At 53.8% G+C, this 111,787-nt stretch carries 113 protein-coding genes, 1 pseudogene and 1 riboswitch; of the genes and pseudogenes, 56 read left to right on the top strand and 58 right to left on the bottom strand.

From position 1 onward, the window contains the following. From QVF11_RS06175 to QVF11_RS06255, 17 genes and pseudogenes are all read right to left on the bottom strand, one after another. Positions 1-511: phage N-6-adenine-methyltransferase (locus QVF11_RS06175; RefSeq protein ID WP_287855706.1), on the bottom strand; the 511-nt coding region annotated here is incomplete at its 3' end. Further along, the gene (locus QVF11_RS06180; protein ID WP_064362838.1) at positions 508-813 is read right to left on the bottom strand and encodes a Ref family recombination enhancement nuclease; all 306 of its coding nucleotides are present in this window, start codon (positions 811-813) and stop codon (positions 508-510) included. The genes QVF11_RS06175 and QVF11_RS06180, both read right to left, overlap by 4 nt. A 145-nt stretch (positions 814-958) precedes the next feature. Beyond that, a complete protein-coding gene (locus tag QVF11_RS06185; protein ID WP_155774241.1) occupies positions 959-1,126 on the bottom strand; it encodes a hypothetical protein in 168 nt (55 codons plus the stop codon). A gap of 880 nt (positions 1,127-2,006) precedes the next feature. Further along, positions 2,007-2,276: a hypothetical protein gene (locus QVF11_RS06190; RefSeq protein ID WP_220676483.1), complete on the bottom strand. Its 270-nt coding sequence runs from the start codon at positions 2,274-2,276 to the stop codon at positions 2,007-2,009. Between the two features lie 86 nt (positions 2,277-2,362). Then, a complete protein-coding gene (locus QVF11_RS06195) occupies positions 2,363-2,719 on the bottom strand; it encodes a hypothetical protein (RefSeq protein ID WP_287855711.1) in 357 nt (118 codons plus the stop codon). Continuing rightward, positions 2,709-3,584 carry a hypothetical protein gene (locus QVF11_RS06200; RefSeq protein ID WP_287855713.1) on the bottom strand — a complete coding sequence of 292 codons (876 nt, stop codon included), beginning with the start codon at positions 3,582-3,584 and terminating at the stop codon, positions 2,709-2,711. The genes QVF11_RS06195 and QVF11_RS06200 overlap by 11 nt, the downstream gene beginning before the upstream one ends. Next, positions 3,581-3,880, bottom strand: a complete 300-nt coding sequence (locus QVF11_RS06205) for a hypothetical protein (RefSeq protein WP_287855715.1) — start codon at positions 3,878-3,880, stop codon at positions 3,581-3,583. The genes QVF11_RS06200 and QVF11_RS06205 overlap by 4 nt, the downstream gene beginning before the upstream one ends. Next, positions 3,877-4,560: a DNA cytosine methyltransferase gene (locus tag QVF11_RS06210; protein ID WP_287855717.1), complete on the bottom strand. Its 684-nt coding sequence runs from the start codon at positions 4,558-4,560 to the stop codon at positions 3,877-3,879. The genes QVF11_RS06205 and QVF11_RS06210 overlap by 4 nt, the downstream gene beginning before the upstream one ends. After that, positions 4,560-5,030: a hypothetical protein gene (locus QVF11_RS06215; RefSeq protein WP_287855719.1), complete on the bottom strand. Its 471-nt coding sequence runs from the start codon at positions 5,028-5,030 to the stop codon at positions 4,560-4,562. Before QVF11_RS06215 ends, QVF11_RS06210 begins: the two co-directional genes overlap by 1 nt. Next, positions 5,020-5,155 (bottom strand): annotated as a pseudogene (locus QVF11_RS06220) (hypothetical protein). Before QVF11_RS06220 ends, QVF11_RS06215 begins: the two are co-directional and overlap by 11 nt. Positions 5,156-5,268: 113 nt before the next feature. Next, entirely contained in the window at positions 5,269-5,715 is a 447-nt protein-coding gene (locus QVF11_RS06225; protein WP_287855721.1) for a hypothetical protein, read from the bottom strand. Further along, complete coding sequence (locus QVF11_RS06230) at positions 5,712-6,497, bottom strand: ParB/RepB/Spo0J family partition protein (RefSeq protein WP_279929606.1); 786 nt, start codon at positions 6,495-6,497, stop codon at positions 5,712-5,714. The genes QVF11_RS06225 and QVF11_RS06230 overlap by 4 nt, the downstream gene beginning before the upstream one ends. After that, complete coding sequence (locus QVF11_RS06235; RefSeq protein WP_287855724.1) at positions 6,490-6,702, bottom strand: hypothetical protein; 213 nt, start codon at positions 6,700-6,702, stop codon at positions 6,490-6,492. The genes QVF11_RS06230 and QVF11_RS06235 overlap by 8 nt, the downstream gene beginning before the upstream one ends. Then, the gene (locus QVF11_RS06240; protein ID WP_064362847.1) at positions 6,699-6,992 is read right to left on the bottom strand and encodes a FaeA/PapI family transcriptional regulator; all 294 of its coding nucleotides are present in this window, start codon (positions 6,990-6,992) and stop codon (positions 6,699-6,701) included. Before QVF11_RS06240 ends, QVF11_RS06235 begins: the two co-directional genes overlap by 4 nt. An 11-nt stretch (positions 6,993-7,003) precedes the next feature. Then, the gene (locus QVF11_RS06245; protein ID WP_080528613.1) at positions 7,004-8,080 is read right to left on the bottom strand and encodes a hypothetical protein; all 1,077 of its coding nucleotides are present in this window, start codon (positions 8,078-8,080) and stop codon (positions 7,004-7,006) included. Between the two features lie 265 nt (positions 8,081-8,345). Further along, the gene (locus tag QVF11_RS06250) at positions 8,346-8,759 is read right to left on the bottom strand and encodes a toxin YdaT family protein (RefSeq protein WP_088168598.1); all 414 of its coding nucleotides are present in this window, start codon (positions 8,757-8,759) and stop codon (positions 8,346-8,348) included. Beyond that, positions 8,759-9,010, bottom strand: a complete 252-nt coding sequence (locus tag QVF11_RS06255; protein ID WP_032721337.1) for a transcriptional regulator — start codon at positions 9,008-9,010, stop codon at positions 8,759-8,761. Before QVF11_RS06255 ends, QVF11_RS06250 begins: the two co-directional genes overlap by 1 nt. 107 nt (positions 9,011-9,117) lie before the next feature. Here QVF11_RS06255 and QVF11_RS06260 point away from each other — a divergent pair, with 107 nt between their 5' ends. From QVF11_RS06260 to QVF11_RS06300, 9 genes are all read left to right on the top strand, one after another. Continuing rightward, the gene (locus QVF11_RS06260) at positions 9,118-9,519 is read left to right on the top strand and encodes a helix-turn-helix domain-containing protein (protein WP_032721334.1); all 402 of its coding nucleotides are present in this window, start codon (positions 9,118-9,120) and stop codon (positions 9,517-9,519) included. Between the two features lie 456 nt (positions 9,520-9,975). After that, complete coding sequence (locus tag QVF11_RS06265; RefSeq protein ID WP_032694892.1) at positions 9,976-10,086, top strand: hypothetical protein; 111 nt, start codon at positions 9,976-9,978, stop codon at positions 10,084-10,086. Continuing rightward, on the top strand, positions 10,079-10,372 hold the full coding sequence (gene kil, locus QVF11_RS06270; RefSeq protein WP_009653813.1) for a host cell division inhibitory peptide Kil: 294 nt from the start codon (positions 10,079-10,081) through the stop codon (positions 10,370-10,372). The genes QVF11_RS06265 and kil overlap by 8 nt, the downstream gene beginning before the upstream one ends. Before the next feature lie 65 nt (positions 10,373-10,437). After that, a complete protein-coding gene (locus QVF11_RS06275; protein WP_148719871.1) occupies positions 10,438-10,671 on the top strand; it encodes a hypothetical protein in 234 nt (77 codons plus the stop codon). A 42-nt stretch (positions 10,672-10,713) separates the two neighbouring features. Further along, complete coding sequence (locus QVF11_RS06280; protein ID WP_287855734.1) at positions 10,714-10,920, top strand: hypothetical protein; 207 nt, start codon at positions 10,714-10,716, stop codon at positions 10,918-10,920. Further along, the gene (locus QVF11_RS06285; RefSeq protein ID WP_064342389.1) at positions 10,917-11,423 is read left to right on the top strand and encodes a hypothetical protein; all 507 of its coding nucleotides are present in this window, start codon (positions 10,917-10,919) and stop codon (positions 11,421-11,423) included. Before QVF11_RS06280 ends, QVF11_RS06285 begins: the two co-directional genes overlap by 4 nt. Before the next feature lie 61 nt (positions 11,424-11,484). Continuing rightward, the gene (gene xisR / locus QVF11_RS06290; RefSeq protein ID WP_004111685.1) at positions 11,485-11,700 is read left to right on the top strand and encodes an excisionase family protein; all 216 of its coding nucleotides are present in this window, start codon (positions 11,485-11,487) and stop codon (positions 11,698-11,700) included. Further along, the gene (locus tag QVF11_RS06295; protein ID WP_086530636.1) at positions 11,700-12,986 is read left to right on the top strand and encodes a site-specific integrase; all 1,287 of its coding nucleotides are present in this window, start codon (positions 11,700-11,702) and stop codon (positions 12,984-12,986) included. Before xisR ends, QVF11_RS06295 begins: the two co-directional genes overlap by 1 nt. Positions 12,987-13,084: 98 nt before the next feature. Continuing rightward, on the top strand, positions 13,085-13,711 hold the full coding sequence (locus QVF11_RS06300) for a glutathione S-transferase family protein (protein WP_110275308.1): 627 nt from the start codon (positions 13,085-13,087) through the stop codon (positions 13,709-13,711). A 1-nt stretch (position 13,712) separates the two neighbouring features. On the opposite strand, the gene QVF11_RS06305 is transcribed toward QVF11_RS06300, so the two are convergent. Together QVF11_RS06305 and bssR are read right to left on the bottom strand one after the other, a co-directional pair. Next, positions 13,713-14,825: a PQQ-dependent sugar dehydrogenase gene (locus QVF11_RS06305; protein WP_287855741.1), complete on the bottom strand. Its 1,113-nt coding sequence runs from the start codon at positions 14,823-14,825 to the stop codon at positions 13,713-13,715. A gap of 103 nt (positions 14,826-14,928) precedes the next feature. After that, on the bottom strand, positions 14,929-15,312 hold the full coding sequence (bssR, locus tag QVF11_RS06310) for a biofilm formation regulator BssR (RefSeq protein ID WP_112214734.1): 384 nt from the start codon (positions 15,310-15,312) through the stop codon (positions 14,929-14,931). Between the two features lie 389 nt (positions 15,313-15,701). On the opposite strand from bssR, the gene QVF11_RS06315 reads away from it, so the two are divergent. Further along, positions 15,702-16,943: an oligosaccharide MFS transporter gene (locus QVF11_RS06315; protein WP_167492882.1), complete on the top strand. Its 1,242-nt coding sequence runs from the start codon at positions 15,702-15,704 to the stop codon at positions 16,941-16,943. 127 nt (positions 16,944-17,070) lie between these two features. Then, complete coding sequence (gene rimO, locus QVF11_RS06320; RefSeq protein ID WP_142513199.1) at positions 17,071-18,396, top strand: 30S ribosomal protein S12 methylthiotransferase RimO; 1,326 nt, start codon at positions 17,071-17,073, stop codon at positions 18,394-18,396. A 71-nt stretch (positions 18,397-18,467) separates the two neighbouring features. Here rimO and gsiD read toward each other — a convergent pair whose 3' ends face one another. From gsiD to iaaA, 5 genes are all read right to left on the bottom strand, one after another. Then, positions 18,468-19,379 carry a glutathione ABC transporter permease GsiD gene (gsiD, locus tag QVF11_RS06325; RefSeq protein ID WP_112214696.1) on the bottom strand — a complete coding sequence of 304 codons (912 nt, stop codon included), beginning with the start codon at positions 19,377-19,379 and terminating at the stop codon, positions 18,468-18,470. 1 nt (position 19,380) lies between these two features. Further along, positions 19,381-20,301: a glutathione ABC transporter permease GsiC gene (gene gsiC, locus QVF11_RS06330; RefSeq protein ID WP_112214697.1), complete on the bottom strand. Its 921-nt coding sequence runs from the start codon at positions 20,299-20,301 to the stop codon at positions 19,381-19,383. A 177-nt stretch (positions 20,302-20,478) separates the two neighbouring features. Further along, positions 20,479-22,017, bottom strand: coding sequence for a glutathione ABC transporter substrate-binding protein GsiB (gsiB, locus tag QVF11_RS06335; protein WP_112214698.1), 1,539 nt, complete (start codon positions 22,015-22,017; stop codon positions 20,479-20,481). 37 nt (positions 22,018-22,054) lie between these two features. Beyond that, a complete protein-coding gene (gene gsiA, locus QVF11_RS06340; RefSeq protein ID WP_112214699.1) occupies positions 22,055-23,908 on the bottom strand; it encodes a glutathione ABC transporter ATP-binding protein GsiA in 1,854 nt (617 codons plus the stop codon). Between the two features lie 12 nt (positions 23,909-23,920). Next, a complete protein-coding gene (iaaA, locus tag QVF11_RS06345; RefSeq protein WP_287855746.1) occupies positions 23,921-24,862 on the bottom strand; it encodes a beta-aspartyl-peptidase in 942 nt (313 codons plus the stop codon). A gap of 426 nt (positions 24,863-25,288) precedes the next feature. Between iaaA and moeA the strand changes: the two genes are divergently transcribed. From moeA to QVF11_RS06375, 6 genes are all read left to right on the top strand, one after another. After that, positions 25,289-26,524: a molybdopterin molybdotransferase MoeA gene (gene moeA / locus QVF11_RS06350; RefSeq protein ID WP_287855748.1), complete on the top strand. Its 1,236-nt coding sequence runs from the start codon at positions 25,289-25,291 to the stop codon at positions 26,522-26,524. Then, entirely contained in the window at positions 26,524-27,279 is a 756-nt protein-coding gene (moeB, locus tag QVF11_RS06355) for a molybdopterin-synthase adenylyltransferase MoeB (RefSeq protein ID WP_142513197.1), read from the top strand. Before moeA ends, moeB begins: the two co-directional genes overlap by 1 nt. 154 nt (positions 27,280-27,433) lie before the next feature. Beyond that, entirely contained in the window at positions 27,434-28,333 is a 900-nt protein-coding gene (locus QVF11_RS06360; protein WP_287855751.1) for a glycyl-radical enzyme activating protein, read from the top strand. Between the two features lie 4 nt (positions 28,334-28,337). Continuing rightward, on the top strand, positions 28,338-30,770 hold the full coding sequence (locus QVF11_RS06365; RefSeq protein ID WP_112214704.1) for a formate C-acetyltransferase/glycerol dehydratase family glycyl radical enzyme: 2,433 nt from the start codon (positions 28,338-28,340) through the stop codon (positions 30,768-30,770). A 222-nt stretch (positions 30,771-30,992) separates the two neighbouring features. Beyond that, on the top strand, positions 30,993-31,808 hold the full coding sequence (locus tag QVF11_RS06370) for a Cof-type HAD-IIB family hydrolase (RefSeq protein ID WP_287855753.1): 816 nt from the start codon (positions 30,993-30,995) through the stop codon (positions 31,806-31,808). Positions 31,809-31,945: 137 nt separating this feature from the next. Continuing rightward, on the top strand, positions 31,946-33,208 hold the full coding sequence (locus QVF11_RS06375; RefSeq protein WP_142513195.1) for a DUF1479 domain-containing protein: 1,263 nt from the start codon (positions 31,946-31,948) through the stop codon (positions 33,206-33,208). A 134-nt stretch (positions 33,209-33,342) separates the two neighbouring features. Here QVF11_RS06375 and QVF11_RS06380 read toward each other — a convergent pair whose 3' ends face one another. Next, positions 33,343-34,935, bottom strand: a complete 1,593-nt coding sequence (locus QVF11_RS06380) for an ABC-F family ATPase (protein ID WP_287855755.1) — start codon at positions 34,933-34,935, stop codon at positions 33,343-33,345. Between the two features lie 179 nt (positions 34,936-35,114). Here QVF11_RS06380 and QVF11_RS06385 point away from each other — a divergent pair, with 179 nt between their 5' ends. Both QVF11_RS06385 and ldtB read left to right on the top strand, forming a co-directional pair. Further along, positions 35,115-35,897, top strand: coding sequence for a tyrosine-protein phosphatase (locus tag QVF11_RS06385; protein WP_287855757.1), 783 nt, complete (start codon positions 35,115-35,117; stop codon positions 35,895-35,897). 204 nt (positions 35,898-36,101) lie between these two features. Beyond that, complete coding sequence (gene ldtB / locus QVF11_RS06390) at positions 36,102-37,016, top strand: L,D-transpeptidase (protein ID WP_110275345.1); 915 nt, start codon at positions 36,102-36,104, stop codon at positions 37,014-37,016. A 46-nt stretch (positions 37,017-37,062) separates the two neighbouring features. Here the strand turns inward: ldtB and QVF11_RS06395 are convergent, their stop codons facing one another. The 4 genes from QVF11_RS06395 to mntR form a co-directional block, all read right to left on the bottom strand. Continuing rightward, positions 37,063-37,779, bottom strand: a complete 717-nt coding sequence (locus tag QVF11_RS06395) for a GntR family transcriptional regulator (protein ID WP_112214709.1) — start codon at positions 37,777-37,779, stop codon at positions 37,063-37,065. A 70-nt stretch (positions 37,780-37,849) separates the two neighbouring features. Further along, positions 37,850-39,226: a glycoside hydrolase family 1 protein gene (locus QVF11_RS06400; RefSeq protein ID WP_112214710.1), complete on the bottom strand. Its 1,377-nt coding sequence runs from the start codon at positions 39,224-39,226 to the stop codon at positions 37,850-37,852. 161 nt (positions 39,227-39,387) lie between these two features. Further along, complete coding sequence (locus tag QVF11_RS06405; protein WP_112214711.1) at positions 39,388-40,500, bottom strand: anion transporter; 1,113 nt, start codon at positions 40,498-40,500, stop codon at positions 39,388-39,390. After that, positions 40,497-40,970, bottom strand: coding sequence for a manganese-binding transcriptional regulator MntR (gene mntR / locus QVF11_RS06410; RefSeq protein WP_110275353.1), 474 nt, complete (start codon positions 40,968-40,970; stop codon positions 40,497-40,499). The genes QVF11_RS06405 and mntR overlap by 4 nt, the downstream gene beginning before the upstream one ends. Positions 40,971-41,152: 182 nt before the next feature. On the opposite strand from mntR, the gene mntS reads away from it, so the two are divergent. Both mntS and QVF11_RS06420 read left to right on the top strand, forming a co-directional pair. Beyond that, entirely contained in the window at positions 41,153-41,278 is a 126-nt protein-coding gene (mntS, locus tag QVF11_RS06415) for a manganase accumulation protein MntS (protein WP_110275355.1), read from the top strand. Between the two features lie 268 nt (positions 41,279-41,546). Beyond that, positions 41,547-43,124, top strand: a complete 1,578-nt coding sequence (locus tag QVF11_RS06420) for a phosphoethanolamine transferase (RefSeq protein WP_112214712.1) — start codon at positions 41,547-41,549, stop codon at positions 43,122-43,124. Positions 43,125-43,195: 71 nt separating this feature from the next. On the opposite strand, the gene ompX is transcribed toward QVF11_RS06420, so the two are convergent. Continuing rightward, positions 43,196-43,708 (bottom strand): outer membrane protein OmpX, encoded by a 513-nt coding sequence (gene ompX, locus QVF11_RS06425; protein ID WP_110275359.1) that lies wholly within the window; start codon positions 43,706-43,708, stop codon positions 43,196-43,198. A 352-nt stretch (positions 43,709-44,060) separates the two neighbouring features. On the opposite strand from ompX, the gene rhtA reads away from it, so the two are divergent. The 6 genes from rhtA to ybiO all read left to right on the top strand — a co-directional run bounded on the left by rhtA (position 44,061) and on the right by ybiO (position 50,600). After that, positions 44,061-44,948: a threonine/homoserine exporter RhtA gene (gene rhtA / locus QVF11_RS06430; RefSeq protein ID WP_142513193.1), complete on the top strand. Its 888-nt coding sequence runs from the start codon at positions 44,061-44,063 to the stop codon at positions 44,946-44,948. 227 nt (positions 44,949-45,175) lie between these two features. Next, a complete protein-coding gene (gene dps / locus QVF11_RS06435; protein WP_110275363.1) occupies positions 45,176-45,679 on the top strand; it encodes a DNA starvation/stationary phase protection protein Dps in 504 nt (167 codons plus the stop codon). 378 nt (positions 45,680-46,057) lie between these two features. Then, positions 46,058-46,801 carry a glutamine ABC transporter substrate-binding protein GlnH gene (gene glnH / locus QVF11_RS06440; protein ID WP_110275365.1) on the top strand — a complete coding sequence of 248 codons (744 nt, stop codon included), beginning with the start codon at positions 46,058-46,060 and terminating at the stop codon, positions 46,799-46,801. A gap of 98 nt (positions 46,802-46,899) precedes the next feature. After that, positions 46,900-47,559, top strand: a complete 660-nt coding sequence (gene glnP, locus QVF11_RS06445) for a glutamine ABC transporter permease GlnP (protein ID WP_112214714.1) — start codon at positions 46,900-46,902, stop codon at positions 47,557-47,559. Then, on the top strand, positions 47,556-48,278 hold the full coding sequence (gene glnQ, locus QVF11_RS06450) for a glutamine ABC transporter ATP-binding protein GlnQ (protein WP_112214715.1): 723 nt from the start codon (positions 47,556-47,558) through the stop codon (positions 48,276-48,278). Before glnP ends, glnQ begins: the two co-directional genes overlap by 4 nt. A gap of 99 nt (positions 48,279-48,377) precedes the next feature. Then, the gene (ybiO, locus tag QVF11_RS06455; protein WP_462660284.1) at positions 48,378-50,600 is read left to right on the top strand and encodes a mechanosensitive channel protein; all 2,223 of its coding nucleotides are present in this window, start codon (positions 48,378-48,380) and stop codon (positions 50,598-50,600) included. Between the two features lie 4 nt (positions 50,601-50,604). Here the strand turns inward: ybiO and rlmF are convergent, their stop codons facing one another. Continuing rightward, entirely contained in the window at positions 50,605-51,519 is a 915-nt protein-coding gene (rlmF, locus tag QVF11_RS06460) for a 23S rRNA (adenine(1618)-N(6))-methyltransferase RlmF (protein ID WP_287855768.1), read from the bottom strand. A 95-nt stretch (positions 51,520-51,614) separates the two neighbouring features. On the opposite strand from rlmF, the gene QVF11_RS06465 reads away from it, so the two are divergent. The 5 genes from QVF11_RS06465 (at position 51,615) to ybiJ (ending at position 56,422) form a co-directional block, all read left to right on the top strand. Beyond that, a complete protein-coding gene (locus QVF11_RS06465) occupies positions 51,615-52,229 on the top strand; it encodes a flavin reductase family protein (protein ID WP_287855770.1) in 615 nt (204 codons plus the stop codon). Positions 52,230-52,529: 300 nt separating this feature from the next. Continuing rightward, positions 52,530-54,818: a catecholate siderophore receptor Fiu gene (locus QVF11_RS06470; RefSeq protein ID WP_287855772.1), complete on the top strand. Its 2,289-nt coding sequence runs from the start codon at positions 52,530-52,532 to the stop codon at positions 54,816-54,818. Between the two features lie 45 nt (positions 54,819-54,863). Beyond that, entirely contained in the window at positions 54,864-55,541 is a 678-nt protein-coding gene (gene ybiX, locus QVF11_RS06475) for a PKHD-type hydroxylase YbiX (RefSeq protein WP_287855774.1), read from the top strand. Between the two features lie 68 nt (positions 55,542-55,609). Further along, positions 55,610-55,876, top strand: coding sequence for a DksA/TraR family C4-type zinc finger protein (locus tag QVF11_RS06480; RefSeq protein WP_287855776.1), 267 nt, complete (start codon positions 55,610-55,612; stop codon positions 55,874-55,876). A gap of 285 nt (positions 55,877-56,161) precedes the next feature. After that, positions 56,162-56,422: a DUF1471 family protein YbiJ gene (gene ybiJ, locus QVF11_RS06485; RefSeq protein WP_112214723.1), complete on the top strand. Its 261-nt coding sequence runs from the start codon at positions 56,162-56,164 to the stop codon at positions 56,420-56,422. Positions 56,423-56,532: 110 nt separating this feature from the next. Here ybiJ and QVF11_RS06490 read toward each other — a convergent pair whose 3' ends face one another. Further along, positions 56,533-57,867, bottom strand: a complete 1,335-nt coding sequence (locus QVF11_RS06490) for an NCS2 family permease (protein WP_112214735.1) — start codon at positions 57,865-57,867, stop codon at positions 56,533-56,535. A gap of 194 nt (positions 57,868-58,061) precedes the next feature. Here QVF11_RS06490 and adeD point away from each other — a divergent pair, with 194 nt between their 5' ends. Then, entirely contained in the window at positions 58,062-59,828 is a 1,767-nt protein-coding gene (gene adeD, locus QVF11_RS06495) for an adenine deaminase (protein WP_287855779.1), read from the top strand. Between the two features lie 29 nt (positions 59,829-59,857). On the opposite strand, the gene ybiB is transcribed toward adeD, so the two are convergent. From ybiB to rhlE, 3 genes are all read right to left on the bottom strand, one after another. Further along, a complete protein-coding gene (ybiB, locus tag QVF11_RS06500) occupies positions 59,858-60,826 on the bottom strand; it encodes a DNA-binding protein YbiB (RefSeq protein WP_287855781.1) in 969 nt (322 codons plus the stop codon). Positions 60,827-60,868: 42 nt separating this feature from the next. Next, a complete protein-coding gene (gene dinG / locus QVF11_RS06505; protein ID WP_287855783.1) occupies positions 60,869-63,013 on the bottom strand; it encodes an ATP-dependent DNA helicase DinG in 2,145 nt (714 codons plus the stop codon). A gap of 204 nt (positions 63,014-63,217) precedes the next feature. After that, positions 63,218-64,585, bottom strand: a complete 1,368-nt coding sequence (gene rhlE, locus QVF11_RS06510; protein ID WP_287855785.1) for an ATP-dependent RNA helicase RhlE — start codon at positions 64,583-64,585, stop codon at positions 63,218-63,220. 257 nt (positions 64,586-64,842) lie between these two features. Between rhlE and cecR the strand changes: the two genes are divergently transcribed. The 5 genes from cecR to QVF11_RS06535 all read left to right on the top strand — a co-directional run bounded on the left by cecR (position 64,843) and on the right by QVF11_RS06535 (position 70,606). After that, on the top strand, positions 64,843-65,520 hold the full coding sequence (cecR, locus tag QVF11_RS06515; protein WP_287855787.1) for a transcriptional regulator CecR: 678 nt from the start codon (positions 64,843-64,845) through the stop codon (positions 65,518-65,520). Further along, a complete protein-coding gene (gene hlyD / locus QVF11_RS06520) occupies positions 65,517-66,509 on the top strand; it encodes a secretion protein HlyD (protein WP_287855789.1) in 993 nt (330 codons plus the stop codon). Before cecR ends, hlyD begins: the two co-directional genes overlap by 4 nt. Next, positions 66,506-68,245, top strand: a complete 1,740-nt coding sequence (locus tag QVF11_RS06525; RefSeq protein WP_142511963.1) for an ATP-binding cassette domain-containing protein — start codon at positions 66,506-66,508, stop codon at positions 68,243-68,245. Before hlyD ends, QVF11_RS06525 begins: the two co-directional genes overlap by 4 nt. Then, positions 68,235-69,368, top strand: a complete 1,134-nt coding sequence (locus QVF11_RS06530) for an ABC transporter permease (protein WP_287855792.1) — start codon at positions 68,235-68,237, stop codon at positions 69,366-69,368. The genes QVF11_RS06525 and QVF11_RS06530 overlap by 11 nt, the downstream gene beginning before the upstream one ends. 131 nt (positions 69,369-69,499) lie before the next feature. Then, entirely contained in the window at positions 69,500-70,606 is a 1,107-nt protein-coding gene (locus tag QVF11_RS06535; RefSeq protein WP_112216977.1) for an ABC transporter permease, read from the top strand. Between the two features lie 134 nt (positions 70,607-70,740). On the opposite strand, the gene QVF11_RS06540 is transcribed toward QVF11_RS06535, so the two are convergent. Then, positions 70,741-71,178: a YbhQ family protein gene (locus QVF11_RS06540; protein ID WP_112216976.1), complete on the bottom strand. Its 438-nt coding sequence runs from the start codon at positions 71,176-71,178 to the stop codon at positions 70,741-70,743. Positions 71,179-71,309: 131 nt separating this feature from the next. Between QVF11_RS06540 and QVF11_RS06545 the strand changes: the two genes are divergently transcribed. The 3 genes from QVF11_RS06545 to QVF11_RS06555 are packed head-to-tail and all read left to right on the top strand — an operon-like array spanning position 71,310 to position 74,277. Then, positions 71,310-72,071, top strand: coding sequence for an endonuclease/exonuclease/phosphatase family protein (locus QVF11_RS06545; protein WP_287855794.1), 762 nt, complete (start codon positions 71,310-71,312; stop codon positions 72,069-72,071). Then, entirely contained in the window at positions 72,068-73,312 is a 1,245-nt protein-coding gene (clsB, locus tag QVF11_RS06550) for a cardiolipin synthase ClsB (protein ID WP_287855796.1), read from the top strand. The genes QVF11_RS06545 and clsB overlap by 4 nt, the downstream gene beginning before the upstream one ends. Then, positions 73,312-74,277: a lysylphosphatidylglycerol synthase domain-containing protein gene (locus tag QVF11_RS06555; protein WP_112216973.1), complete on the top strand. Its 966-nt coding sequence runs from the start codon at positions 73,312-73,314 to the stop codon at positions 74,275-74,277. The genes clsB and QVF11_RS06555 overlap by 1 nt, the downstream gene beginning before the upstream one ends. A 103-nt stretch (positions 74,278-74,380) precedes the next feature. On the opposite strand, the gene QVF11_RS06560 is transcribed toward QVF11_RS06555, so the two are convergent. The 6 genes from QVF11_RS06560 to moaA form a co-directional block, all read right to left on the bottom strand. Beyond that, positions 74,381-75,085 carry a Bax inhibitor-1/YccA family protein gene (locus QVF11_RS06560; RefSeq protein WP_110276765.1) on the bottom strand — a complete coding sequence of 235 codons (705 nt, stop codon included), beginning with the start codon at positions 75,083-75,085 and terminating at the stop codon, positions 74,381-74,383. A gap of 44 nt (positions 75,086-75,129) precedes the next feature. Further along, positions 75,130-75,582: a molybdopterin synthase catalytic subunit MoaE gene (moaE, locus tag QVF11_RS06565; protein WP_112216972.1), complete on the bottom strand. Its 453-nt coding sequence runs from the start codon at positions 75,580-75,582 to the stop codon at positions 75,130-75,132. A gap of 1 nt (position 75,583) precedes the next feature. Then, complete coding sequence (gene moaD / locus QVF11_RS06570) at positions 75,584-75,832, bottom strand: molybdopterin synthase sulfur carrier subunit (RefSeq protein ID WP_112216971.1); 249 nt, start codon at positions 75,830-75,832, stop codon at positions 75,584-75,586. Further along, positions 75,825-76,313, bottom strand: a complete 489-nt coding sequence (moaC, locus tag QVF11_RS06575) for a cyclic pyranopterin monophosphate synthase MoaC (RefSeq protein WP_112216970.1) — start codon at positions 76,311-76,313, stop codon at positions 75,825-75,827. Before moaC ends, moaD begins: the two co-directional genes overlap by 8 nt. A 3-nt stretch (positions 76,314-76,316) precedes the next feature. Beyond that, complete coding sequence (gene moaB, locus QVF11_RS06580; RefSeq protein WP_110276769.1) at positions 76,317-76,829, bottom strand: molybdenum cofactor biosynthesis protein B; 513 nt, start codon at positions 76,827-76,829, stop codon at positions 76,317-76,319. Between the two features lie 21 nt (positions 76,830-76,850). Further along, entirely contained in the window at positions 76,851-77,840 is a 990-nt protein-coding gene (moaA, locus tag QVF11_RS06585) for a GTP 3',8-cyclase MoaA (protein WP_287855801.1), read from the bottom strand. Beyond that, positions 77,828-77,966, bottom strand: a riboswitch (molybdenum cofactor riboswitch). (Overlaps the previous gene by 13 nt.) A gap of 282 nt (positions 77,967-78,248) precedes the next feature. On the opposite strand from moaA, the gene QVF11_RS06590 reads away from it, so the two are divergent. Continuing rightward, on the top strand, positions 78,249-79,388 hold the full coding sequence (locus QVF11_RS06590) for a hypothetical protein (protein WP_287855803.1): 1,140 nt from the start codon (positions 78,249-78,251) through the stop codon (positions 79,386-79,388). A 348-nt stretch (positions 79,389-79,736) separates the two neighbouring features. Here QVF11_RS06590 and QVF11_RS28605 read toward each other — a convergent pair whose 3' ends face one another. Then, positions 79,737-79,865, bottom strand: coding sequence for a WG repeat-containing protein (locus tag QVF11_RS28605; protein ID WP_112216987.1), 129 nt, complete (start codon positions 79,863-79,865; stop codon positions 79,737-79,739). A 255-nt stretch (positions 79,866-80,120) separates the two neighbouring features. Between QVF11_RS28605 and yvcK the strand changes: the two genes are divergently transcribed. The 4 genes from yvcK to pmrB all read left to right on the top strand — a co-directional run bounded on the left by yvcK (position 80,121) and on the right by pmrB (position 84,550). Continuing rightward, the gene (yvcK, locus tag QVF11_RS06600) at positions 80,121-81,026 is read left to right on the top strand and encodes a uridine diphosphate-N-acetylglucosamine-binding protein YvcK (RefSeq protein WP_110276771.1); all 906 of its coding nucleotides are present in this window, start codon (positions 80,121-80,123) and stop codon (positions 81,024-81,026) included. 110 nt (positions 81,027-81,136) lie between these two features. Further along, complete coding sequence (gene eptA / locus QVF11_RS06605; RefSeq protein ID WP_287855808.1) at positions 81,137-82,780, top strand: phosphoethanolamine transferase EptA; 1,644 nt, start codon at positions 81,137-81,139, stop codon at positions 82,778-82,780. After that, positions 82,777-83,448, top strand: coding sequence for a two-component system response regulator PmrA (gene pmrA / locus QVF11_RS06610; protein WP_112216965.1), 672 nt, complete (start codon positions 82,777-82,779; stop codon positions 83,446-83,448). The genes eptA and pmrA overlap by 4 nt, the downstream gene beginning before the upstream one ends. 4 nt (positions 83,449-83,452) lie before the next feature. Then, positions 83,453-84,550: a two-component system sensor histidine kinase PmrB gene (gene pmrB, locus QVF11_RS06615; protein ID WP_287855811.1), complete on the top strand. Its 1,098-nt coding sequence runs from the start codon at positions 83,453-83,455 to the stop codon at positions 84,548-84,550. A 397-nt stretch (positions 84,551-84,947) separates the two neighbouring features. Here pmrB and uvrB read toward each other — a convergent pair whose 3' ends face one another. After that, positions 84,948-86,969, bottom strand: a complete 2,022-nt coding sequence (uvrB, locus tag QVF11_RS06620) for an excinuclease ABC subunit UvrB (RefSeq protein ID WP_287855813.1) — start codon at positions 86,967-86,969, stop codon at positions 84,948-84,950. Between the two features lie 721 nt (positions 86,970-87,690). Between uvrB and QVF11_RS06625 the strand changes: the two genes are divergently transcribed. Beyond that, a complete protein-coding gene (locus tag QVF11_RS06625; RefSeq protein WP_112216961.1) occupies positions 87,691-88,413 on the top strand; it encodes an ABC transporter ATP-binding protein in 723 nt (240 codons plus the stop codon). Here the strand turns inward: QVF11_RS06625 and bioD are convergent. The 4 genes from bioD to bioB are packed head-to-tail and all read right to left on the bottom strand — an operon-like array spanning position 88,355 to position 92,003. Continuing rightward, positions 88,355-89,077 (bottom strand): dethiobiotin synthase, encoded by a 723-nt coding sequence (gene bioD, locus QVF11_RS06630; protein WP_287855815.1) that lies wholly within the window; start codon positions 89,075-89,077, stop codon positions 88,355-88,357. The genes QVF11_RS06625 and bioD overlap by 59 nt on opposite strands. Continuing rightward, positions 89,070-89,825: a malonyl-ACP O-methyltransferase BioC gene (bioC, locus tag QVF11_RS06635; protein ID WP_287855817.1), complete on the bottom strand. Its 756-nt coding sequence runs from the start codon at positions 89,823-89,825 to the stop codon at positions 89,070-89,072. The genes bioD and bioC overlap by 8 nt, the downstream gene beginning before the upstream one ends. Continuing rightward, positions 89,809-90,966, bottom strand: a complete 1,158-nt coding sequence (gene bioF / locus QVF11_RS06640) for an 8-amino-7-oxononanoate synthase (protein ID WP_287855819.1) — start codon at positions 90,964-90,966, stop codon at positions 89,809-89,811. Before bioF ends, bioC begins: the two co-directional genes overlap by 17 nt. Then, the gene (gene bioB, locus QVF11_RS06645) at positions 90,963-92,003 is read right to left on the bottom strand and encodes a biotin synthase BioB (protein WP_112216957.1); all 1,041 of its coding nucleotides are present in this window, start codon (positions 92,001-92,003) and stop codon (positions 90,963-90,965) included. Before bioB ends, bioF begins: the two co-directional genes overlap by 4 nt. A gap of 209 nt (positions 92,004-92,212) precedes the next feature. On the opposite strand from bioB, the gene bioA reads away from it, so the two are divergent. Further along, positions 92,213-93,502, top strand: a complete 1,290-nt coding sequence (gene bioA / locus QVF11_RS06650; protein WP_287855843.1) for an adenosylmethionine--8-amino-7-oxononanoate transaminase — start codon at positions 92,213-92,215, stop codon at positions 93,500-93,502. A 69-nt stretch (positions 93,503-93,571) separates the two neighbouring features. Further along, positions 93,572-94,048, top strand: coding sequence for a kinase inhibitor (locus tag QVF11_RS06655; protein ID WP_112216956.1), 477 nt, complete (start codon positions 93,572-93,574; stop codon positions 94,046-94,048). 88 nt (positions 94,049-94,136) lie between these two features. On the opposite strand, the gene QVF11_RS06660 is transcribed toward QVF11_RS06655, so the two are convergent. From QVF11_RS06660 to hutI, 6 genes are all read right to left on the bottom strand, one after another. Continuing rightward, entirely contained in the window at positions 94,137-95,516 is a 1,380-nt protein-coding gene (locus QVF11_RS06660; RefSeq protein WP_112216955.1) for an amino acid permease, read from the bottom strand. Between the two features lie 99 nt (positions 95,517-95,615). Next, the gene (gene hutH / locus QVF11_RS06665) at positions 95,616-97,151 is read right to left on the bottom strand and encodes a histidine ammonia-lyase (protein ID WP_287855823.1); all 1,536 of its coding nucleotides are present in this window, start codon (positions 97,149-97,151) and stop codon (positions 95,616-95,618) included. After that, positions 97,148-98,836, bottom strand: coding sequence for a urocanate hydratase (gene hutU / locus QVF11_RS06670; RefSeq protein ID WP_287855825.1), 1,689 nt, complete (start codon positions 98,834-98,836; stop codon positions 97,148-97,150). Before hutU ends, hutH begins: the two co-directional genes overlap by 4 nt. A 141-nt stretch (positions 98,837-98,977) precedes the next feature. Further along, positions 98,978-99,703, bottom strand: a complete 726-nt coding sequence (locus QVF11_RS06675; RefSeq protein WP_112216952.1) for a histidine utilization repressor — start codon at positions 99,701-99,703, stop codon at positions 98,978-98,980. Positions 99,704-99,757: 54 nt separating this feature from the next. Next, positions 99,758-100,714: a formimidoylglutamase gene (gene hutG / locus QVF11_RS06680; protein WP_287855828.1), complete on the bottom strand. Its 957-nt coding sequence runs from the start codon at positions 100,712-100,714 to the stop codon at positions 99,758-99,760. Further along, positions 100,711-101,928, bottom strand: a complete 1,218-nt coding sequence (gene hutI / locus QVF11_RS06685; RefSeq protein ID WP_112216950.1) for an imidazolonepropionase — start codon at positions 101,926-101,928, stop codon at positions 100,711-100,713. Before hutI ends, hutG begins: the two co-directional genes overlap by 4 nt. 259 nt (positions 101,929-102,187) lie before the next feature. Here hutI and QVF11_RS06690 point away from each other — a divergent pair, with 259 nt between their 5' ends. The 3 genes from QVF11_RS06690 (at position 102,188) to QVF11_RS06700 (ending at position 104,702) form a co-directional block, all read left to right on the top strand. Then, the gene (locus tag QVF11_RS06690) at positions 102,188-103,471 is read left to right on the top strand and encodes a putative acyl-CoA thioester hydrolase (protein WP_142511983.1); all 1,284 of its coding nucleotides are present in this window, start codon (positions 102,188-102,190) and stop codon (positions 103,469-103,471) included. A 407-nt stretch (positions 103,472-103,878) separates the two neighbouring features. Continuing rightward, positions 103,879-104,091 (top strand): hypothetical protein, encoded by a 213-nt coding sequence (locus QVF11_RS06695; RefSeq protein WP_142511984.1) that lies wholly within the window; start codon positions 103,879-103,881, stop codon positions 104,089-104,091. A 56-nt stretch (positions 104,092-104,147) separates the two neighbouring features. Further along, the gene (locus QVF11_RS06700) at positions 104,148-104,702 is read left to right on the top strand and encodes a LuxR C-terminal-related transcriptional regulator (RefSeq protein WP_142511985.1); all 555 of its coding nucleotides are present in this window, start codon (positions 104,148-104,150) and stop codon (positions 104,700-104,702) included. 96 nt (positions 104,703-104,798) lie between these two features. Here QVF11_RS06700 and QVF11_RS06705 read toward each other — a convergent pair whose 3' ends face one another. Continuing rightward, the gene (locus QVF11_RS06705) at positions 104,799-105,530 is read right to left on the bottom strand and encodes a MerR family transcriptional regulator (RefSeq protein WP_142511986.1); all 732 of its coding nucleotides are present in this window, start codon (positions 105,528-105,530) and stop codon (positions 104,799-104,801) included. Between the two features lie 175 nt (positions 105,531-105,705). Beyond that, complete coding sequence (locus tag QVF11_RS06710) at positions 105,706-106,929, bottom strand: diguanylate phosphodiesterase (RefSeq protein WP_142511987.1); 1,224 nt, start codon at positions 106,927-106,929, stop codon at positions 105,706-105,708. Between the two features lie 334 nt (positions 106,930-107,263). Here QVF11_RS06710 and ycgZ point away from each other — a divergent pair, with 334 nt between their 5' ends. The 3 genes from ycgZ (at position 107,264) to QVF11_RS06725 (ending at position 108,272) form a co-directional block, all read left to right on the top strand. Further along, positions 107,264-107,509 (top strand): regulatory protein YcgZ, encoded by a 246-nt coding sequence (ycgZ, locus tag QVF11_RS06715; protein ID WP_181482960.1) that lies wholly within the window; start codon positions 107,264-107,266, stop codon positions 107,507-107,509. A 136-nt stretch (positions 107,510-107,645) separates the two neighbouring features. Next, positions 107,646-107,951: a hypothetical protein gene (locus QVF11_RS06720; RefSeq protein WP_287855833.1), complete on the top strand. Its 306-nt coding sequence runs from the start codon at positions 107,646-107,648 to the stop codon at positions 107,949-107,951. A gap of 54 nt (positions 107,952-108,005) precedes the next feature. Next, complete coding sequence (locus QVF11_RS06725; RefSeq protein ID WP_110276842.1) at positions 108,006-108,272, top strand: biofilm development regulator YmgB/AriR family protein; 267 nt, start codon at positions 108,006-108,008, stop codon at positions 108,270-108,272. 232 nt (positions 108,273-108,504) lie between these two features. Here QVF11_RS06725 and pdxR read toward each other — a convergent pair whose 3' ends face one another. Further along, the gene (gene pdxR / locus QVF11_RS06730; protein WP_287855835.1) at positions 108,505-109,974 is read right to left on the bottom strand and encodes a MocR-like pyridoxine biosynthesis transcription factor PdxR; all 1,470 of its coding nucleotides are present in this window, start codon (positions 109,972-109,974) and stop codon (positions 108,505-108,507) included. Between the two features lie 136 nt (positions 109,975-110,110). On the opposite strand from pdxR, the gene QVF11_RS06735 reads away from it, so the two are divergent. Continuing rightward, positions 110,111-110,566, top strand: coding sequence for a GNAT family N-acetyltransferase (locus QVF11_RS06735; protein ID WP_287855837.1), 456 nt, complete (start codon positions 110,111-110,113; stop codon positions 110,564-110,566). Between the two features lie 61 nt (positions 110,567-110,627). Here QVF11_RS06735 and pgl read toward each other — a convergent pair whose 3' ends face one another. Further along, positions 110,628-111,623, bottom strand: a complete 996-nt coding sequence (pgl, locus tag QVF11_RS06740) for a 6-phosphogluconolactonase (protein WP_287855839.1) — start codon at positions 111,621-111,623, stop codon at positions 110,628-110,630. Positions 111,624-111,787: the final 164 nt, after the last annotated feature.

Genomic DNA, 111,787 nt, shown 5'->3' on the forward strand with positions numbered 1-111,787 from the left:
CAGCAAAAAACGCGCTTGTTGGCCTTTGTTTGTCGTTGGCAGGGTTAAACCAGACTGGCAGATCGAAACCAATTCGCCCACGGATAAAGCAGACATGATCCGCGTCTTCCGGCCACCACGTTTCGCTCGTTGCGGATTTCACCAGGAAAACATAGCGGCCGCCCTTCTCTCTTTGCGCAGCTGCGTAGTTCATGATGTGAGTCATGCCAGTGATGGCTTGCTTTTCGTGGTACTGAGAGCGGCTGTAAGGCGGGTTGCCAAAGGCCGCACCTCCAAGCTCTTTCAGGCGAGCAGACCAGTCTTGCGTCAGCGCGTTATCTTCTGCGGTGTACCAGACAGGGCATTTTGCATTGCTGTCATCAGCAAACAGGTCCAGCATCAACGGACCAAACATTGCGTTGATACCCCAGAAAAGCGGATCCGGCGTTCGCCACTGGTCGCCAACCTCTTTTAAATAATGTGATGGTGCGTTGCGAAGGGCTGTGAGAGATTCGCCGTAAGGATTAGTCATGCTGTGGTCTCCCCTAACTCCTGGAGAACCTGGCTCAGTAACTCAGCTTCAGTACCGAATTTTTCCTCCCATGACTTACGCCCAGCGTGAATAGCAACACCGTGGCCGCCGGTGCGGTGATGTGCGTGGCAAAGAGGGATTACGTGGAAATTATCAGCGCGGACAGACAAGCCAGTACCAGAACTGCAGTGATGGATTTCAGCGGGTGATTCACCGTATTCAAGGTTGCGGCAAACTATGCAGCCCAGAGCGGCTACGCGGCTAATATGAAGCTTTTCAGCTTTGGTTTTTGATTTGCTCATACCGCACCGCCTGGGTGCGACAGACAAACGGAAACACCGCGCACTGAGGCACGGCGTAAAATGGCGTTGATGCGTTTTTGCGTCATCACTTTACTCCGGTGATGGCGCGATAGGTTCGGTGTTCAGCCGAGGTGATTAGTATAAATCACTTTTTCTTCTTCCGGAAGAATACTTTACACTCCTCGTGAGATTCCTTAGTGATTACAATCTCTCCTTCATTAAGCGGGGTTACAACATAAACTCCACCAGAAAGGTGGTTGACAACATACGTACCCAAAACGTCCATTGCTTCATTCATTTCTTTCTTATTCATCAGTCCGCACCTTGTGAATATTTCATAAATCGTAGATTTTTCTTTTCCTGTACAGGGATGGCTAAAAATGAACTCGCGACGCTCTGGAATACAATGACATATTTAGATCGTCCATCAAGACCCTATTTTTACAGACAAAATAGAATGGCAATGAAAATACAAAGAGCAATAAATTCAATGCATTATGGAAAGCCACTAAATATAAAAAAGTCATTCACATTTTTTCTCTGGTGCAACCCCCTATTTCACTCAGACAGAAGAATTCAGCCAATTTCAGAATTTAATTAACTGCATGTAAAATGAAGTAGCAGAAAACACTAGCGCGACAAAGAATGCACATTTTGTGTAGTGTGCAACCCCCTATTTACCAGGCTATAAAAGGAAACATTCATCGGTGGACGGCAACCGCGAGATCGGTTAAGTCAGAAGAGTTACTGCTTGGTGTTCTACATCAACCATTTCGATGCTGCGCAGATCAGACGCACATGGAAAATGTATGTTCAAAAAAAAACCCTCTCCGTAGAGAAGGTTTTTCAATTTTTAGCTCGGAAGACAGATTTGACAACGCAGTAGGCAAGTCCACAAACCTGGGACATCGTACATCCAGCGAAAATCTTCAAGACTTCGTCAGATAAACTCAATAACCCAAGCCCAACGCAGACAAATACTGCATTTACAGCAACAACCTGAATAATCAACAAGATCAGCAAAGTTATTGCATACAAATCTTTGATCCAAGTGTTTTTAACTTTGTGCGCCATGTGTCCCCACTTGGCGCCGGATAATCGTGTCAGTTGCTCAGGCTGACGAGGTAATTATCGCCCTTCCCGGGGATAAATGCAAAATGAGCATATACGAAAAACCCCTCAGGAGAGGGGTGTCATTGAGGGGATTTTTCGGCGACCTTGCTGTGAACTTCCCACAGGCTGATTCCGCAGCTACCGCAGAAGTTGGCAAGATAGTCCAGCCCAGACCACTCGCGAATCCCTCCGCGAGCAGCCTCGACAAACACAGCTATATCTTTACCCCGCCATAAGCCGAACAATCGCCAGCCGCCGCCATCAGGACTTTTCACGGCGGCTATGCGTGTCAGTACACCGGTCTGATACAGCTCAGTAAAAGCCGGCTTCTTTCGCGTTATCATTTGCATAAATAACAAACCTTAGATTTGTTGATAACAAATATGGTGTTTGTGTTTTATTGCTTTATCCCCTGCTCAGTATTTTTCAGGTCGTTTTACGCGAATAGGATCGACGTTCTGGCAGCGCGTAGCCTTGCCTTTGCATTTTTCTCTTCTCGCTCGAGGTTGGCGACGGATTCGCGCAGCTCATCACGGCGGTTATGAAGCTGCTGAATCTCTCTCACCACAGCCTCGCCATCAGTCGCGCACTGAAGAACGTACTGGAAAGGGTCTACAGCGCAGCCACATTGAAGGCACAGAATGATCCGCCCTTTCTCATCGACTTCAACGGCTTTATGCTTGCAGTGTTGCTGCCTGTAGTCCTTTCTGTCGGTTACGGTGATATTCAGTAGCTTCTCTTCGTCTCGCTTGGGCTGAACCAGAGTGATGACGTTGTCGCCTTCATTTTCCATCTGGTACCTCCTGCTCGGCGGCTGCGAGCATGGCTTTGTATGTGCCTTTTGATGAAGGGTTCTTGGTTCCCATGAAGTGAAGCCACCCGGCATCAATCATCTCTTTTGTCGGCTCCTTCGGCACCATCACGTACCCACCCGGAATTACCGGAGAGTTGCCGCAGCGCGCATCGGCATTTTCTTTAAAGGAATCCAGTGCTGGCGCAGTCTGGATGCTGCAGCGCGACCCACCCTGCGCCGGAGAGTTGCCAGCCTGCAGGTCCTGCACATTTTCGCAGCTCCTGCAGTTATTCGATTCTCCTGCACTTTTTTGGCTCTCCTGCAGAATGGCGGCGCGGCAGTCATTCCAGCCATCGCAATAGCAATCTCGATGAGTTTTGAAGCGTCCAACTTTATAAGGCACGCCTTCGTAGATTTTCACATCAGGGACAGAAACGCTTTGCTTTTGCCGCTGCCTTTCAGTTGCTGCTATCCACGCAGATTCAGCCATCACACCCAGCATTTGCTTAGCCGCTGTGGTGTATTGGTTGTGCTGATAATTCTCAGCCCATTCCCTCCCAAACCACGAATAGAAATTATCGTCGGCATCAACTACCGGCTGCTGCGCGTGGCGATAGAGCGGCGTAGCAGTCCAGCCGCATTCAATCGCGTCGGCGGCATCGTCATCGTCATCTGGTGGTGTCAACGACACATCCCGCTCAGCGTCCCCGTCCCGAGACCAGAGCCACGCCACCGGCTCGCTGTCCATTGCGACCATCGCCATGCGGGCCAACTCTTCAATTTCATCGTGAGACGGCGGCAGCGTCATTGCGCGATGGAAATTGGCGATTAGCTCAATTCGCTCTCTGGTTAATTTGCTGGTCATTCCGCACACTCCGCTTTCCCGCAAACACACAGCGCCTTGATTTCTGCGCCATCGTTCCTGTTTTTCACCGACTCCTCAGCCATCAACGGACTCATGAATGCACGGTCCTGATAGAGACGGCCATTACAGACTAAATACGCTACCGGCTCAGATGCGGCCTTGCGGCGTTCCTGTAGCTCTGCGGCCATAGCCATCCATTCATCCCGGGTGGCCGAGTTGATATCTGTGCCAGGTAATGGTTTGAACGCCACTAATTCCGCCAGACGCTCGTCTGTTATAGTTAATTTGCTGGTCATTGGTTAGCTCCCCGATTTGCCAAAAATACAGCCCTTGCGAATCCCCGCGGTGTTAGTGAGCGGAGTTGCTTCGTGCGCGGCGAGTTACCTCCCAGCCAGCGCCATCCCCAGAAAAAGCCAATATTTACCGGGCCCGGTTTTTTCTCGGGCATTACAAACCCACCGCCAGCCCAAATGCAGGTCTTTTTCGTGTACCCGTCATACTCTGGCATTTTCGGGTGGATACTTTCCTCACCGCCATGCATATAACCGCCGTATTCATATGGATGAAAGTAGTAATCGGCCTTGCGCCATGCTGTAGACATTTTCCCTACCGGGTTTTCTACCATCCATTTGGCTCCGAACTCCTCCGCCATTTCCTGCACCATTTTCGCGTTGTCTACTGAAATAAGGCTTGTATGCCCATCGTGCTTCGCACCTGATACAGCAAGCTCTGTGCAGTCAGGGAACGCAAAGATAATGTCAGGACTGGGGATGTTCATCGCGGCGCACTTCTTCGCAAAATCCCCATCAATCCACATGTCGATATGGTGTACTAACGGGTGCTCCTTGCGCCCTGCGTACTCGCCATGATTGCCTGACGAGGCGTTAAAACAGTACACGGTGTGGCCATATTCAGCCCACGGAAGTCCCATAATCCCGGAGCCATCAAAGAGTGACCAGACAACATGATTAGCCATCACTCAGCCTCCCACTTGATGCCAACTCTATCGAGAGCCGCGGTATCCTCAGCCATCCGCGCATTCCAGCCATTCACATAACCATCGTCATAATCACTTTCACCGTAGCGGAACCGCTCAGATGACAGCTTCACGGTGACGGTGCGGGACTCCAGCTCGGCGATGCGATGCCGGTAAGAATCCATCAGGCTAAAATTAGGTTTTGGCCCAATAGGTGGTCTCCATAGCTCTCCGCCATTGTCTGTGTAGCCAAGTGATTCAAGTGTTCTCTTTGCGCTCTGCGCCTTCTCCACCGCCTCTACCAGCGCGAGGATGTTATCTGGCCCATCTGACAGGTCGTTAAATTCTTTGCATTCTTCTAGGTAGACAGTGATGGACATGCGATGGGCAACATAATCTTCGGTTGCTGCCTTAGCTCGCACAGCTGCAGCCTTCATACGCTGCGCCAGTTCGGTGATATCAGTTGTCATGCGGCACCGCCTGGTTGTTTTTTCTCTGCATAACGGACGTCGGCGCTGCGGTAGTCCATGCTGATATCCCACTCATAGCAGCCACAGGAAGCTCTAAGAACCTCATCGGCTCCTGTCGGGTTCATGTCGTACAACGCCTCAGCTATGGCGTGAAGACTCTTTTCTGCTGGTACTTTTGCCAGCTCTGAGCGAATGTTTGAGATGTGCTCAGCTATCGGTCGCCTGAAATAATGTCTGCTCATTTGTCGGACCCCTCACGGAGCTGCATGGCGTAGTAGTCACGCAGCGCACAGGCCGCAACAGAAATAAGCGTGTCAAAATCACAAACAACCGTATCGCCGTTGTGCTGTTCTGAATTTGCGATCACCTTAAGAGCGCTCACCAGCGGGGCTGCAGCATCAGCCTTAATCCCGGCTACGATGCGATCGGTGGCGGGGGTTTCGTCCAGCAAATCAGTTAACGCTTCAAACTCTGACGGCTCGACAACGTATTTCAATTCGTCGCCGTTAAGCTCACACTCTTCCGCTGTCCTGTGTACTGCACTAATTGCAGCCTTAAGCGCCACGTTCTCCGCAGCCAGCTGCTGGTAAGCTTTCGCCAGCGCCATAACCTTTGTCTCTTTGATCGACAGCTCGCCCGCCGACTCCAGCGACCGAATGAGCTCGTTTACTGTTGAGATGTTCATACAACCTCCCCGAGCACCCAGCGCAGTGCATCAGCGTATTCACCACTGGCAGCTTCAAGGGCTTTTGTGATTTCTTTGCGTGATTTTAGACGTGGCTTAGATTCGCCAAGCACGGCGCGCTGACGCTTGGCTTTTTCATGGCCGGTAGTCCCAGCGGTCGCAGATTCAATCTCTTTCACTTTTTCCCGCTGCTCTTCCGGGGCAAGCGTGCCAAGCTGGCGGGCCTGCGTGACAGTGACCGTGCCGGACTCTACCGCGTCTTTGACTGCCTGCGTGGCATCCAGAAGGGATAGTGTTGCGCGTACGGTCCGGATGCTAGCGCCAAACATCATGGCTAAGTCTTTTTCGTCGTGGCCCCGGGCCAGCGCATCGGCCATCTTCTTGGCGCGACCCAATGGAGTGTCAGCCTGAAAGATTTCATTTGCGCTAATCATTGCCAGGGCCATGCTGACTGGTGATCCGCGCCTTACTACAGCAGGAATCAGAAGAGGCTTTTTCCCCTCTTTCTGCAGACGTTTATTTGCTTCAATGGTGTTCTTAACCCGCTGACGGCCTTCAACCACGCAAGTTAGAGCTGTCTCAGGGTCTTTCCAGATAATAATCGGCTCCAGTACGCCCAACTCCATGATGTTAATCACAGTCGGCTCATGGATAGGCAGATGGACACGCTCGTCGTAAAGCGGGTGGGTTTTATCCGTAACCAGGTACAGATTTTCCGGTTCGAACGTCAGGACGTTTGTTTTGCCGCTGGCACCGTATGCGTCTTTCGAATTTTTAGCCATTTTTCACCTCGTTTTTATTCACCGCTTCCGCCCATTTTTGTTCCAGAGTTCGCCTGGCTTTGTTCTTTCCACCAGCCCAGTAACTGTGCTGAACCCGGTAATGATCAAACTGGCATTTCAGGGCGCCTGAACATGAGCCAAACGTATAATCTTTCCAGTGAAACTCAGGTACCGCGCCGCAATCAGGGCATTTTTGTAATTTCATTGAGCGACCCCGCGACATTCCCTCAGAAGGTTTTCAAACATCATGCGGATACGGTTCGCACAGCCAAACGGCATGTCGTTAAAGCGCCACAAGGCTGCGCCGTTGCGTAGGCCGCTCTGGACAATCTGCCCTGCTCCATGCAGTTGGCGAAGCTGGCCATTCACCGACGACATACCGCGCCCCAGCGCAGTGGCGATTTCACGCGTAGTCAAATCAGAGTTAGCTTTGAGAAATTCGATCATCGTGATTTCACCGCTGTATTGTGTTTTCCTGGATTTGGTTGTTTTCATTGAAAAACTCCTTAGCCCCTGAAACCCTTAGGAATATCTGCCTGAACCTTGCCGCTAAAACCGAGGTTGCCGCCGGTTGCGAGATTTACCGGGCACAGCTTCAGCGCCAGCTCAGGCCATTTGTTGCGTAATGTCTTCATGGTTTGAACTTTTGGGCACCAGAACTGATCGCGCTGAATGCGCTCAATCATGGTGCGAATTTGGTCGTGGCTACATCCATGCTCCTGGCGAAGCAGGCGAACCTCGTTAGCCCAGGCGACAAAGCTCGGTTCTCTCGGTTTTGCCAGAGAGCCGTCAAATTCGGCGGCGCGTTCGTACATCTCGATGATGGTCGACCAGAACCACATCGCGAGATCGAAGTCGTCATCGGTAGCCAGGTTACTGTCTCCGGTAGCGTCAGGAATGTTTGCTTCCGGGATGACTGGTTCACGTCCTGACTCTGCAAAGTTATCCACAGGAAGAATCTCTCCCGCGTGGTTTTTATGATCTGTATGTAGTGATCTGTTTTTAAGATCTGTATAGAGATAGGATTCGGCTTGAGAGCCGTTTCCAGGATTCGGCTCTTGGGCCGTTTCCATTCGGCTCTTGGGGCGAATGCATTCGGCTTGAGAGCCGTTTCCATTACTTTCAATCACTTGCTTCGATTCGGCTCTTGAGTCGTTTCCATTCAGCTCTTGAGCCGTATCCATATTTTTCAATGGTTTATTTGAATCTCCCTCTTGCGGGAATATTTTGGCGATTAGCGCTTCCTGATCGACGCGGTAATGCTTCTTCGGCGTGCCGCTTACCTGCCGCAGCTCTTCCTCAATAACCCCCGCCAGGTACTTCTCTGTAATCTTGAACATTGCTTTTCTGACCACATCGCCGTCTTTAGCGCGGATCTCTTTCGCAAGCGCTGCGTGCTCTTTGTAAAACCAGCCATTTTCCAGACTCGACTTGCCCGACCAGAACACCAGCTGATTGAGAATGGCCGCCAGCAAATGCTGCTGCCTGTCTCCTGCAAAGAAATCCAGATACGGTCCGGGGATCGTTATGCAGTTCCCCTGCCCCGACATGGCCTGAACAATTTCAAACACCTGATTGTTCATTCCGAAACCTCATTGTGTAGCCGTAAAAACTCTCTCAATCCCACCCAACCAACAGCCCCGCAGGCTTTGCGGTAGGAAACATCTTTCTCTGTCGCTGTGAGTACCGTCACCATGTGGCCTTTGTGTCTGTGCTGGAAGCGAGAACCGGCCTTAGGGATGCCAGTGCCTGCACAATCTCCTTCAGACGGCTCATACGCCGGATACGCTCGTTTCAGGCGAGCAATCAATTCAGCAGCAGACTGGTTACACATAGTCACCTCCGGAATCAGTGGTATTTCGTTACTTCAACAGCGACAGGCTGATACGCCTTGCTGTATATGGCTTCAATAGCGTCGTCGTGCGCATCAATAGCCGTACCGATGGCATGCTGGGCCGCCAGCAATGCCCGACGCTCTATCGTGTCGTAGATGCTCAGACGATGACGGATTTCACGCGGCAGAACGCGCAGGATTGACGGAAGCAGAAGACGGATTTTCTCGCGCTGCTGTGCGGTCTCACCCTTCAGCCAGCGGTGGAAGATATTCTGCTGATTGGCCCACGCTTTACCCGGTACCAGGCGAAGCTCAGCCGCACCTGAGCGCACGTATTCTTCAGTAATCGCGTTGGCTGCGTATGCCTGGCCGACTTCAGCAGCCCAGGCCAGCAGAACCATCTCAACGTGCTCGTGTTTGATTTCCATTAATCAGACTCCTTCTGTGCTGTAGCCGTATTATTCTCAGGAAGGCCACTGGTTGGGTTTGGGTGAAGATCAGGACGCAACTCATGCGGAGTAATTCCAGTTACCTCGTAAACCTGAATTACGCGCTTTGGTGGAACCTGCCCCTGGTACTTATGAATCCATCGACTCAGCGACGACGGTTTAATGTTCAAGGCAAGCGCAAGCCGACGTTTGCCACCTACAGCTGTAATTGCCTTATCAAGACCTGACATGTGAACCTCTCGTTTTAGCCATTGTGCAATTATATTGAGCTAATGGCTAAAAAAAATCAACAACAAGAAATTATTATTGTTTTAGCCAGTGGCTTACAATTGTTGCTATGAAGACAGAAACCCAGCATGAATCAGGCGTAAAGCCACAAAGCACGCTTGCCGCAAGACTTGATGAGTTGATGAAACTGAATCATTGGTCTCGCACAGAAATGGCGAGGATTGCGGGAGTTAGTCCTACCTCTGTAACCAACTGGTTTAAGAGGGAAACCATTAGCAAGGAGTCAGCAGCCAAACTAGCTAAGGCCGCTAAAACCTCGCTCTCATGGATACTTACAGGAGCAGAGGAACTCGGCGGGACATACACCGAAGACGAAATTGCACTTATTGAAGTTTTCCGCGAATTGCCTCCTATCGAGAGGCGCAATATGCTGGCTGCATTCCAGATGCGGCTACAAAAACTCAAAGATTTTTACTCTGACAACGTAGATCCGACTACCAGAGAAAAATAAATTCACTTCAATTTCAAAAGAATGCCGCCGATTGGCGGTATTTTTTTAGCCTTTGACTTATCTTTTGGTTGATTTTATTTAGCCTGTAGCTCACCATGAGTACATCGACACAACGGTGCGATAGGTTAAACGTTCGGTTGGCCGCCATAAGGCTAAAAATCAACAGGCTTTGCAATGCGGTGAATGCGGCTATGCGCACGCGGCACAGTTAAGCGGTAACACTCGTTTCTAAAAAGAGTGGGGTGGAAAAGAAGCTGTCGTTACCAGTTGTTAACTGGCTGGTATCACCGGGAGGCACCCGGCACTGCATTGCAAGGTCTGTTAGGTACTCAATACGCATGAGGGAAAGGAGATGATCCGAGACGAAGACAAGCCAGCATGGCGCCGGTTCTGGCTGAAGGTTGTTCCGTTTTTGGTTGTGGTCGCATCGGTAAGCGTTCAGTGCTGGGGTGGAGTATGAGCAGAAATGGCATTCGTTCACTGGTTATTGTTCTGACCATCTGCCTTGTTGCCTGGTCAGCGACCATTATCAAAATTCTGCATGTTACGGGGGTGTTTAATGGCTAATTTTCTGCAAAGCAACCCGATGGTTAAAGCAGCTCAAAGCAAACTCGCTATTGCGCAATTTATTGGTAACAGTGGCATGTGGTCTGATGCCATGGCGTCAATAAAATATATTCATGAAGCAGCAAAGCATGAAGAAGACCATATGTTTTGTGGTCGCACGGATTCACTTTCCGGACTTCAATTTCGTGATGTAATTTTAAATTACGACCTGTACGGGGATTTAATTTCCGTCGATGCTGACTTGCTTACAGGGCAATATAAAGTAAATACCGAAGTTTCATTTTAATTATCGAACAAATGAATTAATGCCTTAAATGGCAGGTATCCACACACCTTAATACAGGAATAAATATGGAAACCGAAACACTCCACTGCTACAGCTGCGGCGGCTCCTTTTCACGCGAAGAATTGCAGTATCGCCCCATCGGAAAGGGGGCATACCGTAAGCAAGCCTATTACTGCCCTGTGTGCAATGAAAAGCAAAAGAAGAAAGAAACGCTCACAGCTGCACAGTCATCATTCCGAAACTCATTACCAGCCAGACCAGCAACAGCCCAATTACGGCCTTCGTTCTGGAATAAATAAAATCAGTTTCAGTTAGCAACCCTGCAAAAGGAAATAACAAATATGAAAATAGAATTTATTGATAAAGGTGTGATTGCAACCGCGATTGTCACCAGTACGGTATTCGAATTCCGGCTACACAATCGCGCCGTTGATACTGCTTTATTCCTGGCTCCTTCTGTTCGTTCAAAGCGTAGCGGATTCTTTATTTTAAAAACGGTTATTTCCGGTAAAACACCTCACGTACTTCGCGCGGAGGCTTCACGATGAGCTACACAACAGTAATACGAGTTTGGCCTGGCGAAAAATCAGAGACTGCTGAAGAGTTTCGCAATGCATGGGGCAGCGGCCCCGTAATCTGGAACGACATGGCCATCCGTTATCTGAGAGCGGCCCCTTATGGTTATATGGCATCTATCGATAAGCTATGGCCTCTGGCCTATCGGGAGGATATCCCACTTCATCACCGAGCTGTATTAGCAATGACATATGACCGGATGTATGTCCTCAAGGAGCATTACTCCCGTGCAGCTGAATACATCAGGCTTTACCTTGCTGATTTCCCTCCAAATGAAGCCACTGTAAACCACTGGCCTGCTATCGCTGAATTATTTGAGGGAAACCCTGGCTGTCCGGCGATAGGGCTATGGCTAACCTCGGTCTGTGAAGACCCCTTTGCTGGCGAATGGGATGATGAAGCGGAAGAGTATTCGCAGCCAGACTGGTCGAGATACTGGAGTTTGTTTGATCATCTTGATGGATCCAGCATTTGATTTCCAATAATCAACATTAAACCGGGGAACTGATTATAGTTTCCCGGCCATGAGGTTATTTATGGCCGATATTACTCAAGAAGATGAATGGGTGATGGAAAAGGGAATTGTAGCGAAGATGTATATGACTCCCCGGCAAATTAAATCTTACCGGGAGGGGAGATGGATCGAGGGTATTCATTATAAGAAGCACCCACCAGATCCAAAAGCTTCAGAAGGAAGGGTAACGCTTCTCTACAACTACACCAGGATCAATAGGCTTGTCGGGGAAACATAATGAATATGCCTGCTGGCGTAGAGCTGCATGGGAAAGGAATAAGAATTAGCTTTCTATATCGCGGCATACGTTGCCGCGAAGTTTTGCGGGGCTGGACTGTATCAAATAGCAATATAAAAAAAGCTGGCAATCTCCGTGCTTTAATTATGAGTGAGATTCAGCAAGGTAAATTTGACTATGCAGAGCACTTTCCTGAATCAAAGGCGCTTAAAAAATTCACCACAACACAAAAAATTAAAACCTTCGGTGAATTGTGCAAAGTTTATCTTAATGCCAAAAAGCTTGAGGTCTCAGCTGCGTCATACAGAGGCGCAGAATCACGTATAGCAACGCTTTGCGCTATTGTTGGAAGTAATACGCATATTGCGGATATTCAGCATACCGACCTGTTGAATTACAGGAACGCGCTATTAACTGGTAACACCTTTAGCGATCACGCGCCCTGGCTTAAAAGAAAAGGTCGCGCTGTATCCACGGTCAACGGCCTGATGAACAACCTGACTGCTTTGCTCAAGCTGGCGAATCTGAGCGGCTTTATTGACCATACCCCGCACGAAGGTATAAAGATGCTTAAACGCTCCAGGAGAGACCCGGATCCGCTTCTTCAGAGCGAGTACGAGGGATTTATAAAAGCGCTATCTCCTCGGTATGCCTTGCTCTGGACTACAGCTATCTTTACGGGTCTTCGGCATGGCGAGTTAACAGCTTTAGCCTGGGAGGATGTAGATCTTGATAAGGGTGAGCTTCACGTCAGGCGTAATCAGACAAATGAGGGCCTGTTTGTGCCACCCAAAACAGAAGCCGGGATCAGAACGGTAACCCTGCTTGAGCCTGCGCTGAACGCTTTACGTGAGCAATTCAAGCTAACTGGCGCATTAAGCAAAACCGAAATCACTTTCCATCACCGCGAACATGGGTTAACTGAACAACAAAAACTGCGGTTCGTGTTTATCCCGCCCAAAAACTGGCGCGGGGAAACGAAGTATTATGGCTCTCAGTCTCTGGGGTATAGTTGGGAGGCGGGATTAAAGAAGGCGGGAATCAGGAGCAGACGCCCTTACCAGTCGCGCCACACGTTCGCATGCTGGCTTTTAACTGCCGGAGCTAACCCGTCTTTCATCGCCGGACAGATGGGCCACGAGAATGCGAAGATGGTTTATGAAATCTACTCGAAGTGGATCGGAGAGATGGACCGCAACCAGGTGGAAATGCTGAATAACAGTTTTTCTGACGTTGTGTCCCAAGGGTGCCCCAAACGTAAGGTAGTGGGTATAAAAAACGTTTAGTTTCAGTAAAATAAAATCACTTGCCGGAATATTAACTTTATTCCAACATGAATGCTCACTACGCTGCAATGGCGGCTAAATAAAAAGCAGGAGCGGATATGATTACGCTGTGGGGCAGAAACAACTCGACCAATGTGAAAAAAGTGCGCTGGGTACTGGAAGAACTCGACCTCCCGTATCAACAAATTCTGGCGGGACTTGAGTTTGGTCTGAATCACGACCCCGAATATCTGGCCATGAATCCCAATGGCCTGGTGCCGCTGTTAAAAGATGAGTCCACCGACATCGTGCTTTGGGAATCGAATACTATTATTCGCTATCTGGCCGCGCAATATGGTCAGAATCGCCTGTGGGTAGAGTCACCGGCACTGCGCGCCCAGGGCGAAAAATGGATGGACTGGTCCAACGGTTCGCTCTCTCCCGCTCATCGGCCGATTCTAATGGGGCTGGTCAGGACGCCACCGGAAAAACGCGATCCTGCGGCGATTGAAGCCGGTATCGCCGCCTGCGAGGCGTTGTTTGCCATTCTTGATGACGAACTGGCTCGGCATCCGTGGCTCTCGGGCGACACCTTTGGCCTTGGCGACATAGCCGTCGCACCGTTCGTTTATAACCTGCTGGAAACCGTAAAAACCTGGCAACCGCGCCCGCATCTTCAGCGCTGGTATCAGCAGATTAACGAGCGTCAGGCCTGGCGCAATGTGGTGATGATCCCGGTCACCTGATTTAGCCGGCTGGACTTACCCTCAGCAGCTCACCGTTGGATTCGTCGGTTAACACATACAGATAACCGTCGGGTCCAGGGCGCACATCGCGGATTCGTTTACCGCGATCGCCCAGAATTCGCTCCTGTTCCGTGACTTTATCGCCATCGACCTTCAGCACAATCAGCGACTCATCCTTCAACGCACCGATAAACAGCCGGTGCTGCCACTGTGGGAAAGTCGTCGCATCGTAAAAAGCCATCCCGCTCACTGCCGGAGATTTTTCCCAGACAAACAGCGGTGCTTCGGTTCCCGCCGCTGTCTTACCTTTAGCCTCCGGAATCGGCAGGCCGCTATAATTAATACCGTGTGTCGCCAGCGGCCAGCCGTAGTTCTTACCTTTTTGCGGAATATTAATCTCATCGCCGCCGCGTGGACCATGTTCGTTCAACCACAGCGTATCGCTCCACGGATTCATCGCCATCCCCTGCGGATTGCGAATACCGTAAGACCAGATTTCAGGCCTGACGCCCGGCTTGCCGACGAAAGGATTATCGGCGGGGATTTTACCGTCAGCCGTCAGACGCACCACTTTCCCCTGTAGCTTATCCAGATCCTGGGCAGTCGAGCGCTGATTATTCTCCCCAAGGCCGATAAACAGATGACCGTGGCCGTCGAACACCAGCCGTCCGCCAAAATGGTTGCCAGTTGATAGCTTCGGCAGTTGGCGGAAAACCACCTGGAAGTTTTCCAGCCGCTGGAGGTCCTCGCTCAGTCGGCCATAGCCCACAGCAGTCCCGGCCTTACCGTCATTGCCGCCTTCGGCGTAGCTTAGCCATACCCGGCGCGACTGGGTGAAATCCGGTGCCAGTACAACATCCAGCAAACCGCCCTGCCCGCTGGCCCATACCTGCGGTACGCCGGACAGCGCAGGCGAGAGACCTTTTCCCTTCTGCCAAAGCTTGAGTTCGCCACCGCGCAGAGTAATCAGTATTCCTTTTTCGTCAGGAAGAAAGGCCAGCGCCCACGGGTGTTCAAGCTGGTCCTGCAACACCTCTACGCGCTCCTGGGCGGCAAAGGTTGCCACGGGTAACAACAACGCGGTAAGGGCTATCAGGGTAACGGTCTGGCGCATGGCATACTCCTTTTGTCAGCAATGGGATAAGGGTAGCCAGCATGGGGAAACGGGAAGGGATTTTTACATAACATTAATCAGGGGGAGCAGGCTCCCCCTTATCTCAGGCAGGGTGAATAGGCACTGAATTATTCAATTTATGAATATTTAGCGTCAATACCGCCAGACAGCTTTCCAGCTTATCTACGTTGACAGCAATGTAGGACGGGCAATCATGATGTCCGCTCATCAGGCACACCGCCGCAGAAGCGACGGCCTCGCCCGCAAGCCGCAGAGCTTCCTTTTCCTCCGGCGCAACGGCGTGCTGCAAGCGCGGCGCATGTTCACGCATTTCATGACACAGTTCAAACAAGTTATCACGTAGATGGTCATTTTCGCTGACCGACATATAGCCTTTCGCTTTACGCAACTGTAAATAAGCATCAAGATCAATGTTGGCATTAATCAACTTATTCATAAGGTTACGATATAGTTTGTCAACAGTCATCATAGCTCCTCCTCTGTCGTCCTTTACCATAATTATAATATGGTCACTTTTCGTACAAAACGATGAGGGAGATCAATAAATATCAGTCCATTAACATCATTTACAATGTTACAACGATGGGTAAAATCCTCCCCCTACGTTCAAACAGCCTTCAAAGCCAAAACACCGATAATGTTATACGCTCTCATAAAAATAAAATTTTCAATCTGGCGATGAACAATCATTTATTGCAGCAATGATCACAAAATAGCTTAATGCTTATTGCCTGAAAAGTATTCCAGGTGTCATATCATTCCAATAAATGTATTACGTATAACATTTAATAAGAACAGCAAACGATTCGATCCTGTTTGCAACCTTTGTCTCTATCGTTTGAAGGAACAGAAATGATTACGCCCGGCAAAAGAAACTATATCTTGTTGAGTCTTTTCGATTTCCTCTATTTGTTCGCCTGGTCCTCGACCATGGCGTTTTTCGTTATCTGGACCACTCAACATCTTGGGATTAGCGCAACAAAAACTGGCTTGCTCTACTCGGTCAACGCCTTCATCGCCCTGCTGATGCAGCCCTTCTTCGGTTTTATTTCCGACAAGTTCGGCCTGAAAAAACGGCTGATCTGGATCCTGGTCGCCATGCTTCTGCCGGTTGGCCCGTTCTTTATCTACTTATATGCACCGTTGTTGGTTCATAGCTTCTGGCTGGGCGCACTGCTTGGCGGGGTATACCTGGGGATTATTTTCAACTCCGGCTGCGGGGTGATTGATTCGTATATCGATAAAATCTCGCGCCGCTATCAGTTCGAATATGGTCGCGTGCGGATGTGGGGATCGTTAGGCTGGGCGGCTGCGGCGTGGATCGTCGGCAAATATATCGACAGCAATCCGAACCTCGCTTTCTGGCTGGCCAGCTTCGCCATTGTTATCGCGGCTATCTGTTTTATGTTAACCAAAGTTGAACTGACCGAAGCGGAAATACAAAAAACCAGCTCGCTAAAAGTTTCACATGCTCTGGAGCTGGCGAAGAACGGACAGTTCTGGATGCTGCTGGTCTTTACCCTTTTCGTCACGCAAATCTACGACACCTATGACCAGCAGTTCGCTCAATACTTTTCTCTGCAGTTCCCGACACCGGAAGAAGGCAACCGATGGTACGGGATTCTGGCTTCCATTCAGGTGTGCGGCGAAACGCTGTTTTTATGCCTGATGCCGTGGTTCGTTAACCGCACCGGCGCGAAGTGGGCGCTGATTATCGCCGGACTGATTATGTCGGTGCGCATTGTCGGCTCTGCTATCCCGCTTGGTCCGGTGTGGATCGGTGCGGTAAAAATGATGCATGCGCTGGAAAAACCGCTGATTCTGGTTTCAGTATTTAAATTTATCGCCGCCAACTTCGACAACAAACTGTCATCGACGGTCTACCTGCTGGTACTGTTTGTCGCCTCCATCGCTACCGCGATTTACTCACCGCTGGCGGGGTATTTGTACGACACCATCGGCTTCGCGCACACATATTATATTCTGGGCGGCATCGCCGGACTGTTTACTCTGATCTCGATATTCACGCTTCGCGATAATCGAGAGCCGACTGCACCAGGCGCTGCGCCGGGTACAGGCGCCACACAAACGCTGTAATTCCTCAACGCCCAGGATACCCTCCTGGGCTTTTTCATCATTAAGCATGTCGTTGCTATACTATTTTGCGCAAAGACCTGTAAAATCCCTGCCCTGACCATTCCAATAATTGAACACTTTTTAAGCTATGAGCAATGTCACCCATCAGCCGAAAATCGGCTTTGTCTCTCTGGGCTGCCCGAAAAACCTCGTGGACTCAGAACGTATCCTGACCGAACTGCGCACCGAAGGGTATGACGTGGTTCCAACCTACGATAACGCCGATATGGTTATCGTAAACACCTGCGGCTTTATTGATAGCGCCGTGCAGGAGTCGCTGGAAGCGATTGGCGAAGCGCTGAAAGAAAACGGCAAAGTGATTGTCACCGGCTGCCTGGGCGCGAAAGAAGATCAAATCCGCGAAGTCCATCCGAAAGTGCTGGAAATCACCGGCCCACACAGCTACGAGCAGGTGCTGGAACACGTCCACCACTACGCGCCGAAGCCAAAACATAACCCGTTCCTGAGCCTGGTGCCGGAACAGGGCGTTAAGCTAACGCCACGTCATTACGCCTACTTAAAAATTTCTGAAGGCTGCAACCATCGCTGCACCTTTTGCATTATTCCGTCGATGCGCGGCGACCTTGTCAGCCGTCCGATTGGTGAAGTACTGGCGGAAGCCAAACGCCTGGCAGATGCCGGGGTCAAAGAGCTGCTGGTGATTTCCCAGGACACCTCCGCCTACGGCGTTGATGTCAAACACCGCAGCGGTTTCCACAATGGTATGCCGGTGAAAACCAACATGGTAAGCCTGTGCGAAGAGCTGGCTAAGCTCGGTATCTGGGTGCGCCTGCACTACGTGTACCCGTATCCGCACGTTGATGATGTCATCCCGCTGATGGCGGAAGGCAAGATTCTGCCGTATCTGGATATTCCGCTGCAGCACGCCAGCCCGCGTATTCTTAAAATGATGAAACGTCCTGGCTCCGCTGACCGTCAGCTGGCGCGCATCAAACAGTGGCGCGAAGTCTGCCCGGAGCTAACTCTGCGTTCAACCTTTATCGTCGGCTTCCCGGGCGAAACGGAAGAAGATTTCCAGATGCTGCTCGACTTCCTGAAAGAGGCTCGTCTTGACCGCGTCGGCTGCTTCAAATACAGCCCGGTGGAAGGCGCAACCGCTAACGAACTGGCGGACCAGGTGCCAGAAGAAGTAAAAGAAGAGCGCTGGAACCGCTTTATGCAACTCCAGCAGCAGATCTCCGCCGAGCGTCTGCAGGAGAAAGTGGGCCGCGAAATCATGGTTCTGATCGATGAAGTTGATGAAGAAGGCGCGATTGGCCGTAGCATGGCGGATGCCCCGGAAATCGACGGCGCGGTCTACCTGAACGGCGAAAGTAAAGTTAAACCGGGTGACGTTGTGCGGGTGAAAGTTGAACACGCCGACGAATATGACCTGTGGGGCAGCCGGGTTTAATTCCTTCCTCTGAACGTGTCCCGGATTGCGGCGCTAACGCGCCTTATCCGGGCTACAAAACCCTCGAACGCCTACCCCTTTATCTTCGGATCCAGCGCATCGCGCAAGCCGTCCCCTAGCAGATTAAACGCCAGTACCGTCAGGAAAATGGCGATCGCCGGGAACAGCGCAACGTGAGGGGCCATCACCATATCCGCCCGCGCCTCGTTTAGCATCGCACCCCACTCAGGGGTCGGCGGCTGCGCGCCAAGCCCTAGAAACGAAAGGCTGGCGGCGGAGATAATCGACACCCCGATACGCATCGTAAAATAGACCACAATCGACGATACCGTTCCGGGCAAAATGTGGTTAAACAGGATGTTGGCATCGCTGGCGCCAATACTGCGCGCCGACTCGATAAAGGTCTGCTGCTTAAGTACCAGCGTATTGCCGCGTACCAGACGCGCAAACGCCGGGATCGAAAAGATCGCCACCGCGATGATCACATTCGACATCCCGCTGCCCATGACCGCTACCACGGCAATCGCCAGCAGAATACCGGGGAACGCAAACAGCACGTCGCAGATGCGCATAATAATGCGATCCCACCAGCCTTCGTAATACCCTGCCAATAGCCCGAGAACGGTACCAATGACCGCGCCAATTAATACCGCGAATACCCCGGCAGCCAGCGAGATCTGCGCCCCCACCAGCACCCGGCTAAAAATATCCCGCCCTAATGAATCGACACCGAACCAATGCATCATTGACGGGCCGTCGTTAAGCCGATCGTAGTCAAAGTAGTTTTCCGCGTCGAACGGCGCAATCCACGGTGCAACGACCGCAACCGCAATCAGCAGCAGAACAAATATCCCCGCTCCCATCGCCACCGGCTGGCGACGAAAACGTCGCCAGAACTCATGCCACGGCGTGCGTATCTGCCCGGGTTTAATCCCCGGCATCGCGTTGATAACCGCTTGTCTTCTCCAGTTGAGCAATCGCACCTTACTTGTACCTGATAGCCGGGTTAATGGCGGCATAGAGTACGTCCACCACTAAATTGATAAGAATAAACTCCAGCGAAAACAGCAGCACTTCCGCCTGAATCACCGGATAGTCGCGCATCTCGACGGAGTCCACCAGCAGACGCCCAAGCCCAGGCCAGTTAAAGACCTTCTCCACCACGATAGACCCACCGAGCAGAAAGCCAAACTGTAACCCCATCATGGTGACCACCGGGATCATCGCATTGCGCAGGCCGTGCTTAAGCACCACCAGCGTCTCGCTAACCCCTTTCGCCCGGGCAGTACGCATGTAGTCTTCATGCAGAACATCGACGAACGAGGCGCGGGTAAAGCGTGCCATCACCGCCGCTACCGCCGCTCCTAGCGTCAACGAAGGCAGAATATAGTGCCGCCAGCTGTCAGCGCCCACCGTCGGCAGCCAGCCCAGCTCAACGGAAAAGACTTGCATCAGCAGCATGCCGAGCGCAAACGCCGGGAATGAGATCCCGGTCACTGCCAGCGCCATACCTAAACGATCCGGCCAGCGGTTACGCCAAACTGCCGCCACGATCCCCGCCGCCATACCAAACACCACCGCCCAGCTCATGCTGGCGAGCGTTAGCCAGAACGTCGGCATAAACCGGCTGGCGATTTCGCTGCTTACCGGACGGCGCGAAGCCATCGAGGTGCCGAAATCCCCCTGCAAAATATTGCTGATATAGTGCCAGAACTGCACGTATAGCGGCTGATCGAGCCCCAGTTGCTGGCGGACCATTCCAACCACCTGCGCATCGGCTTCCGGCCCGGCAATTAGCCGCGCCGGATCGCCGGGCAGCATATGCACGAACAGAAACACCAACACCGCCACAATCAGCAGCGTAGGGATCAGCCCCAGCAGGCGTTTAATCACATAATTGAGCATGCTTCTCCTTGCGTGAAGTCCCCGCAGCCTGCGCCCGGGGAGATATACCCGTCATACTTCAAGTTTCAGGTGCGTTGGCTGCACTCGTTCACCCCAGTCACATAGTTATCTATGCTCCTGGGGACTCACGAGCTTGCCGCCTTCCTGTAACTCGAATTATTTAGGGTATACAGTTCTCTACTTAAGATCCGCCTGTTCAAAGCTAAATCCGGTATCCGGCTGGATGTAGAACCCGGTCAGATTTTTACTGTGCGCCGAGACCAGTTTTTCCACCACCAACGGCACCCACGGCGACTCTTTCCAGATAGTATCCTGCGCGTCTTTATACAACCGCGTTTTTTCCTTCACGTCGGTGGTTTTCAATGCCTCGTTGAGGTCTTTATCGACCTGAGGATTGCTGTAGAAAGCCGTGTTGAACAGGGTCGGCGGCCAGTTCTGTGAAGCAAACAGCGGCGATAGCGCCCAGTCGGCTTCACCGGTTGAGGCCGTCCAGCCGGTATAGAACATGCGTACACCGCTCTCTTTCTGCCCTTTGCCTTCCACTTCCGCCGCACGCTGGCCCGCATCCATCGCCGTCAGCTGCGCCTTAATGCCCACCTGCGCCAACTGCTGTTGGGTAAACTGCAGCACTTTCTGCGCGGTACTGTGGTTGTGCGACGACCACAGCGTGGTGTTGAATCCATTCGGATAACCCGCCTCTTTCAGCAGCTCACGCGCTTTAGCCGGATCGTACGGCCAGGCGGTGTAGCTTTCAGCATAGGCAATCGACGGCGGCACCACGCCGGTCGCCGGGGTGGCATAGCCCGCAAAGGCCACTTTCACCAGCGCCTGACGGTTGATGGCATAGTTAATCGCCTCGCGCACTTTCGGATTATCAAACGGTTTTTGCGTCACGTTCATGCTGATATAACGCTGCATAATTGACGGGCTGGCCACCAGCTCCAGCTTGCTGTTTTTCTCCAGCAGCGGCGCCTGCTCGTAAGGGATCGGGAAAGCAAATTGCGCTTCGCCGGTCTGCAACATCGCCGCACGAGTGTTGTTATCCACCACCGGACGCCAGGTAATGGAATCCAGCTTCGGCAGCCCCTGCTGCCAGTAACCGGCGAACTTCGTCACTTTAACAAAATCGGTCTGATTCCAGGTGTCGAGCTGGTACGGACCGGTACCTACCGGATGGAAGCCAATTTCTTTACCGTATTTCTTCAGCGCCGCCGGGGAAATCATTGCCGTCGCCGGGTGGGCCAGGATATTGATAAACGCCGAGAAAGGCTGTTTAAGCGTGATTTTCACCGTTGTCGGATCTACCGCTTCGGTGCTGGCGATATTTTTATACAGGTTATAGCGCTTGAGATGATTTTCCGGATTGCTGGCGCGATCGAGGTTAGCCTTCACCGCTTCAGCGTTAAACTCAGTACCGTCCTGGAACTTCACGCCCGGATGCAGCTTAACGGTATACACCAGCCCGTCCGGGGAAACGGTATAGCTCTCCGCCAGCACACTCTGCAATTTCATCTCTTTATCAAGGCCAAATAGCCCTTGATAGAAAGACTTTGCCACTGCCTGCGACAACGTGTCGTTAGCATCGTATGGGTCAAGGGTCGTGAAGTTAGAACCGACCGCCACCACTATATCTTTTGCGGCAAAGGCCGGAGTTGTCGCCAGCGCCGAAGCGACGCCCAGCGCCAACAGCCATTTGCCTGAAACGCGTTGAGTCATGTTGTTCTCCTGAAATGCTGCGTTATTAGTGTCGTTGTTATCGTGCCAGTACGTCTGCGGCGGGTTCTCTGGCGACAAAATGTCCCGGGCCCACCTGTTGTAGCGGCGTACTGATCCCCTCTTCTCCCCGCTTGTAGATATTGCCCGGCAGCTCGTCAGACAGCAGTACGCGCTGCGGGTGACGATGCGCCGGGTCGGCAACCGGTACAGCAGCCATCAATTTACGGGTATAGGGGTGCTGCGGGTTTTCGAACACGGCGCGACGCGGGCCAATCTCGACAATCCGCCCGCGGTACATCACCGCCACGCGGTGGCTGATGCGTTCAACCACCGCCATGTCATGGGAAATAAACAGAAACGCGATGCCCATTTCGCGCTGTAAATCGAGCATCAGGTTGATAATTTGCGCGCGAATCGACACGTCCAGCGCCGATACCGATTCGTCCGCAATCACTACCTTCGGATTGAGCGCCAGCGCGCGGGCAATACAGATGCGCTGTCGCTGGCCGCCGGAAAACTCGTGTGGATAGCGCCATGCGTGCTCCGGCTCCAGCCCGACGCGCTCCAGCAGCCAGGCCACTCGCTCTCTCGCGGCATCACCTTCCAGCAGCCGATGCACGCGCAGCGGCTCCATAATCGAATACCCCACCGTTTGCCGTGGGTCGAGAGAAGCGTAAGGATCCTGGAAGATAAACTGAATATCACGGCGCAGGGCCTGAAGCTTACTGCCTGCCAGAGTATCAATACGCTGACCGTTAAACGTAATACTCCCACCCTGGGTTTCCACTAGCCGCAGCAGCGCCCGGCCGGTAGTTGATTTACCACAACCGGACTCGCCCACCAGGCTTAAGGTTTCGCCAGGCCATAAATCAAAGCTGACTTTTTCCACCGCATGTACCTCGCGGGTAACGCGGTTGAGAATGCCGCTGCGCAGCGGGAAACGCGCCACCAGATCGCGGACTTTAAGAATGGGTTCTCCAGCAACAACGGTATTCAGACCCTCTTGCGGCGCGCTTTGGTTGAAGAGTGGGAAGCGGCGCGGCAAATCGCTACCGCGCATCGCACCCAATCGCGGTACCGCCGCCAGCAGCGCCTGGGTATAGGGGTGTTTTGGCGCACGGAAAATCTCTTCGACGCTGCCTGTTTCCACCGCTTCACCGCGATACATCACCAGCACTCGGTCGGCAATATCGGCGACCACGCCCATATCGTGGGTAATAAAGATAACGCCCATCGCCATTTCCTTTTGCAGGACGGCAATCAGCTGTAAAATCTGCGCCTGGATAGTCACATCAAGCGCGGTAGTGGGTTCATCGGCAATCAGCACAGCCGGGCGGCACGAGAGCGCCATCGCAATCATCACGCGCTGGCGCATCCCACCGGAAAGCTGATGCGGATAACGCGACAGCATCGCTTCAGCTTCCGGGATCCGCACCTGATCGAGCATCTTTTTGGCCTCACGCAGCGCCTCATCATGCTTTAACCCCTGATGCAATCGTATTGATTCAGCGATCTGCTCACCAATGGTGAACACCGGGTTCAGCGAGGTCATTGGCTCCTGAAAGATCATCGCCATATCCGCACCGCGCACGCTGCGCATATCGGCATCAGACTGTTCGCTAAGTTCAATAACCTGCCGGTTGCGGCGACGTAGCAGCAGCTGATCGCTGCACACTTCGCTGGTCGCCGAATCAAGCAGACGCATCAGCGCCAGCGACGTTACCGATTTACCCGATCCAGACTCACCAACAATCGCCAGCGTCTCGCCGCGCCGTAGGGTGAACGAGAGGTGACGAACGGCAGAAAAAGCCTGCTGCTGCTGAGTAAACGAAACGTTCAGATCGCGTACCAGCAGAACATCATTAGCATCGATTTCCAGACTATGCGGCAACGCCCTTTCCTCTTATTCGCGATAAATTCCAATCGTGGGCGTATCGCCCGCGTAGCACCAGGCACGGTACATACCTTCGCTATTAAATGGCAATACTACGTTGCCTTCTCTGTCGACCGCAATCAGACCGCCGCAGCCGCCCAGCGCCGGGAGTTTCTCCATCACCACCCGCTCGCAGGCTTCCTGCAGACTGAGCTGGCTGTACTCCATCAGCGCCGAAATATCGTAAGCCGCCAGCGTGCGCATAAACACCTCGCCGGTACCGGTACAGGAGACGGCAACGCTGGCGTTATTGGCATAGCAGCCAGCTCCCGGCAGCGGGCTATCGCCGACGCGTCCCGGCAGCTTATTGGTCATTCCGCCAGTGGAGGTTGCCGCCGCGAGATTGCCCGCCAGATCCAGCGCCACCGCGCCGACGGTGCCCATTTTATGCCGCTCATCCAACGGGGCTGCATGGTGATCGAGCACGATATCGTCACCTTCCTGCGCCTGACGTAGCTGCAACAGGCGCTCAGGAGTCGAAAACAGGGCGTTATCCACCCGCTCCATACCGTGGGAAGCGGCAAAATCTTCTGCGCCCCCACCCATCATCAGCACATGTGGGCTTTGCTCCAGCACCAGACGCGCTGCCAGTACCGGATTACGTAAATGCTTAACTCCGGCCACCGCTCCCGCCTGTAAACTGTAACCATCCATGACGCAGGCATCGAGTTCATGAGTGGTATCGCGGGTAAACACGGAGCCTATACCGGCGTTAAATAACGGACACTCTTCCAGCAGTCGCACCGCTTCGGTTACCGCATCCAGCGCGCTGGCTCCTTCCGCTAGCATTTTTTGCCCGCTATCGACAATCGCCGACAGCGCCGCCACGTACTCCCGCTCGCGCTCTGGCGTCAACTGGGCGCGGGTAATCGCCCCGGCGCCGCCGTGAATTGCTATAACCGCCTTGCCCATTACGCCATTCCTTAACGATAAAGTGTATATACACACCATCATTCGAGATGCATCAAGGCGGCAAGAGAAGAAATCCCCGGGAGCATAGATAACTATGTGACTGGGGTTTCTGATCACAGCCAACAAAGAGGCAGCTTGAAGGATAACGTGTATAAATATCATTATCTTGCTGACTGTCCTATACCATTTTTGAATATAGAAAGAGCAAGCAGTGATGTAAAGCTTGTACCCAGGTGGGATATAGCCTGCTTCTCTTTTCTGCCATATACCCGTCATACTTCAAGTTGCATGTGCGTTGGCTTCCTCGCTCACCCCAGTCACTTACTGAAGTAAGCTCCCGGGGATTCCCTACGTCGCCGCCTGCCTGCAACTCGAATTATTTAGGGTATAATAGGCGTTTTCGATGTTTGCCCGCAGGAGAAACCCATGGATTTTACCGCCGGACTGATGCCGCTCGACACAGCCCTGACCCAGATGCTCAATCGTATTACGCCGCTGAATGCGACGGAAACCGTACCGCTGTTGCAGGCCTTTTCGCGCGTGACCGCCCATGATCTCGTTTCGCCTCTCGACGTTCCTGGCTTTGATAACTCGGCGATGGACGGTTACGCCGTTCGCCTGGCTGAACTCACCGATGGCGCGGTACTGCCGGTGGCAGGCAAGGCTTTTGCCGGTCAGCCTTTTAGCGACGTCTGGCCCGTCGGCACCTGTATCCGCATTATGACCGGCGCGCCGGTACCGGAAGGCTGCGATGCGGTAGTGATGCAGGAGCAAACCGAACAAACCGACGGCGGAGTGCGCGTTATCGCTCCGGTGAAAAAAGGGCAGAACATTCGTCGTCGAGGTGAAGATATCGCCCACGGGGCGGTCGTTTTCCCTGCGGGAACCCGTCTGACCGTCGCCGAGCTGCCGGTGCTGGCTTCTCTGGGGATTGCGGAAGTCGACGTGGTGCGTAAAGTGCGCGTTGCAGTGTTCTCCACCGGCGATGAGCTTCAGCTTCCGGGACAACCGCTTGCCGACGGGCAGATTTACGACACCAACCGCCTGGCGGTGCACCTGATGCTGCAAGAGCTGGGCTGTGAGGTCGTTAACCTCGGCATTATTCCCGACGACCCGGCCAAACTTCGCGAAGTCTTTATTCAGGCTGACCAGCAGGCCGATGTGGTGATTAGCTCCGGCGGCGTTTCCGTTGGCGAGGCGGATTACACCAAAGAGATCCTTGAAGAGCTGGGCGAAATCGGCTTCTGGAAGCTGGCTATCAAACCGGGTAAACCCTTTGCTTTCGGCAAGCTTAACCACAGCTGGTTCTGCGGTCTGCCGGGCAACCCGGTTTCCGCTGCGCTAACTTTTTATCAGTTGGTGCAGCCGCTGCTGGCGAAACTCTCCGGCAACATAGGACAAACCCAGCCGATGCGTCTGCGCGTACGCGCCGCTTCACGGCTGAAAAAATCGCCGGGCCGCCTCGATTTTCAGCGCGGCGTGCTGCAACGTAACCCGGACGGTGAACTGGTCGTTAGCAGCACCGGTCATCAGGGTTCGCACATCTTCAGTTCATTCAGCCTCGGCAACTGTTTTATCGTGCTGGAACGCGAGCGCGGCAACGTTGAAGCGGGAGAATGGGTAGAAGTTGAGCCCTTTAACCATCTTTTCGGGGGGCTGTAATGGGCGTGGAGCTGAGCGATGCAGAGATGCTGCGCTACAACCGGCAAATCATCCTGCGCGATTTCGATTTTGACGGCCAGGAGCAGCTAAAAGCCTCCAGTGTGCTGGTGGTTGGCCTCGGAGGGTTGGGCTGCGCCGCCGCGCAGTATCTGGCGGCAGCTGGCGTTGGTCAGCTTACCCTGCTTGATTTCGACACCGTGTCGCTCTCCAATCTTCAGCGCCAGACCCTGCACAGCGATGCCACCATCGGCCAGCCGAAGGTTGACTCCGCCCGCGCTACGCTTGCGCGCATTAACCCCAACGTTCAGCTCACGCCGCTAAACGCGCTGCTGGATGAAGAAGCGCTGTGGGCGCAAATCGCCGCCCACGATCTGGTGCTTGACTGTACCGACAACGTCGCCATCCGCAACCAGCTCAATGCCGGGTGTTTCCGGCATAAAACCCCGCTGGTCTCCGGCGCGGCGATTCGTATGGAAGGGCAAATCAGCGTCTTTACGTATCAGGAAGATGAACCCTGCTACCGCTGCCTGAGCCGTCTGTTTGGCGAAAACGCCCTTACCTGCGTCGAAGCCGGGGTGATGGCGCCGCTGGTCGGTACCATCGGTTCGCTTCAGGCAATGGAAGCCATCAAGGTTCTGACCCGCTACGGCAGCCCTGCGACGGGTAAAATCGTCATGTACGACGCCATGCGCTGCCAGTTTCGCGAAATGAAACTGATGCGTAACCCACAGTGTGAGGTGTGTGGTACATCTTAACCCTTCTCCGGCGGGCCTTGCCGCCGGATTATTTGTGACCATCCACGACTTTTTAGCGCCTGCTTTTATTCCCCCTCTCTGCTTGTTGATTTATATCAATACAACTTTCATTCGAAAGTACTTTAATCTTCATATGCAAACAAGAGGGTGAATCATGATCTTCAACATTCAGCGTTACTCCACCCATGACGGCCCGGGGATCCGCACTGTCGTATTCCTCAAAGGGTGTTCGCTGGGCTGTCGCTGGTGTCAGAACCCGGAAAGCCGCGCCCGCACGGCGGATTTGCTGTATGACGCACGCCTGTGCCTTGACGGCTGTGACCTCTGCCAGCAGGCAGCGCCGGACGTTATTACCCGCAAACTGGATGGCCTGATTATCCACCGTGAAAAACTCACCGATACGCATATTGGCAAGCTGCGTAACTGCTGCCCCACTACGGCATTAACGGTCTGCGGCGAAGAGAAAAACGTCGAAGAGATTATGACGAAGGTATTGCGCGATAAACCGTTCTACGATCGCAGCGGCGGCGGCGTCACTCTCTCCGGCGGCGAGCCGTTTATGAACCCGGAGCTGGCCCGCCAGCTGTTTGAAGCCAGCCACAACGCAGGGATTCATACCGCCGTCGAAACCTGTCTGCACGTACCATGGAAATACGTCGAGCCTTCTTTACCCTTTATCGACCTGTTCCTCGCCGACCTTAAGCATGTCAATGAAGCTATTTTCCAGCAGTGGACCGACGGCAGCGCTCGGCGGGTGCTGGATAATCTGCAACGCGTGGCGCAGGCCGGGAAAAAAATCATTATTCGCGTGCCGCTGATTCAGGGCTTTAACGCCAATGAAAGCGATATTACCGCCATAACCGATTTTGCCGCTGACCGCTTAAAGGTCGGCGAGATCCACTTCCTGCCGTATCACACGTTAGGAATGAATAAATACCAATTACTCAGTCAGCCCTATACCGCTCCGGACAAACCACTTGCTGCCCCCGAGCTGCTCGCCTTCGCGCAGCACTACGCTCAGAGCAAAGGTTTAACGGCGACTCTACGAGGATAACCTTATGACAACGTTGAAACTGGATACCCTAAGCCCGCGCATTCAGGCACATAAAATGGCGCTGGTGCATATCGTCAAGCCGCCTGTCTGTACCGAGCGCGCCCAGCACTACACTGAAGCCTACCAGCAACATCTGGATAAGCCGATCCCGGTACGCCGCGCGCTGGCGCTGGCCCATCACCTGGCAGAACGCACTATCTGGATCAAACATGACGAACTGGTTGTCGGTAACCAGGCAAGCGAAGTCCGCGCCGCGCCAATCTTCCCGGAGTATACGGTTAGCTGGATCGAAAAAGAGATCGACGACCTGGCCGATCGCCCCGGCGCGGGCTTTGCGGTCAGCGAAGAGAACAAACGCGTACTGCACGAAGTGTGTCCGTGGTGGCGTGGCCAAACCGTACAGGATCGCTGCTACGGCATGTTTACCGATGAGCAAAAAGCGCTGCTCGCCACCGGGATCATCAAAGCAGAAGGCAATATGACCTCCGGTGATGCGCACCTGGCGGTCAACTACCCGCTGCTGCTGGAAAAAGGCCTTGACGGAATGCGTGCTAAAGTCGCAGAGCGCCGTTCGCGCATTAATCTGACGGTACTGGAAGACCTGCACGGCGAGCAGTTCCTGAAAGCCATTGATATCGTGCTGGAAGCAGTGAGCGAGCACAGCAAGCGCTTCGCTGAGCTGGCGCGCAGCATGGCGGCGACAGAGACCCGTGAATCCCGTCGCGACGAGCTGCTGGCCATTGCCGAGAACTGCGACATTATCGCCCATGAACCGCCGAAGACCTTCTGGCAGGCGCTGCAGCTGTGCTATTTCATTCAGCTGATTCTGCAGGTCGAATCCAACGGTCACTCGGTCTCTTTTGGCCGCATGGACCAGTATCTCTACCCGTACTACCGCCGCGACGTCGAACTTGAGCAGTCTCTGGACCGTGAGCACGCCATTGAGTTGCTGCACTGCTGCTGGCTGAAGCTGCTGGAAGTGAACAAAATTCGCTCCGGCTCGCACTCTAAAGCCTCCGCCGGTAGCCCGCTGTATCAGAACGTCACCATCGGCGGTCAAAATCTGGTAGACGGCGTCGCGCAAGATGCAGTGAATCCGCTCTCCTACGCGATTCTAGAATCCTGCGGTCGCCTGCGTTCTACGCAGCCAAACCTCAGCGTGCGTTACCACGCGGGCATGAGCAACGACTTCCTCGACGCCTGCGTGCAGGTGATTCGCTGCGGCTTCGGGATGCCGGCGTTCAACAACGACGAAATCGTTATTCCGGAATTTATCAAGCTCGGCATTGAGCCGCAGGACGCCTACGATTATGCCGCTATCGGCTGCATCGAAACCGCGGTCGGCGGCAAGTGGGGCTATCGCTGCACCGGGATGAGCTTTATCAACTTTGCCCGCGTGATGCTGGCGACGCTGGAAGGCGGCCGTGATGCCACCAGCGGTGAAGTTTTCCTGCCGCAAACGCACGCGCTGTCGAAAGGTAACTTTGATAACTTCGACCAGGTGCTGGCCGACTGGGATACGCAGATCCGTTACTACACGCGCAAATCTATCGAGATTGAGTATGTGGTCGACACCATGCTGGAAGAGAACGTGCACGATATTCTCTGCTCGGCGCTGGTTGATGACTGTATCGAGCGCGCGAAAAGTATCAAACAGGGCGGCGCTAAATATGACTGGGTTTCCGGTCTGCAGGTCGGTATCGCTAACCTCGGCAACAGCCTGGTGGCGGTGAAGAAACTGGTGTTCGATCAGGGCGTCATTGGACAGCAAGAGCTGGCAAAAGCGCTGGCTGAAGACTTTGAAGGCCTGACCCACGAGCAGCTACGCCAGCGCTTAATCAACGGCGCGCCGAAATACGGCAACGACGAAGATAGCGTTGATATCCTGCTGGCCCGCGCTTACCAGACCTATATCGATGAGCTGAAGCAGTATCATAACCCGCGCTACGGTCGCGGCCCGATTGGCGGTAATTACTACGCCGGGACATCGTCTATTTCCGCTAACGTCCCGTTCGGCGCGCAGACCATGGCGACGCCGGATGGCCGCAAAGCGCATTCACCGCTGGCGGAAGGAGCAAGCCCGGCATCCGGTACCGACCATCTGGGGCCGACCGCGGTTATCAGTTCGGTGGGTAAGCTGCCAACCGGTTCAATTCTTGGCGGCGTGCTGCTGAACCAGAAGCTGAACCCGGCAACGCTGGATAACGAGTCCGATAAGCAGAAACTGATGGTGCTGCTGCGCACGTTCTTCGAGGTGCATAAAGGCTGGCATATTCAGTACAACATCGTGTCACGCGAGACGCTGCTGGAAGCGAAGAAACACCCTGACCAGTATCGCGATTTAGTGGTCCGCGTCGCCGGGTACTCGGCATTCTTTACCGCCCTGTCGCCGGATGCGCAGGACGATATTATCGCCCGTACCGAGCATACACTGTAAGTTAAATCCCCCGGAGGCGGCGCGTTGCGCCTGTCCGGGCTACCCGACGGCACAAGCCCCGTAGCCCGGACAGCCGGTAGCCCGGGTAAGGCGTTTACGCCGCAACCCGGGGTTTTATGCTGCACAGCAGTGAACGCAAACTTTCATTCGAAATAAATTTGTGCTCCACATCACATTGTAATTAGAATGTTGCTGGTCGAAGTTAAGCCAGGAGCATTTGTTATGATTGTTAAAGTTATCGTCACCGATATGGACGGAACTTTTCTCAATGACGCCAAGCAGTATGACCGCTCGCGTTTTCTCGCGCAGTTCGCGCAACTCCAACAGCAGGGTATCGAATTCGTTGTCGCCAGCGGCAACCAGTACTACCAGCTGATCTCATTTTTCCCGGAAATCCGCGAGCAGATCTCCTTTGTTGCCGAAAACGGCGCGCTGGTATATGAACACGGTCAACAGCTGTTTCACGGCGAGCTCACCCGCCACGAATCCCAGATAGTGATTGGTGAATTACTCAAAGACCCACAGCTCAACTTCGTCGCCTGCGGCCTTGAAAGCGCATACGTCAGCGATCGTGCGCCCGACGCCTTTGTCGCGCTGATGTCAAAGCACTATCATCGCCTGCAGCGCATCAGCAACTACCACGATATTGACGATAAGCTGTTTAAGTTTTCGCTTAACCTGCCGGATAGCGAAATCCCCCTGCTTATCGACAAACTGCACGTCTCGCTGGACGGCATCATGAAGCCGGTCACCAGCGGCTTTGGCTTCGTCGATTTGATTATCCCTGGCCTGCATAAAGCCAACGGTATCAGCCGCCTGCTTAAGCGCTGGAACATCTCGCCGCAGGCGTGTGTCGCCATCGGCGACAGCGCGAACGATACGGAGATGTTAAAGCTGGTGAAATACTCCTTCGCGATGGCCAACGCCGCCGAAAGCATCAAAGCAGTGTCCCGTTTTGCTACCGCTGACAACAACCATGACGGTGCGCTAAATGTTATTCAGGCCGTCCTCGACCACGCTACTCCTTTCAACGAATGATCTCTCACCGGAGCATTTCTGCTCCGGTTTTCCGTTTTGTGCACCTCCGCATAATTTTAAACTTGCATTAACTTAATTTTAACTTAAATTAACGTTTGTAAGATTAATTACTTTCGAATGAAAGATGAGAGGTCATCATGGCTGTTACCCATACCTGTGAAACACTACCCGCCGACCATAAAGCGGCAATCCGCCAGATTAAGCAGGACCTGCGCACGCAGATCGGTGACGTGCAGGCGGTGTTCGATCGGCTGACGGCGCGCATCACCACACGCCTGGAGGAAATTGATGCCCTTAAAACCAACGGCCAGGATGTCTGGCCGGTCATTCCGTTCAGCGATATTGCGCAGGGCCAGGTAACGGATGCCCAGCGCGAAGCCATCAAGCGTCGCGGCTGCGCGGTCATCAAAGGTCATTTCACCCGTGAACGGGCGCTGGCATGGGATAACTCAATGCTGGAGTATCTCGACCTCAACCATTTCGATGATGTCTATAAAGGCCCCGGAGATACCTTCTTCGGTTCACTGGATGCTTCGCGCCCGGAAATTTATCCGATTTACTGGTCACAGGCGCAAATGCAGGCTCGCCAGAGTGATGAAATGGCTGCCGTACAGTCATTCCTCAACCGCCTGTGGACTTTTAACCGCGACGGTAAGCAGTGGTTTGACCCGGATGTAAGCGTAATTTATCCAGATCGCATTCGCCGCCGCCCGCCGGGAACCACGTCAAAAGGTCTGGGTGCGCATACCGATTCCGGCGCGCTGGAGCGCTGGCTGCTGCCGGCCTATCAAAAAGTCTTTGCCGACGTTTTTAACGGCAATATCGATGCTTACGATCCGTGGGATGCGGCCCATCGTACCGAAGTGGAAGAGTATACCGTCGATAACACCACTAAATGCTCGGTATTCCGCACCTTCCAGGGCTGGACCGCACTCTCCGATATGATCCCCGATCAGGGCCTGCTGCACGTGGTGCCAATTCCTGAAGCGATGGCTTACGTGCTGCTGCGCCCTCTGCTCGACGATGTACCGGATGATGAACTGTGCGGCGTCGCGCCGGGTAAGGTGCTGCCGATTTCAGAAAAATGGCACCCGCTGTTGATCAAGGCCTTAAGCTCTATTCCGGCGCTGAATGCGGGCGATTCGGTGTGGTGGCACTGTGATGTGATTCACTCGGTCGCACCGGTAGAGAATCAGCAAGGTTGGGGCAACGTGATGTATATCCCCGCGGCGCCGATGTGCGAGAAAAACCTCGCCTATGCGCATAAGGTCAAAGTGGCGCTGGAGAAAGGCGCTTCGCCGGGTGATTTCCCGCGTGAAGATTATGAAGTCGACTGGAAAGACCGCTTTACCCTGGATGATTTAAATATCCACGGCAAGCGGGCTTTGGGAATGGCATAACGAGGTAGCATTTCAACCGAACTCTCCCCCCGGTGGCGCTGCGCTTACCGGGGCTACGGGTTCACCGCTGTGCGCGAGTCGGTAGCCCGGATCAGGCGCATTAGCGCCGCAATCCGGGAAAGACAACGGGAAAATTATTCGACGCCTTTGCTGCGCAGGTAATCTTCGTAGTTACCGGTGAAGTCCACCACGCGCTCAGGCGTAATCTCAATGACGCGGGTTGCCAGCGAACTGACGAATTCGCGGTCGTGGGAAACGAAGATCAGAGTGCCCTGATACATCTCCAGCGCCATGTTTAGCGATTCAATCGATTCCATATCCAGGTGGTTGGTCGGTTCGTCCATCACCAGGATGTTGGGTTTTTCCATCATCAGCTTGCCGAACAGCATGCGGCCTTTTTCACCACCAGAAAGGACTTTGGCGGGCTTCTTGATGTCGTCCTGGCTGAACAGCAGACGACCCAGAATGCTGCGCACCGCCTGCTCGTCGTCGCCCTCTTGCTTCCACTGGCTCATCCAGTCGAAGACGGTCAGGTCGTTTTCGAATTCGTATTCGTGATCCTGGGCGTAGTAGCCAATCTGCGCGTTTTCAGACCACTTCACGGTACCGTTATCCGGGGCCAGCTCACCCACCAGGGTTTTCAGCATCGTGGATTTACCCACGCCGTTGGCACCCAGAATGGCAATCTTCTCGCCCACTTCCAGCAGCAGGTTGAATTTTTTAAACAGCGGGCCGTTTTCAAAGCCTTTTTCCAGGGCTTCCACTTCCAGCGCGTTACGGAACAGTTTTTTGTCCTGCTCAAAGCGGATGAATGGGTTCTGACGGCTGGAGGCTTTCACTTCGTCGAGCTTGATTTTGTCAATCTGACGGGCGCGAGAAGTCGCCTGACGTGATTTAGAAGCGTTGGCGCTAAAGCGGCTGACGAAGGATTGCAGGTCAGCAATCTGGGCTTTCTTCTTGGCGTTGTCCGCCAGCAGACGTTCACGCGCCTGGGTCGCTGCGGTCATGTACTCGTCGTAGTTGCCCGGATAAACGCGCAGCTCGCCGTAGTCCAGATCCGCCATGTGAGTACAGACCATGTTCAGGAAGTGACGGTCGTGCGAGATGATAATCATGGTGCTGTCGCGTTCGTTAAGCGTCTGCTCCAGCCAGCGAATGGTATCGATGTCCAGGTTGTTCGTCGGTTCGTCGAGCAGCAGGATGTCCGGATTAGAGAACAGCGCCTGAGCCAGCAGCACACGCAGTTTCCAGCCGGGAGCCACTTCGCTCATCGGACCGTAATGCTGTTCCACCGGAATGCCGACGCCCAGCAGCAGCTCACCGGCGCGCGCTTCGGCAGAATAGCCGTCCATCTCGCCATACAGCACTTCGAGGTCAGCCACTTTGTAGCCGTCCTCTTCGCTCATCTCCGCCAGAGCGTAGATACGATCGCGCTCCTGCTTCACTTCCCACAGCTCACCGTGGCCCATGATAACCGTATCCAGCACGCTAAACTCTTCAAACGCGAACTGATCCTGACGCAGTTTACCGATACGTTCGTTTGGATCGATGGAGACGTTGCCAAGCGTCGGTTCCAGATCGCCGCCGAGGATCTTCATAAAGGTCGATTTACCGCTACCGTTGGCGCCAATCAGGCCGTAACGGTTGCCGCCGCCAAATTTGACGGAAATGTTTTCGAACAGCGGCTTACTGCCGAACTGCATGGTGACGTTGCTGGATACTAGCACGGGGTTATCCTGAAAATAGAGAATGAGAAGTGTGATGAACCAGACATTATGCCAGCAAATGCTTCACTTTTCACGGGTCGTAATAAAATCGTAGCGGGCGCTTGTGTTAGGGTCATTGTCATATTGCGCGGTTACACTGCTTGATGCGTAATTTTTCTCCATAAATTCGGAAGGAACCTATGACCACTCTCTCCCGCCATCCAGCTTTCTTATCGCTACAGGGCGGCATCAACTTTCGTGACCTGGGCGGTCAGCGCACCGCCGACGGTCGCCATGTGCGTTCAGGTAAACTGCTGCGCTCCGGTTCGCTGCATATGATGACCCACGATGACTTAAGTCAGCTGGATACTATTCCTCTTAGGCGGGTAATTGACTATCGCGACCCGGCTGAAGTGAATCGCAGCCCCGATAAGCTGAACGAACTGGCGCACTATCTCAACGCTCCCGCCAACCCGCACGTTCGCGACGTCAATGCGAAAGTGACAGAGCTGAATGCCTCGACGCTGAATGCCCTGAACGGCGAGCAGTTTATGATCGAACTTTATCGCCAGCTGCCGTTTAATAACGCCGCCTATCGCCAGCTCACCGGATGGCTGATGGAGCCTTTCGATGGCGCGCTGTTGCAGCACTGCGCGGTGGGTAAAGACCGTACCGGCGTCGGCTGCGCCCTGACGCTGCTGGCCCTCGGCTGTGATACCCATACGGTGATGGAAGAGTACCTGCTCACCCACGGCATGCTGACTCAGGTTGAAAATTTTATGCTCAACTCGCTCGGCGATGAACTGACCGCTCGCGGGCGGCAAAATCTGGCCGAAATGATGACGGTGCAGGAGTCATATCTCGCCGCCGCGCTCGGCGCAATTAATGAGCGATATGCCAGCGTTGATAGTTGGCTGGAAAAGGAGTATCAGCTCACGCCGCAGGCGCGAGAAGCGCTTCAATCAAGACTTCTGGAGGGGTAGTCCCCTCCGGCCTGGATGCCACAAATTGCGACAACAGCCAACGCCCGCAGGCTACACTCAAAACAGCACGGGGAAAAAAATGTGATTTCGTACACATCTCATTTACCTGTTTGCCGGAATGCACATATAATGCGCTCCCATCGACTCCCTGTTTAATCTGACAAAGGCCTGTGTGGCATTGTTTTCGCCAACGACATAAAGAATATGAAATTATCGACTCTCTTCGCGGCAGCCTTCGCCATCGTGGGCTTTTGCAACACAGCTTCTGCTGTAACCTATCCACTGCCTACCGATGGCAGCCGTCTGATTGGCCAAAACCAGGTCATCACCATCCCGGAAGGCAACAAGCAGCCGCTGGAATACTTTGCCGCCGAATATCAGATGGGCTTATCCAACATGTTGGAAGCCAACCCTGGCGTGGACACTTTCCTGCCAAAGGGCGGTACCGTACTGAATATCCCGCAGCAGCTGATTCTGCCGGACACCGTGCATGAAGGTATCGTTATCAACAGCGCGGAAATGCGCCTGTACTACTATCCGAAAGGCACCAACACGGTGATCGTGCTGCCTATCGGTATCGGTCAGTTGGGTAAAGATACGCCGATCAACTGGGTGACTAAAGTTGAGCGTAAAAAAGCCGGCCCGACCTGGACCCCAACCGCCAAAATGCACGCTGAATATATTGCCGCAGGTGAACCTCTGCCAGCCGTTGTCCCGGCAGGTCCGGATAACCCGATGGGCCTGTACGCATTGTATATCGGCCGTCTGTACGCTATCCACGGTACTAACGCCAACTTCGGTATCGGTCTGCGCGTGAGCCACGGCTGCGTGCGTCTGCGTAACGAAGATATCAAATTCCTGTTTGACAACGTGCCGGTCGGCACCCGCGTTGAGTTTATCGATGAGCCGGTAAAAGCCACTACCGAGCCTGACGGCAGCCGCTTCATTGAAGTACACAACCCGCTGTCCACCACAGAAGCGCAGTTCCAGGACGGTGAAATCGTGCCGATTAACCTGACCAAGTCAGTGCAGGCTATCACTGGCCAGACGGATGTTGATCAGAGCGTGGTTGATCAGGCCATTCAGAACCGTTCCGGTATGCCGGTGCGTCTGAACTAAGCTGGTAAGAAAAAACAGAACGGCGGGCCTGGTGCCCGCCATTTTTTTATCCGTTATTCACCAGGATGATCCCGCCATGATCGTAGCGGTAGTGGCAATGGGCATACTCCAGCGGCGTCCCGTCCTCCAGATAGATAACCTGCTCAACCTCCAAGACCGGATCGCTCACCTCGCAGTTGAGATGCTCCTTATCCAGGTCTTGCGGTTTTATCGCCCGCACTACGCGATACGACCCCATCATTTTTAGCCCCAACGTCTCCTGCACGTAGCGGAACACCGAGCTTTCCAGATGACTTTTATTCAGGCCGGGCACCAGCGCAACGGGCATCACGGTCAAATCCAGCGATACAGGTTCGTCGTTGAGCAGGCGCAGACGAACGAAATCATAGACCGGGGCGTCGGCGTCGATCAGCAGCGACGTTTGCTCTTTCTCGCTGGGAAAACGCAGCTCAAAGCGAATCACCCGGCTGGTCACTTCTCCTAAATGTTCCCAGGTTTTCGTCGCACCAAAATAGTCGCTGCCGGGTAGCTCCCACTGCGAAAGCTGGAGAAAATTCTTGCGCACAAAGGTGCCCTGCCCCTTACGGGTGTAGATAAGTCCTTCGACGATAAGCTGGCGCATCGCCTGCTGGATGGTCATCCTGCTGGTGCTAAATTCCGCCGCTAACGCGAACTGGTCGGGTAATGGCGCGCTGGCCGGATACTGCTGGCTGATGATGCGCTTTTTAATTTCCCGCGCGATATTCAGATATTTGGCCGTCATTGCCCGATCCTTTTGCTTTGCTGATGGTGGCTGGCGGGCAGAATACACTATCTGCCCGCCTGACGCGCCGTCACATCTCTTCGCCGTTGCTGTGAATAGCCTGCTTCAGCCAGGCATAGCTTTTCTTCGGCACGCGTTTGAGGTCTTTCAGATCGTGATTCTCGCGGTTAACGTAGACCACGCCGTAGCGTTTGCGCATATCGCCCTGCGAGCTGAGAATGTCGATCAATCCCCAGCCCAGGTAGCCAATCACCTGCGCGCCATCCTCAAACATTGCTTCTTTCATGGCGTTGATATGATCGCGATGATAGGCAATACGATAATCGTCAGCCACTTCGTTTTCGCCATCCCAGGATTCAATCACCCCTATACCATTTTCAATCGGGAACACCGGCAGCCGCCAGTCGTTGTAGTAGCGGGTGATGATCATGCGAAAGCCCACAGGGTCAATCTGCCAGTTCCACTCGGTGGCCTGCAGATATTCATTCTTTTTATCACCAAACTGCATGTAATTGTTCACCGGCGTGCCTGGCGGGATCGGGTCGCTATCAAGAGCCTTGCTGGCGTAGTAGCTAAAGGCCAGATAATCGATTTTTACCCTCGCCATCAGCGCCAGATCGTCCGGCAGATAAATATCGTCGAAGCCTTCGCGGGCCACTACATGCATCACTTCCGGGCTGTAGCCCTCCCCGGCGTATGCGCGCAGCAGGTTCTGGTTTAAGAACTCATCAAGCTGCTGGGCACAGAGCATATCGCGCGGTTTGCAGGTTGCCGGATAAACCAGCGCATGGGCCAGCATACCGCCCATCAGGCACTGCGGTTTGCTCTGGTGCAGATACTGCGTCAGATGGACGTGGGCCATCATCACATGGTGCTGAATCTGATAGAGCTCGCGCAGAGTTTTCTCGCCGCGCATATAGCCTGAAATAAGAAACGCGTCCGGCATATGGTAGAGATTCTGTTCATTAAAGGTCAGCCACCACTTCACCTTATCGCCAAAGCAGTCGATCATCTTCTGCCCGTAGCGGATAAAGGCCTCCATTACGCGGCGGTCAGTGAAACCATTGTAGCGCTCCGCCAGCGACAGCGGCATATCGAAGTGATAGAGACAGATCATCGGCTCGATGCCGCGGGCGATCAGCTCATCAATAAACTGGTGATAGAAGTTGATCCCCTCTTCGTTGAATTCGCCATCGCCTTGCGGGCATACGCGGCTCCAGGCAATCTGAAAGCGGTAGCAGTTCATCCCCAAATCTTTCATGAGATCAAAATCTTCCCGGTAGCGGTGGTAAGAGTCGGTGGCGACCTTCCAGTCAGAAGCAAATTCCGCAGGCTGGCGGATATCGTAGACCGACATCCCCTTGCCGCCTTCATTCCACGCCCCTTCGGTTTGCATACTGGAGACCGAGTTACCCCATAGAAAATCTGCCGGTAGTGTTTTATTCATGATCCGCACCTTATGACTAGTCATTTAAATTTCATGACTAGTCATATAGGTGAAATTGTATCAACAAGCAAAGACCAGGATCGTTTTTTGTGAGCACCGCGCATAAAAAAGCCGGATCGCAGTATTCACGATCCGGCTTGCAGAGAGAAAAGGAGAGCGAATTACCTGAATACAGTTATCAGCCCGTAGCCCACCAGCGCCGCCCACAGCAGCATGGGGATAGAGTAGAGGTGAAAACGCCACCAGATACGGCGATCGCCCGCCATACGCAGCGCAATCAGGTTCGCCAGAGAGCCCGGCAACAGGCCAAAACCGCCCACGTTGACCGCCCAGGCCAGCAGCACCGAAGGCGGAACGTAGTTAAGCAGCAAGATAGTCGCCGGAACGTTACTGATAAACTGCGACAGGCCAATCGTCGTCAGCCACAAACCTCCCGGAGAGAGCTGTCCGACGCCGTTGAGCGCATGCTGTAGAACCGGTAGCTGGGTCAGCAGGTGAACGTCAATGAACATCGCCATAAAGACCAGCAGCAGCGACCAGTCGACGTTAATAATCACCGCCCGCGCCAGCAGCAGAAAACCCAGCGCAATCAGCACCAACCCCCACAGCTCTTGCTTGAGTTCTAACGCGGTCAAAAAGACCAGATAGAACGCCAGGCAGCTCCAGACCAGATTCGGCCGCCATGAAGGCGATCTGTCGCTACTCTGATAGTTAAGGGGCTTCGCAGGAAAACAGAACCAGCACAGCGCCAGCAGAGTGATCATCATCGCCGCCGCCAGGGGCAGCATCTGACCGATGAAAGCCGGGAAAGAGAGGCCGGAACGCCCCCACAGCAGGATGTTTTGCGGGTTGCCGATAGGTGTCAATAAAGACCCAGCGTTGACCGCCAGCGCTTCAAAAATAATTAATCGGCTGGTTGGAATAGCGCACCATTTTTTTAGCGTCAGCGTAAGCGGCACGACGATAAACAGCGCGACATCATTGGTTAAGAAAGTGGAAAGCAGCGCGGCGGCCAGCACCATAAAAATGGCTAACTGACGCTCGGTCACAAAACGGCGCGCCATTTTGCGGCCGAGCACATCAAAGTAGCCGCTAAGTTCGATGCCTTTGGTCAGTAGCATCAGCCCGCTAAGAGTAATAATCGTGTGCCAGTCAATGGCGTGAAGCCAGCTTCCGGGGGCAAACGGGACAAAAAAGCTTAAAACAACGCCAACAATCAGCAGCAGATGTAAAAAGCGGTCGCGGGCCAGCGACTGAACAAAGACGAGATTCATTCCCCCTGCGACCCCTGCTTAAGGGTAAATTGTTTAAACATCGCCAGCGTCTCTTCGCTGACATGGTGCTCCATCCCTTCGGCATCGCGACGGGCTATCTCTGGGCTGACCCCAATCACCAGTAAAAAGTTTTCGACGATTTGGTGACGTTCACGGCTCTCGTGCGCCAACTTCTCGCCTTCAGGAGTTAAAAAGATCCCTCGCCACGGGATCTGCTCGATCAGCCCAACGCTGGCCAGTCGTTTTAACATTTTCGCAACCGTAGGCTGCGATACGCCGAGACGTGCGGCCATATCTACCTGACGAGCCTCACCCACTTCGAGGATCAGATCGGAGATAAGCTCGACGTAGTCATCAATTAACTCCCGACGATGCGCCTCGCGCACCTGACGAAACCCTTCAACGTGTTCTTCGACATTCACTAGCTGCGTCACTTTTTTAGTTATTGGCTTACCTGCGCGACGGTTCATTGTGCTTCCTCATTCCTGTGACGCATCAAGCATCATCTAAAAGGACCTCCATTGTAATGGATCGTGCACAGAGAACAAAAATTTAACGTTTTAGCCATAGCTATACAATATAGCCTGTGCTATATCTGTATGTAATACACACATCCTTCAAGGAGCGAAGGACGAAATTACAGGAGGTCACCATGAACGAATTCAAGAGGTGCTTAAACGTGTTTACTCATTCCCCTTTTAAAGTTCGGTTAATGCTTGTCGGTATGCTGTGCGATCTGATCAACGGCAAACCTCAGCAGGATAAACCGAAAAACTAATGCGGCGTCGCGGTACGCCGCTTCATTTTTCTGCCACAATTCCCCGCCACACTGTCCGGTTACTCCGTATTTCTGCGACTTTTTTCAAGTTTTGTAAGCATCCTCCCAAAACAATCTGTTATGGATAGTTGACCTTAACATTTGCAAGCCCTATCTTTTGTCAGCCCTGCCACTACTGCGGCTCGCAGAGACCCTCTTCAGGCACTGTCCAGCAGGTTTTACCCCTTGATGCCAGGGGACGCACATGGCTCTTTTTTGATTGTTTATTATGAATGTCACGCTGAAAGAAACGCTGGTCGCCCGCGGAGTGGTACTGAACCCATGGACAGGATTCTACTTTTTACAATCGCTGTTTATTAACCTGGCGCTGGGCTACGATTTTAGCCTGCTCTATACCGTTGCTTTTACTTGCGTACTGCATCTGCTATGGCGGAGCTTTCCGCGTGCGCAAAAAGTGGTGATTGGCGCTTATTCGCTGTTAGCAGCGATGTACTACCCTTTTGGCCAGGCCTATGGCGCGCCAAATTTCAATACGCTGCTGGCGCTGCATGCCACCAATATAGAAGAGTCCACCGAGATCCTGACGATCTTCCCGTGGTACAACTATCTGCTGGCGGTGTTTATCTTTGTACTCGGGGTAATTGCCGTACGCCGTAAACCGGAAGCGTCAGCGAGCTGGGGGAAAATCGACACCCTCGGCCTGCTGTTCTGCATCGGCATTTTCTTTCTGCAGCCGGTGCAAAACCTCGCCTGGGGCGGCGTCTTTAAGGTTATCGACACCGGCTACCCGGCCGTGCGCTTCGTGAAAGATGTGGTGGTCAATAATAATGAAGTGCTGGATGAGCAGGCACGAATGGCTCAGTTAGCGAACATGAAAGATAGCTGGCACGTGCTGGCGGTGAAGCCAAAATATCATCTGTACGTCGTGGTTATCGGGGAGAGCGCGCGTCGCGATGCGCTCGGTGCTTTCGGCGGCCACTGGGATAACACGCCATTCGCCAGTTCGGTAAAAGGCTATCTGTTCAATGACTACATCGCTGCCAGCGGCTCTACGCAGAAGTCACTGGGCCTGACTCTCAATCGCGTCGTCGATAATAAGCCGCAGTTTCAGGATAACTTCGTCACCCTCGCCAACCGTGCCGGTTTTCAGACATGGTGGTTTTCGAATCAGGGGCAAATTGGCGAATACGATACGGCGATTGCCAGTATCGCCAAACGCGCAGATGAAGTGCAGTTCCTCAAGAACGGCGATTTCGAAGCCAATAAAAACACCCAGGATGAGCAGTTATTAAAGCTGACCGCGCAGGTGCTCGCCACCCGCCGTTCCCAGCCGCAGCTGATTGTCCTGCATCTGATGGGCTCGCACCCGCAGGCCTGCGATCGCACCAAGGGAAAATACACCGTTTTCGTTCAGTCGAAAGAGACCTCCTGCTATCTCTACACCATGACGCAAACCGATACGCTGCTGAGCAATCTTTATAGCCAGCTACAAAACTCCGGCGACACTTTCTCGATGACCTATTTTTCCGATCATGGTCTGGCGTTCAAGGAGCGTGGGAAAGAGGTGCAGTACCTGGCGCACGATGATAAGTATCAGCAGAACTTCCAGGTGCCGTTTATGGTGCTGTCCAGCGACGATAAAGCGCATAAGGTCATTAAAGCGCGGCGCTCGGCCAATGATTTCCTCAGCTTCTTCTCGCAGTGGACCGGGATCAGCGCTCAGGAGATTACCCCGCGCTATCGTTTTATCTCCGAGCAGAAAGCCGGGGCGACGTACATCACCAACTTCCAGTTGAAGAAAGTGGACTACACACATTTGGGCACCGACGCTTTCACCGTCAATTAAGTCTGACGACCTGAAATCACAGGCAAAAAAAATCCGCCCCTCGAGGCGGATTTTTTACATCACCGAAGTGATTAGAAGCGGTAACCTACACCAGCAATCCAGGTGCCAACGTCAACGTTACGAATACGAGACTGCTCGTAGGAGAAGTCCAGAGCAACGTTTTCGATCGGATTGAACTGCAGGCCAGCACCGTAAGAGAAACCGTAGTCGCTCATATCAGATTTGTTCGGGTAGCTGTTGTCCTGGAATTTACCGTAACCAACACCCACTACACCGTAGATGCTTGCCCAGTCATTCAGACGGTAAGCCGGACCAGCGGTGATACCGTAGTACTGGCCTTTCTTGTAAACGCCATCTTCGGTACGATCTTTAGCGGTATAGGTGAAAGAACCGATAACGCCCAGCGGGTTATTGTCTTGCTCGTAGCGGTACTTCAGGTTGAAACCACCTGCTTTGTTCGCTTCGCCCTGCATGTCGCTCTGAGCGTAACCACCGGTAACGGTAGACGTTGCAGCGAAAGCAGTGGTACCTACGGATGCAGCCAGAACAACGGCCAGTGCTGAAAAACGTGCAATTTTATTCATAACCACCTCAAATGTGTTCTAATAAGTCCTAAGCCTTAAATATATCAAAAACTTTTGGGAAACTCTTTTCACTTTACAGTGTCTAACGAACTTTTTCATGTAACTAAAGGTTTCTACGTTTCTATAACAAACTGGAAAACAAACCCTTTTTACAAATATAGTCCTATTAAGGCTCATAAAGCGCCAGACATGCATCCAGATAATTCCTAATCATCCGGTGAATTTATCTTCGCACCTCATCTCATTGTACTGCTCCCTGGGCGGATTATTTCAACATTAGCTAAACCGCCGCCGGGTAATTCCTTTACACTGGAACCTTTACCGCGTTTGACAAAATTTGACAGGAGAAAGGATGCCCGGCTCGTCCCGCAAAGTACCGGCATGGTTGCCGATACTGGTTATTATCATCGCCATGATTTCCATCCAGAGCGGCGCATCGCTCGCGAAATCGTTGTTCCCATTAGTGGGTGCACCTGGCGTCACCGCCCTACGTCTGGCCCTGGGAACCTTAATCCTGGTGGTGGTCTTCAAGCCTTGGCGCCTGCGTTTCGCCCCGGAGCAGCGTTTACCGCTGCTGTTATACGGTCTGTCGCTTGGCGCGATGAACTACCTGTTTTATTTATCAATTCAACATATCCCGCTGGGGGTTGCGGTCGCGCTGGAGTTTACCGGGCCGCTGGCCGTGGCATTGTTTGGCTCTCGCCGCCCGCTGGACTTTGTGTGGGTGGCTCTGGCGGTGCTCGGACTGTGGTTCCTGCTGCCGCTGGGACAAGACGTTTCGCAGATAGATCCGATGGGCGCGCTGCTCGCACTTGGGGCCGGAGCCTGCTGGGCAGTCTACATTCTCACCGGCCAGCGTGCCGGGGAAGAGCACGGCCCGGCAACGGTGGCGATGGGTTCGCTTATCGCCGCAGTGGTTTTCGTGCCGATAGGGATGATTCAGGCCAGCGATACGTTATTTCAGTGGGCGCTACTGTTGCCAGGGCTCGGGATCGCTATTTTGTCGACCGCTCTGCCCTACTCGCTGGAGATGATCGCCCTTACCCGCATGCCCAGCAAAACATTTGGCACGCTGATGAGCATGGAACCGGCCCTTGCCGCGCTTTCCGGGATGGTATTTCTTGGCGAGATGCTAACCCTCGTGCAAACGCTGGCGCTGGGGGCAATTATTCTCGCCTCGATGGGCTCCACTTTGACGATGCGTCGGGAAAGTAAAATAAAAGAAGTCGACATTAACTAATCGCAGGCTCTACGCGATAAAAACCTATCACGTAGAGCCTTAGTTAATTGATTTATAAGATATAAAAACCGTCCAACAGACCTGTGCTATCAGACCGATAGAGACTACCGCCACTGCAAACCTCATATCCGTTGCTATACTTAATCCCGCAAGTTATTGGGACGAGACGCTCCGCATAATTCAAATTTGAAGTATGACGAGTACAAATATCAAGAGGATATGAAACTATGAGTACCGCAAAACTGGTTAAAACTAAAGCAACGAATCTGCTCTATACCCGTAACGACGTCGCAGATAGCGCGAAGAAGGCGACCGTTGAGCTGCTGAATCGCCAGGTGATCCAGTTCATTGACCTGTCGCTGATTACCAAGCAGGCTCACTGGAATATGCGCGGTGCAAACTTCATTGCCGTTCATGAAATGCTGGACGGCTTTCGCACCGCGCTAGTCGACCATCTTGATACCATGGCTGAACGTGCCGTGCAGCTTGGCGGCGTGGCGCTGGGGACTACTCAGGTTATCAATAGCAAAAGCCCACTGAAAAGCTACCCGCTAGATATCCATAGCGTGCAGGACCATCTGAAAGAGCTGGCCGATCGCTACGCCATCGTCGCTAACGACGTGCGTAAAGCCATCGAAGAAGCAAAAGATGAAGATACTGCCGATATATTTACCGCTGCTTCCCGTGACCTAGATAAATTCCTGTGGTTCATCGAAGCCAATATCGAGTAATGCCAACTGCCGTCAGCCCCGCTGGCGGCTTTTTTTTGTTCCACTACGCCAATCGCCTTAATGCACTACATTAGTGCAAAAAAGTGTTCAAAATACGCACCAAAGTAAATCAATTGTAATAATCACCTCACACAATCGTTACGGCGAGATTGTTTTCCCCTCTGGTTTTGCGTTAAAAATGCTCTTGTTATGCTAAGTGCTTATGGTGCACCAAAACAACACCCCACAATGGTGCAATTAACGTTATCCGTTATCAAAACCGTGCAATGAGATTCATCCTGGTTGTTGTAAAACAACGAGTTGTAAAACTGGCACGATTTTTTCATAAGACTATTCGTTCTCGCAGGGGATCATCCCGTGGATAAAAAAGGAAATGCTATGAAGTCTGTATTTAAAGTTTCACTGGCTGCACTGACCCTGGCTTTTGCGGTTTCTTCTCACGCCGCTGATAAACTGATTGTCGCGACAGATACGGCATTTGTTCCGTTCGAATTCAAGCAGGGCGATAAGTACGTTGGTTTCGACGTCGACTTGTGGGCTGCCGTCGCCAAAGAGCTGAAGCTGGACTATACCCTGAAGCCAATGGACTTCAGCGGCATTATTCCGGCGCTGCAAACCAAAAATATCGACCTCGCGCTGGCGGGAATTACCATCACTGAAGAACGTAAAAAAGCAATCGACTTCTCTGATGGCTATTACAAAAGCGGTCTGCTGGTGATGGTCAACGCTAATAATAATGACATCAAAGATGTTAAAGATTTGAACGGAAAAGTGGTGGCAGTGAAAGGCGGTACTGGCTCCGTTGACTACGCGAAAGCCAATATCAAAACCAAAGATCTGCGTCAGTTCCCGAACATCGACAATGCCTATATGGAACTGGGCACCGGTCGCGCTGATGCGGTACTGCACGATACGCCGAACATTCTTTACTTCATCAAAACTGCGGGTAATGGCAAGTTCAAAGCGGTCGGTGATTCACTGGAAGCGCAAGACTACGGTATCGCCTTCCCGAAAGGCAGCGACGAACTGCGTGAAAAAGTGAACGGCGCGCTGAAAACGCTGCGTGAAAACGGCACTTACAACGAAATTTATAAAAAATGGTTCGGTACTGAACCAAAATAATAATGAGCGTTTTCTCTTCCAGGCCTGCTGATAAGCAGGCCTGAATGATTTTCTCAGAGGGTCTCCTCTGTTTTCGACACGGTAACAGGAACACATTTATGCAGTTTGACTGGAGTGCCATCTGGCCCGCCATTCCAATTTTGCTGGAAGGCGCCAAAATGACGCTGTGGATTTCCGTCCTCGGCCTGATCGGCGGTTTGATAATCGGCCTGGTGGCTGGTTTCGCCCGCTGTTTCGGCGGCTGGATCGCCAACCACATCGCGCTGGTGTTTATCGAAATCATTCGCGGCACCCCGATTGTGGTGCAGGTGATGTTCATTTATTTTGCCCTGCCAATGGCGTTTAGCGATTTACGCATCGACCCGTTCTCCGCGGCGGTGGTCACCATTATGATCAACTCCGGTGCCTATATTGCGGAAATCACCCGCGGCGCGGTGTTGTCTATCCATAAAGGCTTTCGCGAAGCGGGCCTTGCACTGGGCCTTTCACGTCGTGAAACCATCCGCCACGTGATCCTGCCGCTGGCGCTGCGCCGTATGCTGCCGCCGCTGGGTAACCAGTGGATTATCAGCATCAAGGATACCTCACTGTTTATCGTCATCGGCGTTGCTGAACTGACCCGCCAGGGCCAGGAAATCATTGCCGGTAACTTCCGCGCGCTGGAAATCTGGAGCGCCGTTGCCGTCATTTATCTGATCATCACCCTGGTGCTGAGCTTTGTTCTGCGTCGTCTCGAAAGAAGGATGAAAATCCTGTGATTGAATTTAAAAACGTTTCCAAGCATTTTGGCCCAACTAAAGTGCTGCATGATATCGATCTGAAGATCAACCAGGGCGAAGTGGTGGTCATTATCGGGCCGTCCGGGTCCGGTAAATCAACCCTGCTGCGCTGTATCAACAAACTTGAAGAGATTACCAGCGGCGAGCTGATCGTCGATGGCCTGAAGGTCAACGATCCTAAAGTCGACGAACGACTGATTCGTCAGGAAGCAGGTATGGTGTTCCAGCAGTTTTATCTGTTCCCGCATTTGACGGCGCTGGAAAACGTCATGTTTGGCCCGCTGCGCGTTCGCGGTGCCAGTAAAGCGGCGGCGGAAAAGCTGGCGAAAGAGCTGCTGGAAAAAGTGGGGCTGGCGGAGCGTGCACACCACTATCCTTCTGAGCTTTCCGGCGGTCAGCAGCAGCGCGTGGCGATTGCTCGCGCGCTGGCCGTGAAGCCGAAAATGATGCTGTTTGATGAGCCGACATCTGCGCTGGACCCAGAACTGCGCCACGAAGTGCTGAAAGTGATGCAGGATCTGGCCGAAGAGGGCATGACCATGGTCATCGTCACCCACGAAATTGGCTTTGCCGAAAAAGTGGCTTCACGCCTGATCTTTATCGATAAAGGACGTATCGCAGAAGATGGCGATCCGCAGGTACTGGTTAAGAACCCGCCAAGCCCGCGCCTGCGCGAGTTTTTGCAGCACGTAGCCTGATGCCCAATGGCTCTCCCCATTCGTGGGAGAGCCGCTTTCCAGAATCATCCAACCTCACCCTCCAGATCTCGTCTTCTATACTTATCGGTTTGAGATGCAATGGAGGTGCCTGTGCTGCGGATTCTGTTACTGCTCGCCATGTTGTTTACCACCCCGCTATTCGCCGCAACGCTGCCCGGCGTGCCGGCTGCCACTACTGACCAGCCCAGCAGCAGCGAACCCGATCTTGAGCAGAAGAAAGCCGCCTACGGCGCGCTGGCCGACGTGCTCGAAAACAACGATGCTCGTCAGGAGCTTATCGACCAGTTGCGTAAAGCCGCCGCCACGCCTCCGCCCGCCAGCACGCCAAAGCTGACGCCACCCGAAGTCGAAGATGAGACCACGGTGCTGGAAAACGTTACACAAATCAGCCGCGAATATGGCGAGCAGCTCTCGTCACGTTTCTCTCAGCTCTGGCGTAACATCACCGGTTCTCCGCATAAACCCTTCAACTCAGAAACGTTCAGTAACGCCGCCTGGCACTTTTTACTACTGGCAGGGCTGGTTTTTGCCTTCTGGTGGCTAGTGCGCCTGGCGGCCTTACCTCTGTATCGTAAAATGGGCCACTGGGGACGGCATAAAAACCGCGATCGCAGCAACTGGCTGCAGCTACCTTCGACTATCGCCGGTGCGTTTATTTTTGACCTGCTTTTGCTGGCCCTTACGCTGTTCGTCGGCCAGCTGCTAAGCGATCGCCTGAACGGTAATAATCCCACCATCGCCTTTCAGCAAAGCCTGTTCCTTAACGCCTTCGCGCTGATTGAGTTTTTCAAAGCCCTTCTGCGGGTTATTTTCTGTCCACGGATCCCTGAACTGCGGCCATTCAATCTCAGCGATGAGGCAGCGAAATACTGGAATTTGCGCCTGAGCGCCCTGAGTAGCCTGATTGGCTACGGCCTGATCGTCGCGGTGCCGATTATTTCCAACCAGGTCAACGTCCAGGTCGGCGCGCTGGCCAACGTCATGATTATGCTGTGTATTACACTGTGGGCGCTGTACCTAATTTTTCACAATAAAGCATTGATTACTCAGGGGCTTATTCAGCTTGCCGATCGTTCATTGGCCTTCTTCAGTTTGTTTATCCGCGCCTTTGCCCTGATCTGGCACTGGCTGGCCTGCGCCTATTTTATCGTGCTGTTTTTCTTCTCGCTGTTCGACCCCGGCAATAGCCTGAAATTTATGATGGGCGCGACGTTACGCAGTCTGGCGATTATCGGCGCTGCTGCTCTGGTTTCTGGCATCTTGTCGCGCTGGATTGCCAAAACCATCACGTTGTCGCCAGAAACCCAACGCAATTACCCCGAGCTGCAAAAGCGGCTTAACAGCTGGATATCCGCTTCGCTAAAAGTCGCGCGGATATTAACGGTCTGCGTGGCAATTATGCTGCTGCTCAGCGCCTGGGGGCTGTTCGATTTTTGGAGCTGGATCCATAACGGTAGCGGGCAAAAAGCGGTAGATGTTCTGATTCGCATCGCGCTGATCCTGTTCTTCTCGGCGATTGGCTGGACGCTGCTCGCCAGCCTGATAGAGAACCGTCTGGCGTCGGATATTCATGGTCGCCCGCTGCCCAGCGCCCGCGCCCGGACGTTGCTGACGCTGTTTCGCAATGCGCTGGCGGTGGTAATCAGCACCATTACGGTGATGATCCTGCTTTCGGAAGTGGGGGTGAACATCGCTCCGCTGCTGGCCGGTGCCGGGGCGTTGGGCCTCGCGATTTCGTTCGGTGCGCAAACTCTGGTCAAAGATATTATTACCGGGATTTTTATCCAGTTTGAAAACGGCATGAATACCGGCGATTTGGTCACTATTGGGCCGTTAACCGGCACGGTGGAACGGATGTCGATTCGCTCGGTCGGCGTGCGCCAGGATACCGGTGCCTATCATATTATTCCGTGGTCTTCGATAACCACCTTCGCCAACTTCGTGCGCGGCATCGGTTCAGTGGTCGCCAACTATGATGTTGACCGACAGGAGAGTCTGGATAAAGCCAATCAGGCATTGAAAGAGGCGGTAGCGGAAGTGATGGCACAGGAAGAGATTCGCGGGCTGATCATTGGCGAACCGTCTTTCGCCGGACTGGTGGGCTTGAGTAATACCGCCTTTACCCTGCGGGTCACCTTCACCACCCTGCCGCTGAAGCAGTGGACGGTTCGTTTTGCCCTCGATACCCAGGTGAAAAGACATTTCGACCTCGCTGGCGTTCGCGCACCGGTGCAGACTTATCAGGTGCTACCAACACCGGTACCTGCCGGGCCGCCGGCTCCTGCGGAGCCGACGTTATAGCAGATTAAAACGGACGGCGGCGTTTGGCTTCATCCATAAAGGTCCAGGCGATAAAGCGGCTTTGCTTGTTGCCCTGAGCCATCTCTTTTTTCACCACTTTTACCGCGCCGACGTCGGTCAGCGCGCGATAAAGCAGCGACAAATTGTCACCGCGGGAAACCAGTGAGGTAAACCACTTCACCTGACGGCCAAACTGCTGGCTCTCCTGAATCATCTGGGTGATAAAGGCTACCTCACCTCCTTCGCACCACAGCTCTTGCTGCTGGCCGCCAAAGTTGGTGACGCTATCTTCGCCCAGACCCAGATTGCGACGTTTGCGCTCGCCGCCCTCCCGCGCGCTGGCGGCGGAATCATGGAACGGCGGGTTGCACAGGGTCGCGTCGTAAGTTTCGTTTTTATGAATAATGCCGGTCAAAATCGCTTTGGTATCTTTTTGGCGACGCAGGCGAATCTGGCGAGTCAATCCAGGATTACCGTTGACGATAGCCTGCGCGCTGGCGAAAGCCTCAGCGTGTGTTTCACTGCCGGTAAAACGCCAACCGTATTCGTGTACGCCAATTAGTGGATAGATGCAATTTGCGCCAACGCCAATATCAAGAATGCTGGCCTGCGAGGGAATAGCCCCTGTGTCCAGTGCCAGCAAATCGGCGAGGTGATGAATGTAATCAGCTCTTCCCGGCACCGGCGGGCAGAGAAAGCCCTCAGGGATATCCCAGTGTTTCACCGCGTAAAAGTGCGCCAGCAGCGCTTTATTCAGCGCCTTCACCGCCAACGGGTTGGCAAAGTCGATGGTCTGCTCACCCACCGGATTGAGGGTGATAAAGGCCTGAAGCTCAGGGTGGGCCTGGCACAATGCGGGCAAATCGTAGCGTTGGTGGTGGCGGTTACGCGGGTGTAACCCCGGTTTCTGGGCTTTCATGGCAATCTCCTTTGAACAGCCGCGTAAGATACCCGTTGACGGCGGCGCGGTAAATAAGTGAGTCTGGATATCTACTCTTTCGTCATGGGTGTCGTATGTACTTCTATCAACCTTCGCACGGACACGGTCTGCCGCACGACCCGCTTAATGCCATTATCGGGCCTCGGCCCATCGGCTGGATCGCCTCGCTGGATAGCAGCGGGCAGCGCAATCTCGCACCCTACAGTTTTTTTAACTGCTTTAACTATCGGCCACCGATTATCGGTTTTGCCAGCAGCGGCTGGAAAGATAGCGTGCAGAATATCGTCGAGACTAAAGAGTTCGTCTGGAATCTGGCCACTCGCCCTCTGGCGGTAGCGATGAACGAAACGTCCGCCAGTATACCGCGTAATGAGGATGAATTTTCACGCGCCGGGCTCACGCCCACTGCCAGCCGTATTGTCAGCGTCCCACGGGTTGCCGAAAGCCCGGTGAACTTCGAATGTCGTCTCTCGCAGTGCATCCAGTTGACCACCGCCGACGGCATGGCGGTTGAAAGCTGGCTGGTGCTGGGCGAAGTAGTGGCGGTGCATATCGACGAGTCGCTGCTGGAGGAAGGGATTTACCAGACCGCTAAAGCTCAGCCGATTTTGCGCGCCGGAGGCCCCAGCGCCTACTACGGCATCGATGAGAGCCTGCGCTTTGATCTTGTTCGTCCGGACGCACGCTAACCCCTTCATTCTGAACTACGCGATCTGCAATATAGGGCCCACATCCAGGTTGGGCCCGTTCTGCTTTTATCCTCGCCCATAGCCTCCCCTCTTTATGTAGAAAAAATGCAGTCAATGTAAATAAATGTATTTATTTTTTTATAAATGAGTGATAAAAATTCGGCCGTTGTTTGATAATGATTATCACAATCATTATCAAAAGCATTGCTTTTGTTAAAAATCACCTGCAGTGGTCGGGGCGAAGCATCGCTTCGTCTGCGGTCGTTATGGCCTAATTAAAACTATAAGTCACTTATTGATATGGAAAAAAATAATAATCTGCCGTTCAGCAATTTCAACTCACTGACAATCTTCACCGGTTTATGCCTGAGTCTCTCTCCGACCGGTCAAGTGCTTGCAGCGGACAGCACTGAAAAGAATGCTGGCGAAACGCTGGTGGTCGAAGCGCAAACTCCATCGCTGTATGCGCCGACCCACTCCGCCGATCCTAAGTTTTCTCGTCCGATCGCCGATACCACGCGAACGGTCACCGTTGTCTCTGAGCAGGTGATGAAGGATCAGGGCGTCACCAACCTCACCGATGCGCTGAAGAACGTTCCCGGCGTGGGGGCGTTCTTTGCTGGTGAAAATGGCAACTCCACTACCGGCGACGCCATCTACATGCGCGGCGCAGATACCTCCAACAGTATTTACGTCGACGGTATTCGCGATATCGGCAGCGTCAGCCGCGATACCTTCAACACTGAGCAGGTTGAGGTCATCAAGGGGCCGTCTGGTTCCGACTACGGTCGCAGCGCGCCGACCGGTTCAATCAATATGATCAGCAAACAGCCACGCCTGGACTCCGGCATCGATGCTTCCGCAAGCGTAGGTAGCGCCTGGTTCCGTCGCGGCACGCTGGATATTAACGAGACCATTGGCGAAACCAGCGCGGTGCGCCTGAATCTGATGGGTGAAAAAACCCACGATGCAGGCCGCGACAAGGTGAAAAACGAGCGTTACGGCGTGGCGCCATCGGCGGCGTTCGGTCTTGGCACTGAGACCCGCTTGTACCTGAACTATCTGCACGTGACCCAGCACAATACACCAGATGGCGGCATTCCGACTATCGGTCTGCCAGGGTATTCCGCCCCCAACGCCAGCACCTCGGCGCTGAATCACTCCGGTAAAGTCGCCACCAGCAACTTCTACGGCACCAATTCCGACTACGATGATTCCACCACCGATACCGTGACGATGCGCTTCGAACACGATCTGAGCGACACCACGACCATTCGGAACACGACCCGCTGGTCTCGCGTGAAGCAGGATTATCTGATGACCGCAGTGATGGGTGGGGCGACGAACATCACCCAGCCTAACCCCAGCGATGTTGGCACCTGGACCTGGTCACGTCTGGCAAACACCAAAGACACCAGCAACAAGATCCTCACTAACCAGACTAACCTGACCTCGAAGTTCTACACCGGCTCCATCGGCCATGACGTCAGCACCGGTGTGGAATTCACCCGCGAAACGCAGACCAACTACGGGGTTTATCCGCTAACGCCGCCGGCGGTGAACATTTATCACCCGAACAGCGATATCTCCATCGGCGGCCTGGACCGCAGCGGCGCCAACGCCAACGGGCAAACGGATACCTTCGGCGTTTATGCCTTCGACACCCTGCAAATTACTCAGGACTTCGAACTTAACGGCGGGATCCGTTTGGACAATTATCAGACTAAATACGATAGCGCGAGCCTGTGCGGCGGTACCGGACGCGGTGCTATCGCCTGCCCGACGGGCGTAGAGAAAAATACGCCGGTCACCACCGTCGATACCTCCACCAGCGGTAACCTGGTGAACTGGAAAGCCGGTGCGCTGTATCATCTGACCGATAACGGCAATATCTACGTCAACTACGCCGTTTCTCAGCAGCCGCCGGGAGGCAGCAACTTCACCCTCGCGCAAAGTGGTACCGGCAACAGCGCCAATCGTACCGACTTTAAACCGCAGAAAGCAAAAACCAGCGAAGTCGGAACCAAGTGGGAGCTCATGGACAAGCGCCTGCTGCTGACCGCCGCCCTCTTCCGTACTGATATTGAAAACGAAGTTGAACAGAACGACGACGGCACTTATTCACAGTACGGTAAAAAACGCGTGGAAGGTTATGAGATCTCTCTGGCCGGTAATATTACTCCTGACTGGCAGGTTATCGGCGGTTATACCCAACAGCGCGCCAGCATTAGCGAAGGCGCGAATACCGCCCAGGATGGCACCAGCGCGCTACCGTATACGCCAGAGCACGCATTTACCGTCTGGAGCCAATATCAGGCCACTGAGGCTATCTCCGTCGGCGCTGGCGCACGCTACGTCGGCAGTATGCATCGCGGTAGCGACGGCGCGGTCGGTACGCCGTCCTATACCGAAGGCTACTGGGTAGCGGATGCCAAGGTGGGTTATCGTATCAACCGTAATCTCGACCTGCAGCTGAATGTCTATAACCTGTTTGATACCGACTATGTTGCCTCTATTAATAAGAGCGGCTACCGCTATCACCCGGGGGAACCACGGACCTTCTTGTTAACCGCCAATATGCATTTCTGATCCACGATGGGGCGGCAACGCCCCGTTTCTTCAGGAGACAAAATCATGATGTACCATATCCCCGCCGTCCTTAGCCCACAGGAAGTGGACTATTTCACCGCCCAGCTCCAACAAGCCGATTGGGTTGACGGCCGCGTAACTACTGGCGATCAGGGCGCTCAGGTCAAAAATAACCAGCAGGTAGACACCTGCAGCAGCTTGTATGGCGAACTTCAGGCAACGGTCGTCGCAGCGCTGAATCGCAATTCGCTGTTTTTTGCCGCCGCGCTACCGAAAACCCTTTCCAGCCCGCTGTTTAACCGCTATCAGCAGAGTGAAACTTATGGATTTCACGTTGATGGTGCGGTGCGCAGTCAGGCCCAGGGCGGCTGGATGCGTACCGATCTCTCCGCCACCCTCTTTTTATCCGCCCCGGAAAGCTACGAGGGCGGCGAGCTGGTGGTTAACGACACCTACGGCCAGCACTCGGTTAAGCTCCCGGCTGGCGACCTGGTACTCTATCCTTCAAGTAGCCTGCACTGCGTCACTCCCGTTACAGTGGGTACCCGCGTGGCCTCGTTCTTATGGGTTCAATCCATGATCCGCGACGATAAGCACCGCACCATGCTGTTTGAGCTGGATGGTAATATTCAGAAGTTAAAAAGCCGCCACGGTGAAAGCGACGAAGTGCTGTCTCTGCTAAATCTGTACCATAACCTGCTGCGCGAATGGTCAGAGATCTGAACCTTGTCTGGTCATTTTTTATCCCCATATTCTCTATACTGACAGTAAACGAGATAACGAGGTGAACCATGGCATCAGGCTGGGCAAATGACGACGCCGTGCAGGAGCAAATCGACAGCACGATTAATGATGCCATCGCGCGGGCGCGAAATGAGCTTTCATCGGGTGAAAGCAACAAATTTTGTGAAGAGTGCGGAGAGCCAATTCCGGAAGCGCGTCGGCAAGCGGTTGCGGGGGGGAGGTACTGCGTAAAATGCCAACAAGATAAAGATTTACATAACAATACATTTTCAGGATATAATCGCCGCGGATCTAAAGATAGCCAGCTTCGCTGACCGTCACTTACCTTTCATTACCGCAGATCGCGTTATCTTTTCGCGCACGTTTTTTGGCAAACTGAGTGGCAAAATGTGCCCTTACCGCCCCCTGAACTTCGCTTCAATCCGTTTTCTCTTCACGGGCTAAAATAATTTATTAATATTCAATAAATTAATAATCATTCAAAAAATTAGATTGAGATTGTTAATTTCCTTCGATTTTATCTCTCGCTCAAAACCGTGATACTTCTCACATCGACGGAACATCGTCACCTGTACAAGACAACCTACGAGAGATTAATTATGAAAACTATCAAATATGCTGCCGCCGCCATCGCCCTTTCCGCTCTGTCCTTTGGTGCTTTCGCCGCTCAGCCGGTAACATCGGCTCAGGCAGAAAGCATGAACAAAATCGGTGTGGTTTCCGCTGAAGGCGCAACGACGCTGGATGGTCTGGAAGCTAAGCTGGCAGAGAAAGCCGAAGCCGCTGGCGCAACCGGCTACAGCATCACTTCTGCTAACACCGCTAACAAAATTAGCGGTACCGCGGTTATCTATAAATAATCGCCACAAATTCCTGTAGCAAGTAAGACCCTGTAATGCCACTGTTTCAACCCTGTAAGACCCTTTAATACCCTTGCCTTGCCCGTCCATCCCACTGGACGGGCTTTTTTTTAATCAACAAGAATAATTTTCAACGCAAACAGCATCGCAACCGCAATGACGCACAGATTCAGCTCACGCCATCTTCCACAGAAGATCTTCATAATGCAGTAAGCCAGAAAACCAAGCGCAATCCCCTCGGTGATAGAGAACGTGAAAGGCATCATTACCGCCGTAATAAAAGCCGGAACTGACTCGGTAAAATCATCCCAGTCAATACGGGCGAGGCTGGATGTCATCAACACGCCAACGAAAATTAAGGCTCCAGCCGTTGCATATCCCGGCACTATTTCAGCCAGCGGCGAAAAAAACATCACCAGCAAAAACAAAACGCCAACAACCACCGCTGTAAGACCGGTCCGGCCTCCCACCGACACACCGGCCGTACTTTCGATATAAGCGGTCACCGACGAAGTACCAATAAAAGCACCGGCCACTGAACTCAAACTGTCAACATACAGCGCCTTATGCATATTAGGGAATTTACCCTCTTTGCCAATTAAACCCGCTTTATCCGTCACGCCGATTAGCGTCCCTGAAGAATCAAATAGATTAATCAGCATGAATGAGAAAATAATACCAGCCAGATCCAGCGATAGGGCACCTCGTATATCCACTTCGCCAATCACCCCGCTAATACCAGATGGAGTAGAATAAACACCATTAAAATGAACATCGCCAAAAAATAAACCACAACATGATGTGACGACAATTGAAACCAGCACTGCGGCATGGAAGTTTCGTGAAGACAGAACGGCAATAATAAAAAAACCAACAATCCCTAATAACACGCTATGCGAACTCAAGTCGCCAATGGCAACTAACGTATCTTTATTTGCAACAATGACACCTGAATTTTTCAGCCCCATCATTGCAATAAACAACCCTATTCCACTGGTGATACCTATGCGCAAACTTATTGGGATGTTTGCAATCATCCAGTAACGAATGCGAAAAAGCGTTAATAAAAACAACCCCACAGCGCCCCAGAATATTGCGCCCATCGCTGTCTGCCAGCTCATCCCCATCGCCCCAACAACCACAAAGGCGAAAAAGGCGTTTAGCCCCATTGCTGGTGCCAGTGCAACAGGAAGATTTGCAATAAGCCCCATGGCAATGCTACCAATACCGGCAATCAAACAGGTGGTGACAAAAACGACCTTCGCATCCATATGCGCTGCAGCTAAAATTTGCGGATTAACAAAGACGATATAAACCATCGTTAAAAACGTAGTGAGCCCAGCTATCACCTCTGTGCGCACACAGGTATTATGCTGCTGTAGTTTAAAAAAATGGGAAAGACTGCCTACACTCTGATGAATGTTTTCGCTGCGTTCATTTTTCATGTTTTTCATCCGCTGATGAAGAATAATTTTATGATACATCCACTGACTTTACTCTTTTTAAATCATACCTGACTCATAATTCAGTGATAGCTATCACATCGTAAAAATCTATTTATCGATAAAATAAAAAACCACCACAGATGATAAAATGATAATTAAAAAATCAATTTGATAAATCAAAATGAGAAAATAAAATGATAAATAAAATTAACTTTAAATATCACCAGATTAGTCGTCAAAACAGACAAGAATTGCTCGCCGTATCACGTAGCGAGGGTGTTGCAGATTATATTATTGATAATGTCACTGTACTTGATTTAATTAATGGCGGGAGTTTCGCAGGCCCCATAGTGATAAAAAACCAGCATATTGCCGGTATTGGCCCAGAGTATGCCGATGCCCCGGCTCACCAGCGTGTCGATGCCCGCGGAGCAACAGCAGTACCAGGCTTTGTTGATGCCCATTTGCATATTGAGTCGAGCATGATGACCCCCGTAGCTTTTGAAACGGCAACTCTGCCGCGCGGCCTGACAACCATCGTTTGCGATCCCCATGAAATCGTCAATGTGATGGGGGAATCCGGCTTCGCCTGGTTTATTCGCTGTGCCGAGCTGGCCCAACAAAATCAGTATATTCAGGTTAGCTCCTGCGTCCCTGCCCTGAAAGGTTGCGATTTAAACGGTGCCGACTTTACCCTTGAACAAATGCTCCGCTGGCGCGACCATCCCCTGGTCACCGGGCTCGCGGAGGTAATGGACTATCCCGGCGTTATCGCCGGAGAGCGTGAAATTGCGGATAAAATAGACGCGTTCCGTACTCTGACGATTGACGGTCATTGCCCGGGACTGAGCAGCAAAGCGCTTAATGCATATGTTGCCGCTGGCATCGAAAATTGCCATGAAAGCTATTCTCAACAAGAGGGCCGCGAAAAGCTACGGGCGGGAATGGGATTAATGATCCGTGAAGGATCCGCTGCGCGAAATCTCGATTCGCTCGCGCCGTTAATCAATGAAATGAACAGCCCACAATGTATGCTTTGTACCGACGATCGTAACCCCTGGGAAATTGCTCATGAAGGTCATATCGACGCGCTTATCCGCCGCCTTATTAACCAACACAATGTACCGCTACATGTCGCTTACCGTATTGCCAGTTGGTCAGCCGCGCGCCATTTCGGCCTGAAACATCTCGGACTGCTGGCACCGGGAAAACAAGCGGATATCGTCCTGCTTAGCAATCCTCAGCAAGTTGAGGTACAGCAAGTGTTTATTAAGGGAACTCCTGTCGATGAACACGCATTACTGCGCGCCGAGTCTGCAACATTAGCAAAAACGCATCCTCCCTTAGGCAACACGGTTGTACGCCAGCCGGTATCCGCCGCCGACTTTGCCTTCAATTTCACTCCCGGCAGGCGCTATCGCGTGATTGAGGTCATTCCTAACGAGCTGATCACCGGCAATGGAGAGAGCCTGTATACCGGGGAAGGGTTTGATCGAGAAGATATCTGCTTTATCAGCGTTCTGGAACGTTATGGCAAGCAAACGCCGCCCGCCTGCGGTCTACTGAGCGGCTTTGGTTTACGTGAAGGGGCACTGGCGGCAACCGTTAGCCATGACAGCCATAACATCGTTGCCATTGGCCGTCGCGCGCAAGAAATGGCCACGGCGGTAAATCAGGTTATCTCAACCGGCGGCGGATTGTGCGTCGTCCATAATAACCAGGTCATAGCTCATTTGCCGCTACCTGTCGCCGGGTTAATGAGCACCGAAACGGCACAAACGCTGGCGCAGCAAATAGGTTCGCTCAAAGCCGCAGGTAAACTCTGTGGCACTCTTCCCGACGAACCTTTTATCCAGATGGCGTTTTTATCACTACCGGTTATCCCAGCGCTCAAGCTAACCAGCCAGGGACTCTTTGATGGCAGTAAATTCGATTTCACTTCGTTGGAAATCACTGAGTAAAGCAGCGCCGCCCGCAATGGCGGCGATGATTACCAGTGCTCAGCCACTTTCGCCAGCCCCTGTTCCAGAGTGGCTGTTTCCCCGGCAGCCACCAGGCAGCAGGCCAGCTGGATTCTCAGCGACAGGGGTAGCGGTTCGCGCCCTGCCACACAGCGTTCAATCCAGCGTGCGGTCACCTCCGGGTCTTTTGACTCTGGTAGCGCAACAGCCTGTGCTGTACCAATATCCTGACGCTCGTTCAGCACACGCGTTCCTTCTGCATCAATCAGGCTAATCTGCGGGCAGCGTTGCGGGTTAGCATAGACTTCGCCTTCAGTACCGTGCATCAGCAATGCCCGTCCGCCGATTTCAGTAAAGAATTTTGCCACTCGGGTGACGTATTCAGGATGAGAGACGCTCGACAGACGCAGCGCCGCATCTTCCGCGAACGGCGTCGCCAGCTTGGCCAGCGTGTGCGCACTGTTGCGCACGCCCATACGCCAGCGTATCGATAACTGTTTCTCCAGCGCTGGACAAAGCACACCTATCGGGATGTAAACCGGCTGATGGATGTCCAATCGCGCCTGGGCCTGACCCGCGTGTAGCGTGGCCGGAATCCCCATCAGCTCGAAAATCGTTTCAGTGAGCACGCGGGTTGGATCATGACTCACGCCGTGCACCACCACCGGGAAACCGAGTTTGTGCAGCAGGATGGCGATCAGCGGGGTCAGGTTTGCCTGTTTGCGCGCACCGTTATAGCTGGGGATAACGATCGGCATAGGTTTACCCACCGGCGGCGTCAGGCTTAGCGTCTGCTGCTGCATCGCCTCGTAGAAGCCCTTCATCTCCGCTTCGCCTTCACCCTTGATGCGCAGGGCAATAAGAATGCCGCCCAGTTCGAGCTCGGGCACTTCGCCGTTAAGCATCCGCGAATAGAGCGCGCGGGCCGTTTCGACATCCAGGTCACGGGCGTGGTTTTTCCCCCGCCCTACTTCTTTAATGATCTTGCTGTAGTCCATCGAAGGCTCCTTTGAGCTTCTCACATCGTCGACATTGCACCATTAACGCCGTTTGCGACGCGTCGGTTTTGCTTTAGTTTTTACTATAACCTCAGGGACGGTAGGCTGCTCTATCGGAAATACGGGTAATGCGTTCAATAAGCGTTGGCCGTAGTTTTTGGTCAACAGTCGCTTATCGTAAATCACCACTTCCCCCCAGCAGCTATGGCTACGGATCAGGCGTCCCACCTGCTGAATCAGGTTGAAGGAAGCACTCGGCAGACTTTGAACTTCGAACGGATAGCGATTGAGGCTTTTGAGCCATTCGCCTTCGGTAATCACCACCGGGCTGTCTATCGGCGGGAAGGCGATTTTGTGGATATGAACCTGGCTCAGCAGCTCGCCTTTTAAATCGAGTCCTTCGGCAAAGGATTGCAGCCCGACCAGTACGCTTCGTTCTCCACCTTCAACGCGCTTACGGTGCACTTCCACCAGCCGATAGCGCGGCTTATCACCCTGCACCAGCAGCAGCAAGCGCAAATCGGTCACGTGCTCAAGAAAACGCTGCATCGCTCTTCCGCTGGCAAACAGCACCAGCATGCCAAGATGCATTTTACTCTCAACCTGCTCGCGGAAGTATGCCGCCATCTCGGCGATATGCTGTTCTTCGTGGTCAATAAGCGGTTCGTAGTGCATCTGCGGGATGACAATTTTACCCTGTTCGACGTGGTTAAACGGTGAATCCAGCGCCACAAAGCGGTCTCCCGCCTTCTCTTTCAGTCCGCTCATCTCCTGCAAGCGAGAAAAGCTATTCAGCGAACGTAGCGTCGCCGAAGTGACAACAATATGTGGGACGCTGCGCCAGAGCAGCCTTTCCAGCTGATCGCTGACGCGGATCCCCACGCAGTGGAACCAGATATGCATCTGACCGTCACGCAGGTCGCGGGTGGCCCATTTGGTCACCGGCGCGCCTGAAGACTGCGCCAACGATGCCAGACGCCACAGTTTGCTCTGACTCTCAAACATCCCCAGCGCGCGGTTCATCTGCAGCAGAACCCGGTGTAGACGCACCACATCATGACTGCCTGTTTTTTCGCCAAGATCGTTGAGGAACAGCTCCGCCAGCCCACGCAACGTTTCCGTCAGCTTCGCCAGCCGCTGGCAGATCTCCATGACTTCCTGCGGCAGCTCGCCCATTGGAAAGCGGTGTTCCGCTTCCTGACCCGCAGGCATATACAGGTTAAGAATATTATTTAGCGAGGAGATAAGCTCAAACAGCTCCTCGCAGTGCGCGTTCAGGCGCTCAGGATTCGCCAATGGTGGTGTGGTTTTAGGCCGGAACTGTTCCATGCAGGTGGCGACCAGCTTGGTGAACAGATCCAACTGCAGGCGATACCACGGAGCGGTGATTTCAGCGCTCATTTCCAGCGCATCACGGGCGACATCCGGCAGGTGGTGACCTTCATCAAGCACCAGCAGTAAATTCTTCGGATCCGGCAGCACCGCCTCGCTCTCCATTGCCGCCATGACCAGTGCATGGTTTGCCACCACCACTTCGGCTTCCTGAATTTCTCGCCGGGCGACAAAAAATGGGCATTCGCGATAATAGTGGCAGTTGCGGTTCAGGCAGCTGGCTTTATCGGTGCTCAGACGGCTCCACAGCGAATCATCTATGTTTTTATCGGTGTGATCGCGCAGGCCATCCCATTTATAACTATCAAGATCCGTTTTAAGCGTCGCGCACAGCTTCTGCTCCGCCTGGTTATTCGGTGTGAGGTCGTCATCAAGGAAGGCGAGCAGGTCCTGCTGTGTCGGGTCCGTACTGGCGAGAGCGGCCAGGTTACGCGTACAAACGTAGCGCCCACGACCAAAGGCGGCGGTAAATCGCAGGTCGGGGATAATTTTACGCAGCAGCGGCAGGTCTTTACTGTAGATCTGGTCCTGCAACGCCACGTTGGCGGTGCTGACTACCAGCGTTTTTTGCTCTTCACGGGCAATCGCGATGCCGGGGATCAGGTATGACAAGGTTTTGCCGACGCCAGTGGGAGCCTCAATCGCCAGATGTCGCCCCTCTTCCCCGGCAAGCGTCTTCGCGACATCGGCGATCATCTGCCGTTGCGGGGGACGGGGAATAAAGTCCGGAATCTGTTCCTGAAGCGCCTTATACCAGGCGGCGATTTGCGCTTTTAGCGCAGCGGTCAAAGCCATGAGAGAACCTGAATACTGTATAAACAGCCACTATTGTGCCATTTTTTCGCTAGCGGAAGGAACGTCTTTCTAAACAAACTGGAATCACGCTCGAGGTTTGACACGAGCGGAGGGAGTTCCGGGCAAAGATTCTTGCCCGGATAAACAAACCTGAGGCACTGATCGCTCAACCACCGCGATAACTACAGGAACGAGGTAATACCGTTACTCAGCCGACGCCGGTTTGCGCGGGCGACGACGGCGTGGAGGTTTACCGTCTGCAGTACGTGCTTTCGGCGCTTCACCATCGTTGCGGCGCGGGGCGGACTGCTGGCTACGACCCTGGCTCTGGCCGCGGCTCTGGCTTTGGCCACCACGCCCCTGGCTCTGACCACCACGACCGCCGCCGCCACGCTGCTGGCGACCGTTCTGAATTGGCTCTGCCTTAATGGAAGGATCCGGCTCGTAGCCTGCAATGGCGATACGTGGGATCTCTTTTTTCAGCAAGCGTTCGATATCATGCAACAGCTTATGCTCGTCAACGCAGACCAGCGACAGCGCTTCGCCAGTTGCAGCCGCACGACCGGTACGACCGATGCGGTGCACATAATCTTCCGGTACGTTTGGCAGCTCGTAGTTCACTACGTGCGGTAACTCCTCGATATCCAGACCGCGAGCGGCGATGTCGGTTGCCACCAGCACGCGGATGCCACCGGATTTAAAATCTGCTAATGCGCGGGTTCGTGCGCCCTGGCTCTTGTTACCGTGAATCGCGGCGCTACGGATGCCGTCTTTATTGAGCTGTTCAGCCAAGTGGTTGGCGCCGTGCTTAGTACGGGTAAAGACCAGCACCTGCTGCCAGTTGCCTTCGCCGATCATCTGCGACAGCAGCTCGCGCTTGCGTTTTTTATCAACAAAATGCACTAACTGGCTCACCTGCTCAGAGGCAGTGTTACGGCGGGCGACTTCAATTTCCAGCGGGTTATGCAGCAGCTTTTCCGCCAGCGATTTAATGTCGTCAGAGAAAGTTGCAGAGAACAGCAGGTTCTGGCGTTTTGGCGGCAGCTTCGCCAGCACGCGGCGAATATCGTGAATAAAGCCCATATCCAGCATACGGTCGGCTTCATCCAGCACCAGCACTTCAACCTTATCCAGGCTAACCGCGTTCTGGTGCTCAAGATCCAACAGACGACCCGGCGTGGCCACCAGGATATCAACGCCGCTGCGCAGCTTCATCATCTGCGGATTAATACTCACGCCGCCGAAAACCACCAGCGAACGAATATTGAGATATTTACTGTAATCCCGCACGTTCTCGCCAATCTGGGCTGCCAGCTCGCGCGTCGGAGTCAGGATCAGGGCGCGCACCGGACGACGACCTTTAGCATGCGGTTCTTGTTGGATCAGATGCTGAAGCAGCGGCAACGTAAAGCCTGCCGTTTTACCGGTGCCGGTCTGGGCGCTGGCCATCAGATCGCGACCCTGCAATACCGCAGGAATCGCCTTCTGCTGGATAGGGGTTGGCTCAACATAGCCCTGTTCAGCGACGGCACGCAGGATTTCAGGATTCAGGCCAAGGGAATCAAAAGACATAACAACTCCGAACCGCCCCGGCCCGTCACAGGCATAGTTTTCAGGGAGATTATTGCGAAAGAGATGGCAAAAACCACAATGCCATGAAGTGGCGCAGTCTAGCAGATTTTGTGACGAACCGCATAAAATATCCCCCAGCGTTTTATCTGCAAAACAATGCTCGCTTGCGCTGCGATGAATTAAGTATTCACCATTATGGACAGTTTCGCGAATTGGTCATACTCTTAATCAATCGATTGATTAACTTTAGGCGCGCGATGACGACGACACCCATTACCAGCAAAGGCGAGCAGGCGAAAATCCAGCTTATCGCTGCCGCTATCGCCCAGTTCGGTGAGTACGGCCTGCATGCTACTACCCGTGATATTGCCGCTCAGGCCGGGCAAAACATCGCGGCTATTCCTTACTATTTCGGTTCCAAGGACGATCTGTACCTCGCCTGCGCCCAGTGGATTGCCGACTTCATCGGCAATAATTTTCGCCCTCATGCGCAGGCGGCAGAAATGTTGCTCAGTGTGCCTGAACCGGATAAAGACGAGATTCGCGCGCAGATCCTCGGGGCCTGCCAGAATATGATCCGACTGCTGACTGAAGACGGCACGGTGAACTTGAGTAAATTCATCTCCCGTGAACAACTGTCGCCGACCCGTGCCTATCAGTTAATCCACGATCAGGTCATTGCCCCACTACACTGCTATCTGACAAGACTGATCGCGGCCTTCACCGGCCTTGAGGCAGACAGCACGCAAATGGTCCTCCATACCCATGCGCTGCTCGGCCAGGTTCTCGCATTTCGCCTTGGCCGCGAAACCGTTCTGCGCCGCGCCGGTTGGGCCGAGTTTGATCAAGAAAAAACTGAACAAATCATTCAGGTCATCACCTGCCACGTTGATTTCGTTCTGCAAGGATTATCGCAAAGGAGTCTGGAGTCATGAAAAAACCGCTCATCGTCGTTCTACTGCTTCTCCTGATGGCTACTGTGATTGGCGGCGGCTGGTGGTGGTACCAGAGCAGTCAGCAAAAAGAGCTGACGCTTTATGGCAACGTTGATATTCGTACCGTTAACCTGAGCTTCCGTGTGGGTGGACGGCTGGCATCGCTGAGCGTCGATGAGGGCGACGCGATTAAAACCGGGCAAACGCTGGGCGAACTGGATCGTGCCCCTTATGAAAATGCTCTTCAACAGGCGCAGGCCAACGTTTCTACGGCCCAGGCGCAGTACGACCTGATGATGGCGGGCTATCGCTCGGAAGAAATTGCCCAGGCCGCCGCCTCAGTTAACCAGGCGCAGGCGGCTTACGCCTATGCGCAGAACTTCTATCAACGCCAGTTGGGGCTGCGTAAAAGCAGCGCCATCTCCGCGAATGACCTTGAGAACGCGCGCTCCTCACGCGACCAGGCACAGGCCACGCTGAAATCAGCCCAGGATAAACTGCGCCAGTACCGCGCCGGTAACCGTCCGCAGGAGATAGCCCAGGCCAAAGCCAGCCTCGAACAGGCTCAGGCCGCGCTGGCGCAGGCGAAACTCGACCTGCACGATACCACGCTGATCGCGCCGTCCGACGGCACCCTGATGACCCGCGCCGTGGAGCCAGGCAGTATGCTCAGCGCAGGTGGCACGGTGATGACGCTATCATTAACCCATCCGGTTTGGGTACGCGCCTACGTCGATGAAAAAAATCTCGGCCAGGCCCAACCGGGGAGTGAAGTCTTGCTCTATACCGATAGCCGTCCGAATCAACCTTACCGTGGCAAAATCGGCTTTGTCTCTCCTACGGCTGAATTTACGCCGAAAACCGTCGAGACCCCGGACCTGCGCACCGACCTGGTTTATCGCCTGCGGATTGTGGTCACCGATGCCGACGGCGCGCTGCGTCAGGGGATGCCGGTGACCGTCGCTTTCAGCAACGGAAACGGCCAATGAGCGAAGACGTTATCACGCTGCGCGGTCTCACCCGGCGTTTCGCCGGCATGGACCGCCCGGCCGTCGCACCGCTGGACTGCACCATTCACTCCGGCTATGTGACCGGACTAGTTGGCCCCGATGGCGCAGGGAAAACTACCCTGATGCGTATGCTCGCCGGTTTGCTCAAAGCCGACAGCGGCAGCGCACAGGTCATTGGTTTTGACCCCATTGCTGACGATAGCGCCCTGCACGCGGTGCTCGGTTATATGCCGCAAAAGTTTGGCCTGTATGAAGATCTGACGGTGATGGAAAACCTGACCCTCTACGCCGACCTGCGCAGCGTGACTGGCGAAGTGCGGGAGAAAACTTTCGCCCGGCTGCTGGAATTTACCTCCCTCGGCCCTTTTACTGGCCGACTGGCGGGCAAACTTTCCGGCGGCATGAAGCAGAAGCTTGGCCTCGCCTGTACTCTCGTCGGCGAACCGAAGGTGCTGCTGCTGGATGAACCCGGCGTCGGCGTCGACCCCATCTCACGCCGAGAACTGTGGCAAATGGTCCACGAGCTGGCGGGCGACGGGATGCTGATCCTCTGGAGCACCTCCTATCTCGACGAAGCCGAACAGTGTCGCGACGTGCTGCTGATGAACGAAGGCCAGTTGCTCTATCAGGGCGCGCCAAAAGAGCTGACCCAGACTATGGCCGGGCGTAGCTTTTTGGTTTCCAGCAGCAAAGAGAATAACCGCCGCCTGCTCCAACGCACGCTGAAGCTGCCGCAGGTGAGCGATGGCGTGATTCAGGGCAAATCGGTGCGCCTGATCCTCAAAAAAGAGTCCAGTATCAGCGAAGTACAAAACGCAGCCGACATGCCACCGCTGGAGGTAGCTGAAACCGCGCCGCGCTTTGAAGATGCGTTCATCGACCTGCTGGGCGGCGCGGGTACGGCTGAATCGCCGCTGGGGAAAATTATCCACACCGTGGAAGGCTCCCATGAGGACACGGTGATTGAAGCGCAGACTCTGACCAAAAAATTTGGTGATTTTGCCGCCACCGACCACGTCGATTTTCAGGTCAAGCGTGGAGAAATCTTCGGACTCCTCGGCCCTAACGGCGCGGGCAAGTCCACCACCTTTAAGATGATGTGCGGCCTGCTGGTCCCCACCTCCGGCAAAGCACTGGTGCTGGGGATGGACCTGAAAGTCAGCTCTGGAAAGGCACGCCAGCATCTGGGCTATATGGCACAGAAATTTTCGCTGTATGGCAATCTCACCGTTGAGCAGAACCTGCGCTTTTTCTCCGGCGTTTATGGCCTGCGCGGCAAAGCGCAGAACGAAAAAATCGCCAGCATGTGCGAGGCGTTTGGCCTGAAAAGCATTGCCCGGCAGGCCGCCGACGACCTGCCGCTCGGCTATAAGCAGCGCCTGGCGCTGGCCTGCTCGCTAATGCATGAGCCGGATATTCTGTTTCTTGATGAGCCGACTTCGGGCGTCGACCCCCTCACCCGCCGCGAATTCTGGCTGCATATCAACAGTATGGTGGATAAGGGGGTGACGGTAATGGTCACCACCCACTTTATGGATGAGGCAGAGTATTGCGACCGTATCGGTCTGGTCTATCGCGGTAAACTTATCGCCAGCGGCACGCCGGACGATCTCAAAGCGATGGCAGCGGATGATGAACAGCCTGACCCGACGATGGAACAGGCATTTATTACCCTCATCCACGACTGGGATAAGGAGAACGCCAGTGAGCGCTAAAATCCTGGCATGGCGGCGCGTGCGCGCCCTGTGCGTCAAGGAAACGCGGCAGATCGTCCGCGACCCCAGCAGTTGGCTGATTGCGGTGGTGATCCCGCTCCTGCTGCTGTTTATCTTTGGCTACGGCATTAACCTCGATTCCAGCAAGTTACGGGTTGGCGTATTGCTGGAACAGCAGAGCGAAGAGGCGCTGGATTTCGTCCATACCATGACCGGTTCGCCCTACATTGACGCCACAATTAGCGATAACCGCCAGCAGCTGATTCAAATGATGCAGGCCGGGCGGATCCGCGCGCTGGTGGTGGTTCCGGTCGATTTCGACCAGAAAATGGCTCGTCCCGGCGACGATGCGCCAATCCAGCTTATCACCGACGGTAGCGAACCAAACACCGCCAACTTCGCCCAGGGCTACGTCGAAGGTATCTGGCAAATCTGGCAACAGCAGCGGGCGGAAGATCGCGGCGAAACCTTCGAGCCGCTCATTGACGTGCAGACACGCTACTGGTTTAACCCGGCCGCTATCAGCCAGCATTTTATTATCCCCGGCGCGATTACCATCATTATGACGGTGGTTGGCGCGATCCTGACGTCACTGGTAGTGGCTCGCGAGTGGGAGCGCGGCACCATGGAGGCACTGTTGTCGACCGAAATTACCCGCGCCGAGCTGCTGCTGTGCAAACTCATTCCCTACTATTTCCTCGGCATGCTGGCAATGCTGCTGTGCATGCTGGTAGCGGTGTTTATTCTCGGCGTGCCGTTTCGCGGTTCGCTGGTGATTCTGTTTTTTATCACCAGCCTGTTTTTGCTGAGCACGCTGGGGATGGGACTGCTGATATCCACCATCACTCGCAACCAGTTTAACGCCGCCCAGGTGGCGCTGAATGCCGCATTCCTGCCGTCAATCATGCTGTCCGGGTTTATTTTTCAGATAGACAGTATGCCAGCGGTGATCCGCGCGGTGACCTACGTGATCCCGGCGCGCTATTTTGTCAGCACCCTGCAAAGCCTGTTTCTGGCGGGCAACATTCCGGTGGTGCTGCTGGTGAACACGATGTTTTTAATCGCCTCAGCGGTAATGTTTATTGGCCTGACGTGGATAAAAACCAAACGTCGGCTGGATTAGCTTTCCTGCACGCTTTTCCCCGGGGGCGGCGCAAGCGCCTTGCCCGGGCTACCAGGGCCGCACGGGTTTGAATTTGTAGCCCGGACAGGTGCGCCAGCACCGCCTCCGGGGATCACAAAGAGAGAATAGATATGTTTCATCGCTTATGGACACTAATCCGCAAAGAGCTGCAATCGCTGTTGCGCGAACCGCAGACGCGGGCGATTTTGATTATGCCGGTGCTGATTCAGGTGCTGCTGTTCCCCTTCGCGGCAACCCTGGAAGTGACCAACGCCACGATTGCCATCTACAACGAAGATAATGGTAAGCACGCGGTAGAACTGACCCAGCGCTTTGCCCGAGCCAAAGCCTTCACCCATGTCCTGCTGCTGAAAAGCCCGCAGGAGATAAGGCCCACCATCGATGAACAAAAAGCGCTGCTGGTCGTGCGCTTTCCGGCAGATTTCTCACGTAACCTCGACACTAACCAGACCGCCCCGCTCCAGCTTTTGCTCGACGGACGTAACTCCAACAGCGCGCAGATTGCCGCCAATTACCTCCAGCAGATCGTTAAAAACTATCAGCAGGACCTACTGGAAGGTAAAGCGAAGCCGAACAACAGCGAGCTGGTGGTGCGCAACTGGTATAACCCGAACCTCGACTATAAATGGTTCGTGGTGCCGTCGCTGATCGCCATGATCACCACCATCGGCGTGATGATCGTTACGTCACTTTCCGTTGCCCGCGAGCGTGAACAGGGGACTCTCGATCAGTTGCTGGTTTCGCCGCTGGCGACCTGGCAGATTTTTATTGGCAAAGCGGTCCCGGCGCTGATTGTCGCCACTCTGCAGGCGACCATCGTATTGGGGGTTGGCATCTGGGCCTATCAAATTCCTTTTGCTGGATCGCTACTGCTGTTTTACTTCACGATGGTTGTTTATGGCTTATCGCTGGTAGGATTCGGGCTGTTGATTTCGTCGCTGTGCTCGACGCAGCAGCAGGCGTTTATCGGCGTGTTCGTCTTTATGATGCCGGCGATCCTGCTTTCCGGCTACGTATCACCGGTAGAGAATATGCCGCAATGGCTTCAGGACGTGACCTGGATTAACCCCATTCGTCACTTTACCGATATCACTAAGCAAATCTATCTGAAGGATGCGAGTCTGGAGATTGTGTGGGGAAGTTTGTGGCCGCTATTGGTCATAGCGGCCACTACCGGCTCAGCGGCATACGCGATGTTCCGCAGAAAGATCGCGTAATACCCGTCATCGTTCAAGCCACAACTGCGTTGGCTTATTACTCGGCCCATCCCTGGGCCTCGCCCCTTCGGGGCCGCTCCAGGCAGCGTTCAAATCTGCTCCCGGCAGATTTGTCACTCACCCCAGTCACATAGTTATCTATGCTTCTGGGGATTCGCTGCGTTGCCGCCTTGTTGTAGCCCGAACGATTTAGGGTATCCGTTTTTATCTTTCGCCAGCAACGAAACCACTGCCGGGCCTGCCAGTATCACCAGCCCGGCGAGGGCCAGCAGCAGGTTATTGTGCAGCACGCGCGACAACAGCCATAGCGCGATAACCGCCGCACCGAAGTACCATGTGGTGGTGAGTTCTTCAAGGAAATCACCCACATCACGCCAGCGCTCTTCGTGATGACGCTGCAAAAACAGCATCGACAGTAACGTGACGCCGTACAGCACGCACAAACCTAATCCGACGCGAACCAGCGCGCCGCTCATCCAACCCATCACCAGTACTGCCACGACCAGTAGATGCAACATAATCTGCCAGCAACTAAGACCCGTTGCGACGCGTACACGTTGTTGCCACTTCATGGCTTCTCTCCTGAAGGATTTTTCTCTGCTACTCAGAGTACCGCACTTTACGGAAAATTCCGTATCACCGCATCTTTTTGTGACCTCTACTACACTATTTCATTCAGGAAAGTGACATTGACTGGAGAAATATGGACGAACAAACGCCGCGATTTTCGTTGAACGTGTTAACAATTAACACCCATAAAGGCTTTAATGCGTTTAATCGCCGCTTTATTTTGCCTGAATTGCGCGAAGCAGTACGCAGCGTCAATGCCGATATCGTTTGTCTGCAGGAGGTGATGGGGGCGCATGAAATTCACCCGCTGAATATTAAGAACTGGCCGGAGACCCCACACTATGAATTCCTTGCCGACACGATATGGAACGATTTCGCCTACGGGCGTAACGCGGTCTACCCACAAGGGCATCATGGCAATGCGGTGCTCTCACGTTTTCCCATCGCGCATTACCAGAATCTTGATGTATCCGTCGGCGATAGTGAAAAACGCGGTCTGCTCTACTGCCGCATCGTGCCGCCAGAAAGCGAGATAACTCTTCATCTGATTTGCGTGCACTTGGGACTGCGCGCGAATCAGCGCCATGCTCAGATGATCATGCTGGCGGATTGGGTGAACAGTTTGCCTGCGGGCGACCCGGTGGTGGTCGCGGGTGATTTCAACGACTGGCGACAGCAGGCTAACCGGCAGCTAAAGGCCCAGGCCGGGCTGGAAGAGATATTCACCCGCGCCAGAGGGCGCCCGGTGCGTACTTTCCCGGTCAACTTCCCGCTGCTGCGCCTCGATCGCATCTACGTCAAAAATGCGCACGCCAGCCAGCCGAAGACGCTAGCCCTGAAACAGTGGCGTCATTTGTCCGATCATGCACCGCTTAGCGTGGAGATACATCTGTGAAATGCAGCTGGCAGGAAGGAAACCGCATTCAGCTATTAGAAAACGGCGACAATTATTATCCGGCGGTCTTTTCCGCGATTGGCCGCGCACAGCAGCGGGTCATTCTTGAATCTTTTATCTGGTTTGAGGATGACGTTGGCAGGCAGCTCCATACCGTGTTGCTGAAAGCCGCCCAGCGCGGGGTGCGCGTTGAAGTGCTGCTGGACGGTTACGGCTCGCCCGATTTAAGCGACGATTTTGTCGGCGAGCTAACCTCGGCGGGGGTCATTTTCCGCTACTACGATCCGCGCCCGCGCCTTCTCGGTATGCGCACCAACCTGTTTCGCCGGATGCACCGAAAAATCGTCGTTATCGACGACGTTACTGCCTTTGTCGGCGGCATTAACTACTCCGCTGAGCATATGACCGACTACGGCCCGGAGGCCAAACAGGATTACGCCGTTCAGGTTGAGGGCCCGGTGGTGCTCGATATCCTGCAATTTGAACTTGAAAACCTGCCCACTAGCGAAGCCACGCGCCGCTGGTGGCATCGTCGTCGACATAAGCCTGAAATCAACCGTAATCCCGGCGAAGCCCAGGCGCTATTTATCTGGCGGGATAACCGGGAGCACCGCGACGATATCGAACGCCACTATCTGAAGATGCTGACCAGCGCGCGCCGGGAAGTGATTATCGCCAACGCCTACTTCTTTCCAGGCTATCGGCTGCTGCACGCCATGCGCAACGCCGCCCGCCGCGGCGTTAGCGTCAAATTAATCGTTCAGGGCGAACCGGATATCCCAATTGTCAAATTCGGCGCGCGCCTGCTCTATCACTATCTGGTCAAAGGCGGCGTGCAGATTTTCGAATATCGCCGCCGCCCGCTGCACGGCAAAGTCGCGCTGGCGGACGACCACTGGGCCACCGTCGGCTCCAGCAACCTCGACCCGCTCAGCCTGTCGCTGAATCTGGAAGCTAACCTGGTTATCCACGACCGCGAGTTCAACCAGACATTGCGCGATAATCTTAACGGACTCATTGCCAACGACTGCCGCCAGGTCGATAAGAGTATTTTGTCGAAACGGACCTGGTGGCGGCTCGGCATCAGCGTGCTGGCATTCCACTTCCTGCGCCACTTTCCTGCCTGGGTGGGCTGGCTGCCTGCCCATACGCCGATACTGTCGCGGGTTCAGCCACCAGTGCAGCCAGAAATAGAAACGCAGGATCGCGTGGAGCCGGAAAATCAGGAGGTGAAATCCTGATGGCGAAATCACACCCACGCTGGCGAATGGTGAAAAAAACCCTCACGCTGCTGTTTTTTATCGCCGTCGCGGCGCTGCTGGTGGTCTACGCACAAAAAATTGACTGGCAGGAAGTCTGGAAAGTTATTCGCGACTATAACCGCACGGCGTTGCTGAGCGCGACAGGACTGGTTATCGCCAGCTACCTGATTTATGGCTGTTATGACCTGCTCGGGCGCGTGTATTGCGGCCACAAGCTGGCAAAGCGCCAGGTGATGCTGGTGTCATTTATTTGCTACGCCTTTAACCTGACGCTGAGCACCTGGGTGGGCGGTATCGGCATGCGCTACCGGCTCTACTCGCGTCTGGGCCTAAGCGGTGGAACCATTACCCGCATCTTTTCGCTGAGCATCACCACCAACTGGCTGGGCTATATTCTGCTCGGCGGCATCATCTTTAGCGCTGGAATGGTACAAGTCCCCGAACGCTGGTATATCAGCCAGCAATCGCTGCAAATTCTGGGCATCGTTTTGCTGCTGATTTCCGCGTTTTATCTGTGGGCCTGCGCTTTTGCTAAAAAGCGTCATCTGACGATAAAAGGCCAGCGCCTGGTGCTGCCTTCCTGGCGATTCGCGCTGTTGCAGATGGCAGTTTCCACCCTGAATTGGATGGCGATGGGGGCAATAATATGGCTGCTGTTAGGCCAGCAGGTTGACTACTTCCTCGTGCTCGGGGTGCTGTTGGTGAGCAGTATTGCCGGCGTTATCGTGCATATTCCTGCTGGCATCGGCGTTCTTGAGGCGGTGTTTATCGCGATGCTTTCCGGGGAAGAAATTTCACGCGGCGCGATTATTGCCGCCCTGCTTGCCTACCGTGCGCTGTACTACTTCCTGCCGCTGCTGCTGGCGACCATCGGCTACCTGATTCTGGAGAGTCGGGCGAAGCATCTGCGGGCAAAAAATGAGCGTAAGCTGGCGGGAGAGTAGTGAAGATTCCCCGGTGGCGCTGCGCTGACCGGGCTACAGGTTAACCGTTATCTGCGGTTTGGTAGCCCGGATAAGGCGCATCGCGCCGTCATCCGGGAAGGGTTTAGCGGCGGTTGCCGAAAATACGCAGCAGCATCAGGAACAGGTTGATAAAGTCCAGATACAGCGTCAGAGCGCCAAGAATCGAGTATTTACGCAGCATTGACGCATCACGAACATCAATCTGCTCGCCAATGTTTTTCAGCTTCTGGGTGTCATAAGCGGTTAAGCCGACGAAGATGACGACCCCGATATAGGTCACTGCCCACATCAGCGCTTCGCTCTTCAGCCAGAAATTCACCAGTGATGCCAGTAAAATACCAATCAGCCCCATAAACAGCATATTGCCGAAGCCGCTGAGATCGCGTTTGGTGGTATAACCGTAGAGGCTCATCGCGCCAAACATGCCGCCTGCGACCACAAAAGTGCTGGCGATTGACGAGTAGGTATAGACGATGAAAATGCTCGATAGCGTTAATCCAGTTAGCGCCGAATAGAGCATAAACAGCGTCGTCGCCATCCCGGCGCTAAGCCGTTGCACCATGCCAGAGAGCACGAAGACCAGCCCCAGCTGTGCGATAATCAACCCGTAAAAGGTGATTTTGCTGGAAAACACAAACATCATGACCGCTGGGGTATTAGCGGCAAACCACGCGATAAACGCAGTGAGCAGCAGCCCGACCGTCATCCAGCCATAAACCTGCGCCATATAAGTTTGCAGGCCGCTGCGGCCCTGCACGATTGAATCGGAACGAGGGTATCTGTCCATGACTATCTCCTGATTAACGAAATTTATCCTCTAAGCGTACCACACTACCAGCGTTCTGCCGCCTGTCTGTCGCTATCCCGCGCATCGACCCAGCGCTCCCCTTCCGGCGTTGCTTCACGCTTCCAGAACGGGGCTCGAGTTTTCAGATAATCCATAATGAATTCCCCGGCCGCAAACGCGCTGCTGCGATGGGCGCTAGTGACGCCGACAAAGACAATTTCTTCACCGGGCCACATCTCCCCGATACGGTGAATCACCGTTACCCGCCCCAGCGGCCAGCGCTCGCGCGCCAGTTCGACAATCTCCGCCAACGACTTTTCAGTCATCCCCGGATAATGCTCAAGGGTTAACGCTTTCACGCTATCGCCCAGGTTATGGTTGCGCACTTTGCCGGTAAACGTCACCACCGCGCCGTCTTCATCGCGTTCGGCAAGCCAGGGGTATTCATCGCCGACCTTAAAACGCTCATGGCCGACCACAATGCGGGTTTGCGTCATCTTAGCCTCCGGTAACCGGTGGGAAGAATGCCACTTCATCACCGGCTACCAGCGGATGATCAAACGAGGTCAGCGTCTGATTCACCGCCGCCAGCAGCTTACCCTCTTCCAGTGCCAGCGCCCAGCGGTCGCCACGCGTAACCAACTGTTGGCGAACGGCTTCAACCGTGGAAAGCCCATTCGGCTCGAGAGTCAGGGAATCAGTGCCGAGCAGTTCGCGCACCTGAGCAAAAAATAGAACGTTAATCATGGGTATCTTCCACTCTGAAATCGCCGGACTTGCCGCCGCTCTTCGCCAGCAGGCGCACCGGGCCAATCACCATATCTTTCTGCACCGCTTTGCACATATCGTAAATCGTCAGCGCGGCGACGGAAGCGGCAGTCAACGCTTCCATTTCCACGCCAGTTTTACCGGTCAAACGGCACAAGGATTCGATGCGTACCCGGTTATGTTCCGGCTGCGCCTGTAGATTGACTTCAACTTTGCTCAACATCAGCGGGTGGCACAACGGGATCAGCTCCCAGGTGCGTTTTGCCGCCTGGATCCCGGCGATTCGCGCGGTGGCGAAAACGTCGCCTTTGTGATGGCTGCCGTCGATAATCATGGCAAGCGTCGTAGCCTGCATCTCAACGTAGGCCTCGGCGCGCGCTTCGCGAACCGTCTCCGCTTTTGCGGAGACATCAACCATGTGCGCTTCGCCCGCGGCGTTAATATGGGTCAGTTGCGACATAAATTACTTCTTAAGATGAGAGATGAAATTGCAAGGACGAGTGCGCGCATCGAGTTGCGGCGCAATAATATTGTCCCATGCGGTATGACAGGCTTTGGTTGAGCCCGGCATCGCAAAAATCAGCGTGCGGTTCGCCACCCCAGCAACCGCACGGGATTGCAGCGTCGAAGTACCGATCTCTTCAAAAGAGAGCATGCGGAACACTTCGCCGAAGCCTTCAACTTCGCGGTCAAACAGCGGCAGCAGCGCTTCCGGCGCCTGATCGCCCTCGGTAAAACCGGTGCCGCCGGTGATCAACACCACCTGCACGTCATCGCTGGCGATCCACGCCGAGACCTGGGCGCGAATAGCATAACGGTTCTCTTTAACTATCGCCTTATCGACGACGGTGTGCCCCGCTTCCTGCGCCGCATCACGCAGCCAGTGGCCGGAGGTATCGTCCTCTTCGCCACGTCGATTTGAAACGGTAAGAATTGCAATACGGGTCGGGATAAACTCAGCGCTGGCCTGACTCATCTGTTCGCTCCTTAAAATGAATTATCCGCCAATATACGACAGGTTCTGCGTAATACCGGTGTTGCCCTGATGCAGGAAATGGGTTTGTTTTTTATGCGTTAACGCTTCGGAAATGCGTGTTTCCAGCTCGGCCTGCTGCTCTTCTTCAGCGAGCAGATCGCGCAGATCAACGCCACCTTCGCCAAACAGGCACAGGTGCAGTTTGCCAACGGAAGAGACGCGCAGACGGTTGCAGGTGGCGCAAAAATCTTTCTCATACGGCATGATCAGGCCGATTTCACCGGCATAATCCGGATGGCAAAAGACCTGCGCCGGGCCGTCGCTACGCTGGCGGATCTGATGGATCCAGCCGCGGCGCAGTAGCTCGTCGCGCAGCACCATGCCTGAGATATGATGGCGGCGGAACAGGTCGCTACCCTCGCCGGTTTCCATCAGTTCAATAAAACGCAGTTGAATGCGGCGCGGTTGGATCCACGCCAGAAAGGTGTCGAGCTGGTGATGGTTAACGTCGCGCATCAGCACGGTGTTGACTTTAACTTTCTCAAAGCCAGCAGCAAAAGCGGCATCGATGCCGTCCATTACCTGGCGAAATTTATCCTGGCCGGTAATGGCGTGAAACTGGCGAGCGTCGAGGCTATCCACGCTGACGTTAATCGCCGTCAGTCCAGCCTCGCGCCAGTTTTCAACATCGCGCGCCAGCCGGTAGCCGTTGGTGGTCACCGCAATCTGACGAATAGAGGGGTTTTCCCGCACGGCGGCGATGATATCGGTAAAATCACGACGTAGCGAAGGTTCACCACCGGTCAGGCGCACCTTTTCCGTGCCGAGTGCTGAAAATGCACGCGTGACGCGACGAACTTCATCGACGCAGAGAAAGCCTTTATTGGTGACGGCGCCAGGCTTGTAGCCATCGGGCAGACAGTAGGTGCAACGAAAGTTACACACGTCGGTAATAGACAGGCGCAGATAGTAAAACTTCCGCGCAAATGCATCGGTAAGCTGTGAAGCCATAGACACCTTTCCAAATACGGGAGACGCGGTCATTTCTTTCCGCGCCCTGGCGACAACCGGGGCTGTCACGGCCAAAGCACCATATCTTGCGACACAGGCACAGAGGCTAGAGTGTTAGTGGGTTACACCAAATAGTAGCGCGTTAAGTATGGTTTCGCCATACCCACATTTCGTTATGTAATGATGTATATAGCGGATATATATAGCTTTTTTTACGCTAAGTTAGTGAGAACACAGCGTAATCCCTCGTTCTGCTATTCGCCCTCCACCCGACACAAAACCGTCAGGTATTTTATGGTTACCCAGCAAAAAGTGATATTCTCGCCGCAGAAGCAAGGAAAGAGACTTATTCAATGAAAATAATAAGTTAACAGTTAACAATCGGTCTACAAAGGACGTAACACTACGATGAACCGATCTCTTCACGTTATCCTGGCCATGCTCACGCTTTGCAGCGGTTCCATCTTCGCCGCCGAGCCGTGTACCGGCAAACTTGCGCATGCCGAAACCGGCCATGACAACAGCAAGCTTATTTTGTCCTCAGCGAAACTGATTGAGAGCACGGAAAGAAAAGCCATTCTGGACGCCCTTCGTCCACAGGCTGCAAGCCAGGCCGGACAGGCGGTACGTATAAAAGTCGATCGCTTAAATATCAGCAACGAATGGGCCATTCTGGTCGGGGACATCGTCGCATCTGAGGGGCAAAAGCTCGACTGGTTACAAGCGAAAGATTGCGATGCCGACCTTGATAAAATGCTGTGGGTCATCCTGAATAAAACCGCCGGGCAATGGCGCGTAAAAGAGATGACGATCTGTGCGTCAGAACCGCCCTGGTGGTATTTCAACGATGCTGACCTCACTCTACCCTGTGAGGTTTATGCCGGACTGGAATCTCCTGAGGAGGGCCAGCCTTTTGACGATCTGGCGGCACGTTGCAGAGCGTTCAGAACACAACATTCCGTTGCGGCAAACCCCATAAAAAACGCTGAGCTTAGTACCCAGCAGAAACGTGAGGTCCTGAGGCAATTCCAGCTGTTCCAGCAAGCGCTGAAGACGAAAAATATCGCCGCAGTGAAGTCTTTTATCGTTTTTCCTCTTCAGTGGGAATGGCCAGCGTTCTGGCCCGAGCAGGATGACAACCCTCCCGAGGCAATCACCGAGGCGATATTTGATAAACATTCGGCAGATATACTGCAAGAAATGAGGAAATTGAGTTCGATCCCATCCGATGTGCTGACGCTGACCATCAAGGAGTATCGGGATAATGCATTATCGGCAAAGGAACAAAGTCGGAACTATCACCCCGCCGACGGCAGCGATGAAAATCGCTATTATTACGAGGAAAACGGCCAGAAACATTTTGTGAATGGCACCTGTGATGCCGTTGCCAGAGCTGAATTTACTGATGACGGGCTGTTTGCTGGTTTCGGAAGCGGATCGAACAAACAGTTGCCCGGCCTGTCGGAGCTTTGCGAGCATTCAACCAATTTCGAATTTGTGCTGCTCAACAACATGCTTCGTCTGAAGAGCGTCAGCTATGCGGGCTAGCATCGTTGATTTATGACAAGGCCTGGCAGACCTTGTCATCCTGCGTCATTATCGTCGATCTACAGCACCACCTGCTTTTCAAAGTCGCCGCCGTATTCAAGGTAGTGTTGTAGTGTTAACAGCCCCCGGCGTTTCGCCAGCCGCCATTTGCAGTAATGTCCTTCCCATTCATCAACAGGCGCACCGAACAGCAGAGTCAGGCGCGTCTTTAAATCCTGATAATGCTTTTTGATGTTATCGGCGTAGTCAGACTCCAGAAACTCATACTCTCCCCACTCATTTTCTGCGTAATAGACTTCAGCAAGCGTGATAATTGCACCAAACTTTATGTCATCCTTTTCGACCCTGTCAGCGCTGAGCACAACAAAAGCCGCTGGCATCATAGCGAGAAATAAGATCGTAAACAGGCTCGACAACCCAACCCCCACGCTTATCAATCAGCCCGTACTGACCTGATTCATCAGAAAAAGGAGCGATACTTAACTCAGATTATCTCGGTTGCAAATACAGGGGAGTTTCTGTCGCCAGGCGGCAGGGAATTAACTCGCACCGGGCAAATACGGTGAATGGATGGCTAAATTGCCGGCTAATATTATCACTGTGTGACACCCCCTCTTTTAGCAAATAGCCATGTCCAGAGCGTGCTACACAATAGATGTCAGAGGCCGAGCATCGTTTTTTAAGAAAAGATCGGTTACTGTGAGCCCGATTAATTGATATGAAGGGATTTTTATGCGCAATCGTACTTTCGCCGATCTTGATCGCGTAGTGGCTCTGGGCGGCGGACATGGGCTGGGCCGGGTAATGTCATCACTCTCCTCCCTTGGCTCACGCCTGACCGGCATTGTCACCACCACTGATAACGGTGGTTCCACGGGGCGAATTCGCCGCGCGGAAGGTGGCATCGCCTGGGGAGATATGCGTAACTGCATTAATCAGCTTATTGCCGAACCCAGCGTAGCGTCGGCAATGTTTGAATATCGTTTTAGCGGTAACGGGGAACTTTCCGGACATAACCTCGGAAATCTGATGTTAAAGGCGTTGGATCACCTGAGCGTGCGGCCTCTTGAAGCGATCAATTTGATCAGAAATCTGCTTAAAGTCGACGCTCTGCTGATTCCCATGTCGGAACAACCGGTCGACCTGATGGCGATTGACCACGAAGGGCATGAAGTCTACGGCGAAGTGAATATTGACCAACTCGCCTGCGTGCCGCGCGAATTGATGCTCTCCCCACCGGTTCCCACCACTCGCGAAGCGATAGAGGCTATTGCCGAAGCCGATTTAATCCTTATCGGACCAGGTAGCTTCTATACCAGCCTGATGCCCATTATCTTGCTCGATGAGATGGCGCAAGCGCTGCGCCGCACGCCCGCACCGATGGTGTTTATCGATAACCTCGGTAAAGAACATAGCCCTGCCGCCAGCCTGGCGCTGGCGGACCGGGTGGCCATTATGGAGCAACATATCGGCAAGCGGGTGATTGACGCGTTAGTGATTGGCCCGAAAGCGGACATCACAGGTATTGAGCATCGGGTGATTATCCAGACGCCGCTGGACGCCAGCGATGTCCCTTATCGCCACGATCGGCAACTATTACGCAGCGCGCTGGAAAAAGCGATTCAGGCATTAGGCTAATTCTCAAAGCAGCGTTATTCTGGCCACCAATCCAGCCAGGCTTAAAATCTTAAGGTTGTCTTAAAAAAACATCGGCAACATAGCGACCATCTCTTTATGTGGACGTCGCTATGTCACTATTTTCTTTACGTCGGCCGGTGGTTAGCCGTACAACCTATCTGATTCTGTTTGCCTGCTATATTGGGCTGGTACTGAATCTCGCCTTCTATCGTCAGGTGTTTACCCTGCTGCCGGTCAACGGCCTGCACAACTGGCTGGTGTTCCTCAGCATGCCGATAGTGGCAATTAGCGTGATGAACATCATTACCACCATCGCCTCGTTCCTGAAGCTTGACCGTCTGGTGATTAGCCTGTTTATCTTGCTGAGCGCTTCGGCTCAGTATTTTATCTGGACCTTCGGCGTGGTGATAGACCGGGGAATGATCACCAATATTTTCGATACCACCCCCGCCGAAAGTTTCGCCCTGCTCTCCAGCAAAATGGTTCTGATACTCGGCCTTTCCGGGGTTCTGGCGGTAGCTGTCGTCTGGTGGGTTAAAATTCGTAAACCGCAAACGTTATGGCGCGGCGTCGCCGTGCGCCTGCTCAACATCGTGGTTTCAGCACTGTTGATTATTCTGGTCGCCGCGCTGTTTTATAAAGATTACGCCTCGGTGTTTCGCAATAACAAAGAGCTGGTGAAATCTTTGAGTCCGTCGAACAGTATTGTGGCGATGAATTCCTGGTATGCACATAACAGAATGGCCAATCTGCCTCTGGTAAAAATTGGCGAAGACGCCGTGCAGAAGCCGGAAATGCGCAACGGAGCGAAGAAAAACCTGACCATTGTTGTGTTAGGCGAAACCTCAAGAGCGGCGAATTTTTCGCTCAACGGCTATTCCCGCGAAACCAACCCGCGCCTGAAGCAAGATAATGTGGTTTATTTCCCGAATACCACCTCCTGCGGCACCGCCACGGCAGTTTCCGTGCCGTGCATGTTCTCTAATATGCCGCGTGCCCACTATGATGAAGAATTGGCACAGCATCAGGAAGGAGCACTGGATATCCTGCAACGCGCAGGAGTCAAGGTACTGTGGAGCGACAACGATGGCGGCTGCAAAGGGGCCTGCGACCGGGTTCCGCACCAGAACGTAACCAATCTCAATCTGAGCGGTCAGTGCATCGACGGCGAGTGCTACGATGAAGTGTTATTCCATAACCTGGAGAGCTACATCGACGGTTTGCAACAGGACGGGATTATCGTTCTGCATACTATCGGCAGCCACGGTCCGACCTATTACAATCGCTATCCGCCGCAGTTTAAGCAGTTCACACCGACCTGCGACACCAATGAGATACAGGGTTGCACTCAGCAGCAGCTCACCAATACCTACGACAATACGATTTTGTATGTCGATTATGTGGTCGATAAAGCGATAAAATTATTGCAGTCGAAGCAGGATAAATTTACCACCAGCCTGGTGTATCTCTCAGATCACGGCGAGTCGCTGGGCGAAGATGGTGTTTATTTACACGGGCTGCCGTGGTCCATCGCGCCGGATACGCAAAAGCATGTGCCGATGCTGCTGTGGCTGTCGCCGGATTATCAACAGCGCTATGGCGTATCCGGACAGTGTTTGCAGCAAAAAGCGAAAACACAACCGTATTCGCAGGATAATCTCTTCTCCACCCTGCTCGGTCTGCTCGGAGTCAGCACCCACGAGTACCAGGCAACAGACGATATTTTAACGCCATGTAGAGAGGCAGGCCGATGAAAATTTTAGTCATTGAAGACGATGCGCTCCTGTTACAAGGATTAATTCTGGCAATGCAAAGCGAGGGCTACGTTTGCGACGGCGTGTCTACTGCTCATGAAGCGGCGCTCTCTCTGGCCAGCAATCACTACAGTCTGGTGGTGCTCGACCTGGGCCTGCCGGATGAAGACGGCCTGCATTTCCTGGCGCGCATGCGCCGGGAGAAGTTTAGCCAGCCGGTGCTGATCCTTACCGCCCGCGATACCGTTGATGACCGCATCAGTGGCCTGGATACCGGCGCGGATGACTACCTGGTTAAACCGTTTGCCCTGGAAGAGCTGAACGCGCGCATTCGCGCCTTGCTGCGTCGTCATAACAATCAGGGAGACAACGAACTGACTATCGGCAATCTGCGCCTGAACGTTACCCGCCGTCTGGTCTGGCTCGGCGAGCAGTCCCTCGATTTAACGCCGAAAGAGTACGCCTTGCTCTCCCGCCTGATGATGAAAGCGGGCAGCCCGGTGCACCGCGAAATTCTCTACAACGATATTTACAGTTGGGATAACGAACCGGCTACCAACACCCTGGAGGTGCATATCCACAATCTGCGCGATAAGGTGGGTAAAGCGCGGATCCGCACCGTCCGGGGCTTTGGCTATATGCTGGTTAATAATGGGGAGACGGAATAACGCTATGGCTCTGTTTGTGAGTGAAAACTGGACCATGCGCCACCGGCTGCTGCTGACTATTGGCACCATTCTGGTGGTGTGTCAGTTAATCAGCGTATTCTGGCTGTGGCATGAGAGCAAAGAACAGGTTCAGTTACTGGTTGCTAGCGCCATTGAGGGGCATAACAACCAAAAGCATGTTGAGCATGAAGTCCGTGAAGCGGTCGCCAGCCTGTTGATCCCAAGTCTGCTGATTATCGGCCTGGCGCTATATATCTCTCTGCTCGCAGTGAAAAAAATCACCAAACCGCTTTCCAACCTCCAGCAGGAGCTGGAAAGCCGCACCCCGGATAATTTGCAGCCAATCGCCCTGAAAGAATCGGTACCGGAAGTTACTGCAGTCACCACCGCGATTAATCAGCTGGTCTCCCGCCTGAATTTAACCCTCGATCGCGAACGTCTGTTTACCGCCGACGTCGCCCATGAGCTGCGCACGCCGCTTGCCGGGCTGCGTCTGCATCTGGAGCTGCTGGCAAAAGTCCATAGCGTCAGCGTAGACCCGCTGATTCAGCGGCTCGATCAAATGACCAACAGCATCAATCAATTGCTTCAGCTGGCGCGCGTCGGTCAGTCATTTTCCGCCGGGAGCTATCAGCAGGTGGCGCTGAAAGAGGATGTTGTCGAACCGCTACAAGATGAGCTACAGGCGATGCTGGCACAGCGGCAACAGAAGCTGGTGCTTGATGAAGGAAGTGGTGAGGCGATTGTGTCAGGCGACGCTACGCTGGTGCGGGTGATTTTACGTAACCTGGTGGAAAACGCGCATCGTTACAGCCCTGCGGGGTCGACGATTCGCGTGTCGATAAAGCCTGGCCTGACGTCAATTCTGGCGGTGGAAGATGAAGGTCCGGGAATTGATGAAGCAAAAAGCGGTGAATTGAGCAAAGCGTTTGTGCGCATGGACAGCCGCTACGGTGGTATTGGTCTGGGGCTCAGTATCGTAACCCGCATCGCCCAGTTACACGATGCCCAGTTCTTTTTACATAACCGTCAACCCGGCCCAGGAGTTCGCGCCTGGGTGCTCTTCCCTAAAACGTCCCGTCAGAACGTCAGCACCCACTGATGGAAGAAGGCAACGACAATTACAAAGGCGCAGGTAACTGCCAGGTATTCGCGGAAGGTTAATTTTTGCATGACGCTATCCTCAGTAGATTGAGGATAGTTTCGCCGAACAATATTAAGCCAACATTAAGGACCACGGAAAAACGGGATTGAACCCGTGACTGAAAATCCCGGGCCGCAGACGGCTATAAACCCGTAGCCCGGGCAAGGCGCGTCAAGCGCCGCCCCCGGGATGAAGCCACGCGCAGGCATCTGATCCGGCTCATTTCCCGGAGGCGATGCTGCGCATCTGTCCGGGCTACCGGCCCGCAGACGGGTGTGACCCCTTAGCCTGTGGAGACGTCAAACCAATGCATCAGGTCCAGCTAAGCACGCCCCAGCCTCTATTTCGCAAACGGCTACGACGCAGCGATAAACAGATCGCGCAGCTGATGAAGCTGGTCGCGAATTTGCGCCGCCTCTTCGAACTCCAGGTTTTGCGCATGCTGCATCATCTGCCCTTCCAGCTCGCGAATTTTCTGCTGTAGCGCTTTCGGCGTCAGGGTCAGTTCCACCGCATCAGCTTCAACCGGTGAGCGGAACTTGCCGCGTCCCTTGGTTTTGGTTTTCGCAATATTCTGACCCAGCGCCAGAATATCAACCACTTTCTTATTGAGTCCCGTAGGCGTAATACCGTGCTCTTCATTGTAACGTTGCTGCTTCTCACGACGACGCTCGGTTTCATCAATCGCTCTGGCCATCGACGCCGTTATCCTGTCGCCGTAAAGAATCGCCTTACCGTTGATGTTACGCGCCGCTCGGCCAATAGTCTGAATCAGCGAGCGCTCCGAGCGCAGGAAGCCCTCTTTGTCGGCATCCAGAATAGCCACCAGCGACACTTCCGGCATGTCTAAGCCTTCACGCAACAGGTTAATCCCGACCAGTACGTCAAACTCGCCCAGACGCAGGTCGCGGATAATTTCCATACGTTCCACGGTGTCGATATCTGAGTGCAGGTAGCGCACCCGCTCACCGTGCTCTTCCAGATACTCGGTTAAATCTTCCGCCATCCGCTTGGTCAGGGTGGTGACCAGTACGCGCTCGTTAATCGCGGTGCGAATACGAATTTCCGAGAGCAGGTCGTCCACCTGAGTCGCCACCGGACGCACTTCAATCACCGGATCCAGCAGCCCCGTAGGACGGACAACCTGGTCCACCACCTCGTCGCCGGATTTATCCAGCTCATAGGCTCCCGGCGTCGCCGAGACATAAATACTTTGCGGCGCCAGCGCCTCAAATTCTTCAAACTTCAGCGGGCGGTTATCCAGCGCCGACGGCAGGCGGAAGCCATATTCCACCAGCGTCTCTTTACGCGCCCGGTCCCCACGGTACATGCCGCCGATTTGCGGAATAGTGACGTGGGACTCATCAATCACCAGCAGGCCATCGGCCGGCAGGTAGTCAAACAGCGTCGGCGGCGGCTCGCCCGGCCCGCGACCCGACAGGTAGCGCGAGTAGTTTTCAATCCCCGAGCAGTAGCCCAGTTCGTTCATCATTTCGAGATCGAACTGGGTACGCTGGCTCAGGCGCTGCTCTTCCAGCAGCTTGTTGTTCTCCAGCAGCACCTTGCGCCGGTCAGCCAGCTCAACTTTAATCTCTTCCATCGCCTGGACGATACGTTCACGCGGGGTGACGTAGTGGGTTTTCGGATAGACGGTGAAGCGTGGGATCGTTGACTCAACGTGACCGGTCAGCGGATCGAACAGCGACAGACGTTCGACTTCTTCATCGAACAGCTCAACGCGCAGCGCGATATCGTCAGATTCCGCCGGGAATATATCAATGACTTCGCCGCGCACGCGGAAGGTACCGCGCTGAAAAGCCTGATCGTTGCGGGTATATTGCAGTTCAGCCAGACGGCGTAAAATGGCGCGCTGGTCGATTATCATGCCGACCGTAAGGTGCAGCATCATCTTCAGGTACAGGTCCGGATCGCCCAGACCGTAGATAGCGGAAACCGATGCCACTACCACCACATCACGACGCTCCAGTAGCGCTTTGGTCGCTGACAGACGCATCTGTTCGATATGTTCGTTAACGGAAGCATCTTTCTCGATGAAGGTGTCAGAGCTGGGTACGTACGCTTCTGGCTGGTAGTAGTCATAGTACGAGACGAAGTACTCCACCGCGTTCTCCGGGAAGAACTCTTTCATCTCGCCGTAAAGCTGCGCCGCGAGGGTTTTGTTCGGCGCCAGCACCATCGTCGGGCGCTGGAGATCGGCAATAACGTTGGCAATGGTAAACGTTTTACCCGAACCGGTTACGCCGAGCAGCGTTTGATGCGCCAGGCCATCTTCCAGCCCCTCTTCCAGGCGACGAATGGCTTCCGGCTGGTCGCCAGAGGGACGGAAAGCAGAATGCAGCTTGAACGGTTTACTCATCAATCAGGACCTGAAGAAGGGTTGAACGGCAGGTGTTTAATTCTACCCTTCAGTTCAACTTTTGCCAATAAATAATACTGGATATAAAAACAGTACCACACTATCGTATATCTGTAGATTTGTCTTTTTTACCGCCATCGCGGACGAAAAAAAGCCGCCTTGCGGGATAATCCACCAATCAGTAGGGTTATCCCCAGAAACTTTTGGCATTTAACATTTGTCAAGCAAGGGGATGAATCTTTTGTGGCAGTCGGTGACACTTTTTTTACAGCCATTGATTTTATTTAATTAATTGATATTTAACAAAATTTAAGAAAAGATGGGTTTCGCGTCAATTTGCCCGCAGGCCGCGTAATCTCTAGCTTACCGCAAGTTCTCTAACTCTAATGCACAAGGTTATCCACAGGAATAGTGGATAACTGTCTGCAGCCCATGACCTGTGCCACCCGGCCGAAATCACTGAATGGGGCAAAACACCTGCTAAAAAAATTTATTGAATTTTTTTTGCGATTTATCGGCAAAGAATAGCTGGATTTTCTATTATTTTTTGCACCACATTTCAGCTCTCTGGCACCGGGAAAGTGCAAGGTCTGCCGTAACCCTCTTCACTTTCACCGTGCCACCCCTGTATTTGTCAGCAAATACCGAGAGTTCTTTTTCCTGGCAAGGGATTTGCAGAATCTTCTCGTCGCCCGCTATCCCAGGAAAGGAGAAAACGTCTATGTTGAGTCTACGTGCCGTGAACCACTATTACGGAAGCCAGCACACGCTGTGGAATGTTGACCTTGAGCTCAGGCCGGGGAAATGTACTTGCGTAATGGGGCGCGAGGGGATGGGGAAAACCACCCTCGTTAACTGTATTACCGGGCACCTCCCGGTGGCCAGCGGCAGTATGACCTGGCAGGACGCAGGGGCTGCGCCCTATGACCTGATGCCGCTCTCTGCGCAGTCACGCAGCGCCATCGGCATTGGCTACGTCCCGCAGGATAAACGTATCTTCTCGCAGCTCAGCGTGGAGGAAAATCTGCATATTGCCCTCGCGGCAGGCGGCGAATCCGCGTCAGCGGTAGCCGGGGAGATTTACGATCTGTTTCCGGAACTCTACGCTCTGCGGCAAAGCAAAGGCATTACGCTCACCGCTGACGATCAGTACCAGCTGGCATTGGCCAGAGCGCTGATAACCCGCCCGCGCCTGCTGATCCTCGACGAACCTTCACGCGCAGGGGGCCAGCGCTTCCTGCATAAGCTGGGCGATTTACTGGTGCGCCTGAATCGCGATATTGGCCTGACGGTACTGATCGCCGAGCAGCACCTGCCGTTTATTCGCCGGGTGGCAGATCGTTTTTGTCTGCTGCACTGCGGACGCAGCGTGGCCCAGGGTGACGTTATCCAGCTGGACGCGCCGCTGCTGGCGCAGTGGATGACGCCCGATCCAGCACGCTGAGATCGAGATAGTGACCGAGATCCTCGCGCTGTGCCACATCCGCCAGCCACGGGATCTCGCCGAGAAACGGCGCGGGCAGCACGCGTTTCAGCGTCGCCAGATACTCAAGGTGGCGCTTGCCCGGCGGCTGAATGTCGTTGGCAACCCATCCGGCCAGCGGCAGACCGGCCTGAAACACCGCCTGCGCGGTCAGCATCGCATGGTTAATGCACCCCAGCTTAACGCCCACCACTAAAATCACCGGTAACTGCTCTTGTTCTACCCAGTCGGCAAAGGTCAGCGTCTCTGAAAGCGGCGTAAACCAGCCCCCCGCCCCTTCGACTAACACCCAATCCGCCAGCCCTTCCAGCTCGCGTAAACCGGCCGAAAGCGCTGCGGCGTCAATTAGCCTGCCCTCATCGGCACTGATAATATGCGGCGACGTCGGCTCAGCAAAAGTGAAAGGATTGACCTGCTCGTAGCGTAGCGCTACCTGGCTATTGCGCTGTAGAGCCAGCGCGTCGTCGTTGCGCAGCCCTTCCGCCGTATATTCGCTTCCGGAAGCTACCGGCTTATAGCCCGCGCTATTGAATCCTGCGCGATTGGCCGCCTGTAGCAGAGCGCAACTGGTAACGGTTTTACCGACTTCAGTATCGGTTCCGGTCACGAAAAAACGTTTAATCACGTTCGATGACTCCTGTAAAAAGGTGATATGTCAGCGGACACTGGCCCCGCTGCTGCGGCCAGGCGAACTGGAGCTGCCGCAGTTTACCGCGACTCAGCGGTGCGGGGCTGCGCCCGTGGTGCAAATGGGTCGCACCGATGCCTTTCAGGGATCGCATCGCGCTGAGCGCATCGGCAAACGGCAGAGTGATGGCATGGATATGACCGATAGCGCGACGACCAACCAGCGTCTGGCGTACCGACTGCTCACTAAGAAAACGGTTGGCATGTGGCTGTTCATCAATAGCTCGCCACGCCTGATTTAGCTCCGGCAAAGAGCCTGCCAACAGCGTACTAAACGCAACGCGCCCGCCGGGGCGTACCACCCGATACAGCTCATTAATGGCGGCGGCAAGATTGTCGCACCACTGAACCGCAAGGTTGCTCCACGCCAGATCAACGCAACCCTCAGCCAGAGGCAGCGCTTCGATGTCGCCTTCAATGTAGCGATGTGCGCACTCTCCACGCCGGGCTTGCGCCAGCATATCAACGGAGAGATCCAGCGCCGTCACCTGACTACCCGCCTCACGCCAGTATCGGCTGATGCTGCCGGGGCCGCAGCCCGCGTCCAGCACCTCGGAGAAGGTTTTTACATTGAGCTGCTCCAGCAGCAGAGAGGCGCTAATGCGTTGTAATTCATCATGTTGAGAATAGTGTTCCGCTGCACGACCAAACGCCGCCGCTATCGCGCGTTTATTCACCGCCGCCATGCAGCACCTCCAGCAGACGAGCAATATCAGTGGATTCATGCGCTGCGGTAAGCGTCAGGCGCAGTCGCGCGCTGCCGGAGGGAACCGTCGGCGGGCGGATTGCCGTCGCCCAGCAGCCCTGCTCGCGCAGGCGTGCCGCCAGCCGCAGCGCGCGCGCGTTGTCGCCGACGATCAACGGCTGAATCGCGCTGCAAGATTGAGTCAGTTCGCCGGGATAATCGGCCATTTCTCGACGAAAATCGGCAATATGGCAGGCCAGCTTTTCCCGCCGCTGCTGCCCATCGTCGCTACGAATAACGCCCAGCGCCGCGCTGAGAGCTACAGCCTGCGCCGGAGGCATCGCGGTGCTGTAAATCAGATGACGGGCAAACTGCAGCAGATAATCCGCCAACTCTTCGCTGCACAGTACCGCCGCGCCGCTCACGCCAAAAGCTTTGCCGAAGGTAACAATCAGCAGATCCGGATGTACCTGTTGGCTATCGCAACTCCCTCGCCCCTCTTCGCCGACCACGCCGATGCCGTGCGCGTCGTCCACCAGCAGGAGCGCCTCAGCCAACCGCGTCGCCCGCTGGATATCCGTCAGCGGAGCGCTATCACCATCCATACTGAAAATCCCTTCGGTCACCACCAGCTGTTGACCGGATAGCGATTTCGCCAGCAGCTCTTCAAGATGCCGGGCGTCATTGTGCTGAAAGCGCCGCAGCTGCGCTGGACTGAGATGAGCAGCTTCAAGGAGCGAAGCATGGCTGAGGCGGTCGGCAACAATCCGATCTTCTTTGCCTACCAGGGCGGCAATCACCGCCTGATTGGCGGCAAAACCGGAGATAAACAACAGTGCGCGCGGGTAGCCCAGCCAGTCGGCAAGCTGCTCTTCCAGCGCGCAATGCGCCTCGCTATAGCCGCTGACGTGACCGGAGCCGCCGGAGCCAACGCCGTAGCGCTCCGCGCCTTCCTGCCAGGCTTTGACGATCGCCGGATGCTGGCTGAGGCCCAGATAATCGTTACTGGAAAAATTGAGCCAGCGCTGGCCTTCGCGGGTGAGCCAGCGCCCTGCCCCCTGGGTTACCGGCAGTCGGCGGCGCAAAGCATCCGCCGACTGCCGTTCTTCTAGCGCAAGCGCAATGCGTTGCTGCCAGCTCATAGCGCCGCCGCGTTGTAATATTCCTCGGTATCGGGATTCATCAACGCCTGCTCCAGACGCTGCTGCTGGGCGTTATCGCCTTCCAGCACTGCGGTCTGCTGCGGGTTAATCCCCAGTTTGCGGAACAGTTGCAGATCTTTGTCCTCTTCCGGGTTGGGCGTAGTCAGCAGCTTGCAGCCGTAGAAAATCGAGTTGGCCCCGGCCATAAAGCACATCGCCTGGGTTTGTTCGTTCATCTGCTCGCGCCCGGCGGAGAGGCGCACGTGCGAGGTCGGCATCATGATGCGTGCGATGGCGATAGTGCGAATAAAATCAAAGGCGTCAACGTCATCATTATCCGCCAACGGCGTACCTTTGACCTTCACCAGCATATTGATCGGCACGCTTTCCGGCGGGGTCGGCAAATTGGCCAGCTGTAACAGTAACCCAGCTCGGTCTTTGACCGTTTCGCCTAAGCCAACGATACCGCCGGAGCACACTTTTATTCCCGCATCGCGGACTTTATCGAGGGTATCGAGACGCTCCTGGTAGGTACGGGTGGTGATGATATTGCCGTAGAACTCCGGCGAGGTATCGAGGTTGTGGTTGTAGTAATCCAGACCGGCGCCGGCGAGCCGCTGCGCCTGGCTATCGTTCAGAGTCCCGAGGGTCATGCAGGCCTCCAGCCCCATCTCTTTCACCCCTTTCACCATCTGCTCGAGGTAGGGCATATCGCGATCGTTAGGGTTCTTCCACGCCGCCCCCATGCAGAAGCGGGTTGAACCAGCTTTTTTCGCCTGCCGCGCCGACTCCAGCACCTGTTCAACCTCCATCAGGCGCTCGGATTCGAGACCGGTTTTGTAGCGCGCGCTTTGCGGGCAGTATTTGCAATCTTCCGGGCAGGCGCCGGTTTTAATCGACAGCAGCGTACTGACCTGAACCTGGCGCGGATCGAAGTGTTGGCGATGGATCTGCTGCGCTTCGAACAGTAAATCCAGGAAGGGTTTATTAAACAACTCAGTGACTTGTGACATTGTCCAGCGGGTGTGGTGAGCCATTAGCCTCTCCAAAAAAGTCGTACACGTCCTGGTTCACACAGCCTCTTTGTTGGCTGCACTCGCTCACCCCAGTCACATAGTGAACTATGCTCCTGGGGATTTCTCGCTTGCCGCCTCGACGCTGCGCGAAATATTTTGTGTACGTTTCATTGTAAGTTCAGTGTAGACTTGTAAACCTAAATGTTTTCAAAATGGTTTACAAGTCGATTATGACAATGGACGATCTCGCTTTCGATCGGCGCCATATCTGGCACCCTTACACTTCAATGACTTCCCCACTGCCGGTCTATCCGGTGGTGGCAGCCCACGGCTGCGAATTGACCCTTGCCGGTGGCGAGCAGTTAGTTGACGGCATGTCGTCCTGGTGGGCGGCGATTCATGGCTACAATCACCCGCGGCTAAACGCGGCGATGAAAGCGCAGATTGACCAGATGTCGCACGTGATGTTTGGCGGGATCACTCACCCTTCCGCCGTCGCGCTGTGCCGCCAGCTCGTGGCAATGACCCCGGAATCCCTTGAATGCGTGTTCCTCGCTGATTCCGGTTCCGTTGCCGTTGAAGTGGCGATGAAAATGGCGCTCCAGTACTGGCAGGCAAAGGGCGAGCCTCGTCAGCGCTTTCTCACCTTCCGCAACGGCTATCACGGCGACACCTTCGGCGCGATGTCGGTCTGCGATCCGGATAATTCAATGCACAGTCTGTGGCAGGGTTATCTGCCGAATAACTTGTTCGCCCCGGCGCCGCAAAGCCGCTTCGATGGTGAATGGGATGAGCTGGATATGGTGCCGTTCGCTCGTCTGATGGCCGCCCATCGCCATGAAATCGCGGCGGTTATTGTGGAACCGATTGTCCAGGGCGCAGGCGGAATGCGGATGTACCATCCCGAGTGGCTCAAGCGGATCCGCAAAATGTGCGACCGCGAGGGCATACTGCTGATTGCCGATGAGATTGCCACCGGATTTGGCCGCACTGGCAAGCTGTTCGCCTGCGAGCACGCAGACATCGCGGCAGATATTCTGTGCCTCGGCAAAGCGCTAACCGGCGGCACCATGACCCTATCCGCCACGCTAACCACCCGCCAGGTAGCGGAAACCATTAGTAACGGCGAAGCGGGCTGCTTTATGCACGGCCCGACCTTTATGGGCAATCCACTGGCCTGCGCGGTAGCGGCGGAGAGCCTGCGTCTGCTGGCAGGCGGTGAGTGGCAACAGCAGGTGGCGGCGATTGAAACACAGCTGAAAGCCGAGCTGGCCCCGGCAAGAGAATCCGCGCTGGTTGCCGATGTCCGTGTGCTTGGGGCGATTGGTGTGGTCGAGACCCGCAGGCCGGTGAATATGGCAGCGCTTCAGCGCTTTTTCGTCGACCTGGGCGTGTGGATCCGCCCGTTCGGACGCCTGATCTATCTGATGCCGCCGTATATCATTACCCCAGAACAGCTGACCCGTCTGACCCACGCGGTTAACGCCGCAGTACAGGAAGAAACATATTTTAGCGAATAAGAGACGGTAATGATTCGCCTTACACGCTACACTTCTTTGCTAATCAGTAGATTAACCTGAGGAGAGACGATGAAATTAATCAGTCATGATTTGCTGGATGGCGAGAAGCTGCCCAATCGTCATGTATTCAACGGTATGGGCTACGATGGCGATAATATTTCGCCGCATCTGGCGTGGGATGATGTCCCGGCGGGAACCAAGAGCTTCGTGGTGACCTGCTTCGATCCCGATGCGCCGACCGGCTCCGGCTGGTGGCACTGGATTGTGGCCAACCTTCCAGCGGATACCCGCGTGATACCGCAGGGGGCAGGTTCAGGCCAGGCGGAATTACCCGAAGAGGCGATCCAGACGCGCACCGATTTCGGTCAGGCAGGATACGGCGGCGCGGCGCCACCGAAGGGTGAGACCCACCGCTATATCTTTACCGTCCACGCGCTGGATGTTGATAAAATTGATGTCGATGAGGGAGCAAGCGGCGCGATGGTGGGCTTTAACGTCCATTTTCACAGCCTCGGCAGCGCGTCGATTACCGCCCTGTTTAGCTAGCGATCCCGGAGGTCCGGGCTACGGGTCCGCGCGGTTTGCGGGTTTTGTAGCCCGGACAGGTGCGCAGCACCGCCTCCGGGAAGATTAACTACTCCGTCACCGCCAGCACGGCGTTTTTTCTGACCCGCGCAAACCACACTACCGTCAGCAGGCCGAGCCAGACCAGACCGGCGATTAGCGCAATCCGCGTCTCCTCCACCATCCCCAGCACCGCGATCACCAGCCCCATAAACAGCAGGGTCAGCAGCGGCGCAACCGGCCAGAATGGTACCGGGAACGCGATATGACGACGCTCTTCTTCAGACAAACCACGACGCATCGCAAAGTGCGCCAGCAGGATCATTAGCCAGACCCACACCGTGGCGAAGGCGGCCAGCGAGGCGATCAGCACAAACACTTGCTCCGGCATCAGATAGTTCAGCACCACCGCTGCCAGCAGCGCCACGCCCATCACCACCACCGTCATCCACGGCACGCCGTTGCTGGCGATGCGCTGGAAGCTCTTCGGTGCCAATCCCTCTTTCGCCATCCCGTACATCATGCGCCCCGCGCCGAAAATATCGCTGTTTATCGCCGAAATACTGGCGCTGATCACGATAATATTAAGGATGGTGGCCGCCGCCGGGATGCCCAGACCATCAAAAATCAGCACAAACGGGCTACCCCGTTCGCCGAAGCTGTTCCACGGGAAAATCGCCATCAGAATCGCCAGGGTGCAGACATAAAACAGCACGATACGCAGCGGAATGGTATTGATCGCCTGCGGGATCACCTTCTGTGGGTTCTTCGCTTCGGCTGCAGTCACGCCGATAATTTCCACGCCGCCGAAGGCAAACATCACAATGCCGAGCGAGGCGATGATGCCCTCCCAGCCGTTAGGGGCAAAGCCGCCGTGGCTCCATAAATTTTCCAGTCCGGTTGCCGGGAAAGCGTTACCGAAACCAAAGAAAATAATGCTGCCGCCCGCCACAATCATGGCAATAATCGCCACCACTTTAATCAGCGACAGCCAGAACTCCATCTCGCCGAAAACGCGTACGCTGCACAGGTTCATGGCACCGATAAAAAAGATAATGCTCAGCACCCAGATCCAGCGCGGAACGTCGGGATACCACAGCCCCATATAGATGCCGAAGGCGGTAACGTCCGCCAGGGCAACGATCACCATCTCAAAGGTGTAGGTCCAGCCGGTAATAAATCCCGCCAGCGGGCCAAGATACTGGCGCGCGTAGCTGCTGAAAGAGCCGGAAACCGGGTTACGTACCGCCATTTCCCCCAGCGCGCGCATGACGATAAATACCGCCGCGCCGCCAATCAGATAGGCCAGCAGTACTGCCGGCCCCGCGGCTTTAATCGCCGATGCCGAGCCGTAAAATAGCCCGGTACCGATAGCGGAGCCGAGGGCGATAAAACGAATGTGACGGGCATTCAGCCCGCGCAGCAGGTGTGGCTTGTTTTGTTGTTGCATATGCAAGTGTCCTGATAGTTTTTATACGACGACAAATATGCGTGTAGGGTGACCGGGAGGAGAAATCCTCCCGGCGCAGGTACAGAGAACAGCGATGGTTTAGTGTTGGTCTGAGAGCACGGCAGGCAGCAGTCGCGTCAGATGACGTGCCGCCAGAAGCGCAATGGCGTTTTCGATATCCGGGGCGAAGAAGCGATCTTCGGTGTAGTGTGTGACTCGCTCGCGCAGCAGGTGGCGCGCCTCTTCCAGCAGCGGACTGCTGGTCAGGCCTTCACGCATATCCAGCCCCTGTACGGAAGCCAGCCACTCAACGGCCAGCACGCCGCGCGTATTTTCCGCCATCGCCCACAGGCGGCGACCGGCGGCCGGTGCCATCGAGACGTGGTCTTCCTGATTAGCGGAGGTCGGCAGGCTGTCCACGCTGTGTGGGTGCGACAGCGCTTTGTTTTCGCTGGCCAGCGCCGCCGCCGTCACCTGGGCAATCATAAAGCCGGAATTGACGCCGCCGTTTTTGACCAGGAACGGCGGCAGCTGCGACATATGGCTGTCCATCATCAGGGCAATACGGCGCTCCGAAAGCGATCCGATTTCGGCAATCGCCAGCGCGATATTGTCCGCCGCCATCGCCACCGGCTCGGCGTGGAAGTTACCGCCGGAAATTACGTCGTTTTCGCTGGCAAACACCAGCGGGTTGTCGGAAACAGCGTTGGCTTCGATCAGCAGCACCTCCATCGCCTGGCGAAGCTGGGTCAGGCAGGCGCCCATCACCTGCGGCTGACAGCGCAGAGAGTACGGATCCTGCACCTTGGTACAGTTATGGTGCGACTGGGAAATCGCGCTATCGTCGGTCAGCAGATGGCGATAGAGCGCCGCCGCGTCAATCTGCCCACGCTGACCGCGCGCTTCATGGATGCGCGGGTCAAACGGACGCCGCGAACCGAGTGCCGCTTCGGTGGTTAACGCCCCGCAGACCACTGCGGAAGCAAACAGATCTTCAGCTTCAAACAAGCCGCGCAGGGCAAATGCCGTTGAAGCCTGGGTGCCGTTGAGCAGCGCCAGCCCCTCTTTTGCTGCCAGGGTAATCGGCTCCAGGCCCGCCTCGCGCAGCGCTTGCGTTGCCGGTAGCCATTCGCCGCCGCGCACCCGCGCTTTTCCTTCGCCCAACAGCGTTAAAGACATATGTGCCAGCGGCGCGAGGTCACCAGATGCGCCGACCGAGCCTTTCGCCGGGATCCACGGCGTCACGCCCGCATTCACCAGACCGATCAGCGCCTGAATCACGCTCAGGCGGATCCCGGAAAAGCCGCGCGACAGGCTGTTAATTTTCAGCACCATAATCAGACGCACCAGATCATCATCCAGCGGCTCGCCAATCCCCGCCGCGTGCGACAGCACTAATGAACGCTGGAGACTTTCCAGGTCTTCGGTGGAGATGCGGGTTTGCGCCAACAGGCCAAAACCGGTGTTAATGCCATACGCGGTACGGCCTTCCGCCAGAATCGCATTGACGCAGGCGACGCTATCGTCAATGGCTGCAAAGGCACTCTCGTCGAGGGTGATGTTGAGCGGCTGGCTATAGACATCGCGCAGCTGCGACAGGCTGAGTTGACCCGGAATCAGTGTTAAAGCGTTCATTTAGCGTGCCCCTGCGTTGCTGCCACCATCGGAAGATTCAAACCTTGCTCTGTCGCGCACTCAATCGCGATATCGTAACCCGCATCAGCATGGCGCATCACGCCGGTCGCCGGATCGTTGTGCAGGACGCGAGCGATACGCGCCGCCGCTTCGTCGGTACCGTCGCAGACGATAACCATGCCGGAGTGCTGCGAGAAGCCCATCCCTACCCCGCCGCCGTGGTGCAGCGACACCCAGGTCGCCCCGCTGGCGGTATTCAGCAACGCGTTGAGCAACGGCCAGTCGGAGACGGCATCAGAACCATCGCGCATTGATTCCGTTTCACGGTTAGGGCTGGCAACGGAGCCAGAGTCAAGGTGGTCGCGGCCAATGACGATTGGCGCCGAGACTTCACCACTGCGCACCATTTCGTTAAACGCAAGCCCCAGCTTCTGCCGCCACTCCAGGCCTACCCAGCAGATACGCGCCGGTAGCCCCTGGAAGCTGATACGCTCGCGGGCCATATCCAGCCAGTGGTGCAGATGCTTATCATCTTTCACGATCTCTTTAACTTTAGCGTCGGTTTTATAGATATCCTGCGGATCGCCGGACAGGGCAACCCAGCGGAACGGACCGATGCCGCGGCAGAACAGCGGACGGATATAGGCGGGAACGAAGCCGGGGAAATCAAACGCATTGCCAACCCCCATCTCCTGGGCCATCTGGCGAATGTTGTTGCCGTAGTCAAACGTCGGTACGCCCATTTCGTGGAAAGCCAGCATCGCCTGCACGTGGTCGGCCATTGAGCGCTTCGCCGCAAGGATAGTGCCCTGCGGGTCCGATTCGGCTTTCACCTGATACTCTTCCCAGCTCCAGCCTTTCGGCAGATAACCGTGCAGCGGGTCGTGGGCGCTGGTCTGGTCGGTCACCATATCAGGACGCACACCGCGCTTGACCATTTCCGGCACGATGTCTGCCGCGTTGCCGCACAGGGCGATGGAGATCGCGCGGCCTTCGGCGGTGTATTTTTTGATGCGCGCCAGGGCGTCATCCAGCGAGCTCGCCTGTTCATCAACGTAACGAGTACGCAGGCGGAAATCGATACGGCTCTGCTGGCATTCAATATTCAGCGAGCAGGCACCCGCTAAGGTTGCCGCCAGCGGCTGCGCACCGCCCATCCCTCCCAGACCTGCGGTCAGCACCCAGCGCCCTTTCAGGCTGCCCTGATAGTGCTGACGACCGGCCTCAACGAAGGTCTCATAAGTGCCCTGCACGATGCCCTGGCTGCCGATGTAGATCCAGCTGCCGGCGGTCATTTGGCCGTACATTGCCAGGCCTTTAGCGTCCAGTTCGTTAAAGTGCTCCCAGGTTGCCCAGTGCGGAACCAGGTTAGAGTTGGCGATCAGTACGCGCGGCGAGTTTTCGTGGGTTTTGAATACGCCCACCGGCTTGCCGGACTGCACCAACAGGGTCTCATCGCTCTCTAATTCTTTCAACGCCTTCACGATGGCGTCATAGCATTCCCAGTTACGCGCCGCGCGTCCAATACCACCGTACACCACCAGCTCATGCGGGTTTTCGGCGACATCCGGGTCGAGGTTGTTCATGAGCATACGCAGCGGGGCTTCGGTCAGCCAGCTCTTCGCATTTAACGTCGTGCCACGCGGTGCACGTACATCCTGCTGGCGGTATTTGCTTTGCGACATCGGGGTTCTCCTGACAATTAACGTTGTGTACGTAGATACATATACTTGTCTATACAAGCACACGCAAGCCAGGATTTAACACAAATGATACATTTTTGTTATATTGCGTCAGCAATCACGTTTTGCCGACGCGCAGGAAGATCAGGAACCGAAGTGGCCCTGCAGACGATAGCGGCTACCGGGAAAAAGCAGGCGCGCATGGGAGACGATATGGGTGGTGGACCAGGTGCGACGGCGGATCAGCAGGCATGGGTCATGGGCATGGATATGCAGCAGCGCACACTCCTCAGCCGTTGCCTGCACTGCTTCAACAATATGTTCCCCTTCGGTTAAGGGGGCGATCAACGACAAATAATCGTGAGGCGTGGTGACGGTATAGTCCTGACGCAGATAGTCCGGCACCACCGCAGCGTTAACGCAGCGGTCCTCAATCTGTACCGGGACATCATTTTCGAAATGTACCATCAGCGAATGAAAAATCCGCGTACCGGCGGCCACGTTCAGCGCCGCGGCATGAATCAGGTCAGCCTGCGTTTCCTCCAGCAAAAGCACCTCGCAGCGGTGCTGATGGTGGCGAGAAGCAATTTCTTCCGCGATGCTGCGCACTTCAAACAGCGCCGACTGCCCTTTCGGCTCCGCGACAAAAGTGCCCACCCCCTGCAGTCGCACCAGCAGGCCTTCATCGGTCAGCTCACGCAGCGCCCGGTTAATGGTCATCCGGCTAAAGCCAAACTGCGCTACCAGTTCCGCTTCCGAAGGAATGCGATCGTGCGGACGCCAGACGCCGCTATGGATCTTTTCGCTGATCGCCTGCTTCACCTTTTCATAGAATGGCGCAGGCGCGGAACGAGGTTGCGATGAGAACATGGCCGGGCTTTCCTTGTGCTAGTGGCGGCGAAACGTCCAGAATATACTGAATCGCTACTGCCACCAATGGGCGATTTGCCATGCCAGACGCGCTGCCGCGCGGGCTCCCTGGCTATCGATATCGTACTGCGGGTTGAACTCGACCAGATCCACTGCCTGAAGCTTACCGCTACGGCACAGCGGCTCGACAATACGCAGCAGCGTTGCCAGCGGGATACCCAGCGCGGCAGGCGCGGAGACCGCCGGCATTTCACGAGCGGGCAGCACATCCAGATCGATAGTCAGATACAGGCGATCGTAACAGGCAATATTGCGGCTAATTTCCGGCAAAACCCGCGCCTCAAAGGAGGTAAGAACATCGAGATCCTCGATAATCGTCACCTCGCGGTGGGCGGCCTCATCCCACAGTGCCTGAGTATTGGCGGCGCGGCTTACGCCGATACAAGCATAATGAAAACCGCGCTGCTGCGCTTCGCAGGCCAGCGCCAACTGACGGAACGGCGTACCGGAACTGGCCTGGTTGGCAAAACGCAAATCCAGGTGCGCATCAAGGTTAATGATGCCCACTTTTTCGTCAGGAAACGCATCCAGTACCCCGGCACCGTGGCCGAAAGCCGTCTCGTGACCGCCGCCTAACACCAGCGTCCGTTTTCCAGCACGTTGACAGGCAGTAACCGCTTCGCGTAGCGCCTGCTGAGCCTCTTCCAACTCATCCCCCTCCACGCTGATGGTTCCCATATCAACGCAGCGGTCATGCCCCTGATGACTGGCCATGTTCGCCAGCGCCCGCCGCAGGGTTTCAGGTCCCTTTTCGGCCCCGATGCGCCCTTTATTGCGCCGGACACCTTCATCGCAGGCGAATCCCAGCAGGGCAATATCACCCACCAGCGCTTCAGGTTCAAAGCGTTCAGCCCGCGCGATGGTTTGAAACAAGCGCAGCGCGTTAGCGGCTTCTGTGCTGTCGTCGCGCCCCAGCCAAAGCTCTGCGGGCGTGGGTTGCCATAGATTCATGCGATTTCTCCTCGTACGACGCGCTGCCAGAGCGGACTGCGCCCAGGCTCATAAACCATCTCTACCGGATGTTCCGCATCCCAGATAGCAAAATCGGCCACAAAACCTGCCGCCAATTGGCCGTGGCTCGCCTGACGGCCCAGCGCCTGCGCCGCATGGCGAGTCACGCCAGCCCACGCCTCCTCCGGCGTCAGGCCAAACTTCACGCAGGCCATATTCATCGCCAGATGCAGGCTGGCGAAGGGGCTGGTGCCGGGGTTGTAGTCGGTCGCCACCGCCATCGGCACTTTATGCTCACGCAGCAGATCAACCGGCGGTTTACGGGTTTCGTTAAGAAAATAGAACGCGCCGGGCAGGAGCACCGCCACGGTGCCGCTGCGGCTCATTGCCGCGACTCCCTCTGGCGTTAAATATTCAATATGGTCGGCGGAGAGGCCTTGATAGCGGCTCACCAGCTCAGCGCCGCCCAGCGAAGAGAGCTGCTCAACGTGCCCCTTTACCGGAATACACAATGCCTGAGCCGTACTGTAAACCCGCTCAGTTTGCGCCGGGCTAAAACCGACGTTTTCGCAGAAGGCATCGACGCTTTCGAACAATCCCTCTTCCCACAGCGCGGGCAGAATCGCTTCGCAAACCAGATTAATGTAGCCATCCGGGTCGCCTTTATATTCCGGCGGTGTGGCGTGAGCGGCGAGCAGCGTTGGCGAAATCTCGACGGCATAGCTTGCAGCCAGCTGTTGTATGACACGCAGCATCTTGCGTTCGTTTTCAAGGTCTAACCCGTAGCCGGATTTAATCTCCAGAGTGGTGACCCCTTCACGCAGCAGTCGCTCCAGCCGCCGTCGGGCCAGCTCCAGCAGTTCAGCTTCGCTGCTTTCCCGGGTAGCGCGCACCGTTGAGTTAATGCCGCCGCCGTTGGCGCTAATAGTCTGGTAGGAAACACCATTGAGGCGCTGTTCCCACTCCTGCGCCCTACTGCCGCCGAATATCAAGTGAGTATGGCAATCAATTAGCCCCGGCGTCAGAAGCCTGCCGCCGAGATCGATACTTCGCCCTGCGGGCGCCTCGCTGTCGGGAACAACGGCCTCAATGCGACCATTGCGCACCAGCAGCGCGTGACGCTCCAGTAGACCATAGGGTTGGGATAGATGGGGATCGAGGGTGGCAAGGCGGGCATTTCGCCAGATTACGCGTTCGGAAGTGGCATGTGTCATAGCGGTCAACTTGTCATGGGTTGTATAGACATTTATTTTGATTCCGCAAGAAATGTCAACTCAGGCAAGCGCAAATGTTATTTATTTGTGATCAAAAGCGACCCATTCCCGGTTCCTGCTATACAAAAGCAGCAACTTTTTTGCGCTATGTCTTCCCGTTTCGCTTAACTTGGTATAAAACAGCAGGCTTTAAAGGACTTATACCCGTCATACTTCAATTCAGGGTATATCTATTTGATTGATTCTTGCCCGGAGCAACATGAACACATATTCCGTTTCCCGCATGGCGCTGGCGCTGGCCTTTGGCGTGACGTTGTCCGCCTGTAGTTCGACGCCTGCCGATCAACAGCCCTCAACGCAGACTGCGCCGGGCACGGCCTCTCGTCCTGTTTTAACCGCCGACGAGGCCAAGAACTTTTTACCCGCGAGCTATTTCCAGTCTCTGGATCCGAACGCTGCGGCCTGGCATCCGTCCGCCATCAGCCTTCCGGCACAGCCCGATTTTGTTGTCGGGCCTGCCGGGACTCAGGGCGTAACCCATACCACCATTCAGGCTGCGGTTGACGCGGCAATAACTCGCCACTCCAACCGCCGTCAGTTTATCGCCATTATGCCGGGCGAATATGCAGGCACCGTATACGTTCCGGCAGCCCCCGGCGCGCTGACCCTGTACGGCACCGGCGAGAAGCCGATTGACGTAAAAATCAGCGAGGCGATTGATTCAGAAATGGATCCGGTCTCCTGGCGTCATCAGGTCAATCCAGGCGGTAAATACATGCCAGGTAAACCGGCCTGGTATATGTTCGACAACTGCCAGAGCAAACGCACCGCCACCATTGGCGTCATGTGCTCAGCAGTATTCTGGTCGCAGAACAACGGTCTGCAGCTGCAGAACCTGACTATCGCCAATAACCTTGGCGACAGCGTTGACGCAGGTACTCATCAGGCGGTCGCACTGCGTACCGATGGCGATCAGGTTCAGATAAATAACGTGAATATCCTTGGTCGCCAGAACACCTTTTTCGTGACCAATAGCGGCGTACAGAACCGTCTGCAGGATAATCGTCAGACTCGTACGCTGGTCAGCAATAGCTACATTGAAGGCGATGTCGATATTGTTTCCGGCCGCGGCGCCGTGGTATTCGATAACACCGACTTCCGCGTGGTGAATTCGCGCACCCAGAAAGAGGCTTACGTCTTTGCTCCGGCCACCCTGAAAAGCGTGACCTATGGCTTCCTGGCGGTCAACAGCCGCTTTACCGCTTCCGGCGATAACGTTGCGCAATTGGGCCGTTCTCTGGACGTCGACGGCAATACCAACGGCCAGGTCGTTATCCGCGATAGCGTGATTAATGAAGGCTTTAATATGGCCAAACCGTGGGCTGATGCCGTGGGTTCAAACCGTCCGTTTAGCGGTAATACCGGTACTGCCGATGACAAAGGCAATCCGCAGCGCAACCTCAACGATGCTAACTTCAACCGCATGTGGGAATACAATAACCGCGGCGTGGGAAGTTTTGTTGTCGCTGAGCCGAAGCAGTAACGGTTATAAACTTGAAGGGGGAGACATTCCCCCTTTTCTCTCCACTCCCTTCAGGCTCTATCCTCTTCCCCCTTCCACCACCATCTTCAGGATAGTTCATCCTGCTTGCTAAATTTTCACTATGTACAAGTTCACCATTACTAAAAACGCCAACTAAAACAATAAATTATATTTATAAAATAAAAAACTTAATCTATAAGTACAAAATTCCCTGAAAAAATTGTACAGGTAGAAAATCATGACTATAGTTATAGCGTAAGTTTTAATTTTTCTGCATTACAGCATCCTTATGACTTAAAAATTGCACACCATTTCTCTTGATACGGTGAAAAACTGAATAACAAAGATGATTGTTATCAATCGGCTTTGTTGGTTGATTAATTATTGAATGCAGCCTGAGATATATCATGCACATTAAAAACACTATTCCCGCAGAGTTCATTCCTAACTCTGCTTTGCTAAAAAACATCGAGAATATGGTGCAGATTAAGAATGAAACGGTGAGTAATGAGCGTTTAATCATTGAGGTTCAGCACCGCCTGAATATAGAGAAAAATGAAATTCTCGCTGATTTGTATATGCAAATACTGCATATGTTATACGGAAAAACTCATCACTAAGCGCGACTTTTAGTAGGCAAACATACAGCAACCAACGACCCAGGCTCGGAGGTCAAATGAATAGCGACAAACCAGATTTCTTTTTTAATCATTACGATCTTTGGATTAAAAATAACCTTCTCCGTCAGGGTTTACAGCTTATTCTTGATTCACTATCACCGGGCTGTTTTCATGGAAAATACGTTTTCTTCACCAGCGACAACTATTATTCTGTGTTAAATCATAAGTATGACCAACGGAGGGTTCGCTTTGTTCTGCTTACGGATGGTAATGACTTAAACTTCTTAAGTGAAATTCCAATGTTCAGAATCTCCGCGCGCTCCACGCCAGCTGAGATAAAATCGTTTATTCTCCGACCAACTCTGTATGGTAAAAAACCGGATGGCGAATCCGAGGGTATTATTCTTACCAGTCGTGAGAAAGCGGTTATTCGCTTAATGAATGATGGTGAAGCGATGGTTAATATCGGAAAGTCACTGAACTTGCATATCAAAACGATTTATCAAATCCGCCTTACGTTGATTAAAAAATTAGGCTGCTCCGGGCGCACAGATTTTTTTAACATTAGCCGTAGCGAAACGTTCAAAGCCTGGTCACAGCTCAATTCTTAATATTTTATCGTTAGGCCGAGTTAAAATATCTAAAGAAGAAAAAGCGGCGGAATATAAAAACAAAATCATGTTCCGCTGCTGGCTTCAATTCCCCTATTAATCCCCATGAAACTCGATGGTAAATCCCTGACTTTGCCAGTGGCTGAGTAATTCCGCCTGCAAAGGAGATAATGCACGGCCGGTCCAGACAAAAATGTGCTGTCCAGGGAACAGTTCCGGGCGAGGAGAATCAAGCGGTTCAGCCAGAACGTTAACATGCCAGGCACGCTGCGACAGTCGCCATGCTTCTAACCAGAGCCGGGTACGATCTTCATTACCCCAGCCAACCAACAACGTCTCTTTACCGACTTTTTTACGCGATTCGGCAAGGAATGACGCCACGCTATCGATCAAAATTCCATCCAGCATGCTGCTAATGGCCAACGACGTGTTTTGATCAAGATTTAATTTCTGCCGCACGGGCACATAAAGCTGGTCGATAAGACTATCCACGGGATATTCGTGGCTAAGAGACATAATTCTGGCGCGTAATTTCGAGGGCTGTACAACTCGCAGAAGTGTCATCATCTCGTCCTGGAGTAAAGCTGAACCATCGTGGGCAGCAGGTTGATGACCTTCCAGTAACGCCTTGACCTTACCGACAGAGACTCCACGTTCAATCCAGCGCTTGATCTCCTCAATACGTTGAACGTCTTCATCGTCAAACTGACGGTGCCCCCCCTCGCTTCTCTGCGGTTTAAGCAAACCGTATCTTCGCTGCCATGCACGCAAAGTAACGGGATTAATTCCGCAACGTTCGGCAACTTCACCGATACTGTAATAAGCCATTAGCGCCCTCGTAACATGCCATACTTACCTGGCTAAATTAACGAATTTAGTCAGACTGTACAATTAACTTTTCTTGTACAGTTAAAATATAACAGGTTGGACGCCAATCTGTAGGTCAAAAAGGGAGTATGAATGATTTATCTGGCGTTTTCAGACTATGGGTACCAGACAAATTTTAAAGAACATCCCAGGCTGATTTTTTTTCGGGCCATGCGACCGCAGGAATTCCGCCCAAACACGGACTGGCAAATAAATTCCCTTGAAAATGTGCGATCCCTGCCGACTCGAGCCACATCCACTCTTCCGGCCGCTCGATTCCTACCGCCGAGACGGCAATTTCCAGCGAGTTACAGCATTTAATAATGGCCTGCACAATTGCCTGTCTTGGCCCGTGCTTATGGATATCTTTGACCAGTTGACGATTGATCTTTATGCGATCCGGCTGAAACTGAGCCAGCAACAAAAGTCCGGCAAACCCGGCACCAAAGTGATCAATAGCGACGCGAATACCCGCGGACTTGAGCTTACGAATAGAATCAGTGAATTCATCAATACGTGAGATAGCTTCACTCTCGGTGAACTCAACAATGATCTGCTCTGAAATCAAACCATTCGCCTTGATTTCATCTAAAAGAAACTCAACAGCGCCGGGAACATTCACCAAAGTCATCGGTAAGAGATTAATAGACAACGTGCATCCACGCAGACGCAGACGTCCCGCCATGGCAAACGCCACCCGCTTACTGTGGAGGTCCGCCTTATAAATATCCTCTCGCGAGAGTCCATCAAAATAAACCTCTGGCGATCCACCGCAGGCGGTACGCAGCAACGCCTCAACGGAAACAATTTCTTTAGCAAACGGGTCGATCACTGGCTGAAAAGCGAAGCTGCACTCGGCCTGAATGAACGGGACTTCAGGATAAAAAGCTGTGCTATCCGTTACAAAATCCCAGCTTTCCGGCGCGGGAATTTCGTAATAATTATCCTTTTCCGTCGCTTCCACGAAGGTACGAAAAAAGTGGAGGGCCCGGTCATCGTAAGTTAGCTGATATTTAGTGGTCCCTTTATCCAACACCATTTGCAGAACGTCATCGCGGTCATACTCTCGTAAATCAAAGAGTTCCATACCGATGTTGCCAAATCTACGCGTCGGACCATGATCGCTAAGCAGTTCAACAAGATTATGGTGGCGCGAGTCCCCACAGATATGACGATAAATTTCCAGAACCTTCTCTTCAGGTCCTTCTAATAACTGAAAAAAATGGGTGCCATTAAAAAGTAAAATCCCGGACACGCCCATCTGGCTATTTTTTACATTTGCTTCAGCAACCATGCTTTCGAGCGATTTAACTGACACGTTGTCGCAGATATGACTGCGATAAATGATGGTAGTGAGCATGAAATTCCCGACAGGAGAGAGAAAAAAGATTGAGATATTACAGTAGCAGATCTGATGTTCTGCGTCCTGTAAAAAAGACAAATACATTAACAAATATTTCACATTAAACCGTTCTTTTGATTGACCTTCTTCTTCCGCCAATACCTGTACAGAATGCACATTCCCCAGATAGTACAGGGTCGGTTTAGCAAAAAATAAAATTACATATAAATCAATCAATTAAACAAGATAATCAAAAAAATAACATTTTCCCTCCATTTTTTATGTACAAGTTAACAATCATTGTATAACTTTAATAGCAACTTAACTGATGATTGAACTGACAGGAGCACATATGCAGCAGAACAGTTATATTCCTGACACAGCTAGCGCTATTGCCCATTATTTCAATAAAGCCTCTTTGCCTTCACAGCAGGAAACGCTGGGACAAATCGTGATGGATATCCTTTATGAAGGCCGAAATCTGAATCGTAAATCTCTGTGTACCAAGTTACTGAGTCGCCTTGAAGTTGCTTCTCAACCTGAAGAAGAGAACCACTATCAAACGTTAATCGGTTTGCTCTTTGAGCGACAAGATTAAGCGTGCCAGCAGTAATCTGGTGAATTAGGTCGACACTGAAGAGTCTGATTTCACGGATGATACCAATACTTAATCAGAGCATCGACTTCAAACCAAATCTCCAGTCATGGAGACGACGGTAATCAGAGATACAGTTATGAATAGTGGTGAGATTGAACACTTAACAGATGTACTGATTGGAGAGGCTGTTCTCTCTCTACTCAAAAACAAGGGGCCGATCAATACTCAAGCTCTGGTAAATAAACTCCAGTCGATGCAGGTCGGTGAAACGGATAAAAAACGGCGAGATACAATTGGGCATATTATTGATGAAATCAAAAATATGGTAGCTCTTCGAGATAAGAAAAAGTCTCTGGGTACTTCAGGTGCGAAAAATTATTGGGATGACCCAAATGCTTTATTGGGTTCATCTTCGCAATCTGGTACAGGTAAAATGCACTGACCATTAATGGTCGATTCTTTAATTAACAAAGTTGAGAATATGATGAGACAGACTATGCATCAGCAATCAGATATCTACGCAGGCCTGAATGATACCGCACTCTCTGAGTATTTCCGCAATGCAGGCGACAGGCTGATCGATGAATCTGCAGTGATGTCCCTGGCCATTAGTAGTATCCTTGCCACTGAAGGGCATCTCAGTAATAAGGCTATTATATTCTGGTTAATTAATGCCCTTGAGACGACTAGCGATGTGGTGACTGCAGATGTTATCCGTAAGACGCTGGAAATTGTCGTAAGTTATACCATGGATGATATCTAAGATAGCAACAGGAATTAATGAAACAAGGAGCTCCGCTATTGTTAATAGGTGGAATAACGGTTAAACAGGACCTGGGGATAGAAATAAAAGCCACCTACAGTATAATTTTTCCTAAAATTCTCCTCCTGTTGTCAGGTATAAAATCCACAACAGGAGACGGATATTAAATAAATATATGCAATATTTAATTAGCCTTTTTATAAGGCTAATTATATAAACACATTACCACGCGCTAAAGCACCGCAGCCAGACGCCTGACGCCATCGACCAGGATCTCCGGCGGATGGTTAGCAAAACCGAGTAAAATCCCCTCTCTCGCCATCGCCCGCTGACAGTATCGCTCAAAGGTCTGTACACCTAAACCTATCCGACGAGCCTTGTCTTCCACCTCTTTGGCTTTTAGACCATTCAGCAGCCAGCAGACTAAATGAACGCCCGAATCCGTCGGATGAACAGCCATACGTCCAGGAAAATAGTGCTCAATCGCCGCCTCCAGCGCACTTTTGCGCTCAAAACAAGCTTTGCGGATACGACGAACATGGCTGGCGTAGTGCCCCTCACTGAGAAAACGTGCCAGAACCGCCTGTTCCAGATAGCCGCTACTAAGATCGGTGTAATACTTGGTGATGGCAAACTGTTCACGTAAATGCTCAGGCACCACCAAAAAACCAAGGCGAAATTCCGGGTACATCATCTTAGAGAATGTCCCGGAATAGATAACCCGCTGATGTTTATCTAGCCCCTGCAAAGCCTGTAATGAACGGGCGGCGTAGCGAAATTCACTGTTGTAGTCATCTTCGAAAATCCAGGCCCGATGGGCTTCTGCCCATTCCAGTAAGGCAAGCCTTCTCGGCAGGCTGAGAGTTCCGCTGAGCGGAAACTGATGCGAGGGCGCGGTATAGACCAGTTTCGCCCCTGGGTAGTGCAATATTCCATCCTGAATATCCATGCCATCGCCATCAACACGAACGGGCCGGACGGAGACACCTCTGGCGGCGAATGCACCGCGAGCGCCGTTGTATCCAGGGTCATCCAGCCAAACCTCATCGCCAGGTACCAGCAATGCCTGAGTGGTGATCGTCAGCGCCTGTTGAATACCATTGACGATAATAATCTGATCTTCATGACAATTTACGCCGCGCGTCGCCTGAATATAGTGACTGATGGCTCGTCGCAACGGTAGATATCCGTAAGGCGTGGTGTGCATTCCTAGTTCACGACGCGACTGTCGCCAGATGCGCCCCAGCAATCGTCCCCATAAAGCGTGAGGAAAGAGATCGGTACAGCCGATACCCACCGCAAAAACCCGATTCATCCCCCCACTTTCCTGGCTTTCGGACCATGAGGGTATCAATGCCGAGATATCGGGATTGAGTTGCCCGATAGCAGATCTTGCCGCTTCAGGCGCCGCTGGCGAATAATGCTCGCTAATGAAGTTATCCGGGATATGTTGGCAGACAAACGTGCCCGCGCCCTTGCGCGTCACCAGATACCCCTCATCCATCAGGCGATCGAAACCCGAGATAACCGAGTTCCTGGAGATCGCCATCATCTCAGCCAGCGCACGGCTTGAGGGGACTTTTGAACCCGCCGTCAAACGACCGTCAAGGATAGCGTTACGCAGGGCATGATAAACCTGATCTTTGATGATCCCGCGTTGTAATAACAGGTCCTGAAAGAGAGGAGCAACTGGTTTGGCCATGGCTATGAGAGATATTTTTAAGGTAAAAGTGGATCCTACAAATATATAGAAAGTGTCACTTTTTAGGAACCATAAGAACTTCTAACATGGCGCTCAGTGAGGACAAAACACCCATTTAAAAAAAATAAGGACCACTATGAATTTATCTCAAATCACCATCGAACCCGCAACCGAGAGCGACTTTGCCCAGTGGTTGCCGCTGTGGAAAAGCTACCAGGTATTTTACCGCGTCGATATCCCGGAAACCGTGACGCAATTGACCTGGAGCCGTTTTTTAAATCCCATTGAACCGATGTTTTGCGCCGTAGCAAAGCATGAAGGATCGATAGTTGGGCTGGTGCATTACCTGTTCCATCGCACCACCTGGGCCGAAAGCGACTACTGCTATCTGGAAGACCTGTTCGTTGACCCGGAGGTTCGGGGCAAGCATATCGGTAAACAGTTGATTGAATATGTTCAGCAGCAGGCGCGTAAACGCCACTCCGCCAGCCTGTACTGGCACACGCATGAAACTAATCTACGCGGCCAGCGTTTGTATAACTGGGTGGCGGATAAAAGCGGCATGATTGAGTATCGCATGCGGGTAAAATAACCGTCGACTCAAGCATAAAAAAACCTCGCCGCAGCGAGGTTTTTAGTCATAAGCAGCAGGCTTAGTACGCGTTAACCACCACCCACATTGGGCCCTGGCCGACGGCATAGCGCCCTTTTTCTTGCAACAGGCCCTGCTCGCCTTCGATTTCATACACCGCAACATGATGTGATTTCTGACCAGCGGCAATCAGGTATTTTCCGCTGTGATCGAGGTTAAAGCCGCGCGGTTGTGCTTCGGTTGGCTGATAGCCTTCGATGGACAACACGCTGCCGTCTTCGGAGACGCTGAAGATGGTGATAATGCTGGCGGTACGATCGCAGGCGTAGAGGTGACGACCATCCGGGGTCAGATGGATATCCGCCGCCCAGCGAACACCGGTGAAATCAGAAGGCATCATGTCCAGCGTCTGCACGCACTCGATTTTGCCGTACGGATCTTTCAGCTCCCAGACGTCAACAGAGCTATTAAGTTCATTGACGCAGTAGCCGTACTGCTGGTTCGGATGGAACGCCATATGACGCGGGCCTGCGCCTTCAACGGTGGTCACTTCAGCCGGTTCTTGCGCGGCAAGGAAACCATCGTCGCTGAGGGTAAACAGGCAGATACGATCCTGCTTCAGCGCCGGAACCCATAGGGTGCGATTGTCCGGAGAGATATTTGCCGAATGGCAGCCTTCGAGCCCTTCAACCACGGTCACCGTTTCACCCGGCAGGCCATCGGTCAGCGGCGTCACGCTTACACAGCCCGAATTATAAGAGGCACTAAAAACAAAACGACCTTGATGATCGGTAGAAATATGCGTTGGGCTACCCGGCAGCGCGGCTTCGCCAGCGAAGGTCAGGGCGCCATTATCAGGCGCAATGCGGTAGGCCAGTACGCGAAACTCCGGACGCACGCCGACGTAGAGATACTCTTTGTTCGGGCTCACCACCATCGGCTGCACCTGACCTGGGGCATCAACAACCTGCACCAGGGTCAGTTTCCCCTCAACATCCAGATTCCAGACGTGGATCTGCTGGCTTTCCGGGCTGGCGGTATAAACGGTTTGTTTCATGAATACTCCTTCCTCACTGCACGTGGAAATTTCATTTTTCAGACTAACAACACCCTGAAAAACACAATACGCATATATACCCGTCATACTTCAAGTTGCATGTGCGTTAGCTTTCCTCGCTCACCCCAGTCACTTACTGGAGTAAGCTCCAGGGGACTCCCTGC

It is taken from the genome of Klebsiella sp., assembly GCF_027492335.1.
Lineage (GTDB): Bacteria > Pseudomonadota > Gammaproteobacteria > Enterobacterales > Enterobacteriaceae > Klebsiella > Klebsiella huaxiensis.

Excerpts from the sequence above, each read along its gene's own strand:
- QVF11_RS06180 (WP_064362838.1), bottom strand. The coding sequence starts at position 813 with ATGAGCAAATCAAAAACCAAAGCTGAAAAGCTTCATATTAGCCGCGTA.
- QVF11_RS06185 (WP_155774241.1), bottom strand. The coding sequence starts at position 1,126 with ATGAATAAGAAAGAAATGAATGAAGCAATGGACGTTTTGGGTACGTAT.
- QVF11_RS06190 (WP_220676483.1), bottom strand. The coding sequence starts at position 2,276 with ATGCAAATGATAACGCGAAAGAAGCCGGCTTTTACTGAGCTGTATCAG.
- QVF11_RS06195 (WP_287855711.1), bottom strand. The coding sequence starts at position 2,719 with ATGGAAAATGAAGGCGACAACGTCATCACTCTGGTTCAGCCCAAGCGA.
- QVF11_RS06200 (WP_287855713.1), bottom strand. The coding sequence starts at position 3,584 with ATGACCAGCAAATTAACCAGAGAGCGAATTGAGCTAATCGCCAATTTC.
- QVF11_RS06205 (WP_287855715.1), bottom strand. The coding sequence starts at position 3,880 with ATGACCAGCAAATTAACTATAACAGACGAGCGTCTGGCGGAATTAGTG.
- QVF11_RS06210 (WP_287855717.1), bottom strand. The coding sequence starts at position 4,560 with ATGGCTAATCATGTTGTCTGGTCACTCTTTGATGGCTCCGGGATTATG.
- QVF11_RS06215 (WP_287855719.1), bottom strand. The coding sequence starts at position 5,030 with ATGACAACTGATATCACCGAACTGGCGCAGCGTATGAAGGCTGCAGCT.
- QVF11_RS06225 (WP_287855721.1), bottom strand. The coding sequence starts at position 5,715 with ATGAACATCTCAACAGTAAACGAGCTCATTCGGTCGCTGGAGTCGGCG.
- QVF11_RS06230 (WP_279929606.1), bottom strand. The coding sequence starts at position 6,497 with ATGGCTAAAAATTCGAAAGACGCATACGGTGCCAGCGGCAAAACAAAC.
- QVF11_RS06235 (WP_287855724.1), bottom strand. The coding sequence starts at position 6,702 with ATGAAATTACAAAAATGCCCTGATTGCGGCGCGGTACCTGAGTTTCAC.
- QVF11_RS06240 (WP_064362847.1), bottom strand. The coding sequence starts at position 6,992 with ATGAAAACAACCAAATCCAGGAAAACACAATACAGCGGTGAAATCACG.
- QVF11_RS06245 (WP_080528613.1), bottom strand. The coding sequence starts at position 8,080 with ATGAACAATCAGGTGTTTGAAATTGTTCAGGCCATGTCGGGGCAGGGG.
- QVF11_RS06250 (WP_088168598.1), bottom strand. The coding sequence starts at position 8,759 with ATGGAAATCAAACACGAGCACGTTGAGATGGTTCTGCTGGCCTGGGCT.
- QVF11_RS06255 (WP_032721337.1), bottom strand. The coding sequence starts at position 9,010 with ATGTCAGGTCTTGATAAGGCAATTACAGCTGTAGGTGGCAAACGTCGG.
- QVF11_RS06260 (WP_032721334.1), top strand. The coding sequence starts at position 9,118 with ATGAAGACAGAAACCCAGCATGAATCAGGCGTAAAGCCACAAAGCACG.
- QVF11_RS06265 (WP_032694892.1), top strand. The coding sequence starts at position 9,976 with ATGAGCAGAAATGGCATTCGTTCACTGGTTATTGTTCTGACCATCTGC.
- kil (WP_009653813.1), top strand. The coding sequence starts at position 10,079 with ATGGCTAATTTTCTGCAAAGCAACCCGATGGTTAAAGCAGCTCAAAGC.
- QVF11_RS06275 (WP_148719871.1), top strand. The coding sequence starts at position 10,438 with ATGGAAACCGAAACACTCCACTGCTACAGCTGCGGCGGCTCCTTTTCA.
- QVF11_RS06280 (WP_287855734.1), top strand. The coding sequence starts at position 10,714 with ATGAAAATAGAATTTATTGATAAAGGTGTGATTGCAACCGCGATTGTC.
- QVF11_RS06285 (WP_064342389.1), top strand. The coding sequence starts at position 10,917 with ATGAGCTACACAACAGTAATACGAGTTTGGCCTGGCGAAAAATCAGAG.
- xisR (WP_004111685.1), top strand. The coding sequence starts at position 11,485 with ATGGCCGATATTACTCAAGAAGATGAATGGGTGATGGAAAAGGGAATT.
- QVF11_RS06295 (WP_086530636.1), top strand. The coding sequence starts at position 11,700 with ATGAATATGCCTGCTGGCGTAGAGCTGCATGGGAAAGGAATAAGAATT.
- QVF11_RS06300 (WP_110275308.1), top strand. The coding sequence starts at position 13,085 with ATGATTACGCTGTGGGGCAGAAACAACTCGACCAATGTGAAAAAAGTG.
- QVF11_RS06305 (WP_287855741.1), bottom strand. The coding sequence starts at position 14,825 with ATGCGCCAGACCGTTACCCTGATAGCCCTTACCGCGTTGTTGTTACCC.
- bssR (WP_112214734.1), bottom strand. The coding sequence starts at position 15,312 with ATGACTGTTGACAAACTATATCGTAACCTTATGAATAAGTTGATTAAT.
- rimO (WP_142513199.1), top strand. The coding sequence starts at position 17,071 with ATGAGCAATGTCACCCATCAGCCGAAAATCGGCTTTGTCTCTCTGGGC.
- gsiC (WP_112214697.1), bottom strand. The coding sequence starts at position 20,301 with ATGCTCAATTATGTGATTAAACGCCTGCTGGGGCTGATCCCTACGCTG.
- gsiB (WP_112214698.1), bottom strand. The coding sequence starts at position 22,017 with ATGACTCAACGCGTTTCAGGCAAATGGCTGTTGGCGCTGGGCGTCGCT.
- iaaA (WP_287855746.1), bottom strand. The coding sequence starts at position 24,862 with ATGGGCAAGGCGGTTATAGCAATTCACGGCGGCGCCGGGGCGATTACC.
- moeA (WP_287855748.1), top strand. The coding sequence starts at position 25,289 with ATGGATTTTACCGCCGGACTGATGCCGCTCGACACAGCCCTGACCCAG.
- moeB (WP_142513197.1), top strand. The coding sequence starts at position 26,524 with ATGGGCGTGGAGCTGAGCGATGCAGAGATGCTGCGCTACAACCGGCAA.
- QVF11_RS06360 (WP_287855751.1), top strand. The coding sequence starts at position 27,434 with ATGATCTTCAACATTCAGCGTTACTCCACCCATGACGGCCCGGGGATC.
- QVF11_RS06365 (WP_112214704.1), top strand. The coding sequence starts at position 28,338 with ATGACAACGTTGAAACTGGATACCCTAAGCCCGCGCATTCAGGCACAT.
- QVF11_RS06370 (WP_287855753.1), top strand. The coding sequence starts at position 30,993 with ATGATTGTTAAAGTTATCGTCACCGATATGGACGGAACTTTTCTCAAT.
- QVF11_RS06375 (WP_142513195.1), top strand. The coding sequence starts at position 31,946 with ATGGCTGTTACCCATACCTGTGAAACACTACCCGCCGACCATAAAGCG.
- QVF11_RS06385 (WP_287855757.1), top strand. The coding sequence starts at position 35,115 with ATGACCACTCTCTCCCGCCATCCAGCTTTCTTATCGCTACAGGGCGGC.
- ldtB (WP_110275345.1), top strand. The coding sequence starts at position 36,102 with ATGAAATTATCGACTCTCTTCGCGGCAGCCTTCGCCATCGTGGGCTTT.
- QVF11_RS06395 (WP_112214709.1), bottom strand. The coding sequence starts at position 37,779 with ATGACGGCCAAATATCTGAATATCGCGCGGGAAATTAAAAAGCGCATC.
- QVF11_RS06400 (WP_112214710.1), bottom strand. The coding sequence starts at position 39,226 with ATGAATAAAACACTACCGGCAGATTTTCTATGGGGTAACTCGGTCTCC.
- QVF11_RS06405 (WP_112214711.1), bottom strand. The coding sequence starts at position 40,500 with ATGAATCTCGTCTTTGTTCAGTCGCTGGCCCGCGACCGCTTTTTACAT.
- mntR (WP_110275353.1), bottom strand. The coding sequence starts at position 40,970 with ATGAACCGTCGCGCAGGTAAGCCAATAACTAAAAAAGTGACGCAGCTA.
- mntS (WP_110275355.1), top strand. The coding sequence starts at position 41,153 with ATGAACGAATTCAAGAGGTGCTTAAACGTGTTTACTCATTCCCCTTTT.
- QVF11_RS06420 (WP_112214712.1), top strand. The coding sequence starts at position 41,547 with ATGAATGTCACGCTGAAAGAAACGCTGGTCGCCCGCGGAGTGGTACTG.
- ompX (WP_110275359.1), bottom strand. The coding sequence starts at position 43,708 with ATGAATAAAATTGCACGTTTTTCAGCACTGGCCGTTGTTCTGGCTGCA.
- rhtA (WP_142513193.1), top strand. The coding sequence starts at position 44,061 with ATGCCCGGCTCGTCCCGCAAAGTACCGGCATGGTTGCCGATACTGGTT.
- dps (WP_110275363.1), top strand. The coding sequence starts at position 45,176 with ATGAGTACCGCAAAACTGGTTAAAACTAAAGCAACGAATCTGCTCTAT.
- glnH (WP_110275365.1), top strand. The coding sequence starts at position 46,058 with ATGAAGTCTGTATTTAAAGTTTCACTGGCTGCACTGACCCTGGCTTTT.
- glnP (WP_112214714.1), top strand. The coding sequence starts at position 46,900 with ATGCAGTTTGACTGGAGTGCCATCTGGCCCGCCATTCCAATTTTGCTG.
- ybiO (WP_462660284.1), top strand. The coding sequence starts at position 48,378 with ATGGAGGTGCCTGTGCTGCGGATTCTGTTACTGCTCGCCATGTTGTTT.
- rlmF (WP_287855768.1), bottom strand. The coding sequence starts at position 51,519 with ATGAAAGCCCAGAAACCGGGGTTACACCCGCGTAACCGCCACCACCAA.
- QVF11_RS06465 (WP_287855770.1), top strand. The coding sequence starts at position 51,615 with ATGTACTTCTATCAACCTTCGCACGGACACGGTCTGCCGCACGACCCG.
- QVF11_RS06470 (WP_287855772.1), top strand. The coding sequence starts at position 52,530 with ATGGAAAAAAATAATAATCTGCCGTTCAGCAATTTCAACTCACTGACA.
- ybiX (WP_287855774.1), top strand. The coding sequence starts at position 54,864 with ATGATGTACCATATCCCCGCCGTCCTTAGCCCACAGGAAGTGGACTAT.
- QVF11_RS06480 (WP_287855776.1), top strand. The coding sequence starts at position 55,610 with ATGGCATCAGGCTGGGCAAATGACGACGCCGTGCAGGAGCAAATCGAC.
- ybiJ (WP_112214723.1), top strand. The coding sequence starts at position 56,162 with ATGAAAACTATCAAATATGCTGCCGCCGCCATCGCCCTTTCCGCTCTG.
- QVF11_RS06490 (WP_112214735.1), bottom strand. The coding sequence starts at position 57,867 with ATGAAAAATGAACGCAGCGAAAACATTCATCAGAGTGTAGGCAGTCTT.
- adeD (WP_287855779.1), top strand. The coding sequence starts at position 58,062 with ATGATAAATAAAATTAACTTTAAATATCACCAGATTAGTCGTCAAAAC.
- ybiB (WP_287855781.1), bottom strand. The coding sequence starts at position 60,826 with ATGGACTACAGCAAGATCATTAAAGAAGTAGGGCGGGGGAAAAACCAC.
- dinG (WP_287855783.1), bottom strand. The coding sequence starts at position 63,013 with ATGGCTTTGACCGCTGCGCTAAAAGCGCAAATCGCCGCCTGGTATAAG.
- rhlE (WP_287855785.1), bottom strand. The coding sequence starts at position 64,585 with ATGTCTTTTGATTCCCTTGGCCTGAATCCTGAAATCCTGCGTGCCGTC.
- cecR (WP_287855787.1), top strand. The coding sequence starts at position 64,843 with ATGACGACGACACCCATTACCAGCAAAGGCGAGCAGGCGAAAATCCAG.
- hlyD (WP_287855789.1), top strand. The coding sequence starts at position 65,517 with ATGAAAAAACCGCTCATCGTCGTTCTACTGCTTCTCCTGATGGCTACT.
- QVF11_RS06525 (WP_142511963.1), top strand. The coding sequence starts at position 66,506 with ATGAGCGAAGACGTTATCACGCTGCGCGGTCTCACCCGGCGTTTCGCC.
- QVF11_RS06535 (WP_112216977.1), top strand. The coding sequence starts at position 69,500 with ATGTTTCATCGCTTATGGACACTAATCCGCAAAGAGCTGCAATCGCTG.
- QVF11_RS06540 (WP_112216976.1), bottom strand. The coding sequence starts at position 71,178 with ATGAAGTGGCAACAACGTGTACGCGTCGCAACGGGTCTTAGTTGCTGG.
- QVF11_RS06545 (WP_287855794.1), top strand. The coding sequence starts at position 71,310 with ATGGACGAACAAACGCCGCGATTTTCGTTGAACGTGTTAACAATTAAC.
- QVF11_RS06555 (WP_112216973.1), top strand. The coding sequence starts at position 73,312 with ATGGCGAAATCACACCCACGCTGGCGAATGGTGAAAAAAACCCTCACG.
- QVF11_RS06560 (WP_110276765.1), bottom strand. The coding sequence starts at position 75,085 with ATGGACAGATACCCTCGTTCCGATTCAATCGTGCAGGGCCGCAGCGGC.
- moaE (WP_112216972.1), bottom strand. The coding sequence starts at position 75,582 with ATGACGCAAACCCGCATTGTGGTCGGCCATGAGCGTTTTAAGGTCGGC.
- moaD (WP_112216971.1), bottom strand. The coding sequence starts at position 75,832 with ATGATTAACGTTCTATTTTTTGCTCAGGTGCGCGAACTGCTCGGCACT.
- moaC (WP_112216970.1), bottom strand. The coding sequence starts at position 76,313 with ATGTCGCAACTGACCCATATTAACGCCGCGGGCGAAGCGCACATGGTT.
- moaB (WP_110276769.1), bottom strand. The coding sequence starts at position 76,829 with ATGAGTCAGGCCAGCGCTGAGTTTATCCCGACCCGTATTGCAATTCTT.
- moaA (WP_287855801.1), bottom strand. The coding sequence starts at position 77,840 with ATGGCTTCACAGCTTACCGATGCATTTGCGCGGAAGTTTTACTATCTG.
- QVF11_RS06590 (WP_287855803.1), top strand. The coding sequence starts at position 78,249 with ATGAACCGATCTCTTCACGTTATCCTGGCCATGCTCACGCTTTGCAGC.
- yvcK (WP_110276771.1), top strand. The coding sequence starts at position 80,121 with ATGCGCAATCGTACTTTCGCCGATCTTGATCGCGTAGTGGCTCTGGGC.
- eptA (WP_287855808.1), top strand. The coding sequence starts at position 81,137 with ATGTCACTATTTTCTTTACGTCGGCCGGTGGTTAGCCGTACAACCTAT.
- pmrA (WP_112216965.1), top strand. The coding sequence starts at position 82,777 with ATGAAAATTTTAGTCATTGAAGACGATGCGCTCCTGTTACAAGGATTA.
- pmrB (WP_287855811.1), top strand. The coding sequence starts at position 83,453 with ATGGCTCTGTTTGTGAGTGAAAACTGGACCATGCGCCACCGGCTGCTG.
- uvrB (WP_287855813.1), bottom strand. The coding sequence starts at position 86,969 with ATGAGTAAACCGTTCAAGCTGCATTCTGCTTTCCGTCCCTCTGGCGAC.
- QVF11_RS06625 (WP_112216961.1), top strand. The coding sequence starts at position 87,691 with ATGTTGAGTCTACGTGCCGTGAACCACTATTACGGAAGCCAGCACACG.
- bioC (WP_287855817.1), bottom strand. The coding sequence starts at position 89,825 with ATGGCGGCGGTGAATAAACGCGCGATAGCGGCGGCGTTTGGTCGTGCA.
- bioF (WP_287855819.1), bottom strand. The coding sequence starts at position 90,966 with ATGAGCTGGCAGCAACGCATTGCGCTTGCGCTAGAAGAACGGCAGTCG.
- bioB (WP_112216957.1), bottom strand. The coding sequence starts at position 92,003 with ATGGCTCACCACACCCGCTGGACAATGTCACAAGTCACTGAGTTGTTT.
- bioA (WP_287855843.1), top strand. The coding sequence starts at position 92,213 with ATGACAATGGACGATCTCGCTTTCGATCGGCGCCATATCTGGCACCCT.
- QVF11_RS06655 (WP_112216956.1), top strand. The coding sequence starts at position 93,572 with ATGAAATTAATCAGTCATGATTTGCTGGATGGCGAGAAGCTGCCCAAT.
- QVF11_RS06660 (WP_112216955.1), bottom strand. The coding sequence starts at position 95,516 with ATGCAACAACAAAACAAGCCACACCTGCTGCGCGGGCTGAATGCCCGT.
- hutH (WP_287855823.1), bottom strand. The coding sequence starts at position 97,151 with ATGAACGCTTTAACACTGATTCCGGGTCAACTCAGCCTGTCGCAGCTG.
- hutU (WP_287855825.1), bottom strand. The coding sequence starts at position 98,836 with ATGTCGCAAAGCAAATACCGCCAGCAGGATGTACGTGCACCGCGTGGC.
- QVF11_RS06675 (WP_112216952.1), bottom strand. The coding sequence starts at position 99,703 with ATGTTCTCATCGCAACCTCGTTCCGCGCCTGCGCCATTCTATGAAAAG.
- hutG (WP_287855828.1), bottom strand. The coding sequence starts at position 100,714 with ATGAATCTATGGCAACCCACGCCCGCAGAGCTTTGGCTGGGGCGCGAC.
- hutI (WP_112216950.1), bottom strand. The coding sequence starts at position 101,928 with ATGACACATGCCACTTCCGAACGCGTAATCTGGCGAAATGCCCGCCTT.
- QVF11_RS06690 (WP_142511983.1), top strand. The coding sequence starts at position 102,188 with ATGAACACATATTCCGTTTCCCGCATGGCGCTGGCGCTGGCCTTTGGC.
- QVF11_RS06695 (WP_142511984.1), top strand. The coding sequence starts at position 103,879 with ATGCACATTAAAAACACTATTCCCGCAGAGTTCATTCCTAACTCTGCT.
- QVF11_RS06700 (WP_142511985.1), top strand. The coding sequence starts at position 104,148 with ATGAATAGCGACAAACCAGATTTCTTTTTTAATCATTACGATCTTTGG.
- QVF11_RS06705 (WP_142511986.1), bottom strand. The coding sequence starts at position 105,530 with ATGGCTTATTACAGTATCGGTGAAGTTGCCGAACGTTGCGGAATTAAT.
- QVF11_RS06710 (WP_142511987.1), bottom strand. The coding sequence starts at position 106,929 with ATGCTCACTACCATCATTTATCGCAGTCATATCTGCGACAACGTGTCA.
- ycgZ (WP_181482960.1), top strand. The coding sequence starts at position 107,264 with ATGCAGCAGAACAGTTATATTCCTGACACAGCTAGCGCTATTGCCCAT.
- QVF11_RS06720 (WP_287855833.1), top strand. The coding sequence starts at position 107,646 with ATGAATAGTGGTGAGATTGAACACTTAACAGATGTACTGATTGGAGAG.
- QVF11_RS06725 (WP_110276842.1), top strand. The coding sequence starts at position 108,006 with ATGCATCAGCAATCAGATATCTACGCAGGCCTGAATGATACCGCACTC.
- pdxR (WP_287855835.1), bottom strand. The coding sequence starts at position 109,974 with ATGGCCAAACCAGTTGCTCCTCTCTTTCAGGACCTGTTATTACAACGC.
- QVF11_RS06735 (WP_287855837.1), top strand. The coding sequence starts at position 110,111 with ATGAATTTATCTCAAATCACCATCGAACCCGCAACCGAGAGCGACTTT.
- pgl (WP_287855839.1), bottom strand. The coding sequence starts at position 111,623 with ATGAAACAAACCGTTTATACCGCCAGCCCGGAAAGCCAGCAGATCCAC.